Here is a 110105-nt window from a genome sequence, read left to right as displayed (position 1 = left end):
GGGTCGGTGGCGCTGGTCGTGCCGAAGGGATCGAACGCGTCGAAGGGGTCGTACCCGTCGAACCCGTCAGTCGCATACCCCGTGTTCCTCGGCGCGGCCACCCTGCCGAACGCGTCGAACGTATGGCGCGCTTCGGCGGCCGTACGAGCAGCCGGCGCGGGCGTGCCGACGGGCGTGCTGGTGGGCGTGCCGGCGGGCGTCCCCGTGGGCGTGCCCGCAGGTGTCCTCGCGGTCGCCGCCGTGGCAGCCGCCGCACTGCCCGCGCGCCCCATGCGGAACCGGCCGCGCCCGCCCCGCATCCCCTTGACGCGCTCCCACAGCGGCGGCCCCACGCTGCGCGCGAGCGTGCCCAGGCGGCTGCCGCCGGTGTGCTCGGCCGCGACCCTGCGCCGCCGCTCCAGGTAGGGCAGCCCGCCCCAGCCGAGGACACCCCCGGCCAGCGCCCCGGGCAGCCCGCTGCCGTGCAGATACAGACAGGCGGCCGCCTCCTTGCAGTGCATGCAGCGGGCCAGGTGCTCCCACAGGTCCTCGGGCGCGGCGGCGTCCGGCGAGCGGGTCGCCGCGTCCAGCAGCCCGGAGTAGCTGCGGCACTCCTCGTCGGTGAGCGTGTCGACGTGGTTGCGCTGGCACAGCTCGCGGAAGCGGGCGCGGACCCGGCGGATCTCCTCGTCGGTGTACGCGTTGTCCCAGCCCAGCCGGCGGGCGACCGTGGTGAGGGAGTGCGACTCCACCTCGACGGACCACAGCAGCTCCGCGTCTCCCTCAGGGAGGTCCCATAAGCCGCGCAGCGCGAGCGGCTGCTCCCGGCGCGGGTTGGCGTAGCGTCTGGCCCGGTCGGAGGTCAGCCAGATGCGCAGCGCCGGGTCGAGCCGCTCACCGGCCTGTCTCGCCTGCCAGTCGGCCGCTGTCTTCCGTACGGAGCTCAGGAGCAGTGGGAGCCAGGGCAGGCGCGGCCCCCATGCCCGCGTCCGCGAGTTGCGGGTCTCCCGGATGCCGCGCCGGAACGCCTCGGTGGCCAGCCGCATTCCGTCCTGCGGGCTGATGGTGCACAGATTCGCGTAGTCGAGCACCGCGTCCCAGTATTCGGAGAGGAGAGCGGTCTCGGATATGGCGTCATGGGATGACTGGTGGGGCATGGAGGTGGTTTCCTCACTCACGAACAACGGCGCCCCCGCCGGGCAACACTCTTATCAGGCCGGGCAGCGGCTGGCCAAACAGCCAGCGTCTTTTCGGAGTTGGGGGATGTGCCTTTGTGGTACCGCCCGAGCCTTTCACGCTTTCGACACAAGTGGCAAGACAGCCAGTCAGGTGAGTTGAGCATCTCTCTACATCGTTCGGCGGCGGCATGCGGCGAATGTCCCGGAGGCGACGAAACCCCCGGCCAGGCCGGGGGTTGGTCTGTACCTGATGTGGCGTCAGGCGGCCCTTGAGGCTCTTGCCGGTGCCCTTGCCGGAGTGTGCGTCAGAGCGTCAGATCGACGTCGTACTGGCGCAGCCAGGCGTCCAGCCCGAGGACCACCTCGATCGGCTGCCGCGCGTCCTCACTCCCCTCCTCCGCCGCGTGCCGGGCGGCATCCGTGTCGAGCAGCGGGCGGACCGGGGCGTCCGGATCGGCCAGCAGCTCGCGCAGCTCGGCGCGCACGGCGTCGGAGTACCGGGGGTCCTGGGTGCTGGGGTACGGGCTCTTGACGCGCTGGGCGACGGAGTCGGGGAGGACATCGCGGGTGGCCGCGCGCAGCAGGGACTTCTCGCGGCCGTCGAAGGTCTTCAGCGACCAGGGCGTGTTGAAGACGTACTCGACCAGCCGGTGGTCGCAGAAGGGCACCCGCACCTCCAGGCCCACCGCCATGCTCGCGCGGTCCTTGCGGTCCAGCAGGAACTGCACGAACCGGGTCAGGTGCAGATAGCAGATCTCCCGCATCCGCCGCTCCGCCGCCGGGTCGCCCTCGCGGTACGGGACCTCGGACAGCGCCTCGCGGTAGCGGGCGGCCTGGTAGCCGTCGAGGTCCAGCTTGGCGAGCAGCCCCGGGTGCAGCAGCGCCTCGCGGCCGCCGGTGGGGCTGCCGGTGAAGCCGAAATCGCGGAACACCGAGAGCCAGGGGAAGGTGTCGGCGGCGACCGCCCGCGGGTCGTGGAACCAGGAGTAGCCGCCGAAGACCTCGTCGGCCGACTCCCCGGACAGGGCCACCGTGGAGCGGTCGCGGATCGCCTTGAAGAGCAGATACAGCGAGGTGTCGCTCTCGCCGGAGCCGAACGGCAGATCGCGGGCGGTCAGCGTGGCGCGGCGGTGGGCCGGGTTCATGAGGGCGGCGGTGTCCAGGACGATGTCCTGGTGGTCGGCGCCCACATGCTCGGCGAGCGCGTGGGCGTACGGGCTGTCGGGGGTGGCGCGCAGCGCGTCGGCCTTGAAGTGCTCCGTCTGGCCGACGAAGTCCACGGCGAAGGAGCGCACCGGGCCCCGCCCGGCGTCCTTCAGCCCGCGGGCGGCCAGCGCGGTGATCGCGGAGGAGTCGAGCCCGCCGGACAGCAGGGTGCACAGGGGCACGTCGGCGATCAGCTGGCGGGCCACGATGTCGTCCAGCAGCTCCCGCACCCGGTGGACGGTGGAGCTGGTGTCGTCGGTGTGGTCGCGGGCCTCCAGGGCCCAGTAGCGGTGTTCGGTCAGGCCCTGGCGGCGGACGCGGAGGACGTGGCCGGGGCGCAGCTCGTACATCCCCTTGTAGACGGCGTGGCCGGGGGTCTTGGTGAAGGCCAGCAGCTCGGCCAGGCCGTCGGCGTCGACGGCGGGGCGTACGGCGGGGTGGGCGAGGATGGCCTTCGGCTCGGAGCCGAAGAGCACGCCGTCGGGGGTGGGGTAGTAGTACAACGGCTTGATGCCCATGCGGTCGCGGACCAGCAGGAGCTGCTGTTCGCGGGGGTCCCACAGGGCGAACGCGTACATGCCGTTGAGGTGGTGGGTGAACCCCTCGCCCCACTCCAGGTAGGCGTGCAGGGCGACCTCGGTGTCGCTGCTGGTGCGGAAGGCGTGGCCGCGGTCGATCAGCTCGGCGCGCAGCTCGCGGTAGTTGTAGATCTCGCCGCTGTAGGTGGTCACCAGCACGGTGTGGCCGTCGCGCTCGACGGACATGGGCTGTTTGCCGCCCTCGATGTCGATCACGGCCAGCCGGCGGTGGCCGAGGGCGGCGTGGGTGTCCGTCCATCGGCCTGCCGCGTCGGGGCCGCGGCAGGCCATGGTCGCGGTCATGGCGTCGAGCGTGTCGCGCTCGGTGGCGCCGGTGAGGTCGTTGTCGTACGAGATCCATCCGGTGATGCCGCACATCGCGGTGTCGCTCCCTCCGGTCGGGTCGCCCCGGCGGCCGGGGCGCGGCTCTGCCCTGTGTTGGGTGCGTCATGTGCTGCTGATCGGGTCCCTTGACGAGTCTCAGATCAGCTCTGATCAGCTCTGATCACCGTACGCCGAAGTGATTGCATTCACCACCGGTAGCCTGGGGCAACGATAATTTCCGGCCAGTGCGGGCTGGCGGACCGCCTCAGCCCGCCCGGCTCTCGCGCCACTCCCGTACGACGCCGTCCACGTCGTACGGCACCAGATTCAGCGGCGGGCCCTCCGGCGGCCGGCGCAGCGCCTCGCGGATCCTGTCGTTGATGTCCGACAGAATCCGCCGCACCTCGCCCTCGGACCCGGCCCCCCGCGCCGCCGCCAGCGCGTCCTCCGCCTCCTTGCGCAGCACGAGCGACGGGGGCAGGAAGGACAGGCCCTCGCGGTGCATCTTGTCCTTGACCCACCACATCGCGTCGTACGGCCCGTCCAGGCCCCTGAGCGGCTTGCCTCTGCCGGGCAGATCGTCGAAGTCGCCCCGCGCCTCCGCCTCGCGGATCTGCCGGTCGGCCCACGTCTCGAAGCTGATGCCGGGCGGCTTGCGCTCGGTCACGGTGTGCTCCTCCCTCGGATGCCTGCGGTCACTCCCATGGTGCCTAATGTTGCGCCCCGGGTGGCATCGACCGGGACCGGAACACGTGGCGGTAAGTCTGCGGCGAGATGCTGGTCAGCCGCCGGAAGTGTTGACCTCCTCCATCGGCCTGACGGCCGAGGATTCTCCGTCTGACGGTGGCGTTTCGGAGTGAGAGGCCACCGGCTTCGGGCGGGTTCCTGCTTCCTCCCCACCTGGATGGGGGTTGTGCGCACTGCCAGGGCACCCCCTGGTCTTAACGGCGCTCCACAGGCGTTTACCCGTGCCGTTACCGGCGCAGGGCCCCAGGTCCTGGGGTGGGTGGTGCTGTCGTGTTGGCCGCGAGGATGCGACGGCCTTCATCGCGGACGTTCCGCCCGGCATTCCAGTCTCGATCGTGCCGCGTCCGGCACTGCGGGCATGTCCAGGTACGGACGTGCAATGCCTTGGGGCCATCCCGGTGTCCGCAGGCGGAACATATCTGGGAACTGGGGAAAGCCCGGGCCGCTTTGACGAAAGCCCGGCCTCGTCGGGTCGCCTTGTACTCGCAGAACATCACGAACTGGGACCAGCCCGCGTCGTGCACGCTCTTGGCCAGTCGGCCGCGTGCCAGTCCTCGCACATTCAGGGTCTCTGCGAAGACGGCTTGGTTCTCGCGCGTCAGCCTGTGAGACCACTGATGGTGGAAGTTCCGGCGCGCGTCCGCCACGGCGGCATGGGCGCGGGCGACCTTGATCCGGGCCTTGTCCCGGTTGTTGCTGCCTTTCTTCTTTCGCGACAACTCCCGCTGCCGCTTCTTCAGCTTCTTCTCCGCCCTCCGGAGATACTTCGGCGAGACGATGTGCGAGCCGTCGGCGAGCACGGCGAAGCGGGCCAGGCCCAGGTCGATGCCCTGGTCCCCATCGGTCGGCGGGAGGATGTCATCGGCCGGGTCGGTCTCCACGACGAAGGACACCCAGTACCGGCTGCAGCGGTCCTTGACCAGCGTCACCGAGCTGGGGTGCCGGTAAGAACCGTGTCACCAGCCGCAAACGGCGGTGATCTTCCGAGGGTGTCACCCGTGTGGGTGAGTCTCGGGCCGTACGGCTGCGGTGAGTGAGGCTCTGCGGGGACGATCAGCGATCGTGGCCCGTACTCCGTTGGACCTGGACGAGTTGGTCGAGCACTGGACGCTGCTGAAGGACGAGCAGGCGCTCGTGTCCGGCAAGCGCGGTGTGACGCGACTGGGCTTCGCTGTGCTGCTGAAGTTCTACACGCAGTACGGCCGGTTTCCCCGGAACCGGGCAGAGCTGCCCGGTGAGGCCGTGGAATTCGTCGCCCGGCAGGCGCAGGTTCCCGCCTCGGAGCTGGAGTCCTACGACTGGACGGGCCGTACGGTCGAGTACCACCGCGCGCAGATCCGGGGCCATCTCGGCTTCCGTGAGTGCAGCGTCGCGGACGCGGAGAAGCTGACGGCGTATCTGGCCGAGCACGTCGCGCTCAAGGAACGCAGGTCCGAGCAGGTACGGGTGGAACTGCTGGCGCGTTGCCGTGCTGAGAACATTGAGCCGCCCACGCCGGGCCGGTGCGACCGGATCGTCGCGGCTGCCCTGCGGGCGGCCGAGGAGTCGCTGACGGCCCGGATCTCCTCGCGGCTGACCGCGGAGAACGTGGAGCGGATCGTGGCTCTGGTGGCCGGCGGCGCCGACGAGGACGACGACGCCGGAACCGACGGTGGCGGCACGGAGGGCGTGGACGCGCCGCCGGTGCTGGGGAAGATCAAGGAAGCGCCGGGCAACGTGAGCCTGGAGACGATGCTTACCGAGATCGACAAGCTCCTGGCGGTGCGGGCGATCGGCCTGCCACGGGATCTGTTCATCGACGTCGCGCCGAAGGTCGTAGCCAGCTGGCAGGCACGGGCCGCGGTCGAGTCGCCTTCCCACCTGCGGACGCACCCGGTACCGCTGCGGGTGACCTTGCTGGCCGCTCTGCTGCACGAGCGGGAGCGGGAGATCACCGACACGCTGGTGGAGCTGCTGATCTCTACCGTGCACCGGATCGGGGCGCGGGCGGAGAAGAAGGTCACCGAGCAGCTCATCAACGCGTTCAAGAAGGTATCGGGCAAGGAGAACATCCTCTTCAAGCTCGCCGAGGCGTCGCTCGGCGCCCCGGAGGGGACGGTCCGCCAGGTCGTGTTCGCGGCGGTGTCCGGGGGCGAGGCGACGCTGCGGGAGCTGGTGCACGAGTTCAAGACCCGCGGGCCGATCTACCGGCGCACGGTGCAGACGACGCTGAAGGCGTCGTACACCAACCACTACCGGCGCGGGCTGATCAAGCTGCTGGACGTGCTGGAGTTCCGTTCCTCCAACCATGCCCACCGGCCCGTGATCGAGGCCCTGGCGCTGGTGGCGCGGTACGCGAACGCGGGGAACACGACGTACTACCCGCTGGGCGAGACGGTGCCGGTCCACAAGGCGATGGGCGGGGACTGGGCGGAAGTCGTGCACCGCACCGACAAGCGCGGCCGACGCCGGGTGGTGCGCATGGTCTACGAGGTCGTGGCCTTCCAGGCCCTGCGCGATCAGCTCAAGTGCAAGGAGATCTGGGTGGTCGGCGCCGACAAGTGGCGCAACCCCGATGAGGACCTGCCCCAGGACTTCGAGGCCCGGCGGGCGGAGAACTACCGGGAGCTGCGCAAGCCCCTGGACGCCGCGGTGTTCGTCGACGAGCTGCGCGAGCAGATGACGGCCGAGCTGACCCTGCTCAACGACAAAATGCCGAAGCTGTCCTGGCTGGACATCGCCGAGCGGAAGTCCGGGGCGATCCGGCTCACGACGGCCGAGTCCCAGCCCGAGCCGCGCAACCTGCGCAGAATCAAGGCCGAGGTACAGAGGCGTTGGGGCATCGTGCCGCTCGTCGACATGCTGAAGGAAGCGGTGCTGCACACCGGCTGCCTGGACGCGGTCACCTCCGTCTCCGGCGGCGGCAGCCTCTCGCCGGAAGTGCTGGCGGAGCGCCTGCTGCTGGTCATCTACGCGTACGGCACGAACACCGGGATCAAGGCCGTGGCGTCCGGCGGCCACGGCCACACCGAGGACGAACTCCGCTACGTACGCCGCCGCTACCTGTCCGCCGAAGCTGCCCGCGCCATCGCCGTCCAGATCGCGAACGCCACCTTCGCCGCCCGCAGCACCGAGCTGTGGGGCCAGGGCTCGACCGCGGTCGCCTCCGACTCCACCCACGTGCGCGCCTACGACCAGAACCTGTTCACCGAGTGGCACTCGCGCTACGGCGGCCGCGGGGTGCTCATCTACTGGCACGTGGAGAAGAAGTCCCTGGCCATCCACTCCCAGCTGATCAACTGCACCGCCTCCGAGGTCGCCGCGATGATCGAGGGCGCGATGCGGCACGGCACCACCATGGACGTGGAGGCCAACTACACGGACTCGCACGGCCAGTCGGAAATCGGGTTCGGCATCACGAGGCTGCTGAACTTCGACCTGCTACCGCGTATCAAGCGGATCAACAAGGTGAAGCTGTACCGGCCGGTGGCCGGCGAGCCGGACGCCTACCCGCAGCTGACCCCGGCGCTGACCCGCCCGATCCGCTGGGAACTCATCGCCCAGCAGTACGACCAGATGATCAAGTACGCCACGGCGATCCGTACCCGTACCGCGTCCACCGAGGCGATCCTGCGCCGCTTCACCCGCAACGCCTCCCACCCCACCTACGCGGCGATGATCGCCTACGGAAAGGGCGGGGAGATCGCCTCGAACCGGCGCGACGAGCAGGAGATGTTCGTTCTGTGCCTGCGGATTCTGCAATCGGCTCTGGTCTACGTAAACACCCTCATGCTCCAAGACGTCATGGACGAGCCGGAGTGGGCCGACCTGCTCACCCCCGCCGACCGGCGCGGACTGACCCCGCTGTTCTGGTCCCATGTGCGCCCGTACGGCGAGGTCAACCTGAACATGGCCGCCCGCCTCAACCTCGCCTCGGCCTCCGTGCCGGGCCCCCGCATTGCGGAAGCCGCCGGCCACGGGCTAGCCCACCAGACGGCATAGCCGGGGCTTGACGCAGCAGCACAGAGGCCACAGCTGCGGCCGGTCCAGCAGATCGTCCCGGGCCCGCGACGCCTGCGCGCACGCTCGCTGCATTGGCGAAACGCCAAGTACATCAAGTACGAGGGCGCTCCGCTGCTTATGACCGCACGCGGCGGGCGCCGGGCGATCCGGCGTGACCTTCGGAGCAGGCCGGGCCGTCAGTCCGCGGTGATGCTGTCCAGCACGTCAAGACGGGCGGCCCGGCGAGCCGGCCATTGGGCGGCGGCCAGGCCGACGAGAACGGCGGCCAGCAGCATCAGCAACAGCTTGGGGTAGGGCAAGACCGTGCGGAGCTCTGGCAGGGTCACGGTCATGGTGGTACCGGCCGCCCAGGCCAGGAAGACGCCGAAGGCCATGCCGATCGCCGCGCCGAAGACGGAGATCAACACCGATTCCAGCCGTACCATCCGCTTGACGCCGCCGCGGTCCAGGCCGATCGCCCGGAGCAGGCCGAGCTCGCGCCTGCGCTCGAACACGGCCATTGCCAGCGTATTGACCACTCCCAGGGCCGCGACCAGCAACGACATCCCGAGCAGTGCGTAGAGCAGGTTGAGGGCGAAGGTGATGGTGCGGTCGAACCCGTCCCTCAGGTCCTGCTTGTTCTCGACCTCGATCACAGGGCTTTTGCCGGTGGCGTCCTTGAGAGCCTGTTTGAAGGCAGGGGTTGCCCCGTTCGCGCCCTTGACCAGGATCTGCTGCGCCGGCGCGTACGGCTGGTGTGCGGCGACCACGCCGCCCGGCAGGAGCACGGGGGCGAGCATCCGGCTGGGTGCGAACACCCCGCCGACGGTGAGGCGGGCGCCGGTCCCGCGCGGGGCGGCCACGGTCACGGTGGAGCCGACGGCCAGTCCGTGCCGGCCCGCGAAGTCGGAGTCCACCAGGATCTGACCTCGTTTCAGTGCCGTGGCCGCCCCCTGACTCATGCTCGGCCGGACCAGCTGATCGGCACTGTCGGCGTCTAGGCCCTTCGCCTCGGTCCGCACGCCGGCTATCCGCCACTCCACGTCGGTAACCGGGCTGGAGGCGACCACCCCGGGGGCCTGGGCGACCGATGTCGCGATGCTCGGGTCCAGGGTGCCGGTGAGCGTGGTGACGGCGTAGTCCGCCGCCATCTCGTTGGTCACGGCACGGTCGATCGCATCCGAGACCGAGGCGCCGATCACGGTCATCGCGGTGACCAGGGTGAGTCCGATGGTCAGGGCGGCGGCTGTACTCGCGGTGCGGCGCGGGTTTCGGATCGCGTTGAGTGCGGCGAGTGAGCCGGGGGTGCCGCAAAGGCGGGCGAGCGGCGGGCGGGCCAGGGCGATCACCGGGCGGGACAGCAGCGGCAGCAGCTGCACGACCCCGAGGACCGCGAGGAGCGCCCCCACCATGAGCGGCAAACGCGCCGTGGCGCCCCTCTCGGTGCTGCCCAACAGGACCAGGCCGAGGCCCCCGGCGGTGGTCAGGGAGCCGAGGACGTTGCGAAGAAACAGGCTTCGGTGGGTGGCGGGTTGCTCGCCGCTGCTCAGCGCGGCGACCGGGGGGATCCGGCAGGCGCGGAGGGCGGGCAGCGCGGCGGACAGGACAGTGACCAGGGTGCCGACGAGCAGGGTGATCAGCACGGTTGTCGGGGTGATGACCACGCCGGCTCTGGGGAGGTCCGCGTCCAGGGACTTCACTCCCGCCGCGAGACCGGCGCCGATGCCGATGCCGAGGAGCAGTCCGGCGGCGGAGCCGCTGAGACCGACAAGGAGCGCCTCGATCAGCACGGAGCGGGTGACCTGGCTGCGCCCGGCGCCGATGGCGCGGAGCAGTGCCAGCTGCCGGGTGCGCTGGGCCACCAGCATGGTGAAGGTGTTGGCGATGAGGAAGATGCCGATGAACAGCGAGATCCCGGCAGCGGTGGTCAGCATGGTGGCCAGGCTCCTGCCGCTCTGGGCCAGCATCTCGGCCTGCTGCGCGGCCAGCTGCGCGCCGGTCTCGGCTCGGAATTGGTTGCCGCCGGGGACCAGCGGAGTGACGGCGTGCAGCAGTGCGGTCTCGGAGGTGCCGGGGGCGGCGGTGACGTCGATGCTGCTGTACTGGTCCGGCGCCAGCGACAGCACCCGCCGGGCGCCCTGGGTGTCCAGCAGGGCCAGCGGGTTGCCGGACCGGACCGCAGGCGCGTCGGAGGAGAAGACGCCGGTCAGGGTGACGCTGATGGCAGGGCCGTTGGCGGCGATGCGGACGGTGTCACCGAGCCGGTAGCCTGCCTTCTCGACGGTGCCCCGGTCCAGGGCGACCTCGGTCGCGGTGTGCGGTCCTCGGCCCTGGAGCATCGGGTAGCGCGCATCGTTCCCGGCGGCATCCGGCACGAAGTTGGCGCCCGTGCTTCTCATGATGTCGCCGATCATGTTGCCGTTCTTGTCCGCGATGGCAGCGGTGCCGCTCACCACCGCGCGGGTCCCGGCGACTCCCGGCAGCGCGGCAATCCGACGGACGGTCGCCTCTGTGAGCCGGGCGGAGCTCTTGGTGCTGTTCTGCCTGGCGCTGGAGGGAAGTCCTGCGGTGTCGTCGGCAACCTGGACCGAGATGCCGGTGAAGTCCTTGCTGCGGCTGTTGTTCGCGGCTTGGTGGATACTGTCGGAGAAGATCATGGTGCCGGTCATGAAGCCGGTGCCGAGCAGCACGGCCAGGGTGGTCATCAGGAGCCGGCCGCGGTAGGCCAGGACATTGCGCAGTGCGGTACGGAACATGGGTGACAGCCCCCGTCAGCCGACGCGGTCGAGCCGGCGCATGCGGTCCAGCACACTGTCGGCGGTGGGCGATCGCAGTTCGTCGACGATGCGGCCGTCGGCGAGGAAGACCACCCGGTCCGCGTGGGAGGCGGCCACCGGGTCGTGGGTGACCATGACGACGCTCTGGCCGAAGTCGCGCACGCAGGATCCGAGGAGCGCCAGGACCTCCGCGCCGGCGTGCGAGTCGAGGTTCCCGGTGGGCTCGTCGGCGAAGATGATCTCGGGCTTTCCTGCCAGGGCGCGGGCGCAGGCCACGCGTTGCTGCTGTCCGCCGGACAGTTGGCCGGGGCGGTGCCTCAGCCGGTCGGCCAGGCCCACCGCGTCGACGACCCGTGCCAGCCAGTCCCTGTCGGGCCTGCGCCCGGCGATGTCCCCGGGCAGCGTGATGTTCTCCATGGCGGTGAGCGTGGGCATCAGATTGAAGGCCTGGAAGATGAACCCGATCCTGTCTCGGCGCAGCCGGGTCAGCTGTTTGTCCTTCAGGCCGGCCAGCTCCACATCGCCGATCGTCGCGGAGCCGGAGGTCACGCTGTCGAGCCCGGCCATGCAGTGCATCAGCGTGGACTTGCCGGATCCCGAGGGACCCATGATCGCGGCGAACTCGCCGCGCGGAAACTCCACGCTGACGTCGTCCAGCGCCAGGACCCGGGTCTCCCCCTCCCCGTAGACCTTGTGCAGCCCACGGGCTCGGGCAGCCGCCGCGTACGTGGTCGTCGTCATCGTCTCCATCACCATTGGAGTCCTCTCGGTGGAGCTCGGAACGCCGTCCACGCTCGCCCAAGCCGGGTCCTGGGGGCGTCCGGCCCTCAGCGGACCCGTTGGGTGGTCCGTAATGCCGCAGGCGTACGCCTGTAAGGCGACGCGGGGAGCCGGGTGCACGCCTACGCTCGGCCTGTGGAAGAGATCAAGCCCCGGCCGCCCCTGCTCGGACGCATCCCGCCAGGCGCCTGGCCGGTCCTCACCTGGTGCGCGGCTCTGCTGTTCGCACTGGCGCTGTGGCTGCTCGAGCAACAGGGCGGGCCCGAGGCCGCCCCCTTCCTGCGGGGCCCCTGGGCCGGCCTGGCGCTGGCCGTCGGCCTGGCGTTGCCGCTCGTAGCGGCCCGACGCCGACCACTGCCGGTCCTGGGCCTGGTCCTCACCGAATCCCTGGCGGCTGCGGCGCTCGCTCCCTGGGCGTGGGCTCTGCTGCTCCCGACGGCGGACGTGCTGCTGCTCTACATCGCCGCCACCGCCGACCGCAGCCGTCGCACCACTGCCATGGCGGCCGTCGCGGTCCTCACGGCGCAGATCAGCGGCTGGCGGATCACGAACGGAGGCTGGGCGCACGGTGTGACCGAGGCCGCGGTGCCGATCGCCTCGGTCGCCCTGGTCTCCTGGACGCTGGGCAGCTCGATCCGCCAGCGGCGCGAGTACGCCGAGCGGCTGCGTGAACAGGCCGCCGCCCAGGCGGTGCAGGCGGAGCGCCTGCGGATCGCCCGGGAGCTGCACGACACGGTCGCCCACAGCATCGGAGTGGTCGCCATCCAGGCCGGCGCGGCCAAGCGGGTCATCGAGACCCAGCCCGAGGGAGCCCGCAGAGCGCTCGACGCGATCGAGCTGACCAGCCGGGAGACCCTCGTGGGGCTCCGCCAAATGCTCGGCACGCTGCACCGGACCGAACCCGAACCGGTGACGGGCATGGCAGGCGTGGACCGGCTGACGCAGGGCACCGCCACGGCCGGACTCCACGTAAAGGTGCGCTGGCAGGGCACGAAACGTCCGCTGCCACCCGACACGGACCAATCGGCATTCCGCATCATCCAGGAGTCATTGACCAACGTGGTCCGCCACGCGAACGCCCGCCACTGCCAGGTGAACGTCGACTACCGCACCGCCGAGCTGGCCATCGAGGTCGTCGACGACGGCACCGGCGCGCCGCCCGATGCCGCGACCGACGGCACCGGCTACGGAATCACTGGAATGCGCGACCGAGCAGATCTGCTGGGCGGCGAGTTCAGCGCCGGGCCGCGCCCCGAGGGCGGCTTTCGGGTGACAGCCAGGCTGCCGGGATGACCGTACGCATCGTCCTCGCCGACGACCAGCCTCTCGTACGAGCCGGCCTTCGCATGGTCATCGCCGACGCCCCCGATCTGGAGATCGTGGGCGAGGCCGGAACCGGCACGGAGGCAGTCCGGCTGGTCAGGGAACTCCGGCCCGACGTCGTCGTGATGGACATCCGGATGCCCGGCATGGACGGCATCGAAGCCACCCGGATGATCACCGCCGATACCCCGGCACCGCGCGTGCTCATGCTCACCACCTTCGACGACGACAACAACGTCTACGCCGCGCTCCGGGCGGGGGCCAGCGGATTCCTGGTCAAGGACATGGCGCTGGACGACATCCTCACCGCCACCCGCGTCGTGGCCGCTGGAGACGCCCTCATCGCGCCGAGCGTCACCCGTCGCCTGATCGAGGAGTTCGCGAGCCGTCCCGCCCCGGCTGCCGTCCCGCCGCAGCGGCTCGACGGCATCACCGAGCGGGAACGCGAGGTGCTGACGCTCGTCGGGCGCGGCCTGTCCAACAGCGAGATCGCCGCCGAACTGTTCATCGGCCACGCCACCGCCAAGACCCATGTGGCGCGACTGCTGACCAAACTCGACGCTCGCGACCGTGTCCAGCTCGTGATCATCGCTTACAGAGCGGGCCTGGTGCCGTCCTCACCATGACCCGGCAGCAAGCAGGTCACCCCAGGTCTGCGATCTGGCCCATCGCCGCTTACGACAACGAGGACGCCTGCGGGCCTGGCTGTTCTCGATCGCCCCGGCCACCGGGGACCTCAACCAACGCACTGATGACCGCCGAAGCGTTCCCACTTTGCTGTGGCGTGCAGGAATCGACCGATTGATGAGCAAGATCGGTAAGCGGCGGCGCACAGTCGGATCGGCACCGGATCATGCCCATAAAACGGTGTCAGAAAGTCGATGTGCTCAAGAACTTGAGGAGCACCGATTTCTGTACGATCTGGCAGGTGCAGCCACCCCAGGACGACGACACCGCCGATCTCCTCGCACCCGTTCCGGCCGTACGGACCGGCAGCCTCGTGGGATACGCACGCGTGTCCACCAAGGGGCAGTTGCTCGACCGGCAGATCCACGCACTCACCGAAGCAGGGTGCATCCGGATCTTCTCCGACAAGAAGTCCGGCAAGAACGCCGAACGCGAGGAACTGTGGAAGGCCCTCGACTACCTGCGCGAGGGCGACACCCTCGTCGTCCCGTCGCTGGACCGGCTCGGCCGCTCTCTCCAGGACCTCATCGCCATCGTGTCCGGCCTGCGGAAGCGCGGCGTCGGCTTCACCTCGCTGCACGAGGCGCTCGACACGACGACGCCCGGCGGGCGCCTGGTCTTCCATGTCTTCGCGGCCCTGGCGGAGTTCATCCGCGAACTCATCGTCCAAGGCACCAACGAGGGCCTGGACGCCGCCCGCGCCCGAGGTGCCCGCCTCGGCCGCCCGCCGGCCATGACCGACGAACAGGTACGTCACGCCCGCGACCTGCTTGCCCGCCCGGAGAACACCGTCACCTCGATCGCCAAGCTCCTCGGGGTCTCCCGCAACACCATCTACAACTACGTGCCCGAACTGAAGGGCGGCCGTCTCGCGCTCGCCGAGTCGACCAACACGGCAGAACTGCCCCGACCCTCCAGGTCAAAGGACTGATCACCGCCGTTTGCGGCTGGTGACACGGTTCTTACCGGCACCCCGAGCTGGGCCCGGATGGCAGGTCGCGGGTCCAAGTGACCCGCACATCACCGATCTTGGGAAGGCGGAGCATGCCGTCTTCGAGGATCGACCAGCGGTCGGAACGGGTGAACCGTGCGGTCTGCCGGGTGTCCTTGCGGCTCTTGAACCTTGGCGTGGCCACCTTCGGTCCCTTGCGCTTGCCCGTCTTGGAGTCCTCGTGCGCCTTCCACGCCGCGTCCAGATCGCGGAGGGTCTGCTGCATCACGCCGACCGGACAATTCGAGAGGAACGCCCGATCCTCGGTCTTCTTCGCCACCGTGACCAGCGTCTTGCCCAGCTCGGCGTTCTTCGGGATCGACTGATACGGGCCCTCAGCGATCCGGTCCTTTGGAGGGCCGAGCCGTTTGTTCGACGCCTTGCGTTGCTTCTGCATCGCCAGCGCGTCGTTCCAGACCACGCGCCGACACCCGAACACCCGGGCAGCGCGGATGCGCTGCCCGGGTGTCAGGATGACGCGATACTGGAAACGAAGCTGCATGCCAGCATCGTACGAACGTTGCTTTTGGTCGAGTGCCGAGAGATCAGAACAGGCGTAAACTGCCCTTTCTTCTTCATATGCTTGGTTTTCGTTACGAAGTACAGGCACAACGCGTTCGCCGAACCAGTAAAAGCCGGGGTCAGGACAGCCTTGAGAAGCGATTCCCTACCAGGCTGAATCCTGGTACTCCCTCGCTAGATCTCGGTGGCGGAAACAGGCTGAACGCACCCAGCCGCCGGGCCCCCGGTGTCCCGCGTTCCGCTTGGCGGGTACGGTGCCGATCAACGGCCGGGAGACAGGCCGCTGCGACTGTTGCACGGGGGTAACTGCGCGTGGAGCTTGGAGACTTCATACCGGATGGCATCGAGGACTGGGTCGATGACCGGGTCGAGGATGTCGGTGGGGCGATCGACGAGGCGGGGGACTGGACGGCGGATCGGCTGGATGACGTCGGCTGGCAGAGCGGTGCGGACTGGGTCCGGGACAAGTCGGATTCGGCGGCGAACGCGCTGGGAGCGGCTGTCGATGAGATGCAGCTGGGTGAGAGCGAGGATGCGAAGAAGCTGATCCACGGCAGCCCGTCCAAGCTGCGGTCGACCGCGAGTCATCTGAGCGACTTCAAGACCGCGTTCAACAATGTGGGCAAGGGGTTGCGGGGGCTGGGTTCGGGGTCGTTGAAGGGGAAGGCGGCGGACGCGTTCCGGGAGAGTGTGTCGGTCGAGCCGAAGAAGTGGTTCGCAGCGGCGGATGCGTGTGAGAAGGCGTCGGGGGCGCTGGAGCGGTTCGCGGGGACGGTGGAGTGGGCGCAGGGTCAGGCGGAGGAGGCGATCCGGCGCTACAAGAAGGGCAAGAAGGCCTCGGACGACGCCCGCTCGGCGCACAACGACACCGTGTCCGCGTACAACAAGGCGGTGGACGCGTACAACGGCCTGCCTGCGGACAAGCGGGACCCGTCCTCGCTGCCGGACAAGCCGGGGGCGTTCCAGGATCCGGGGGCGGCGGAGGTGAAGGCCGCGCAGGAGTTGTTGGCGGAGGCGCGGCGGCAGCGGGATGAGGCGCATGGGGTGGCGAAGGCGGCGGTGGAGGGGGCGCGGGACGCCGCGCCGAAGAAGCCGTCGTACGCCCGGCAGGTGGGCGACGGGCTGGAAGGGCTGAACCTGGACGCGAGCCATTTCCTGGGTGGCGTGGTCAAGGGGACGGCGGGCCTGCTGAACTTCGTCCGGCAGGTGAACCCGCTGGACCTGTACAACATCACCCACCCCGCCGAATACGTCACCAACCTCAACAACACGGCTGCTGGTCTGCTGCGGATGGCCAATGATCCGGTTGCGGCGATCAAGGGCATGTGGGGCGCGTTCCAGCAGGATCCGTCCGAGGGGCTGGGCCGGTTGGTGCCGGAGCTGATCGGTACCAAGGGCCTGGGCGGTGCGAAGGCTGCCGTCACCGCTGCGGAGCGGCTGCCCGCCACCGTCGCCCGGGCTGAGAGGTCGGGGTTGCAGACGCTGGCCAAGGACGGCCCGGCGCCGCATGCGACGCCGGACGTTGCGAAGACCGCGGATGGTACGGATCCGGTGGACCTGGCGTCGGGGCGGATGTATCTGCCGCAGCGGGATGTGGTGCTGCCGGGGGCGTTGCCGCTGGTGTTCGTGCGCCGGGCGGAGTCGGGGTACCGGGCGGGCCGGTGGTTCGGCCCGTCATGGTCGAGCACCGCCGATCAGCGGCTGGAAATCGGCGCACGGGGCGTGGCGTTCGTCGCCGAGGACGGACTGCTGCTCTCGTACCCCCACCCGGCCCCCGGCCTGCCGACCCTGCCCGAACTCGGCCCGAGGTGGCCCCTGGAGCGCACGGCAGAAGGCGATTACACGCTCACCGATCCGGACACGGGTCACACCCGCTACTTCACCGGCCCGCAAGGCGGCGGCGACGGCGAGGCCCTGCTGGCGGAGCTCAGCGACCGTAACGGCCACCGCCTGACCTTCGAATACGACGCGCAGGGCGCCCCGACCAGCATCGTCCACAGCGGCGGCTACCACCTCAAAATCACCACCGAAGAGGGCCGCATCACCGCCCTTCACCTGACGGGCGCCGACCAGCAGCTCATCCGCTACGCGTACACGGACGGGAACCTCACCGAGGTGGTCAAGTCCTCCGGTCTGCCGCTGCGGTTCGAGTACGACACCGAACGCCGGGTGATCGCGTGGATCGACACCAACGAGCGCCGTTACGACTATGTCTACGACAACCGGGACCGCTGCATTGCAGAGGGCGGCACCGAGGGCCACATAGCGCTGCACATCGACTACGGCCCGGTCGATGAGCGCACGGGCCACCGGGTCACCACGGTCACCACCGCCGAGGGCCACACGACCCGTTATCTGGTGAACGACCGGTGCCAGGTCATCGCCGTGACGAACCCGCTCGGCCACACCACCCGCACCCGTCGCGACCGCTACGGCCGGATCCTGTCCCGCACCGACGCGCTGGGCCGGACCACCGCCTACACCTACGACACGGCCGGCCGGCTGACCTCCGTGACCACCCCCGACGGACACCGGCGCACCGCCACCTACAACACCCTGAACCTCCCCGTGGAGGTCACCCACGCGGATGGGGCCACCTGGCGCTACGCGTACGACGAGCGGGGCAACCGCACGACGGCAACTGACCCGTTGGGCCACACCACCCGCTACACCTACGACGACCACGGCCACCTGGCCACGGCCACCAACGCGCTCGGCGACGCCGCGCGTGTGCGCTGCGACGCGGCCGGGCTCCCCGTCGAGATCACCGACCCCTTGGGCGCGGCCACCACCTACCACCGTGACGCCTTCGGCCGCCCCACCATCATTACCGACCCCCTCGGCGCCACCACCCACCTGGAGTGGAGCGTCGAGGGCAGGTCGCTGCGGCACATCGCCCCGGACGGCACCGAGCAGACCTGGACCTACGACGGCGAAGGCAACCCCACCACCTACGTGGACGCGAGCGGCGGCCTGACCCGTTACGAGTACACCCACTTCGACCTGCTGGCTGCCCAGACCGGCCCGGACGGGGCCAGGCACGAGTTCACGTACGACACGAGGCTGCGCCTCACCGAGGTCACCAACGCCCAGGGCCAGACCTGGACCTACACCTACGACCCGGTCGGCCGGCTGCTCGCCGAGACGGACTTCGACAGCCGCAGCCTCACCTACGCCTACAACGCGACGGGCCAACTGGTCTCCCGCACCAACCCCCTGGGCCAGACCACCTCCCTTGAGCGCGACGAGTGCGGCCGAATCGTCAGCAAGAACGCCGACGGCCGGGTCACCACCTTCACCTACGATCCGGCCGGGCGGCTGGTGGAGGCCGTCGGCCCGGAGGTGGCGCTGACGTACCGGCGGGACCGGATGGGCCGCATCACCTCGGAGATCGTCGGCGACCGCGTCCTCACCCGCGCTTACGACGCACTGGGGCGCACCGTGCGCCGCACCACCCCATCCGGCGCGAAATCCAGGTTCACCTACGACGCGGCGGGCCGCCGCACCACACTGACCACCTGCGGCCACACCCTCGACTTCACGTATGACGCGGTAGGCCGGGAAACAGCCCGCCAACTTGGGCCTACCGCCAATCTCGCGCAGATCTGGGACCCGGCCGGGCGGCTGTCCGAGCAGACCCTGACCGGCCCGGAAGGCGGAAGCCTTCAGCACCGCGCCTACACCTACCGCCCCGACGGCCACCTGACGGCGGTTGACGATCAACTGCGCGGCCCCCGCACCTTCGACCTGGACGACGCGGGCCGGGTCACCACCGTCCGGGCCGAGGGCTGGACAGAGACCTACGCCTACGACGAGGCGGGCAACCAGACCCACGCCACCTGGCCACACGAACAGCCCACCCCGGAGGCCACCGGCCCGCGCACCTACACCGGCACCCGCATCACCCGCGCCGGACGCGTCCGCTACGAACACGACACCGCCGGCCGCCTCACCCTCCGCCAGAAAACCCGCCTGTCGAAGAAACCCGACACCTGGCACTACACCTGGGACACCGAAAACCACCTCACCACCCTCACCACCCCCGACGGCGCCCTCTGGCGCTACCTCTACGACCCCCTCGGCCGCCGCACCACCAAACAACGCCTAGCCGACGACGGCCAAACCGTCCTCGAACAGACGGACTTCACCTGGGACGGCCACACCCTCGTCGAACAGACCACCACCACACCCGACCTCCGCGACCCGACCACTCTCACCTGGGAACACGACGGCTTCCGCCCCCTGACCCAGACCGAGCGCACCACCGACGCCGCGACCCAGCGCGAGATCGACCGCCGCTTCTTTGCCATCGTCACCGACCACATCGGCACCCCCACCGAACTCATCGACGAAACCGGCGACATCGCCTGGCAAGGCCGCACCACCCTCTGGGGCACCACGACGGAAGAACGTACGGGGCAGACCCACACCCCCCTGCGCTTCCCGGGCCAGTACTTCGACCCCGAAAGCGGCCTCCACTACAACCACCACCGCTACTACGACCCCACCACCGCCCGCTACCTCACCCCCGACCCTCTCGGCCTCACCCCCGCCCCCAACCCGGTCACCTACGTCCCCAATCCGCACCGCTGGGTCGACCCCCTGGGGCTGGCCCCCTATGAGGACGGCATTGATTGGGACCAACCGCGGAGCACGCTGGGACCACGCCCTGACGGCGAGCTTGTATTCGCCGGTCATGGCGGGATCGAGACCGACCTTCCGACGTTCGAGGTGCCCGAGGGCACGAGGGTCGCCGTGTACGCGGACGACGGCGAGCCCCTGATGGGCTGGCAGGCGGATGCTGTCATCGACGGGGATCCGCGCATGGTGCCGGTGTGGACCTACGAGCCGGGAACCATGATGCCGGACTACATTTTGGGTCCGCTGGAGGACGGGATCCCCTACGGCACCGCCATCGTCACGGAGAAGAATCCGGTTCGTCTGTCGTTCATGCTGGATCCGCATATGGGCCGCGTGCACTGGGCGGCGTGCCTGAAATTCTTCCGCCCGGAATGAACGGCCGGAACGCGCACAAGGAGCACACGACATGACCGACCCCGTCGAGCTGGTCTGGCCGACCGCCCTGGACGAGGGGCTGCTGGCGAGGACGCACCGGATGATCCACGCCGTCACCGAGACCGGCGGGGCCATCGGCTACCTCACGCCGCCCGACCGGGCGGAGACCGACGCCTGGCTCCACGGGGTCCTGGCCGACGTACGGACCGGGGACGCGGCGCTCGCTCTGGCGACATCGGCGGACGGGTCGGACGAGGTGCTGGGCTGCGCGCTCTGGCGGCGGCGCGCCGCCGTGGCCAGCTACCGGCACAGCGCCGAGATCCAGCAGGTCATGACCCACCCCGCCGCCCGGGGCCGGGGCATCGGCCGCCTCCTGGTGTCCGCGCTGATCGACGACGTGCGCGCGGCCGGTCTGGAGTTGCTGATCCTCGGCGTCCGCGGCAACAACCATGGCGCGATCGCCCTGTACGAGGACCTGGGCTTCCGGGAGTGGGGTCGGCTGCCGAGCGGGATAGCCGTCGGCGACGAGCGCTTCGACGACGTCAAGATGTATCTGGAGCTGGGCCGCCCGGACGGCGTCGCGGTCCACGGCTCGGCGGCGGTCGGCGCGGGAGCCTCGGCGCGCCGCGCGTGAGCGGGGCGGCCGAGCCCCGTTATTGCTAGGGGATCCTCGGGCAGGGGATGGTCGGCCGGATCCGGTTCGCGCTGCATGCGACCACGTGGACGGAGGCGAACCCGGTCCCCCGCAGGTACCAGCCGCCGACGACATCCCCGCCCCAGCTGAGCCGGTCGTCGGCGGCCGCGAACCGTTCGGCTTGCCGGGTGGGGTTCTTGTCGTGGTCGGTCATGAAGGCGGGGGTCAGGTCGGTGACCTGGTCCCGGTACCAGGCTGAGGCTTTCTCCGGCTCCTGGAAGGTGGCTTTGATCATTCTGGCCGGGCGCAGCAGCCAGTGCGGTACCTCCAGGGGCGGCACCTCGCTGGCCATGAAGGCGGGGGCTGGCGGCTGTGATCTGTTTCCACTCGTGGGGCGTGATGTCGTGGACGACGAGGTGTGGTGGTCGGCGTGTGGACTCGTCGTCGTAGGTTCGGCGTTCTCCGGTCCAGCGGTAGCAGTGCCAGTGTGACGCAGTCATGAGGGTGGCTCCTGCGTGGTGGGAGCGGCCCCGCGGCGGGGGCGGGGCCGCCATTTGGCTAGTGCGCGTATTCGCGTCCGTCGTCGGAGTCGCCGGGTGTCTGGCCGCCGGGGGTCGGGGCGTCGGTGTCCGGCATGGTGTCGCCGCTTTCCGGGTCGTGGCGGGAGGCGTGCTGTAATCGCATGGGCTGCTCCTGTGTCCTCGCGCGGTTGCGCGGTGCTCGTCCCGGCCACTGGCCTGCAAGCGGGGGCCGGGGCGAGGCTTTGGGCGGGCGTACGCCGTCGAGGGCTGGATTTGTGGTGAGTTTGAGACGGCGACACGCCGTCGCTTCGGCGTGTCGCTGTCTCAAACTCACCACAAAGTCACTGGCAGAGGCCCGCCGGTCTAGGTGGCATCTGCCTTCAGGGCCTCGATGGGCGGGGTCTGGTGGCAGCCGCAGTCACAGCGGACGGTGAAGATGAGCGCGCCCCGGGTCGCGGGCGGTACGGGCGCCGCCCGGACTTCGCCCGGTCCCTTGCAGAATGCGTGGATCTCGGCGGGTGTGGTGTCGGGCTCGGCGGTGTACATGGCGCAGTACGGGGACAGACGCCGGCCGCCGGCCGGGGCGGTCATGTCGCCTGCCTGTCGCGCTGCAAGGTGATCAGCACCTCGTACAGGTCGGCGTCGGGGTGCGGCCGTCGGCGGTTGCAGTCCGGGCACAGGTGGCGCAGGCAGCCGGGCCCGGACGCCGACGCGCGCAGCACGGTGATCGGCTCGCGGGTGGACTTGTCGCAGCGGTAGCAGTACTCCGTCACCGGGCGGCCTCCTCGCGGGGCCCGAGCGCTTCGCGGGTCGCGGTCTGAAGCGCGGTGAGGAGGGCCGCCGGATCGGTCAGGTGGCAGTCGTATCGGGGCGGTACGCGCCAGTGGACGCCAGGCCCCGTCGTGCGAGCTGCGGGAGGTACCTCGATGTAGGCGGTCGCTCCCCACACCTGGACGGAGGGCAGCAGGCTCATGTCCCACTGGGCGGCGGCGCCCGGCTCGATGAGCCAGTACAGCATCCTGTCGATCGGGTTCTCGATGACCGCGCCCGTCGTCGCCCCCAGTAAGCCGAGGGTGCGTTTGCCGATGCCGATCGAGAGGGGAACGCGCACGACGTCCCACGATCGGCCGGCGGGCCGCAGCTCCGCGCTCTGCCCGCTGGGCGGCGTCCACGACAGGACACGGTGGTTGCTCGTCGTCTCCACAGGAGCCCCCGACGTCATCGGTGATCAGGTGATTACCGACCGTAAGAGCGCCGGGGGCGGGGAGGGGGCAGAGATTCTGCCCCTCGAACGCGGGTTCAGGTGGCCAGTACGCCGATCTTCACGGCCAGTGCGGCCGCACGACGGCGACGCTCAGGAGACTTCGCCTCCGTCTCTTCCAGGACGATGCGGCGCGCGTAGCCGTTGTAACGAATCGTCTCTGGGGCAGCCTCGTGCGCCTTGTCCAACGTTGCCAGCGCGGTCTCCGGCTGCCCGTCAAGCTGGTAGCCCCGGGCCTCCTCGATCCTGTGCCGGGCCAGCCGAGGTCGTGAAGGGATTGTCTCTGTGTCGGCCTTCGCGGCCTGCCGTACGGATTCCGGGCCCGCGTGCAACTCGACGGCGACCGTGACCGCGTGCGCCCCCATGATGGCCCGGGAGAACGACGTCATGAGGTGGTAGTAGTCGGCGGGGAGCCGCTTGGCCATCTTGCTTGCGGTGTCCCAGTAGCTCCACGCGGTGCCGGTGTCTCCGCGGCGTGCGGCGGTGTATCCGGTCTCGAACTGCAAGGCGCCCGCGATGGCGCGCACATCGTCCGGCGCGTCCGGCAGGAGAGGCATGAGGTAGCGCAGGGCCTCCAGGGTGACTGCGTCGGCTGCGTCGAAGTGGGCGGGACCGCTCTCGCGGTGGGCCTGGGCGGTGAGCCAGGCGGCTACACCGATGGCGTGCGGGTCCTCGCTCTCCTGGGCAGCGACCATCGCGCGGTCGACCACGCGCCAGTAGAGGGCGGAGTCCGGCTGGTACGCGATGAAGAACTGGCTGAGGCCGTAGACCTCGGCCAGCACCGCTTGAGCCGCTCGCCGGTCGGGGGCGCGGTCGGCCTGGCGTACGGCGAGCTGTGCGTCCCGGATGAGGTTCGGCAGGAGAGTGCCGATCACATCGCGGTGGTTGGGTGCGGAGTGGCGGGCTGACCAAGCGCGTTCGAGGCATGCCCTCAGGTGCGTGGCCGAAGGTGCTTCGCGATCGTCGGCGACGGGGAATGCGTCAATCGCGGCTCGCACCGCAGGCAGCTTGGCGTGACCGGGGCCGATGAAGAGATCGATGGGCATCGTCTGGTCGCCGGTGAGCTCAGCGAGGTTGCGGACGCGTAGGACCTCGGCGATGCGCAAGATCATGGGAAATCCGGGAGTGTGGAGAGCGCCGTTCTCCACCTGCTTCACCCAGCTCGGGGACTTGTCGAGAAGACCGGCGAGGACGGTACGGCTCATGCCCCGGCGTGTGCGGAGGACTTGCATCCGCTGGCCGAAGACCAGCGGGTGGTCCAGCGGGTTGGGGGTAGCGTCAGATGGCATGGCCTTGCCCCTCTCTGTCCAGCTCGTCGCTGCCAGGGTATGAGGCAAGGCCCCTCTGGTGTGAGGCCGTTCACTCCCAGGCATGGCGAACGCTGTGCCCCCGGGCCGTGGCCGGTGTCCGCTGTAGCATCCGGAGCCCGCTGAGCACATGACGAGGTGAACGCGATGACGACGATCGCCGTGACCGGGCACATGGACCTCACCGAGGACTCCGTGCCGCTGGTGCGCGAGGAACTGGACAGGATCCTCGCCGCGTATGAGCCCTCCGACCTGGTCGGTGTGTCGTGCATCGCGCGCGGCAGCGACAGCGTGTTCGCGGATGCGGTGCTGGCCGTGGGCGGGCGGCTGGTCGTGGTGGTTCCGTCGCGGGATTACCGGGAAGCGAAGGTGAAGCCGGACCACGCAGCGACCTTCGACCGGCTCAGGGACGCGGCGGACGAGGTGCTGGTGATGCCGCATGCCACGGCGAACCGCGCGGCGTACGAGGCGGCGAATGCCGTACTGCTGGAGCGTGCCGACCGCCTTGTGGCCGTGTGGAACGGGCAGCCGCCGACCGGCAAGGGCGGGGGCACGGCGGACGTGGTGTACGAGGCGCGCGACGCGGGGCTGCCCGTGGATGTCGTCTGGCCGGACGGAGCGTCCCGCCGGGTGTGACGAAAGCCGGACCGTGCGCGAGCGCGGCGGGCGAGCCTCCGCCGGACGCCTTCCGCGCTCGCCGGCCTCAGCCCGCGGCGCGTTCCGCGAGTGGGCGGCGACGCAAGGCGGTGTCGGTCAGTGAGCGCGGGGGGAAGGAAGTGCTGGGGTTGTACCGGTTCACCCCGGGCGGCACGATTTCGTCGATCCGGTCGAGGGTCGCATCGTCCAGGGTGAGCGCGGCGCCCTTGAGGAGATCCGCCAGCTGCCCCATGGTCCGCGGTCCGATGATCGCCGAGGTGACGGCTGGGTGGGCCACGGTGAAGGCCACGGCGAGCTGCGGGAGGGTGCAGCCGATGCTTGTCGCGAGTTCGATGAGCTGTTCGACGGCGTCGAGCTTGGCGGCGTTCTCGGCGATCGCGGGATCGAAGAATGCCGGGCGGAGCGCGGCACGGCCGGCTGCCAGGTCGATGGGCCGGCCCTTGCGGTGCTTGCCGGTGAGGAATCCGAAGGCGAGGGGGCTCCAGACCAGCACCCCCATCCCGTAGCGCTCGCAGACGGGCAGGAGCGAGGCCTCGATCCCGCGGGCCAGAATCGAGTAGGGCGGCTGGGCGGTGCGGAAGCGTCCGAGGCTGCGCCGCTCGGAGACGTGGTGTGCCTCGACGATCTCCTCGGCCGGGAAGTTCGAGCAACCGAAGGCGCGGATCTTTCCCTGGCGCACGAGGTCGCTGAGTACCGAGAGCGTCTCCTCGATGTCCGTGGTGTGGTCGGGGAGGTGGACCTGGTAGAGGTCGATCCAGTCGGTGTTCAGGCGCCTGAGGCTGTCCTCGACCGCCGTGAGGATCCAACGCCGCGAGTTGCCACTGCGGTTGCGGCCCTCGCCCATCTGGAAGTGGACCTTGGTGGCGAGTACGACGTCGTCACGGCGCCCCCGCAGCGCCTTTCCCACGATCTCCTCGGACTCGCCCTGTCCGTACATGTCGGCGGTGTCGACGAAGTTGATGCCCTGGTCGAGGGCGGCGTGGATGATGCGGACACAATCGTCGTGGTCGGAGTTGAAGCCGTCCTGGAACATCATGGTCCCGAGGCAGTGGACGCTGACCTCGATACCGGTTCTGCCGAGGGTGCGATAGCGCATGGTGATGCTCCCTAACTAGGTCAACCGATCACGCGGAGCGACAGAAGCGTCGATCGCACGAGGCACCCTAGGAACTAGACCCGGCTCTAGATCAAGCCCCCGTTACCCTGACCGGCATGGCTGAGATCACGGCGAATCTGAGTATCGGAGAGGTCGCCGAACGCACCGGTTTGAGCGTTCACGCGCTGCGCTTCTACGAGCGCGAGGGCCTCTTCGTCAACGCCGTGCGACGCGGAGCCGGCGGGCGCCGCGTCTACAGCGAGGATGACGTGGACTGGCTGACCGTCTGCATCATTCTCCGCGCCTCGGGCATGCCCCTGCCCACGCTTCGCCGATATACCGATCTGGTCAGAGATGGCGCCGGTAACGAGGAAGAACGGCTGACGCTCATGCGCGAGCATCAGGAGAACGTCACCGCCCAGATCGGCAGGCTCAGTGAGTCCTTGGACCTGATCAGGTTCAAGGTCGGGGTGTATGAGGACCTTGTCGACCAAGGCAGCGCCGCCACCCGTCAATGTCACGCCCCATCCGCCTCGGCCTGAGTCCGTCAACGTGTGAGAGGCAAGAGATGGTGACACCGCTGCCCGATGGGCTGGCCACGCCGGCGCTCGTGGTCGATCCGGATGTGCTGGACAGAAACATCTCGCGGATGGCTGAGGCTTCGCGGGCTCAAGGGTTCGCCCTGCGTCCCCACGCCAAGAGCCACAAGTGCGCGCAGATCGCCGACCGTCAGCTGCGGTCCGGCGCACGCGGGCTGTCGGTGGCCACGATCGGCGAAGCCGAGGCATTCGCCGGGGCCGGCGTGGACGACCTGTTCATCGCTTACCCCGTGTGGCTCGATGCCGACAAGGCACAGCGGCTGCGCCGGTTGGCGGACGACGTGGCCCTGAGAGTCGGCGTCGAGTCGGTCGAAGGCGCGCGGCGGCTGGGGGAGGCCGTGCGCGGCAGCGCCCGGACGGTCGAGGTGCTCGTCGAGGTCGACAGCGGGAGCCATCGCACCGGAGTGCAGCCTCATGCCGCTGGTGAGGTCGGGAAGGCGGCCGCCGACGCGGGACTGAATGTTGTCGGCGTGTTCACGTTCCCGGGACACGGCTACGGGCACGACGCGCGGGCACGCGAGCGCGCCGCACGAGATGAGGAGCGCACGCTGGGCGAGGCCGCACAGGCGCTGCGGGACCTTGGGCTCGGCGCCCGTGTGGTCAGTGGCGGGTCGACTCCGACGGTGGGGCAGTGGCAGCCGGGTGCGGTGAACGAGTTGCGGCCGGGTGTCTACGTCTTCAATGACGCCACCCAGCTGGCCATCGGCACCTGCGGGGTGGAGGATCTCGCACTGGTCGCCGCGGCGACGGTGATCAGTGTTCCCGCCCCGGATCGCTTCGTGCTCGATGTCGGCAGCAAGGTCCTCGGCTCCGACCGGTCGTCCTGGGTGACGGGCCATGGCTACCTGCCCCAGTTCCCACAGGGATCCATCACCGGGTTGTGGGAGCACCACGCCGTGGTCCGGCTTCCGGAAGGGGTGCGGGGACCACGCCTTGGGGCGTTGGTGGCTGTCGTCCCCAACCACATCTGCACGCCGGTGAATCTCGCCGATGAGCTGCTGGTCGTCCGGGACCGCGAAGTGATCGACCGCTGGCAGGTAACAGCACGAGGTGCCAATACCTGAGCGGACGTTCTTGAGGGCGTCGATCGGTGTGCGGCGCCCCCTGGCCCGGCGCGATCAGCAGGGCCAGGGGGCGGCGTGGGTGCGCGTCAGTCGCCCTGGCCGATGCCACCCATCGGGCCGACCTTCACCGAGGAGCCGGAACCGTCCGTGACGGGCAGCGTGGCGGCGCCCGGCCAGTCGAGGGTGACCGACTTCGTCTCGTTCGGCGGGGTCACCACGAGCCCCGTGACGCGGACGCCGGAGCCGCCCGAGTCGTTGTCCGGGTAGGTGATGCCGAAGTAGGTCGACTTCCCGTCCTTGAGGACGATCGGGTCGGCCTGCTCACCACTGCGCTCCGCGGACACCGTCCCCTCGCTGGTCTTCAGGTCGACGCCCGCGAACCCGGAGAGCGTGCAGTCCCGGCCGCCACCGTTCTTCAGCGTCACCGCGACGGTGCGCTCGCCGTCGCCGTCGATGGTGCGGTCCGCCGCCGTGATCTCCAGCTCGTCGGTGCGGCACTTGTCGGCCTTGCTGTTGTCGTCGGAGCCGCCCGAGCCCGAACCGCCGCCCGACGAAGACGCTGCGGACGAGGACGACGGCTTGCTCTGTCCCGTGCCGTCATCGTCGTTCTGGCAGGCCGTGAGCGAGAGACCCGCGACAACGGCCAAGGTGGCGAAGGTGAGTTTGGAGACGCGCATCGTTGTTCCTCAGTATCGGTGGGGGGTGTCGCTGCTCGGTACGAGTCGGTACGAGCGAGCGTTTCTGGGCACCAAGATTGGCCCCGCCGACAAGCTGTTCCGTCCAACCACCCGCTAATACATCCCTGTTACACACGCAGCCGGGCACACCCCGCCCGCACCCGCTGCTCCCGCACCCCTCCTCTGCCGCCATCCGGAGCGGGAAACAGGGCCCGAACACGGTGCGCCGCATGCGCCGCACCGCGCCAGGGCACGCCGCTGGAAGGCGGTCTCGGCCACGGTCCGTTGGGACAGACCCGTAACGTGGCGGATCTTGACCACAACCGGTGGCATGTGCCGATCAACCCGCTTGGCCCGCGCGCGCCCGGGGCCGGCCGCCCGGCGGATTGACAACGGCGACTTACCCGATGGCCTCCAGCACCGTCGCGTTGGCGAGCCCGCCCGCCTCGCACATGGTCTGGAGGGCGTACCGCGCGCCGCGCTCGCGCATGGCGCCGACCAGGGTGGTCATCAGCCGGGCGCCGCTGGCGCCGAGGGGGTGGCCGAGGGCGATGGCGCCGCCGTTGACGTTGACCTTGCCGGGGTCGGCGCCCGTCTCCTGCTGCCAGGCCAGCACCACGCTGGCGAACGCCTCGTTGACCTCGAACAGGTCGATGTCCGACAGCGCCAGCCCGGCCCGGCGCAGCACCTTCTCCGTGGCGGGGATGACGCCGGTGAGCATGAGCAGCGGATCGGAGCCGGTGACGGCGAAGCTGTGCAGCCGGGCCTTGGGGCGCAGGCCGAGCCGGGCCGCCGTCTCGCTGCTGGTGATCAGCAGCGCGGCGGCGCCGTCGTTGACCGGGCTGCTGTTGCCCGCGGTCACCGACCACTGGATCTGCGGGAACCGCTCGGCGAACCCGGGGTCGGCGAAGGCGGGCCGCAGCCCGGCCAGCACCTCGGGCGTGGTGCCGGGGCGGATGGACTCGTCGGTGTCCACCGTGCGGTCGTCCGCCCGTACCGGGGCGAGCTCGGTGGCGAACCGGCCCTCGGCGGTCGCGCGGGCCGCCTTCTGGTGGGACGCGGTGGCGAACTCGTCCATCTGCTCCCGCGTGAGGGACCACTTGGCGGCGATCAGCTCGGCGCTGATCCCCTGCGGCACCAGCCCCTCGGGGTAGCGGGCCGCGATGCCCGGCCCGAACGGATCGGCGCCCGCGGGCACGTTGGACCACATGGGGACCCGGCTCATGGACTCCACGCCACAGGCCACCACCAGGTCGTACGCCCCGGAGATCACTCCCTGCGCGGCGAAGTGCACGGCCTGCTGCGAGGAGCCGCACTGCCGGTCCACGGTCGTCGCCGGGACGGAGTCGGGGAATCCGGCGGAGAGCCATGCGTACCGGGTGGTGTTCATGGCCTGCTCGCCCACCTGGTCGACGCACCCGCCGATGACGTCGTCGACCAGGGCCGGATCCACCCCGCTCCGCTCGATGAGCGTGCCCAGCGTCTGGGCCAGCAGCTCCACGGGATGCACTCCGGCGAGCGCGCCGCCCGGTTTTCCCTTGCCGATGGGGGTGCGGACGGCTTCGACGATGACGGCGTCGCGCATGGCGATCGCCTCCTCTTCCAGCGAGTTCCAGCGAGGCGGGGTGAGTTTGTTTTTCCAACGCTCCTGGCTACTGAAGAGTAGCAAGGGGGGGCGGGCATCACAAGGCCACCGCCCCCTCGGGTGGGCGGTGTGGGGTGTGCGGTGTGTCGGCGAGGGGCGACAACCGGCCTGCCCGGCCGATTGGTTACGGTCGGGCAACGCGAGGGTGAGGCCCGGGGAAACCGGGGGAAGATGGTGGTGTGAGCGTGGCGCATCGGGCCATGGAGCGATTGCGGGACTGGCCGGACCTCGACGTGGGCCCGGCCTGCTGTGGCGCGGGCCGCGCGCTGCGTACGGCGGAGTGCGAGATCGTGCACTTCCACTCCGACCGGGACGCTGACCTGCACCTTACCGAACCGGCCATCCGGCACCTGGCCGTCCACCTGGGGCGGTCCACGGCGATCCGGCTGGTGCCGGACTCGCAGTGGGTGACCGTGCACCTGGACAACGAGCGGGACGCGGATGTGCTGCTGTGCCTGGTCAGTGTCGCGCTGAAGGCGCATGCGCGGTGTTCCGGGGCCCCGGCGCACCGCTGCAACCTCAACCGGGTGACGTTCCCGGACCGGAGAGACCACCAGATGTGCTGAGAGGCGGCCGTCGTCCGGCCGTCATCCGGTGGTCGTCCGGCCGCCGGTCCTGCTCCTCAGCGGATCTCGACCCTGCCGCCCTCGTCCGCCTTGTCCGCGCCGCCCTCGGGTGAACCCAGGCTCCGCCGTACCGAGTCCAGGATCGTCAGGCCCTGCCCGACCAGGCCCGCCGCGATCTCGCCCAGGCCGTCGGCGCCGTTGAGGACGTTGACGTTGGCCCCGGAGAGCCCGTTGGCTGCCTCCTTGACGATCTGCGGCAGCTGGTCGATGAGCATGCGGTCCAGCGCCACCCGGCCGTGCGAGGCCGCGGCCTCGGCCTGGATGCGCATCCGCTCCGCCTCGGCCAGCGCCAGCACCCTGATCCGCTCGGCCTCGGCCTCGGCGGGCTTCACGATCTCGGCGACCAGCTGCTGCTGGCGCAGGTCGGCCGCGCGCTGGGCCAGTTCGGTCCGCGCGGCGAGCACCTCCTGCTGCGCATGGGCGTCGGCCAGTGGTCCGGCCTGGGCGGCCTGGGCCTGGGCGCGCTCGACCTCCGCCGAGTACTCGGCCTGCACGATGGCGGTCTGCCGGGCGTATTCGGCCTGCTTACGCGCGGCCGCCTGCTCCGCCTCGGCCGAGGCCTGCGCGGCCTGGGCCTGGGCGATCTGGGCCTGGCGCTGGATGGCCGCCTTGTGCGGGGCGGACATCGCCGCGATGTAGCCGGTGTCGCCGTCGTCGATGGACTGGATCTGGAGGGAGTCCACGATCAGACCGATCTTCGCCATCTCGGTCTTGGAGGTGTCCAGGACCTCGGTGGCGAGCTTCTGCCGCTCGGTGATGATCTCCTCGACGGTCATCGAGCCGATGATCGCGCGCAGGTGTCCGGCGAAGATCCGGCCGGTCAGCACCGACATCTGGTCCTGGTCGGAGAGGAACCGCTGGCCCGCGTTGACGATGCTCTCGGTGTCGTTGCCGACCTTGAAGGCGATCACGGCACGGACCGTCAGGACGATGCCCTGCTTGGTGACACAGGTCTCGGCGACCTCCGACTCGCACATCGCCAGGGTCAGGAACCGGGTCTTGCGGAAGACGGGGATCACGAACTTGCCGTGGCCGGTCACCACCCGGAACGGCGCCCCACCCTGTCCACGCCTGCCGCCGGAGATGAGCATCGCCTGGTCCGGGGCGGGAACGCGGTAACCGAACATGTTTCGTCTCCTCAACCGGCGCTGCCGGCCTCGCCGGGCAGCGCGTTCAACGGATCAGCCCACTCGATGACGTCGACGTGGCGCGCGCCACGGCAATCGATCACGAGCACGGATGTTCCTTTGGGCAGGGGGACGTCGGACCAGGCGAGGAAGGTTTCGGAGCCGCCTCTGATCCGTACCAGGACCTCACCGGGGCCGGTGGATCCGCGGGTGCCGATGACCAGCACGCCGGTGCAGCCGCGTACGGCGTCGTCCGTCGCCATGGATGGCCACGCCCCCCTTGTCTCGCTGATGCCGAGGCTCGGACACTAATGCCACGGCGTCAACGTTTCGGACCGGGGTCGGTGGAGTCCGGGTCGTGTGGCCGGGTGCACAGGTCCACGAGCCGGGCGCGGTGTGCGGGGTGGGCCGAGAGCCAGCGGCCGAGCTGGTGGTCGGCGCCGTCCAGGACGAGCTTGGCGAACCGGGACTTCGTACGGAGGGCCTGCTCGATCCCGGCCGTGACCTCGGCCGGGATGATGTCGTCGCGTTCCGGGACGACGAGGACGGCGCGGCCGGTGAAGGCGCCGAGCACGTCGAAGACCGTGCTGGGGCGCCAGCTCTCGGGCCGGCGGATCAGCTCGGTGAACCCGTCGCCGAACGGCAGTGGCCATGCCTCGGGCGCGTACGCCGCCGGGGCGCACAGGCAGATCGCCGCGACCCGGCCGCCGAGGTGGGCGGCCAGATCGGCGACGGTCTGGCCGCTCATGCTGAAGCCGACCAGCGTGAGCGGGTCGCCGTCGGGGGCGAACGCCTCTATGACGTCGAGCGCCTGACGGTACCTCCGCTCCAGGCTCAGCTCCGCCGGCCGCCCCGAGCTGTCCCCGTGTCCGGAGAAGTCGAACGCGAGGGAGGGGTGGCCCGCGGCGGCGAAGTCGCGGGCGAGCGGGATGGACCGCTCCTTGCTGCCGACCCCGGCCCCGTGCATGATCACCACGCGGGTGCGGCCGGTGCCGGATGGCGCGGGTCCGGCGGTTTCGGCGGCGGGCTCGAAGGTGGCACAGCTCAGGGATTCGCCGTCGGCGTGGTGGATGAATTCCACGGGCACTCCCGCTGTGGTCGGATGTGGCGGCATCGCTGATTCGGCGAGAGCGTACTGGAACGCGAGCGGGCCCCGTCGACCGCGTTCGGTCGGCGGGGCCCGCTGGGGGAAGTCGGGGCTCAGGCCTTCGCGGCGCCCGCTTCCTTGACGAGGCGGGCGAGCACGTCGTTGAGCTGGCCGGTGACCTCGGCGTCGTTCTCCGGGTGCAGCTCGGCGAAGCGGGTCACGGAGCCGGGGATGGCGAGCTTGATGTCCTCGACGACGGTGCCGCCGGCGATGCCCACGGACTTACGGGCGTCGTCGTGGGCCCACACGCCGCCGTACTGGCCGAAGGCGGTGCCGACGACGGCCACCGGCTTGCCGCCGATGGCGCCGACGCCATACGGGCGGGACAGCCAGTCGATCGCGTTCTTCAGGACGCCCGGCATGGTGCCGTTGTACTCGGGCGAGAACAGCAGCAGGGCGTCGGCCGCGGCGGTCGCGGCACGCAGCTTGGCGGCGGCCTCGGGCACGGACCCCTCGACGTCGATGTCCTCGTTGTAGAACGGAATGTCGGCCAGGCCCTCGTGAATCTGGATCTCGACACCCTCGGGGGCGAGCTTCACGGCGGTCTCGGCGAGCTGACGGTTGTGCGAGCCGGCGCGGAGGCTGCCGACCAGGGCGAGGATACGAACAGACATTTCTTCTCCAAGATCGATAAGCGCCCGCGGTGCGGACCTCATTAGTTGAAGGTTATACCAGATAACCGGACCGCGGTCCACTTTAATCCAAGCGGACCGCGGTCCGCTAAGCTTGCTCATCATGACCTCGTCAGCGGCGTCCCAGCCCCCGCCCCCTCCCGCCTCGTCCTCCCAGGACGCGGCCGGGCGGTCGCTGCTGCCCCTGGCCGGCCAGGCGCCGCCCATGCGGGCCGACGCCGCGCGCAACCGGGCCCGGCTGCTGGAGGCCGCCGCGCGGCTGGTCGCCGAGCAGGGCGCGGACAACCTGACCATGGAGGCGGTCGCCTGCGCCGCGTCGGTCGGCAAGGGGACGGTCTTCCGGCGCTTCGGCGACCGCACCGGTCTGCTCCAGGCCCTGCTCGACCACTCCGAGCAGGCATACCAGCAGGCGTTTCTCACCGGCCCGCCCCCACTCGGGCCCGGCGCCCCGGCCGTCGAGCGGCTGGAGGCGTTCGGCGTGTCCACCCTCCGCCAGATGTCCGCGTATCTCGACCTCTACCTGGCCGGTGATCCGCCCGCCGACCGCCGCCTGGTCATCGCCCCGCGCCAGGTCCGGCTCACCCACATCACCATGCTGCTCCGCGAGGCGCGGGCCGACGGCGACGTGGAGCTGCTGGCGGAGACGCTGATGGGCTGGCTGGAGCCCGCCCTCATCCACCATCTGACCCGGCAGCGCGGCATGGCGCTGGAGCGGCTGGAGGCGGGCTGGCGCGACCTCGTCGCCCGTGCGGTCGGGCCCGCCACCGCCTGAGCCGCCCCGGACCTTCCCGCGGTGCAGATTTGCGGCTCCGCCGCGTGGGGGGCTTTGCCCCTGGACCCCGGGGTCTGGGGCAGCGCCCCAGTTTCGGGAAGGGGCGGGGTGGGGCAGTGTCCGAGCGGCGGTCGATTTGCGGCTCCGCCGCGCGGGGCTCCACCGCGTGGGCCCGCCGCAGGCGTCAAGATCCGCCGGACACGGCCTCGGGCCTGCGGACCCCGCGTCGCCGTCCGCCGCCGCCCGCCGCCCGCCGCCCGCCGCCGCCCGCTGTCGGCGACGCGCGAGTGAACCGTATGGCGCCACGGCCCGTCCTCCAGGGCGAGTTCGGGGTAACGGCTCGCCGCAGGGCCTAGCATGACGCGCTGTCGAATGTGCTGAACGTGCCGAAGGTGCAGGGAGTAGCCGTTGAATGGTTCGCCGGGCCGGGGAGGGTCGAGGTGGCTGGAGGGGGCACCTCCCGGCGGTCGATGGGGGAGCGACGAAGGGACTCATTCCGTGCAGCGCTGGTCGGCACGGCTGGCCCTGGCCACCGCCGCGCTGGCGGTGCTGCTGCCGCTGATCTTCGCCGGGTCCGCCAGCCTGGTGCTGGTCCTGGTCGGGCTGGTGGGCATGGCGGTCACCGCCGCCGCAGTCTGGTGGGTGCTGACCCGCCGCGGCGCGGTCCGGATCGCGGCGGCCGTGCTGGCCGTCGCGGCGCCGGCCACCGTGATCGGGTTCTACGACGCGCGGAATCTGCTCTGGGTGGTCATGGTCGCCCTGGGGCTGTGGGCGGTGGCGGTCTGGTCGGGGCGGGCCGCGATCCGCAGCACCGGCTTCGGCGCCATACCGGTGACGGAGCATCAGACGCCCGCCCCGGAGCGCCCCTTCCTGATCATGAACCCGCGCTCGGGCGGCGGGAAGGTGGCGCGGTTCGGGCTGAAGGAGAAGGCCGAGGGTCTGGGCGCGCGCGTGGTGCTGCTCGACCCGGACCATCCGCAGGACGTGGCCGCCCTGGCCCGCGAGGCGGCGGACGCGGGCGCCGATCTGCTGGGCGTGGCGGGCGGTGACGGCACCCAGGCGCTGGTCGCGGCGGTCGCGGCGGAGCGCGGCATCCCCTTCCTGGTGATCTCCGCGGGCACCCGCAACCACTTCGCCCTGGACCTCGGTCTTGACCGCGAGGACCCGTCGACCTGCCTGGACGCGCTCTCCGACGGCGTGGAGCTCTGGGTCGACCTGGGCTTCGCGAACGAGCACCCCTTCGTCAACAACGCGTCGTTCGGGGCGTACGCGGCGGTCGTCCAGAGCCCGGCGTACCGCGACGACAAGGTGCGCACCACCCTGGAGCTGCTGCCCGACCTGCTGACCCGGCAGCGCGGCCCCGTGCTGATGGCGCAGGCCGACGGAATCCGGATCCCCGCCCCCCAGGCCCTGCTGGTCAGCAACAACCCGTACCGCACGGGCGACCCGGCCGGGCTCGGCCGCCGCGAGCTGCTGAACTCGGGCCGGCTGGGTGTCCTCGGTGTCAAGGTCGACAACGCCGCCCAGGCCGCCGGGCTGCTGCGCGGCCGTAAGGCCGCGGGCCTGACGGTGCGCACCGCCCGCGAGGTGGTGGTGGACGCCGACCGCCCGGAGATAGAGGTCGGGGTGGACGGTGAGGCGATGGTGCTGTCGGTGCCCGTGCGCTGCCGTATCGCGCAGGGGGCGCTGCGGGTGCGGGTGCCCCGGGTCCGGCCCGGGGTTCCGGTGGTGAAGCCGCGCATGGACTGGCGGCGGCTGCGCAAGCTGGGGGCGGTCGTGGGCCGTACGGCGGTCGGCGGGCGCGGGTTCTGAGGGCTCGTACGCCTTCGGCGCCGCTGCCCCCGGCGGGCCGCCTCAAGCGCGAGGCCGGGGCGATCGCGGCGTCAAGGCGACTGGCTAACCTGACCCGGTGACCACCGAGCTGACCCTGCTGTCGCGGGTCTCGTGCCGAGGCCGCGAGATCAACGGGCCCCGGCTGCGCGGACTGCTCGCGCTCCTCGCGGGCGACCTGCGCACCGGCTGCGGCACCGCGCGCCTGGTGGACGGGCTCTGGCCGGAGGAACGGCCGGAGGAGCGGCCCGAGAACCCGACCAAGGCGCTCCAGATCCTGGTCTCCCGCGCCCGCTCCCAGCTCGGCGCCGACGTGATCGCCAGCACCCCCACCGGCTACCGTCTCGCCCTGCCCGAGGACCGGGTCGACAGCTCGGCCGTCCTGCTCAGCGCGGCCGAGAGCGCGCGCCACGCCCGCGCGGGCGACCACGCCGCCGCGCTCGCGCACGCCGAGGAGGGCCTCGCGCTGTGGGAGGGCGCCCCGGGCGGCGAGGCCGACGGCGCGGCGCGGGGCGCGGTGGCCGAGGACCCGGTGGCCGCCCTGCGCGCCGAGCGGGCCGTGACGTACCGGACGCTGGCGCGCGCCCGCGCGCTGGCGCTGTCCCGGCTCGGCCGCCGGGCCGAGGCGGCCGAGCCGCTGGCCGGCCTGGCCCGCGAGCGGCCACGGGACGAGGAGGTGCTGCTGGAGCTGTTGCGCTGCGAGGCGGCCACGCTCGGCCCGTCCGCGGCGCTGGCCAGGTACGACACCTACCGCCGGGCGCTGCGCGACGAACTCGGCACCGACCCCGGCCCCGCGCTCCAGGCCCTGCACGAGGAGCTGCTGCGGGGCGAGGAGCCGGCGGTGCGGCACGGCGTCCCGTACGAGCCCAACCCGCTGCTCGGCCGCGACGAGGACATCGCCGCGGTGGCCGGGCTGCTGGACGCCTCCCGGGTCGCTTCCGTCGTCGGCCCCGGCGGCCTGGGCAAGACGCGGCTGGCGCACGCCGTGAGCCGCCGGGCCGGGCGGCGCGCCGTGTACTTCGTCGGGCTCGCGGGCGTCACGTCCGACGACGACGTGGTCAGGGAGGTCGCGTCGGCGCTCGGCGTCGGCGAGGCCCCGCCCGGCGCGGTCGGCCATCTGGGTCTGCCGACGGATGTCCACAGCGGCATCCTGGCCGCGCTCGGCCCCGGGCCGGTGCTGCTGGTGCTGGACAACTGCGAGCACGTCATACGCGGCGCCGCCGAGCTGGTGCGCCATCTGGTGTCCCAGGCCCAGGACCTGCGGGTGCTCACCACGAGCCGGGCCCCGCTCGGCCTCTCCTCGGAGGCCGTGTATCCGCTGCCGGAGCTGAGCCTGGCGACGACGGTCGAGCTGTTCGGGCAGCGGGCGCGGGCCGTGCGCCCCGGCGCCGACCTGCCCGCGGACGCGGTGGAGGAGCTGTGCCGCCACCTGGACGGGCTGCCGCTCGCGGTGGAGCTGGCGGCCGCGCGGGTCCGGGTCATGTCGGTCGCGGAGATCGCCCGCCGCCTGGAGGACCGGTTCACCCTGCTGCGCGGCGGCGCACGGGACGCCCCGAGCCGCCACCGTACGCTGCACGCCGTCGTCGACTGGAGCTGGAACCTGCTGGATCCGGCCGGGCAGGCGGCGCTGCGCGCGCTGTCCGTGTTCCCCGGCGGATTCACGGCGGACGCCGCGTGCCACCTCCTCGGAGAGGAGGACGACGTCCTCGGGGTGCTCGCGGACCTGGCCGACCAGTCGCTGCTCAAGGTCGCCGACACCGCGTCGGGGGCACGCTTCCGGATGCTGGAGACCGTACGGGAGTTCAGCACCGCCCACCGTGAGGCGGCCGGGGAGACCGACCGTGTGATCGGCCGTTTCCTCGCGTGGGCCCGCGACTTCGGCGTGGCGCACCACGACTCGCCCCACGAACGCGACTTCTTCGCGCCCCTCGAGCGGATCCGGGCCGAGCAGGACAACCTCGTCCACGCGCTGCGGCACGGGCTGGCCCGCGCCGACGGCCCGGCGGTCGCGGCGACGGCCGCCGTGCTCGCGTCCTTGTGGACGGTCGAGGGCAACTACGCGCGCGTCGCCGCGCTGGCCGAGGAGACCAGCAGGCAGCTGTCGCACTTCCGGCCCGAGCGGGGGTCCGACCCCGCGCTCGTCGAGGTCACCCGGACCGCCGCGGCGCTGTTCACCGCGAACACCTTCACCGTCGTCGGGCTGCGCGCCGGCCGCCCGCTGGCCACCCTGCGCCGGCTGCCGCCCGCCCCGCCCGACACCCTCGTACGGGCCATCGCGACCGTGATGGCCGCCGCGCCCGAGGTGCTGGGGCCGGATCCCGCCCCGCTGCGCGCGCTGTGCGACAGCGACGAGCCGCTGCTGGCGGTCGTCGCCAACTCCCTCGCGAGCTATGCCCTGGAGCGGCAGGGCGACGTGGACGGCGCGATCCGGGCGGCCGAGGGGATGCTGGACGCGTTCCGGGGCCGGGGCGCCGACTGGGTCGAGGTTCTGGCCCGCACCCGGATCAGCGAACTGTCCCTTCAGGCCGAACGGGGCGAGGAGGGCCGGCGCCATCTGGCCGCGGCGCTGCGGCTGATGGAGGGGGGCATGCTGTGGGGGGACATCACCGGCATCAAGGCGGCCCTGGTCCTCGCCAATCTCCAACTCGGCGCCGTCGACGAGGCGGAGCGCTGGCTGCCGCTGACGACGCCCGAACGGCAGGCGGAGACGGAGACGGTCGGCGCGCTCGCCTTCGGCCTCGGCATGCGGGCTGAGCTGCTGCTCGCGCGCGGCGAGGCCGAGGCCGGCTGCCACGAGTGGCGGCGGGCCGTCAAGGCGCCGGAGAGCGGCGAGCGCGCGCTCTACCGCACCGATCCGCCCGGTCTGGAGCCCTGGACCCTGGAGATCGAGGCCGCGGCCGTGGTCGCCCACGCGCACCACGGCCGGCTCGGCCTGATCGAGGAGGCCGTCGGCGTACTTCCCCACAAGCTGTGGACGATGCTCAGCCACCCCGTGGAGAAGCCCCCGGCCTACCTGATGGACCTCCCGGTGTGCGGCGCGCTGCTGCTGGCCCTGGCCATGGTGGAACTCGACCGCGCGGAGCGCACCGCGGACGCGGCGGCCAGTACGACCGGCGCGCGGCTGATCGCCCTGGCGGAGCGGTTCCGCTTCCTGCGCGGCTTCCAGCCGACCATGTCCTCCGCCCGCGCCCGCCGCGCGGCCGAACAGGCCGACAGGGCGGCGTACGCGGACGCGGTGTCCTCGTACGCCGCCCTGGGGCGGGAAGAACTGCTGGCCACGGCCCTGACGACGATCGAGCCCCTGACGCCCGCCCCGCGCGAGTACGGCGGGCACGGCAGGCACGGCGAGCGCTGCCGGGCCCGTTAACGCCGGGGCTCCCGCTTGAACAGCGCCCGCGCCCAGAGGAAGCCGAGCAGCGTGAGCCCCACGCACCAGACCACCGCGATGACCCCGCTGTTCCCGATCTCCGTGCCCATCAGCAGCCCCCGCAGCGTCTCGATGATCGGGGTGTAGGGCTGGTACTCGGCGAACCAGCGCAGCGCGGTCGGCATCGAGTCCGTGGGGACGACCGCGCTGCCGAGGAGCGGCAGGAACTGGAGCGGCATGGGCGCGTTGCTGGCGGTCTCGGGGGTCTTGCACGCCATCCCCATGGCGGCCGCGAGCCAGGTGAGCGCGACGGTGACCAGTGCCAGGAGGCCGAGCACCGCGAGCCACTCGACGGGGGTGGCGTTCGGCCGGAACCCCATGAGCAGCGCGAGCCCGATGACCAGCGCGATGGCGATCAGCGTCTGGAGCACACAGCCGACGACGTGCCCGATCAGCACCGACGACCGCGAGATCGCCATGGTGCGGAACCGGTTGATGATGCCCGCGGTCATGTCGACGGAGATGGCCACCGCCATCGCCAGCGACCCGGAGGTCGCCGCCATCAGGATGATTCCGGGGGCGGCGTAGTCGATGTAGTCCGTGTCGCCGCCGCCCGCCCCGCCCATCGGGCCGACGCCGGTGCCCAGCGCGCCACCGAAGACGTACACGAACAGCAGCAGCATGACGATCGGCATCGCGACGACGGAGATCGTCATGGCGGGGAAGCGCAGCGCGTGCCGGAGGTTGCGCCGCAGCATCGTCATGGAGTCGGTCAGGGGACGGGACACGGCGCTGCTCATCACGCGTTCACCTTCTGTGCGGTGGTGGTCTGGTTGCCGGGCTTCTCGGTGAGGGCGAAGAACACGTCGTCGAGGTCGGGGGTGTGCACGGACAGCTCCTCGGCCTCGATCGACTCGGCGTCCAGCCAGTCGAGCAGGGACCTCAACTCCCGGACACTGCCGTCACTGGGCACCTGGAGGGTGAGCGCGTCGTCGTCGCGCGACACCTCGCCGAAGGCGCGGGCGGCCCGTTCGAGATCGCCCGGCACGGTGAACCGCAGCCGGACGTGCCCCCCGGGAATCCGCCGCTTCAGCTCCTCCGCGGTCCCCTCCGCGACCAGCTTCCCGCCGTTGAGCACCGCGATCCGGTCGGCGAGCTGATCGGCCTCGTCCAGGTACTGCGTGGTCAGGAACACCGTGACCCCGCCCGCCACCAGGTCCCGGATCAGCTGCCACATGGTGTGCCGGCTGCGCGGGTCGAGGCCGGTGGTCGGCTCGTCGAGGAAGATGATGCGCGGCTCGCCGACCAGCGTCATCGCGAGGTCGAGCCGCCGCTGCATCCCGCCCGAGTAGGTGGCGGGCGTCCTCTTCGCCGCCTCGACCAGGTCGAACCGCTCCAGCAGCTCGGCGGCCCGCCGCCGCCCCTCCCGGCGGCCCAGGTAGTTCAGGTCCGCCATCAGGAGCAGGTTCTCCTCGCCGGTGAGCAGATGGTCGACGGCCGAGAACTGCCCGGTCACCCCGATCGCGGCCCGCACCGCGTCGGGGTCCTCGGCCGGATCGTGCCCGGCGACGCGGATCTCGCCGCCGTCGGCGCCGATCAGCGTGGACAGGATCTGGACCATGGTGGTCTTGCCCGCGCCGTTCGGCCCGAGCAGCGAGAAGACCGTCCCCTCGGGGATGTCCAGATCGATGCCGTCGAGCACCACCTGCTCGCCGAACGCCTTGCGCAGCCCGGTCGCCGTGATGGCCCGGGGGGATCGGGAATTCGTCATGCCCCAGAGCGTGCGGGCGGCCGGGTTCACGGCGGTTTCACGGCGGTTTCATGCCGTCCGGGACAACGGCTACGGCGTATGGGCTAGCAGCTTTGGCCCGCTGCTTCCACGCCGATCACGATGGCTGCGAGGCGTCAGCGGAGAGGGATACCCATGGCAGGTGGCGATCACGTTGTTCGCGGCTACTTCGGTCTCGGCGACGAGGAGCACGTCGTTCGTGTGACCAGCAGTGCCGACTTTGTCCTGCACATCTGGGCGGCGAACATCGACACCTTTCCAGGTGGGGTGGAAGTCCTCACCCCGCCGAGCCAGTTTCGGGGACACGGGGCGACGGGGCCACAGGACGGCCTGACCCTCGACGTCCCCGCACAGACGTCCATGCATCTTGGATGCCTGGGGGCACAGGGCGGCGAGACCCTGGAACTCTCCAGTGCGTTTGGTGCCAGAGTCGTCGTCTTTCTCACGGTCACCACGGCCGAAGGGGCAACGGTGACGATGATCGGGGAATGAGCGGAACACCGGGCTGGGCTGATCAGCGTGGCGGGGCGGGCACTGCCCCGCCGTAGAGTTCGTCGACGCCGATGAGCAGCACACCGTCGCCGCCGCGTGCCGCCTCGCCGCGCAACGCATCGCTGAAGCCCGCGGCGCTGAAGCAGGCCAGCCGGCACTGTCCGGTGTCCATGCCCCGCCCGGCGAGGAGTTCCCGCGCCCGAGCGAGGCGCTCCAGGCGGACCGGGTCCGGTCGGCCACGGCCTGCCAGGCCTCGACCGGATGGTCTTCGACGTCAAGGGCGCGACGGGCAAGGTCGGCTACCACGTCGGATACACGGCGAAGTTCCGTCAGAGCGGCACCGGTGACCAGATCCCGGTCAAGGGCGGCGCCATCCTGGAGATCGTCGTCAACGCTCCGAGCTACAACCCGTCGAACCCGGCCCAGAAGACGTATGCCGGTAAGCCCGGAAAGACCCTGCCCGGTGTGGACGTCACCGGCTACAAGACGTTCCGGGACACCAAGTTCGGGTCGAGCATCGAGGGGCAGACCCAGGTCGGTCTGGGCGTCCGGACCAAGCTGCCGTTCCGGGTCCAGCAGTCCGGCGACAAGCTGATCGTGGACGTCGCCCACACCAGGTAGTCCAGCGCGGCACCCGCCCCGCCCCCATCAGAGAGGCGCAGTGCCTCCGGCGGGTGCCATGAGCGCGTCGGCCACCGCTGTGCGCGCGTACAGCACCGAACGGCCCGCCCGGTGTGCCGTCACCAGGCCCGCTCCGCGGAGCGCGGTGAGATGCTGCGACACTCCTGCCGCCGACATCCCGAAGTGCGCCGCGAGCCGCGTCGTCGACGCCGGTGTGTCCAGCTCCGCGAGCAGCAGCGTGCGGGACCGGCCCAGCACCGCCGCGACCGCGTCGATCGAGCCCGCGTCCCGTGGCTCCCACAGCGTGCCGATTCCCCGTGCGGGGTAGGCGAGTTGCGGAGGGTCGGGCGGTACGGACCGGGTGAGCACCCGCGGCCAGGCGAAGGCGGAGGGCACCAGCAGCAGCCCTGCCCCGGCCTCGGCCCGGCTCAGCCCGCAGTGCCGGCGCACCAGGCGCAGCGTGCCGTCGTCCCAGCGCACGGTTTCGTGCAGCTCGCCGAGGACGTGCCCGGCGCCGTGCTCGGCCACCTGCCGGGCCCGGTGGAACACATCCGCCTCCAGCAGCTGCCGGATCCGGTCCCAATACGGTGCGAGCGCCAGCTCCCAGTACGTCTCGATCTCGGCGGCGACCTTCCGCAGCGCCGCTTCAGGGGCCTCCCTGAGCAGCCGGATCCGTGGCTGCCGGCCCAGGTCCCGTTCGGCGCCGAGCATGTTCAGTTCGGTGCGTACGCGCTCCGCCGGGGTCTGCCGGATCGCGTCGAGTTCGGCGGCGAGCGTGGGGAAGGGGGTCACCGGGGTCGGGTTGAGGAAGTCCGCGAGATAGCCGCCCTCGGGAATCAACGCGGCCAGCCAGCCGCTGTCGAGCCCCGCCTCCGCGAGCCGCGGCCGTACCTGTGCCGCCCACCGCCGGTGGGGTGGAGGCTCGCCTTCCGCGCCGCGCAGCAGCCGAAAGCTGGTGACGACCTCCCACATCGGAGAGACCGCGAAGCGGGTCTGTGCCAGGTCCGCGGCGGAAAAGCTGAGCCCGGTCTCCATGCGATCTCCCTGCCGACGACGCTCACTGCCCCATGGATTCGGTCTCACCTTAATCAATGGCAAGGGTGCTGGGTGACCGCGCACTCTTCCGGCATGCTCTCCACATTCCGCGGCCTGCCGCCCGCCGTCTGGACCGTCTTCGCCGGCACGATCGTCAACCGGCTCGGTTACCTCGTCACCCCCTTCCTGGTCTTCTTCCTGGCGGCGCGCGGCGTCACCGGAGCCGAGACCACCTATGTCCTGGGCGCCCTGGGCGCGGGCAACCTCGTCGGGCCGGCACTCGGCGGCCTGCTCGCCGACCGGATCGGCCGCCGCTCCACGATGCTGATCGGCCTCCTGGGCGCATCCGCCGCGCAGGGTGCCCTGTTCGCGGCGCCAGGGGCGCTGACGATGGCGGCCGCGGCCCTGCTGCTCAGCGCGGCGGGCGCGTTGATCAGCCCGGCCGCGTACGCGCTGCTGGCCGACTCCGTGGACGCGGACCGCCGGCAGCGCGCGTACGCGCTCTTCGGCTGGGGCGTCAACATCGGAACGGCCGCGGCCGGCGTTCTCGGCGGCTTCCTCGCCGCACACGGCTACTGGCTCCTGTTCACCGTCGATGTCGTCACCATGCTGGTCTACGCGGTGATCGTCGCCACCCGCCTGCGGGAGACGCGCCCCGCCGGGAAGGACAAGGCCACGACGGCGGACGGCATCGGCTACGGCGTCGTCCTGCGCGACCGTCTGCTACTCGCCCTGCTCCCGCTGTTCGGAGTCCAGCTTTTCGTCTACTCGCTGACCGAGGTCGCCCTGCCGCTGGCCATCCGCGACAGCGGGCTCTCACCTGCTGTCTACGGCGCGATGGCCGCGGTCAACGCGGTGTTCGTGGTCGTACTCCAGCCGGTCGCCACGGCCACTCTCGCCCGGCTTCCGCAGCTGCCCGTGCAGGCGGCGGGCAGTGTGCTGATCGCCGCGGGCGTGGCGCTGACCGGTGTGGCCGACAGCGTCGCCATGTACACCGTGTCCGTGGTCGTCTGGTCCCTCGGCGAGGTCGTGGTCGCGGGGATCGCCGCGTCGATGGTCGCCGGCCTCGCTCCGGCTCACGCCCGCGGCCGCTACCAGGGCGCCTTCCAATGGACCTGGGGAGTGGCCCGGTTCGGCGCCCTCACCGTGGGCGTCACCGTCTACTCGTCCCTGAGCCCCGCCGTCCTGTGGTGGAGCGCCCTCCTCGCCGGCGTTCTGACCTCGGCCGTGACCCTGGCGCTCCGGTCCCGGGTCGACCGGCGCATGGAGCACGACCTGGCCGCCTGATGCGGGCTTCAGGAGCGGTGTGTGGTGCCGCAGAAGCCTGCCTGATCACCGCGGTGTCACGGGCGCCGGGTCCAGGCGGGCCCGGCGAAGCGGGCCAGCGCGCGCTCGACTTGGGCGGCGGACTCCCGGAGGCCGGTGGCGGACGCTCCGCAGTGGGTGACGACCACGCCGCCGGACCAGGGGCGGAAACAGCCGCCCCAGCGCCATCGGGGAGGCACCTCGGCCCCGTCCAGCGGCGCCGAGCCCCCCTGGAACCAGCGACCTCAGCGAAACGAGCATAGCGAGCGACCTGGCGATCCGTCCTCTGTCGCGTCTTTTGCCAAGTCTTGTGCACCCGTTTCCCGCCGCGTGGCCGACGGAGCGGCGGGCGGTCATACGATCAGTCCGCCTCGGGAGGGGAACGCGCTCTCTGGCCGCGTTCGTCCGCATAGCGGGCGGTATTCGTGCTGCCGTTGTCCGGCCGCTTCTCCCTGTCCGGGTGCGAGTCGATCCTTCACCGACAGGAGACCCGAGTGTTCGCTGCCCAGAAGCGGGAGGGGCGGGGAAGGCGGGTGCGCAGAGCCCTTCCCGCCGCCGCCGTCGCGATCGCCGCCGGCTTCGCCGCCGCCCTTCCCCTCGCGCCCGCCCATGCCTCGCCCGCGCCGGTGACGACGGGCCGCGACGCGGTCCCCTCGCACACCGAGCTCCTGGCCCGTATCAAGGGCGCGCTGAGCGCTGATCAGGGGCAGGCGTCGACGGAGTCCAAGCCGTCCGCGGGCGCGGCGTCTTCGTCGAGCGCGAAGCCCTCGGCGGGCGCCACCTCGCCGTCCGGCACCGTCGATCCCAAGATCATCGGCGGTACGGAGACCAGCATCACCACGGCCCCGTGGATGGCCCAGCTGTGGTACTCCGACGACAAGGGCACCGCCGACACCTCGGACGACATCGGCTTCTTCTGCGGCGGCACGGTCGTGTCCCCCACGAAGATCCTGACCGCCGCGCACTGCGTCAAGGGCTACGACTGGAACGCCAACGGCGCCGTCATCACCGGCACCGCCCAGCAGCCGACGGACAACAGCGACGGCTCGGTCGATGTGCACGGAGGCACCGTCTCCGGCGTCTGGCGGCAGTGGAACCACCCGTCGTACAGCGCGACCACCATCGACAACGACCTCGCGGTGTTGACGCTGCCCAGCCCCGTCACCGCCAAGCCCGCCCCCATCACCACCTCCAACGACACCGCGTCGTACGCCGCGGGCACCGAGGCCACCCTCTACGGCTGGGGCCGCACAAGCTCCACCAGCCAGGACATCTCCGAGACGCTACGCACGGCGACCCTGCCGATGGTCTCGGACACCACCTGCGCCACCACCTACGGCAGTCAGTTCATCAAGGGCCACATGGTCTGCGCGGGCCAGCCGGCGACTGGCTCGGACACCGGCACCGTCTCCGCCTGCAACGGGGATTCGGGCGGGCCGCTGATCGTCGGCGGCAAGGTCGTCGGCGTGGTCTCCTGGGGCGCGACCGACTGCGTGGCCGAGGGGTCGTACAGCGTGTTCACCAAGGTGAGCACGTACGTCGGGGCGGCCTATCCGCGGATCGACGACACCAACCTGAACGGCGACGCCAGGGCCGACCTGTTCGTGCGCCGCTCCTCGGACAACACGGGCTACGAGTACGACTCCAAGGGCACGTCGTTCGCCACCAGGGTGTCCTGGGGCTCGTACAGCGACAAGAACCTCGTCCTCCAGACCGACCTCAACCGGGACGGCTACCAGGACCAGATCATCCGCCGGGCCTCCACCGGCGCGGTCTACTGGCGGCACTACGTCCCGGCCAGCGGCAGCTGGGCCACCACCCTGGTCTTCGGCAACTGGTCCACCCGCACCAAGGTCGTCGCCCCGGGTGACGTGACCGGCGACCAGCTGCCGGACCTGCTGTCGGTGACCGCGAGCGGCACGCTGTACATCTACCCGGGCAAGGGCGACGGCACCTTCGCCTCCCCGGTCGCGGTCGGCAGCGGCTGGAACCAGTACAACCGGCTGCTCGGGCACGGCGACTTCACCGGCGACGGCAAGCCCGACCTGATCGCCCGGAGCAGCAGCAACTCGTACGTCTATCTCTACCCGGGCACCGGCAAGTCCGGCTCCGGGGCGTTCGGCACCCGCATCCACGTCCGTACCTGGAGCCAGTACGACGCCTTCGCCACGGTCGGCGACATCACGGGTGACGGCAAGGCCGATCTGGCCGCCCGCACCCCCGCCGGCATGCTCTACCTCTACCCGGGCACCGGCAAGGCCACGTCCGACCTCTTCGGCACGCCGGTCACGATCGGCACCGGCTGGCAGCAGTACAACCTCTTCGGCTGACCCTGGGTCGGCCGAAGAGGGCGCTACGCGGGAGCGTCCGGCGGGTCGGCCGCCTCCGCGTGGGCGGGCAGGGTGACCGTCACGGTCAGGCCGCCGCCCTCGCGGGGGCGGGCCGTGACGTCGCCGCCGTGGGCGCGGGCGATGGAGCGGACGATGGACAGGCCGAGGCCCGCGCCCTTGGCGGTGACCAGGCGGTCGGTGCCGAGGCGGCGGAAGGGCTCGAAGAGCGCGGGCAGCTCGTAACGGGGCACGGCCGGGCCGGTGTTGCCCACCTCGACCTCGACCCGGCCGTCGTCGCGGGCGCGGCAGGCGACCCGCACCCAGCCGCCCCCGTCCGGGGTGTTGTGGCGGATGCCGTTCTCGACGAGGTTGTGCACCAGCCGCTCCAGCAGCAGCGCGTCGCCGGTGGTGGGCGCCGGGGCGGTCTCCTGCTCCACCGTGATCCCGGCCCCTGCCGCCTCCGCCGCGGTCTGTCCGGCCACGTGGTCCACGATGTCGGACAGATCGACCGGCAGCCGCTCGGTGATCTCGTTCTCCGAACTGGCGAGCAGCAGCAGTCCGGTGATCAGCCGCTCATGGCGGGCGTTGATCTCCAGCAGGTTCTCGCCGAGTTGCTTGACGTCCTCGGAGGCGGTTCTGCGGTGCATGGCCACCTCGACCAGGGCCCGCCCGAGGGTGAGCGGGGTGCGCAGCTCGTGCGAGGCGTTGGCGACGAAGCGGCGCTGGCCGTCGAAGGACCGGTCGAGCCGTTCGACCATCGTGTCGAAGGTGTCGGCGAGGTCCTTGACCTCGTCGTCGGGCCCGCGCAGGGCGATCCGCTCATGCAGGCCGCGATCGGCGGCCGGGGCGCTGGCGATACGGCGGGCGGTGTCGGTGACCCGGTGCAGCGGGGCCAGCACCCGGCCGGCGGCCAGCCAGCCGAAGCCGGCCGCCGCGCCGCCGACGACCAGGAGGGCGAGCCCGCCCTGGGTGATGAGCGAGGTGGTGGCGGCGGCGTTCACCCGGTCGCGTTCGTCCTTCATCCACTTCTGCGCCGACTTGTCGGTGAGGACTTCGCCGTCCCCGGTGATCACCTGATTCCGGGGCGGGCCCGAGGCGGGGCCGTCGGTCTGCACGCTGCGGGCGTAGATCTTCAGGCCGCCGCCGCCGGCGAGCTGCTGGTTGAACAGCGCGTACGTGACGCCGAGCAGCACCACGCCGGCGGCGAGGAACAGCCCTCCGTAGATCAGGGTGAGCCGGGCCCGCAGGCTGATCCGGCGCGGCAGGAACCGGCGCGGCGGGAATCTCAGGCGGCGCTTCATGCGATCCGGTACCCCACGCCCGTGACGGTCTCGACGACCGGCGGCCCGCCGAGCTTGCGGCGCAGCTTCAGCACGGCCAGCCGTACCGCCCCGGTGAACGGGTCGGCGTGCTCGTCCCAGGCCTTCTCCAGCAGCTGTTCGGCGGAGACCGCGCTCCCGTCGGCCCGCAGCAGCTCGGTCAGCACGGCGAACTCCTTCTTCGACAGCGGTACGTAGCGCCCGTCCCGGAACACCTCGCGGCGGGCCGGGTCCAGGGTGATCCCGGCCCGGCGCAGCACCGGCGGCGCCGCCGGGCGGCTGCGGCGGCCCAGGGCCTGGACGCGGGCGGCGAGTTCGGCGAAGGCGAAGGGCTTGGTGAGGTAGTCGTCGGCGCCGAGGGTGAGCCCGGCGACGCGGTCGGCGACCTCTGCGGCGGCGGTGAGCATCAGCACCCGCGCCGTCGCCCCGGCCCCGGCCAGCTCACGGCAGACGTCGTCGCCGTGCACCCCGGGGAGGTCCCGGTCCAGGACCACCACGTCGTAGTCGTTGACGGTCAGCCGCTCCAGCGCGGCGGTGCCGTCGTACGCGACGTCGACCGCGTGCGGCTCGTCGCGCAGCCACTCCGTGATCGCGTCGGCGAGCAGGGGTTCGTCCTCGACCACCAGCACCCGCATCCGTCCCCTCCCCTTCCTGCCGGCAGCCCCCTGCGGGCGAGGCCATCGTGCCCGGTCCGGTGTTTCCGCGCCGTTAGGGGCCACCGGCCGCCGCCGGAAACGTGGGGGAAACGCGGCCTGCTCTTGCATCCCTCTCGTACGTACCGATCGAGCAGAAGGAGACGACGCCATGAGCAGGCGGATCCTCGGCATGGCGGCGGCCGTGCCACTGGCGCTGACCCTCGCCCTGTCCCTGACCGGATGCGGCTCCGGCAGCGGCGGCGACGACAAGGTGGCCTCGGCCGACGGCGCGAAGAAGGACGGTGGCGGCAGCTCGGCCCCGAGCATGGACCCGCAGGAGATGGGGGCCAAGTTCGCGCAGTGCATGCGCGAGCACGGCATCGACATGGAGGACCCGGAGCCCGGCCAGGGGATCAGGATCGAGATCCCGCCCGGCACCCCGAAGGGGACGGTGGAGAAGGCCCAGGAGGCCTGCCGCGAGTACGACCCGGTGCAGAACGGGGGCGGCCGCAAGCCGGACGCGAAGGCGCAGGAGAACATGCGCAAGTACGCCAAGTGCATGCGTGAGCAGGGCGTGGAGAACTTCCCCGACCCGCAGACGGGGGGCGGACTCCGGGTCGACGGCTCGGTCATGGACGACCCCGACTTCTCCAAGGCGGAGAAGGCCTGCAACAAGTACATCGGTGGCGGCGGCACTCTGAACCGGAACGACGGCTGATGGGGGACATCGCCGTGGACAGCGTGCGGGGCCAGGACTCGGACCAGGAGTCGGACCGGGAGTCGGAGGCGGCGCGCACCTCGGTCCCGGAGCCCGCGCCCCGCCGCCGCAAGGGCCGCCGCCGCGGCATGAAGGCCGCCCTCGCCGTCCTGGTGCTGGTGGCGGGCGGCGCCGTCGCCGTCGCCACCCTCGGCCCGGTCGGCCGCGGCTCGGGCGACAAGGCCGCGACCGAACTGCCGCCGAGCACCGTCGAGGTGACCCGCCGGACGCTCCAGGACACCCAGAGCGTCGACGGACAGCTCGGCTTCGGCCCGGCGACCACCCTGTCCGCCCGGCGGCCCGGCACGGTCACCGAGGCGCCCGAGGCGGGGGACCGGATCACCCGCGGCAAGGCGCTGTACGAGGCGGACGGGCGCCCCGTGACGCTGATGTACGGTTCGACGCCCGCGTACCGCGCCCTGAAGACGGGGAGTGAGGGCGCGGACGTACGGCAGCTGGAGCGGAACCTCAGGGCACTCGGCTACTCGGGTTTCACGGTCGACGACGAGTACACGGCCACCACGGCCGAGGCGGTCCGCGCCTGGCAGGAGGACCTGGGCCTGCCGGAGACCGGGACCGTGGAGCTGGGGAGCGTGGTGTTCGCGCCCGGCGCGGTCCGCGTGGACAGCGTGGCGGCGCGCAAGGGCGACACGGTCGCCCCCGGCGGCAAGGTGCTGTCGTACACCGGCACCGACCAGGCCGTCACCGCCGAGCTCGACCCCGCCGACCAGCAGTTGGCGAAGGAGGGGAGGGACGTCGAGGTCGTGCTGCCGGGCGACCGGACCGTCAAGGGCACCGTCAAGGACGTCTCCACGGTGATCGAGCCGGGCAACGGGCAGGGGGAGGAGGCGAAGACGAAGATCGAGGTGGTCGTCGCGCTGGGGGACGCGGCGGCCCGGAAGGCCGCCGAGGCCTACGCGCTGGCCGCCGTCCACGTCGACTTCACCTCCGAAACCCGTAAGGACGTGCTCACCGTGCCGGTCGGCGCCCTGCTGGCGCTCGCCGAGGGCGGCTTCGGCGTGGAGGTCGTCAAGGGCTCGACCAGCACGTACGTCCCGGTCACCACCGGCCTGTTCGCCGACGGCCGGGTGGAGATCTCGGGCAAGGGCATCTCCGAGGGCACGAAGGTGGGGGCGCCGAAGTGATCTCCCTGACGGATGTCACCAAGACCCACCCGGGCGGGGTCACCGCGCTGGACGGCGTCAGCCTGGACATCGGGCACGGCGAACTCGTGGGCATCGTGGGCCCGTCCGGCTCCGGCAAGTCGACGATGCTCAACATCCTCGGCACCCTCGACCGGCCCACCAGCGGAAGCGTGCTCATCGACGGATACGACATCGGCGCCCTCTCCGACGCCAAGGTCTCCGCGCTGCGGGCGACCCGCATCGGCTTCGTCTTCCAGCACTTCCACCTCGCCACCGGCACCTCGGCGCTGGACAACGTCGCCGACGGGCTCCTGTACTCCGGGCTGGCGGCCGGCGAACGGCGCCGCCGGGCCGCGCTGATGCTGAACCGGGTCGGCCTCGGCCACCGGGTGCACCACCATCCGCACGAGCTGTCCGGCGGCGAGCGCCAGCGCGTCGCCATCGCCCGCGCGGTGGTCGGCGAGCCCGCGCTGCTGCTGGCCGACGAGCCGACCGGGGCGCTCGACTCCCACTCCGGGGCCGAGGTGATGCGGCTGCTGCGGGAGCTGCACGCCGCGGGCACCACCGTGGTGATCATCACCCATGACGGGGAGATCGCGGACAGCCTGCCCCGGCAGGTGCGGATGCGCGACGGGCGGACGGTGTCGGACTGATGGCCACGGACACACACCCCGGCCGTACGGACCGCCCTGGCCGTACGGACCGCCCTGGCCGTACGGACCGCCCTGGCCGTACGGACCGCCCCGGCCGTACGGACCGCCCCGGCCGTACGGACCGGCGGCGCGCCGACGCCCTCCGCCCCGCCCGGCTGCGCCCCCGCGATGTGGTCAAGGTCGGCGCGGTGGGCCTGCGCACCCGCCCCATGCGGGCCTTCCTCTCCGCGCTGGGCATCGCCATCGGCATCGCGGCGATGGTCGCGGTGGTCGGCATCTCGTCCTCCTCCCGCGCCGATCTCGACCGCACCCTCGCCGCGCTGGGCACCAACCTGCTCACCGCCTCGCCCGGTTCGACGATGTCCGGCGGCCAGGCCCGGCTCCCGGAGACCGCGGAGCAGATGGTGGCGCGGATCGGCCCGGTGCACTCGGTGTCGGCCGTCGGCAAGCTCCCCGGCGCGAAGGTCTACCGCACCGACAAGATCCCCGAGGCCGAGACCAACGGCATCGCCACCTACGCCGCCCGTACCAGCCTGCGCGCCGCCATCGGCGCCGAGCTGCGCAGCGGCACCTGGCTCAACGCCGCCACCAGCCGCTACCCGGCCGTCGTCCTCGGCGCCACCGCCGCGGAACGGCTGGGGATCGGGCAGGTCGGCCCCGACACCCAGGTCCTGATCGGCGGCCGGTGGTTCACCGTCGTCGGCGTCCTCGAACCCGCCCCGCTCGCCCCCGAGCTGGACACCGCGGCCCTCGTCGGCTGGGCCGAGGCCGAGGCCGATCTGTACTTCGACGGACGCCCCACCACGATCTACACCCGCTCCGAGGAGTCCGCGGTGGAGTCCGTGGCCTCCGTTCTGGGCGCCACCGCCAACCCCGAGGCGCCCGGCGAGGTCGAGGTCTCCCGCCCCTCCGACGCCCTCGCCGCCCAGCAGGCGGCGGGCGAGGCGTTCACCGGGCTGCTCCTCGGCCTCGGCGCGGTGGCGCTCCTCGTCGGCGGCGTCGGGGTGGCCAACACGATGGTCATCTCCGTGCTGGAACGCCGCGCGGAGATCGGGCTGCGCCGCTCCCTGGGCGCGACCCGGGGCCAGATCCGCGGCCAGTTCCTCGCGGAGTCCCTGCTCCTGTCCGCCCTGGGCGGAGCGGGCGGGGCGCTCCTGGGCGCCGGGGTCACGGCCGGCTACGCGCTGTCGCAGGGCTGGCCCGTCGAGGTCCCGCCGTGGGCGCTGCTCGTCGGCCTGGCCGCGACCCTCGCCATCGGCGGCCTGGCCGGCCTCTACCCGGCGATCCGCGCCTCCCGGCTCTCCCCGACGGAGGCCCTGGCCACGCCCTGAACGGACATGCCGTGAACGGGCCGAGCCGCCCGCCCGGTGCCCACGTGGGGCCGGGCTGGCGGCTCGCGGCCGTGTCGGTCCGGCATGGTTGGATGGCCGACTGGACGAGGTCCGGGGCAAGGAGGGGGCATTGAACCTGTCACGGCGCTCGTACGCGCTGATCGCGGCGCTGGTCGTGGGCGTGCTCACCCTGGTGTACATGGGCACCCGCGCCTCAGAGGACGCGGCCGGAGAAGGCGTACCGTGGCGCGCCGACGACCCCTGCATGAAGGACGCGCCACACCCCTCGGTCTGGGATGAGAAGGAGCCGCGGCTGGTCACGCTCAGCCACGGATACTCCTCGAAGTCCCCGATGGGTGGCGGCGACATGCACTTCACCATCGGGGCGAGCATCAACGTGGGCCGTAACCCGCTCGTCCTCCACACGCCCCTCGCACGCGGCGGGGTGTCGGTCCGCTTCTGTGCTCCGCACGGGAAGGGCCTGATGGCGGAGGCCAAGGGGCTGTCGCCGAAGTCCGTCGAGACACCCGCCGCCAAGGACGGCGCGATACGCGTCACCCGCGAGGAGCCGCTGCACTTCATGGTCGAGCTGCCGCCCTCGGCGCTGCGGAACGGCTACTCGATGTCCGACCTCATGAACTCCAGCCCACCCCGCAGCAACGACGCGGCCGACTATCCGGTCCTCGTGCTGACCGTCTCCGACCCCGGCCTTGACGCCCCGCTGGTGGCGGTCTCCTTCAAGCCGGACCCCACGCCCACCGCCCAGGCGCTCGGCGCGCCGCCGGCCGTACGGAGGCAGATGGCCGCGCGGCGGCCGGGGTGACCCCGGCCGGACGCGCGGGGAAGCCTCAGGACTTGGCGTCCTCGGGCTCCGCCTTCTCGGGCTTGGTGTCCTCGGGTTCGGCCTTCTCGGGCTTGGCGTCCTCAGGCTCGGCCTTCTCGGGCTCGGCCTTCTCGGGCTTGGCGTCCTCGAAGTAGGCGTCCAGAACTGCGTCGAGTTCCGTCGTCCACTCCTTGAGCACCTTCTTGGACGACGCCGCGACATCGGCCGTGTACCAGCGGCGGGCGGTCGTGTAGACGGTGACGGAGAACCGGCGTCCGAACCGCGGGGTGTCGATCTCGACCGCGCCGATCTCGCTCCAGTCGAACTCGGCCGTCTCGCCGTCCAGCCGGAGGGTGACGCCGCCGCGGCGTGCGACGATCGAGCCGCGGTGGTCGGCGGCCTCGAAGACGGGGCCGCCGTCCTCGTCCTCATCCTCGCCGGCCGTCTCTTCGGCCGCGTCCGCGGCCTCGGCCTCCGCTTCGGCTTCCGCGTCGGCTTCGGCTTCAGGTTCCGCGTCGGCTTCTGTCCCAGCCTCGGTTTCGGCGTCCTCGAGCGGCTCTTCTGCCTTCTCCGCCTTTTCCTTCGGGGGTTCCTCCTCCGCTGGGCGTGGGGCCGTGAGGCCGGGGATGTACGCCGGATCGAACCCGGCGGCGGGCACGGGCGGGGTGCTCGGTCCTATGCGCTGCTCCACGGCGGGCAGTATGGCCGATAAACCTGTGCCGGGAACAGCCTCACCGGCCGTGCCCGGACAACGAAACGGACAAGATGACGCGGAGAGCCGCGGTAAGGGAGCGGGGATGAAGCTGCGCTGTGCGGTGCTCGACGACTTCCAGGGGGTGGCCCTGACCAGTGCAGACTGGGCCCCCGTCCTGGACCGGGTGGAGGTCGTGAGCTTCACCCGGCACTTCGGCACCGAGGACGAGCTGGCCGCGGCTCTGGCCGACTTCGACTTCGTCGTCACCCTTCGGGAGCGCGTCGCCTTCCCCGGCTCGCTGTTCGCCCGGCTGCCGAGGCTGAAGCTGCTGATCGCCTCCGGCATGCGGAACTCGGTCATCGACTACGCGGCGGCCGAGCGCCACGGCGTGACGGTCTGCGGCACGGCCAGCTCCCAGGCCCCGCCGGTCGAGCTGACCTGGGCGCTGATCCTCGGCCTGGCCCGGGGCCTGGTCGCCGAGAACACCGCGCTGCGCACGGGCGGGCCCTGGCAGAGCACGGTCGGCGCGGATCTGCACGGCCGTCGGCTGGGACTGCTGGGCCTGGGGAAGATCGGCAGCCGGGTGGCCGCGATCGGGCTGGCCTTCGGGATGGAGGTGACGGCCTGGAGCCAGAATCTGACGAGGCAGCGGGCCGATGAGGTCGGGGTGGCGCTCGCCGGTTCCAAGGAGGAGCTGCTGGCCTCCAGCGACGTGGTCTCCGTCCACCTCGCGCTGAGCGACCGCACCCGCGGTCTGCTGGGCGCGCCCGAACTGGCCCTGCTCAAGCCGACCGCGTACCTCGTCAACACGTCCCGGGCCGCCATCGTCGACCAGGAAGCGCTGATCGACGCCCTGCGGCGGGGCGCGTTCGCCGGGGCGGGGGTCGATGTCTTCGACGTCGAGCCGCTCCCGGCGGACCACCCCATGCGCACCCTGCCCCGGCTGCTGGCCACCCCGCACCTGGGCTATGTCTCCCAGGACAACTACCGCAGGTACTACGGCGAGGCCGTCGAGGACATTCAGGCCTTCCTCGCCGGCTCCCCCGTACGCGTCCTGGGCTAGGCCGTGTCCGGCGGATCTTGACGCCTGCGGCGGGCCCTCCCCGCCCCTACCCCGGGGGGGGCTGGGGCGAAGCCCCAGTCTCGGGAAGGGGCGGGGTGGGGGCTGCGTCGATTTGCTGCCCCCCTGGGCGCCACCAGCCCACTCCGCGCCCACCCGCCCCCGTCACGCGTCGCGGAAGCGCAGCGCCGCCCAGCCCAGGGCCACCGCCGCCCCCGCCCAGGCGGCGAGGACGCCGAGGCCCGTCCAGGGGGCGAGGGGGGCGGTGCCGGTGCCCGGGAGGGTGGTCTGGACGGCGAGCCCGGCGCTCATCGGCGAGACCTTCTGGACCACATGGAGGGCGTGCGTGGACATCGGGACGACCTTCGTGGCCAGAAACGGCCCGTACAGCAGCGCCGCCGTGGCCCCGACGGCCACCCCGCCGTGCCGGAGCACCGCGGCCACCCCGGCGCCCAGCAGCGCGACCAGCGCCAGATAGAGCAGGGTGCCGGCGGCCGCCCGCCACACCGCCGGGTCGGACAGGGCGGCCGCGGCGTGGCCCTGCCCGGCCGACACGGCCCGCCCGGCCAGCAGCGACCCCAGCACCCCGGGGACGCCGGCGCCGAGCACCGCCGCGGCCACGACGGCGGCCTTCGCGGCGAGGACGCCGGTCCGTCCGGGGTGCGCGGCCAGCGTCGTACGGATCACCCTCGGCTGGTACTCGGAGGCGACCAGCGCCACCCCGACCGCGACGGCGGCGAGTTGCGCGAAGTAGACGCCCGACAGGGCGAGCGCCGCCGGGTCCGCCGGGGTGTCCCGGGGGCGCCCCTGGCCCGCGGCGGTGAGCGCGGTCACGCCCGCCATGACCGCGGTCAGGGCCGCCAGCGTCCACAGCTGGGACGGCACCGTGCACAGCTTGGTCCACTCGGCGCGCAGGGCCCGCCCCGCGCGCCGCGCCTCACGCATCGCGCCTGCCCTGCACCCAGAACGCGGCGCCGAGCGCCACCGCCGTGTATCCGCACAGGACGGCGAAGCCGCCCCAGGGGCTGGTCGAGTCGCCGAGCAGGTGCATGGTCTGGCGGATGGCCAGCCCCGCGATCGGCGTGGCCCGGTTGACCCAGTTGTTGACGTCGACCGAGCTGACCTGGGCGACGATCGGCACCACCAGGAACACCCCGAAGAGCAGGATCACCGCCCCCGCCGTACGCCGCAGCAGCACGCCGACGCCGAGCGAGAGCAGCGCGACCAGCGCCAGCGTGGCCGCCGTGCCGACGACCGCGCGCAGCACCGTGGGGTCGCTGAGGGAGGGGTCGGGGTGGACCGGCGGGCCCATGCCGTTGCGGCGCTGGATCGGCCGGGTGAGGAGGAGGGTGGTGACGGCCGCGGCGAGGCCCATGGGGAAGACGGTGCCCGCCAGCACGACGGCCTTGGCGGCCAGCACCCGGGCGCGGCGCGGGGAGGCGCCGAACGTCGTACGGATCGTGCCGGTCCGGTACTCGGAGGTCATGGCGAGCACGCCCAGCGCGATCGCCGCGATCATCCCGAACTGCGCCCCGGAGAGGCTGTCCTTGACCCGGTCGAAGCCGTGGAGTTCGCTGCCGACGCCCGCGATCCCGATGCGGCCGAGGTCGCCGCTCCCGGTGACGGTGAAGGTGCCCCCGGCGCGCCGCAGGGTGCCGGGGCTCTCGGACGCGGTGCGGATCTCGGCGGGCGGGCCATGGGTCACGGGTGCCTCGGCCACGTCCGTCAACGTCCAGTCGTCCGGCGCGGAAGCCCCCGCCGGGGCCAGGGTGACGTGGTCGAACACGGCCTGGCCTGTGGTGGGGCGGAAGCCGCCCACGATCTCGCCGGGGCCCACCAGACGCTCGTGCAGGCGCCCGTGGGAGGCCACGAACAGCCCCGCCTGGGCCCGCGCCGGCAGCGCGCGGGCGGTGAGCGTGCCGACCTTCCGCCAGGCGCGGCCGTCGGCGGACGCGTACCCGGTGATCTCGCGCCCCGCGCGGGTCAGCCGCAGCCAGACCGGTGCGGCCGTGTCGCCCTCGCCGGTGGCCTCGGTCTTCGCGTCGGCCAGCATCCGTACGCCGTGGTCGGGGGTGACCATCAGGGCGACGTACGAGGAGCCGCTGGCCGTCGACGCCTTGATGACGACGCCGGACTTGGCCCAGGGGGCGCTGTCCTTCTGTTGTGCGACGCGCGCGGTGACGCTTCCGTCGCCGCTGAGTTCGCGGTGCACGAAGCTGAAGTGGTCGACGGTCCGCGGAGCGTCGTTGGCGTTGCCGTGGCCGCCCTGCGCGGAGAGATAGCCGATGAGCACGGTGAAGGAGAAGACGGCGAGCAGGGCGACGGCGGTGCTGCGCACCGACATCAGCTTGGTCCACTCGGCGCGGATCGCGCGTATCACGAACCCTCCCGCGCGCGGAACTCCCCGGCATCCCGGGTCAGTTCGAGATAGGCCTCCTCCAATGAGGCGCGATGAGCCGCCACCTCAGAGAACGGCACCCCGCCCGCGCCCAGCAGGGCCACCACCCGCTCGGCGGGCAGCCCGTCCACGGTGAGCCGGTCGGGCCCCAGGACCGCCACCTCGGCCCCGGCCCCGGCCAGTGCCGTCACCGCTTCCGCGCGGCGCGGGGTGCGCAGCGTGACGCGGCCCTTGGACGCGGCGGCCAGCAGCGTCGCCACATCGGTGTCCGCGAGCAGCCGGCCGCGGCCTATGACGATCAGGTGGTCGGCGGTGTCCTCCAGCTCGCTCATCAGGTGGCTGGAGACCAGCACGGTGCGCCCCTCGGCGGCCAGCGAGCGCAGAAAGCCGCGGATCCACTGGATGCCCTCCGGGTCGAGCCCGTTGACCGGCTCGTCCAGGATCAGCACCGGCGGATCGCCCAGCAGCGCCGCCGCGATGCCGAGCCGCTGCCGCATGCCGAGCGAGAAGCCCCCGGCCCGGCGTCGCGCGGCGGAGGCGAGGCCGACCAGCTCCAGCACCTCGTCGACGCGCCGGGCGGGCAGGCCGTTGTACCGGGCCAGCCACAGCAGATGGCTGCGCGCCCGGCGGCCGGGGTGGACGGCCTCGGCGTCCAGAAGTGCCCCGACGACCTTCAGGGGCTCGCGCAGCGAGGCGTACGGGCGGCCGCCGACCAGGGCGGTGCCTCCGTCCGGGGCGTCGAGCCCCATCACCATCCGCATGGTCGTCGACTTCCCCGCGCCGTTGGGCCCGACGAACCCGGTGACCAGCCCGGGCCGCACCGCGAACGTCAGCCCGTCCACGGCCGCCGTGGGCCCGTAACGCTTCCGCAGATCGTGGGCCTCGATCGAGAGGCCCGTCATGGTTTTCGCCATGCCCAGGGACGCTACGCAGCGCTGCCCGGCAGGCCGTCACGCCGGTGGGGAATCTTTCCGGCCCGGGTGTCCCCCGCACGGGGGACGGCAGGGCGCGCCGGCCGCCGCATAATGACCGGCGTGAGGTGGAGAAGGCCCCGGGCCGGTGCGGCCGGTGCGGCCGGTGCGGCCGGTGCGGCCGGTGCGGCCGGTGCGGCCGGTTCGGCGGGTGCGGCCGGTGCGGCGCGTGCCGCGGCCGGGCGCGGGGCGGCGGCGGTACGGCGGCTCGGCCGCGCCCCGGATCTGCCGCTCGTGGCGGCCGCGGCGCTGTGTGCCGCCGGGCTGCTCCAGGCCGTCGCGGAGATCGACGAACGCAACCGCGCCGACATCCCGCTCACCCTGGCCCTGGTCCTCGGCTCGACCGCGCCGCTCGCCTTCGCCCGCACCCATCTGCTGCCCGCGGCCACGGCGGTGACGGCCGCGGTCCTGCTGACCCCGCTGAGCGACCGGCTGCCCTGTGTGGCCGCGCTGCCCGCCCTGGCCGCACTGCTCCATCTGACCGGGTTGCGCGGCTCGCCCCGCACCACGCTGCTGTTCGCCGTCCCCTTCGTGGCGTACGCGGTGGGCCCGGCCGCCTCGGCGGCCGGCGGCAAGCCGCTCGGCGTGGCGCTGCTGGCGGGCGCCGCGGCCGCGCTCGCGGCCGGGGCGGCGCGGCGGGCCGGCGGGGAGGCGGCCGCCCGGTCCGCGGCCGACTGGGAGTACGCGCACACCGTGCTGGAGCACGCGGCGCGCGGCGAGCGGGCCCGGATCGCCCGGGAGCTCCACGACGTCGTCGCCCACCACATCTCCACCCTGTCCGTGCAGGCCGAGACCGCCCGGCTGACCACCCCCGGGCTGCCGCCGTTGGGTGCCGAGCGGCTGCTGGCGATCGGCGACACGGCCCGGCAGGCGCTCACCGAAATGCGCCGTCTGCTGGGCGTGTTGCGCGACGACGCGTCGTCCGGCCCGCCCACCCGCCGGCCGCAGCCCGGCCTCGACCAGCTGCTCACCCTGGTCGACGAGGCCCGCGACGCCGCGGGCGGCGGCGTCCGGCTCGTCGTACGCGGCCGGATCGCCCCCCTGGAGCCCGGCCTGGAGCTCACCGCCTACCGCATCGTCCAGGAGGCCCTGACCAACGCCCGGCGGCACGCCCCCGGCGCGCCGGTCGACGTCGAACTCCACTACGCCGAGGGCGCGCTGCGCGTCACCGTACGCGACATCGGCCCCGTCACCGGCCCCATGAGCCCCGGCCCGGCCCCCGGCGGCGGCCACGGCCTGCTCGGCATGCGCGAGCGCGTCGCCATGGCCGGCGGCACCCTGCGCACCGGGCACGGCCCGGCGGGCGGCTTCGTCGTCGCGGCCGAACTGCCGCTGCGGGCGGCGGCGGCCGCATGACCGTACGCATCGTCATCGCCGACGACCAGGACGTGGTGCGCGCCGGGTTCGGCGCGCTGCTGGACACCCAGCCCGACCTGACCGTCGTCGGCAGCGCGGCGGACGGCGCGGCGGCGGTCGGGATCTGCCGCGAGACGCGCCCCGACGTCGTCCTCATGGATGTGCGCATGCCGGTCCTGGACGGCATCGAGGCCACCCGCCGCATCGTCGCCGGGGCGGGAGTCGGTGGCGGCCCGCGCATCGTCATGCTGACCACCTTCGACCTCGACGAGTACGTCTACGACGCCCTGGCCGCCGGCGCCAGCGGCTTCCTCCTCAAGGACATGGCCGCCGAGCGGCTCTTCGAGGCCGTGCGCGTGGTCGCCGCCGGGGAGGCCCTGCTCGCCCCGACCGTCACCCGCCGCCTCATCGGCGAGTTCGTCCGGCTCCGCCCCCACACCGCCGAGCCCACCCCGCTCGCCCTCCTGACCCCGCGCGAGACCGAGGTGCTCCGCCTCATCGCGGAGGGCCTGGCCAACGCCGAGATCGCCGCCCGCCTCACGGTGAGCGCCGAGACCGTCAAGACCCACGTCAGCCGGGTCCTGGCCAAACTCGGCGCCCGCGACCGCGCCCAAGCGGTGATGCTGGCGTATGAGTTCGGTCTTGTCGTGCCGCGTTCGGGCGGGCCACGCATCTGAGACGGCGCCGCTACTTCGCCACGAACTGCGTCAGGATCGCCTGCACCTCGTAGATGTCGACACCCTTGGTGAAGGTCTTCTCGATCGGGGTGGCGTTGCTCGAGATCCAGATCTTGAGCTCCGCGTCGAGGTCGAAGTGGCCGGCGGTCTCCACCGCGAAGTGGGTGATGCTCTTGTACGGGACCGAGTGGTACTCCACCTTCTTGCCGGTGATTCCCTGCTTGTCGACGAAGATCAGCCGGCGGTCGGTGAAGAGGATGGTGTCCCGTATCAGCTGGTACGCGGCCTGTATCTGCTCGCCCTGCCCCAGCAGCTTCGCGTAGTCCCGCTGCGCCGACGCCGGGTCGACGGTGTGTGCGTTGCCGAAAAGTGCCATGACAGCCCCCATTTGTCGTCGTTGTGCGATCTCCGTATGTATATCGCCTACTGGGCGGGGAGCGAAGTAAGCGGACTGAGATACTCCGGCCATGGATGCCGGGATGACGGGATGACGGGGAACGGGACGCGACCGGACACCGCGGTGCGCTGGGCGCTGCGCTCCGCGGCGATGGCGGACGTCGAGGCCGTCGCGGAGTTGCGGGCCGCGGTCATGCGGGCGGATCTGGAACGGCTCGGACGCTACGACGAGCACCGGGTGCGGCAGCGGCTGCGGGACTCGTTCTCCACGGAGTACACGTCGATCATCATGGTCGGCCGTGAGCTCGCGGGATGCGTCACGCTCCGGCCCGCCGACGGCAGGCAGTGGCTGGAGCACTTCTACCTGGCGCCGCACCAGCAGGGCCGCGGGCTCGGCTCCGCCGTCCTGCGCACCGTGCTGGAGCGGACCGACGCGCAGGGTGCGGCCGTGGCGCTGAAGGTCCTCCAGGGCAGTGCCGCCCGTCGGCTCTACGAGCGTCACGGATTCGTCATGGAAGCCCAGGACCCGATCGACGTCCTCATGGTGCGCCCGCCGTCCGAGCGGAGACGATAAAGGACCCGGCAGGGGGGCGTCCCCCTGCCGGGTCAGTGGGTCAGCCGCACTTGCGGCCGCTGTTGATGCAGCTCACGGCCTGCTTCATCAGCTTCTGCGACATCACGTTGATGAAGTCGCCATGGTCCGTGACCGGCTTGTGCAACTGCTCGGGGAAGCTGTCCACGGCGAAGTTCGAGGCGCCGGGGGCGAGCTTGTAGGTGATCCGCTGGACCAGCTGCGGAATGGCCTTGAACCCCTTCTGGCACGAGCCGTCGGCGGCGGCGAAGGCCACATGCGTACGGTGGTTCGCGCTGTCCGCGTTCTTGCCGTCCCAGCAGCTCTGGAAGTTGAACGTCCGCACCACGTTGCTGCCCTTCGGGCAGATCGGGTACTTGTCCTTCAGCTGGCGGTTCTCGAAACCGGTGCAGCTCCAGGACGCGTTGGCGTTGGCCGTGCCGTTGGTGAACGCCTTGGCGTCACCGGTGATGATGCGCAGGAACTTGGGCATCTCCACGACCTTGGAGACCGGGCTGCCCTTGAAGGTGAGCTGTACGGAGGTGGGCCGCAGGATGCGTCCCACGTTGCCCTCCGTGCCGCCGCCCGGGGCGCCCGCGTCGAACTCCTTCGTGCCGTCCTGGAGCCGCAGGACGGGCCAGTAGTGGGTGGACCGGTCGCCGTTGGTGCAGGTGGTCCCGGCGGACTCGAGGGTCTGGTTGGACGCGAAGGCGTCGGTCTTCTTGTTGCCGACGTAGTCGTGCATGTGGTGGGCGCCGTTGCTCACGCCGGGGGCCACGATGACGTTGTCGGAGTTGAAGTGCTTGTTCTCGTTGCGCCCGCAGCGCGAGGAGAAGGTGCCCTTGGAGCCCTTGCCCTGCACGCGGGGGGCCTTGACGTTGGGCTTGACCTTGCGGATGTCCACGAAGTCCGCCCGCTGGGGGCCGGACTGCTGCTGAGCGCCCGCGGCCGGGGTCGCGCCCCCCGCCGCGGGGGTGCCCGGCGCCGCGGTCTGGGCGCCGGCGGCGGCCACGGCGGCCGCTTCGTCCTGCTTGACCGTGCAGGACGCCAGCGAGTCCAGGCCGGACGGGCGGGGCTTGACCTTCTCGATCTCCGTGGCGATGCGGTCCAGGGTCTGCCGCCGCTCGGAGTTCAGCGGGTCCAGCACGCGGGTGCGCACCGACTCCTGGTCGGTCTTGCCGCCCTGGTCCACGAGCCGCTGGTAGGCGGTCGCGACCTGGCTGTCCATCTTGGCCAGCTGGTCGTTCACGGCGGGCCGCGCCTGCTGTGGCACGTCCGACAGGCCGGTCGCGACATCGGGGCACTTGATGGTCATCCCGGCTCGCGCGGCGGCCTGCTGCGCGGGGGTCTCCTTGGCGGCCGACGCGTTGTTGTCGGTCATCAGGAGCGCTCCGCCCCCGACGGCCAACGCCGTCGCACCGACCACGGACATCGCGATCACTCGGGACCGCTTATGTCTCTTCCTGTTTTTCACCGGGCCGCCCCTCATCGGTTGTCGTCGCATACCGAAGAGATACGTAAGCGGGGGCGGTTCTTCTCAGTGGGCGTCCGCGTCCCGCCGTCCACCGGGGCTGACCAGCCCGGTTTCATAGGCGACGACCACGGCCTGGACACGGTCGCGGAGCCCGAGTTTGGCGAGGATGCGGGCGACATGGGTCTTGACGGTCGCCTCCGACAGATGGAGTCGGGCGGCGAGTTCGGCGTTGCTGAGCCCCTGGGCCAGCAGCCGCAGGACCTCCGCCTCGCGCGGGGTCAGCGCGGCCAGGTCGCGGTGGAGCGCGGCGGTGTCGGGGTCCCGGCGGGCGTAGCGCTCCACGAGGCGGCGGGTGATCGCCGGGGCCAGCAGCGCGTCGCCGGAGCGGACCATGCGGACGGCGGCGACCAGATGCTCGGGGGTGACGTCCTTGAGGAGGAAGCCGCTGGCCCCGGCGGACAGCGCCGCGTAGACGAAGTGGTCGAGGTCGAACGTGGTGAGGATGATCACGCGGGGCTCGCCGGGGGAGCCGCTCAGGATGCGCCGGGTGGCCTCCAGGCCGTCCATCTCCGGCATCCGGATGTCCATCAGCACCACATCGGGCCGGGTGCGCCGGACGGCCTCGACGGCCTCGCCCCCGTCCGCCACCGCGGCGACCACATCGATGCCGTCGGCCGCCAGGATCATGGTGAAGCCCGTACGGACGAGCGCCTGATCGTCGGCGACCACCACGCGCAGCGGCCCGGTCACATCTCCTCCAGGGGGCATGTCTTTTCCAGGGGGATCTCTGCCTCGACGCGGTAGCCGCCACCGGGGCGCGGCCCGGTGTGGAGGGTCCCACCGTAGACGGACAGCCGCTCGCGCAGGCCGATCAGCCCGCGCCCGCCGCCGGTCGCCGCGGACGCGCCGGGCGTGCCGCCGGTGTCGGTGACCTCCACCCGCAGCCTGTCGTCGCCGTACGCGACGGTGACCGCCGCCGTCGATCCGGCGGCGTGCTTCACGGTGTTGGTCAGCGCCTCCTGCACCACGCGGTACGCGGCCAGGCCGACCCCGGACGGGACGGGGCGCGGCGTCCCGGACACGGTCAGCTCGACCGGCAGCCCGGCCTCCCGCACCCGAGCGACCAGCGCGTCCAGCTGGCCCAGGCCCGGCTGCGGTGCGAGGTCCGGGGTGGCGGCTCCGCCGGTGCCGGTGGTGTCTTCGTCCATCGTCAGCAGGCCCATCGCGTGACGCAGTTCGGCCATCGCCGCCCGGCCGCTCGCCTCCACCGCGAGCAGCGCCTCGCGGGCCCGGTCGGGGGTGGTCGCCATGACCTTGCGGGCGGCCCCGGCCTGGATGACCATCACGCTGACGTTGTGCGTCACCACGTCGTGCAACTCGCGGGCGATACGGGCGCGTTCCTGCTCGGCGGCGCGGCGCAGCTCCTCGGCCCGCTCCCGTTCCAGCGCGGACATCCGCGCGTCGCTCTCGCCCGCCCGCAGCTTCCAGGTGCGCAGCCCGTTGGCCGCCACCACGATCGGCACCAGGATCAGCAACGGGATGTACTCGTTCTGGACGACGGGCAGCGTGCCGTCGGCGAGCCTGCTCAGCGCGAACACCGCCACCGGCAGACTCGCCAGCGTGGCCACCCGGTAAGGGCTGTACGCCGCGGCGCCGTAGGCGGCGATCACGCAGGCGTACGAGGTGATCCTGGGCGCGCTCGTCGGCGTCAGCGAGACCGCGACCGTCACGATCCACAGCACGGCGAGCGGATACCGGCGGCGCAGCGCGAGCGGCGCCGAGGCGGCGACCGCCAAGGCCACCGGGAGGAGCCAGCCCGCCAGCCAGCCCGGGCCCGGGGGCGGCCCGTCCGGGAGCGGCGGCGGCACAGGTGGGGGCGCGGGTTCGGACGGCTCGGCAGGGACCCACGGTTCGACCACGCCGTCGACGGCCGTCTGGACCCGCCCGTCCCAGTGCTCCACGGCGTACTGGACGCTGGCGATACCCAGGGCCAGCGCCAGCGCCACGTCGAAGACCATGCCTCGGCGGGTGGGGAGGGGCAGCGGGCCGGTCGCGCGCTTCAGCAACTCGGTCAGTTCGCGCAGCCGGGCCGGCAACGGCACGTTCATCACCGGCTCATTCTCGCCACCGGACCAGGCCCGGAACATCCTCCCGCCGGTCTTCGGGGCGCCCGCCCCTACATCGCTCGCCTACATCGTTGGGATGACACCGGCCGCCCTCATCCCGGAGCGGTACCGGAAATGCCCCGGCCGGGCGACGTGCCCCGGAGACGTCCGCGCCTAGCGTCCAACCGCGTCACACGCATGGACCTAGGGAGACGAGCATGACCACGCCGGTGATCGAACTGCGGGATGTGAGCCGCGGATACGACGGGGGGCCGCCCGCGCTGGACGACGTGTCGCTGACCGTGCGGCCCGGGGAGGCCGTCGCGATCCTCGGGCCGTCCGGCAGTGGCAAGTCCACGCTGCTCAACCTGGTCGCGGGCCTGGACCGGCCGGACGCCGGAACCGTCACCGTCGACGGCGTGCGCGTGGACACCCTGGGCGAGGCGGCGTCGGCGCGTTTCCGGCGCGCGAAGATCGGCATGGTCTTCCAGTTCTTCAACCTGCTCGACGACCTGACCGTCGCCGACAACGTCGCCCTGCCCGCCCGGATGGCGGGGCGGTCGCGCGGCGCCGCCCAGCGCCGCGCGGCCGAACTGCTCCAGTCGCTCGGCGTCGACCGGCACGCCGACGCCTACCCGGGGCGGCTGTCCGGCGGCGAGCGGCAGCGCGTCGCGGTGGCCCGGGCCCTGGTCAACCGGCCCGCGCTGCTGCTGGCCGACGAGCCGACCGGCGCGCTGGACACCGCCGCGGGCGAGGCCGTCCGCGAGCTGCTCACCGAGCTGAACGCCGCCGGGCAGACGGTGGTTCTGGTGACCCATGACCTCGCGCTGGCGCGGTCCTGCACGACGCGTACGGTCCGGCTGGTCGATGGCCGCATCGCGGCGGAGGGGCACACCGTCATGGCGGAGGAGGCCCGATGAGCGCCCTGGGCCGGGTCGTGCGCTCGGGGGTGCGCCGCCGCCGGGTGCAGAACGCCGTGATCGGGCTGGCCACCACGATGGCGGTGACCGCCGCCGTCCTGTGCGCCTCGCTGCTCGTGGCCTCCAGCGCGCCGTTCGCCGACGCCTTCGCCAAGCAGCGCGGCGCGCATCTGTCGGTGCGGTACGACGCGGCCAAGGCCACGGCCGCGCAGCTGGCCGGGTCCGCGGACGCGCGCGGGGTCACGGCGGCGGCCGGGCCCTTCCCGACCGCGTCGGTCACCCCGAGCCTCGACGGCGAGAAGCTGGTGCCGATGTCGGTCGTCGGCCGCGCCGATCCCGGCCGCGATCCGGTCGACCGCGTCACCCTGACCGAGGGGGTCTGGGCCACCCGGCCCGGCCAGATCGTGCTGTCGCCCGGGGCCGGCGCTCCCCCCGTGTTGGGCCTGAAGCTCAGCTTCCCCGATCTGCCCGGCGACCCGACGCTGACCGTGGTCGGCGTGGCCCGCTCGGTCAGCCGTACCGCCGACGCCTGGGTGGCCCCCTCCCAGATCGCCTCGCTGACCGCGCCCGGGGCGCGGGCGGGCTATCAGATGCTCTACCGCTTCGCCGACGCGGACACCGGCGCCCGGATCGCCGCGGGGCGGGCGGCGGTGAAGGCGGCGGTGCCGGCCGGGGCGCGGGTCGGCGACCAGTCCTGGCTTTCCGTCAAACGGGAGGCCGAGCAGGAGACCGCGGTGTTCGTGCCGTTCCTCGTCGCCTTCGGCGTGCTCGGGCTGGTCATGGCCGTGCTGATCGTGGGCAATGTGGTGGCGGGCGCGGTCGGCGGCGGGCTGCGGCGGATCGGCGTCCTCAAGGCGCTCGGGTTCACCCCCGCCCAGGTCGTACGGGCCTATATGGCCCAGGCCCTGATCCCGGCGGCGTTCGGCACCGTGGTCGGCGTCGTCGCGGGCACCCTCCTGACCCGTCCGGTCCTGTCCGAGGCCGAAGAGGCCTACGGGACCGCCGGGTTGATCATCGCCCCGTGGGTCGTGGCCGCGGTGGCCGCCGGGGCGCTCGGCCTGGTGGCGGCGGTCGCGTGGGCGAGCGCGGCGCGGGCCGGGCGGCTGCGGGCCGTCGACGCGCTCGCCGTCGGCCGCTCCGCGCGCCCCGGCCGCGGCCGGGCGGTGGTCCGGCTGACCGGGCGGCTCCCGCTGTCCCGGCCGCTGGGCCTCGGCCTGGCCCGCCCGTTCGCCCGCCCCGCCCGCGCCGCCGCGATGGTCGCGGCCGTCGCCTTCGGGGCCACCGCCGTCACCTTCGCCGTGGGCCTGGCCGCCTCGCTGAACCGGGTGCAGGACGCCAGGGAGCACGACAGGGCCGATGTCACCGTCGACCCCAAGGCGGCGGCCCTCGGACCGGACGGAGGACCGGACGGAGGACCGGACGGAGGGCCGGACGGAGGGCCGGACGGAGGGCCCGGCCCGCACCGCAGGGGCCCGGGCGGCCCGCCGCGGATCACGGCCGACCCCGCCGCGATCACCGCGGCGATCAAGGCCCAGCCGGGGACCCGCGCGTACTACGCCACCGCCGCCACCCAGGTGACCATCGCCGGGCTGACCGGCTCCACCGAGCTCCACACCTTCGCCGGGGACGCCACCTGGGCCAACTACCGGAAGGTCTCCGGCAGATGGTTCGAGGAGCCCGGCGAGGCCGTCGTGCCGTCCCAGTTCCTCGCCGCCACCGGCACCCGGCTCGGGGACACCGTCGCCCTGAACCACGCCGGCAAGACGGTCCGGGTCCGGATCGTGGGGGAGGTCTTCGACCCCCGGAACCAGGGCATGAACGTCCTCACCGACGCCGCGACGCTCGCCCCCGCGAGCCCGCCGGCCGACAGCTACCGCATCACCCTCAAGCCCGGCACGGACGCGGCCGCTTACGTCACCGCCCTGAACTCCGCGCTCGGCTCGCTGGACGTCACCGCGCGCACCGGCCCCTCCGGGGGCGAGAGCGAGGTGATCCTCGTCCTCGACGCGCTGGCCGCCCTCCTCACCCTGATGCTCGTCGCCGTCGCGGGTCTTGGCGTGCTCAACGCGGTCGTCCTCGACACCCGCGAACGCGTCCACGACCTCGGCGTCCACAAGGCGCTCGGCATGACCCCGCGGCAGACCGTCGCGATGGTCCTCGCCTCGGTCGTCGTGGTGGGTCTCGCGGGCGGCGCCCTCGGCGTCCCGGCGGGCCTGGCCCTGCACGCGGCGATCGTCCCCGCCATGGGCGAGAGCGCCGGACTCACCCTCCCCACCGCGGCCATCGACGTCTACACCCCGCCCGAGCTGCTCCTGCTCGGCCTCGGCGGCCTGCTGATCGCCGTCACCGGCGCCCTCCTCCCCGCGGGCTGGGCCGCCCGGACCCGCACGGCCACGGCGCTGCGCACGGAGTAAGAGGGGGAGAGGAGAGAGAGGGCGGGGCGGGCGCGGCGGAGCGTCCGCCCCGCCTGCTTCGCCCCGCTATCGCTTCTGGGCCCGGTAGCGCTTGAGCAGCGCGGTGATCTTCGTCTGGTCCGCGTCGCCGTTCAGCTCGCCGAGCAGCTCGTCCGGGCAGAGTTCGTAGTGGTCGCCCCACCACCGGCGCGCCCGGTTGTCCCAGACGCGGTAGCCGCCCGGCACGCCTCGGGCGACGTACCGCCGTCTACTCACGCGGGGAGCTGGTCGTCGGGGACGTCGGGCCGTTCGGGCTGTCCGCCGAGCTGTTGTCGGTCGAGAACCAGGCGATGCCGATCAGGACCGCGGCGATGAAGGCCACGGCACCGGCGATCGCGCTGGCCACCCTCGGCCGACGCCGGATGAGCGCGCGGGCGCCGGGCCGCTGGGCGGGGGCCTGCCGGCGGCCACGGTCCGGGCGCGGGGCGGAGGTGGGGGCGGGGGCGGCCTGCGGCAGGCGGTACGTGGCGACGGAGGGCGGCTCGGGTGTGCTGGGCGCTCCGGGCCGCGCGGCCGCCGCACCGGCGGCCGACGTGGTCCCGAAGACCTGGGCGCGCGGGGGCGGGCCCTGCATGGGCGCGGGCGCGGGCGCCGGGGTCGGCTCCGGCATGGGCTCCGGGTGGCCCTGCCAGGCACCCGAGCCGAACCAGTCGGCCACCTGCTGGGCGGCGGGGCGGTCCTCGGGCTGCTTCGCGAGCATCCCGAGCAGAAAGTTCTCGAACGCGGGCGGCAGCTGGAAGCCCCGGCTGCGCGGCGGCACCGGCGCGGCGTCGATGTGCTGGGCGAGCGTGGCGGCGGAGGTGTCGGCCTGGAACGGCGGGGCGCCGGTGAGCAGCTGATAGAGCAGACAGCCCAGCGAGTACACGTCGGAGGCCGGGCTCGCGGGCCGCCCCAGGGCCCGCTCGGGGGCCAGGTAGAGGCTGGTGCCGATGATCTGCCCCGCCGTGGTGAGCGCGGTGGCGGGGTCGTCGACGAACCGGGCGATCCCGAAGTCGCCGATCTTGACCGTGCCGTCGGCGTCGGACATCAGGTTGCCCGGCTTGATGTCCCGGTGGACGATCCCCGTACGGTGCGCGGACGCCAGCCCGGCGGCCGCCTGGGCGGCGATGACGGCCACCCGCTCGGCGCGGAGCGCGCCCTGGGAGGTCAGCTCCTGGGCCAGGCTCTGGCCTTCGACCAGCTCCATCACCAGATAGAAGCGGCCGTCGCGGGCCCCGAAGTCGAACACCCCCACGATGTTGGGGTGGCTCAGCCGGGCCGCCGTCTGGGCCTCCAGCCTGAAGCGGGCCGCCGCCTGCGAGCCGGGGTCGTCACCGAGCAGCAGCTTGACGGCCACCGTCCGTCTCAGCACCTCGTCGGTGGCTCGCCAGACCTCGCCCATACCGCCGCGGCCAATGGGTGTCTCCAACCGGTACCGATCCGCCACCAGCACGTGTGCACAACCTCGATCCTGATCGACCCTGAGCAATCCAAGACGCCGACGGACAGCAGCACCGTACGAGGAGGTAGGTGGTGGGGGGACCGCGACAGATTCAGGGTACCGACGCGGATAGCCTCCTGGTATGCGAGCGGTGGACAGAACGGACCTGACGGGGCGGGCGCGGCTGCGGGAGGCGGCGCTCGAACTCTTCGCGGAGCGTGGGTTCGAGGCGACGTCCACGCGGGCGGTGGCGGCCGCCGCCGGGCTCTCCCCGGCGCTGGTGACCCGCCACTTCGGCTCGAAGCAGGGGCTGCGTGCGGCGGTGGACGAGTATGTGCTCGGCCGGATCGGCGAGGCGCTGGGCGGCCTCGACGCGGAGGGTGCCGACGGCGGTGCGCTGATGGCCTCGCTGGGTGAGGTCTCGGCGCGGCTGTTCGGGGCCGATCCGGTGCTGCGCGGCTATCTGCGGCAGGCGCTGCTGGAGGACAGCGAGGCGAGCGCGGTGCTGTTCGGGCGGCTGCTGCGGGGGGCGCGGCGGGAGCTGGAGCGGCTGCGGGAGGCGTCCGGCGGGGCCACGGACCCGCGGGCGGACGAGGAGTGGGCGCCGTTCCAGCTGCTGTGCCTGATCCTCGGGCCCCTGCTGCTGGAGCGGGTCATGCAACCGAACGTCAGCGACCCGATGTTCGCCCCCGAGGTGCTGGCCCGCCGCAGCGCCGCCAACCAACGCCTGTTGCTCCACGGCCTGTTCGGCCCCGACGAGGCGTAGGGCGGGCCCGAAGGCCGATACGGGGGACAGCCCTACCGCGCGAGTGTGCACGTGTACACCATTCTCAACACATGAACACCAAGCCTTCTGTTCCACCCTCCCGGCTCGCCTGGCTGGACAACCTCCGTATCGCCGTGACCGTCCTCGTCGTGGTCCACCACGCCGCCCAGGCGTACGGCCCCGACGACTGGTGGTACGTCGAGGGGCGGCCGCGCTCGGGGGCGCTGGCCGCGCTGTCGGCGCTGGACGGGACGTTCGCGATGAGCCTGTTCTTCTTCGTCTCCGCCTACTTCGTGCCCACGTCGTACGAACGCCACGGCGCCCGCGCGTTCCTGACCTCCCGGCTGCGGCGGCTCGGCATCCCGCTGGTCGTCGGGGCGCTGACGATCGTCCCGGGGCTGATGTACACGTACTACGTCCACTACCGCGGCTACGCCCCGATCTCCTTCCCCCGCTACTTCACCGACGTGTATCTGGGGCTGGGCGAGAAGCCGGCCGGCTGGAGCGGCCCGTCCTGGCCGGATCTCCAGTTCGCGCACCTGTGGTTCATCCAGAACCTGCTGGCCTACAGCGCCCTGTATCTGCTGTGCCGGCAGGCCGCCCGGCTGCTGCGCCGACGGCGGCGTGAGGACCAGAACCCCGCGCGGGTGCCGGGGCACGGCGCGCTGGCGCTGCTGACCGTCGGGCTCGCGGCGGCCACCTACGCCGTGCGGCTGCGCTACCCGCTCGACTCCTGGGTGCCCTTTCTGGACTTCCTCCAGGTGGAGCCCGCCCGGCTGCCGCTCCAGGCGAGCTTCTTCGTGCTCGGCGCGGTGGCCCACCGCTACGGCTGGCCGGCGCGCTTCCCCGCCCGGACCGGCCTGATCTGGCTGGCGGGCGGGGTCGGCGGGGCGGCCCTGCTGTTCGCCGTCGGCCCGGACGCCGACTGGTTCGCGCCGGGCGGCGCCGGGTGGCGGTCCGCGCTGTGGTCGCTGTACGAGAGCGGCCTGTGCGTGGCGCTGTGCGTCGGGCTGCTCACGCTGTTCCGCGAGCGGTGCGCGGGCTCGGGGCGGCTGCGCCGCGAGCTGGCGGCCGGTTCGTACGCCGTCTACATCATCCATCTGCCGATCGTCGTGGCCGTGCAGTTCGCCCTGGGGAGAGATGCCCTGCCCGCGCTCGTCGCCTGGGTCCTGACGGCCGTTCTCGCGCTGGGCGCGGCGTTCCCGGCTGCCGCCGGACTGCGCCGGCTGCCGGGGTTCCGCTCGGTGCTTTGAATCCTCCCCTCCCTGAAGGGAGGGGATTCCTGGCTCAGGCCGCCTCCTGGAGCAGCGCTCCGGGAGGTCTTCTGCCATCGGCACCAGCCGGGTTGAGACCAGCCCGGACGAGCATCACGTGTGCGGAGTTCTTGTCCCGTGGGGACATGGTTCCGCATGCGGTGCAGGTGATAGGTGCGCTCACCCAGCGGCAGGCGATGCTTGGCTCTCGCATCGCACTGCGCGCAGTCCATCGTGGTGTGCGCGGGGTGGACGAGGCGGATGTCCCGCCCGTGCTTGCGGCCCATCTCGATCAGGGCGGCCTTGGTGGCGCCGAGAGCGGCGTCAGCGGCCTTGCGGGCCATGGTGGTCTTGGCGAGGAACTTCGGGCGGAAGTCCTCGACAGCGATGGCGTCGTGGTCGCGATCTCCTTCACGCCCCGGTCGACACCGAGTACGCGGCCGGTCCCAGGCAGGGGCGCAACCTGGGCGGGTACGACGAACGAGCAATACCAGTGCCCGAGGCTGTCCTGATACACGCGCACTGAGGACGGCTCAGCCGGCAGTTCCCGCGACCACACCACCGTCACGACGATGCCCCCGGCCAGGCGCAGATGCCCGTCCTGCAACCGGAACCCGCGCCGGGTGTAGTTGAGGCTCGGCAGCGCCTCGCGCCTGGTCTTCCACTTCGGCATCCCGGCCCGCCGCCGTATCGGCAAGCGTGTTGTGATGTCCTTCTGTGCCTTGGCGCGGGAGCGGCCGAAGTCGCGGATGATCTGCTGCTGAGGGACCGACGAGCCCTCACGCAGCCATGGTGTCGTCTTCCGCGCCTCGGTCAGCATCCTGTCGAGCTGAGCCGGGCCGCACGTGGCCCTCTGGCCGGTGGCCTTGTTGCGCAGGTACACGGCCCTGGACTTGGCGACGCACTCGTTCCACACCCACTGGCAGCGGTCCCACTCCGCCGCCAGGGCGGTACGGGCGGTGGACGACACGCGAACCCGGTAGGTGTACCGAGCATGCCCGGCCTCCGCAGCCGCCCTCACCTGTGCCATCCCCCTCACAGTCCCCGGCCGGGACGCCATGCCCCGACTCTCCGAAAGACCATACGCACGGCCGCCGTACACACGTGCCCCGATCCCGCCACCATCACCCCGTCCAGCGATCACTGGCGCACGCGTTCGCATCACGCTGGCGATGCCGACACGGCAGTGGGCCTCGCGCACTGAAGCGGATACGGGGATGCTCCGCGTCGCAACACGGATGCGATTCCTTCCAGGGGCAAACGGGGGGAGCCTCCTCGCAAGACATCAGGTGACGCCGCCCCCCAGGCGGCCCGTCTGCCCGCCGTTCGCCCCCTCCACCCCGTAAGATCAACTCAGTTGAAGGGTGAACGGCGGGCAGCGCAGAGTTGGAACGTGACATGGCGGACCAGACCGTCGCACTCAAGGTGCGCACCCTCGCGGAGCGCTCCCGCCGGGTTGTCGACTCGCGCTGGTTCGGGGTGCTGGTCTTCGGCGTCATCATGGCCAACGCCGCCGTCCTCGGCGTCGAGACGTACGGCGGCGCCGTCGAGCGCTGGCACACCGAGCTGAAGGCCCTGGAACACGTCTTCCTGGCCTTCTTCACCGCCGAGATCCTGTTACGGGCGGCCGCCCATGCCGACCGGCCCCGGGACTTCCTCCGCGACCCGTGGAACCTGTTCGACGTGGTGGTCGTGGTGCTCGCGTTCCTGCCCATCGCGCGCGAGAACGCGACCGTGCTGCGGCTGCTGAGGCTGGCCCGGGTGCTGCGGGCCGCGCGGTTCCTGCCGCAGGTGCGGATTGTGATCACGGCCGTCGGCAAGAGCCTCCCGGGCACGCTGAGCTTTCTGCTGGTCGGCACCCTGCTGCTGTATGTGTACGCCATGGTCGGCTGGGTGTTCTTCGCCGACGACGACCCGGAGCACTACGGCTCGATCGGGCGGTCCGGGCTGACCCTGTTCCTGCTCATCACCCTGGACGGGCTGGGCGACGCGGTGCGCGCGGGGCTCGAGATCTCCCGCTGGACCATCGTCTACTTCGCGTCGTTCGTGCTGCTGGGGTCCTTTGTGCTGGTGAACCTGCTCATCGGCGTGGTGATCAACTCCCTTGAGGAGGCCCGCGCGATGGAGGAGGAGCAGCCGAACGGGCGGCACGCGGCCGCGCAGCCCGCCGTGCCACCGGAGGGGGATGCGCTGCGGGAGCGGATCGCGGCCGCCCGCCGGGCGCTCGACGATCTGGAAGCCGGCCTGGAGGCCGACCGGGGAAGCCGGGACGGGGTCAGCGCGGAGCGGTGCCGCCATTGACGTTGTGGTGAGTTTGAGACGGCGACACGCCGAAGCGACGGCGTGTCGCCGTCTCAAACTCACCACAAGTCCATGCCGGGTCATGGCCCCAGGGCAGCGGCTGCGTCCTGATGTCCTCGCGTATGAGGAACGTGAGCGGCAGCGGCGGCGGGAACTCCGGCAGGAGCGCGAGGCTCGACAGGAACGGGGTCCCGTGCCGATGCTGGCCCTCGGTGGCATCGACACCGTGCCCGTGTGGGTGGCGCGGTGAGGGCGATGTTCGGCCTGCGGCTGCTGCCGTGGTCCGGCCCCGATGGCAAGCCGTGCTATCTGGCGACGGACGACGGCAACAGCCTTCTGAGCCGCAGAGCGGACGAGATCGAGGCGCTCCAGGTGTCGATGGGGAGGGAACTCCTCGCCCACGCCCGCGCGCTGCTCGCGGACCGTGAGGCGGGCGCTGGGGAACTCCGCTTCCTGGCGGCTCGGTTGTGTGAGGCGCTGTGCGACGTGCTGCGGGTGGCCGAGAGCAGAGGCGGGCGCCTGCCCGCACCCGACGAGGACGGCGTGCATGGGCTGGACCCTGAGCGTGCCCGGGAGTTGTCATGACCGGCTGGCGGATCTGGCCCGTTCCCGGGTGGGGCCTGCGCCGTACGCACGAGGGGGAGCTCGCGCTGCCACTCCAGATCAGCAGCGGCGGGCAGCATCGTGCCATCGCCGAACTGGAGCTGACACCCGTTGAGGCGGAACATCTGCACGCGGCCTTGTGCTACGCGCTCGACGGGCGGCATCCGCCCGTCGGCGCCCCCGAATGCTGTCAGCCGGTCCGCTACCCGGGCGGGCGGCAGCGGTACTGAAAACGGCCGCCCGCCTCGGGTCAGCGCGGAGCGGTGCCGCTGCCGGGGTCGTTCTCCGTCCGGGATTTGATGACGTCGCCGGGCTCGGCGCGGATGACACGGTTGCCGGATCCGTCCTGGGTGACGGACGGCGCCTCGTCGGACTTCATCGCCTTGGCCTCGCTCTTGAGGATGCGGGCCGACTTGCCCATGGAGCGGACCAGGTCCGGGAGTTTCTTGGCCCCGAGGACGACGATGACGACGATCAGGAGCAGTGACAGTTCGCTTATGCCGAGCATCGGTGCCTGCTTTCTCTGTGGGGTGGTGGGCTTGCGCTGGGGTGCGGGTGGCCGCCGCCGTCAGTCTTCCCCCGATGAGCGTCGCACGGAGAAGTCCGGGCTCGCATAGTCGGGGCTGGAGAAGTCAGGGCTCGCGTAGTCGGGTTTGGCGCGATCGGGATGCGCTCGGTCGGGGGTCGCGTAGTCCGGGCTGGCGTAGTCGGGGCTGGCGTAATCGGGGGCCGCGAAGTCCGGGCTGGAGTAGCCGAGGCGCGGGCGGCGGGCGGGTTCCGGGGGCCGCGTGGGGCCGTTCCGGGGCAGTCGCTCGCGCAGATACGGCAGCACGCCGCGTTCGAGGAGGGCCCGCCGCCAGGCGCCGCGCGCCGCGGCCACCCGTTCGTACTGCCGCTCGGGTGGCGTGGTGCGGTGCCGTGCGGCGGTGGTGAACAGCCAGACGACGCCGGAGACGGTGGTGACGGCCGCGATGACGGCGGTGGTCCAGGCGGCGGTCAGCAGGGTGTCGGCGAGCCGCTCCTGGGAGTCGCTGAGCCCCATGAGGTAGCCGAGAAGCAGGAAGACCGCGGTCGCGGTGGTGGCCAGCACCGGCGTCAGAACGGCCAGCGCGGGCAGCAGCCCACGCCCGCCCGGCCCGTTCCCGGTGGTCGCCTCGGAGGTTTCTTCAGAGAGTGCCGAGGGGCGGGCCGCCGCGCGCAGCTGGACGTAGTCGCGGTACTCGGCCGCGGCCGCCGCCGCGATGGAGGCGGCGTCCGCCAGGGCCTGGGAGTGCAGCTCTTCGAGGCCCGGGCCCTCGGCGGAGCCGTTCCGCAGGGCCGCGCGGATCTCCGCGGCGTTCAGCGCCTGGCGCAGCACCTCCTCGAAGTCGGATCTGTCCTCCCGCTGCAAGGCCTGCGTCGCGTTCGGGCCGGTCATGTCCGTCCCCTCGATGAGTTGGAGCCAGCCGGTGGCGCCGCTGCCGGGCCGGGGCACCCGAGGGCCCGGCCCGGCAGCGGCGGCGGTGCCGGCGGCAAGGCCGGCGGCAGGGGCCGTGTCAGATGCTCACGCCGAAGTCGGAGGCGATGCCCGCCAGGCCCGAGGCGTAGCCCTGCCCGACGGCGCGGAACTTCCACTCCGCGCCGTGGCGGTAGAGCTCGCCGAAGACCATGGCGGTCTCGGTCGCCGCGTCCTCGCTCAGGTCGTAGCGGGCGAGTTCGGCGCCGTCGGCCTGGTTCACCACGCGGATGAACGCGTTGCGGACCTGGCCGAAGCTCTGGCCGCGGGACTCGGCGTCGTGGATGGAGACCGGGAAGACGATCTTGGAGACATCGGCGGGCACGCCGGCCAGGTTGACCTTGATGCTCTCGTCGTCGCCGTCGCCCTCACCGGTGAGGTTGTCACCGGTGTGCTCGACCGAACCGTCGGGGCTGGTGAGGTTGTTGTAGAAGACGAAGTGCTGGTTGGAGGGGACCTTTCCGGACTCGTCGACGAGCAGGGCGCTGGCGTCCAGGTCGTAGTCGGTGCCCGTCGTCGTCCGAACGTCCCAGCCGAGGCCGACCAGGACCGCGGTCAGACCCGGTGCCTCCTTGCTGAGCGAGACGTTGCCGCCTTTGGACAGGGAAACTCCCACGATCTCCTCCTGTGTTTCGGTTGGCCCGGAGCCGGGCCCGGACTCAAAATCTACAACACTGTAGAAGAATCGTGGGGGGCTGTTCGAAGCCGCCGAGGATGTACGGTCCTGTGGCGGCGCAGCGGAGAGAGGAGACGGTGTGAGGGACGACCCCTTGAACCCGGACGAGCACGGCCCCCGCCAGCGTTCTCGGCGGCGCGGGCAGGGCGAGCTGGAGGCGCAGGTCCTGGACGTGCTGTGCCGGGCGGGCGGCCCGGTCACGGCGGCCTGGGTGCAGGAGCGGCTCGAGGGCGACCTGGCGTACACGACGGTGATGACGATCCTGTCCCGGCTGCACACCAAACAGGCCGTGGCGCGGGAGCGGGTGGGCCGGGCGTTCGTCTGGCGGGCCGAGGCGGACGAGGCGGGCCTGGCCGCGCTGCGGATGCGCCGGGTGCTGGACGGCCAGGACGACCGGGAGGCCGTGCTGGCGAGTTTTGTGACGGGGTTGTCGGCGGACGACGAGCGGCTGCTGCGGGACCTGCTGAGCGAGGCCGCGGAGGAGCCGGAGAACTGACCCATGGGCTTGTTCGTCTTCCTCCCCCTGATGCTGCCGCTGACGGCGCTGCCGATCGCGCGCCTGGCCGAGCAGCATCTGCATCCGCGGGCCGCCACCCGACTGCTGTCGCTGGTCGGGGGCGTGCTCGCGCTGTGCTCCACGCTGTGCCTGGTGCTGCTGGTCGTCGTCGGCACGGCCCAGCTGCCGGGCAATCCGCTCCCGGACGGCTGGTCCGACCCCGAGGTGCGGGCCGCCGTGCCGTACGACGAGGTGGCCGGGAAGGCCGCGATCGGCGCGCTGGCCGTGGTGGCCGCCGGCTGCACGGGCACCCTGGTGCGGCATGTGACGGTGCGGCGGCGGGCCCAGGCCGCGCTGGCCGGTATGCCGGAGTCGCCGGTCGCGGTGCTGCCCGACGGCAAGGCGTACGCGTATGCCCTGCCCGGCGGGCCCGGCGCGTGCCGCGACCGGGGGCGGGTCGTGGTGTCCACCGCGATGCTGGACTGTCTGAACGCGCGCGAGCGCAAGGCGCTGATCGCCCATGAGCGGGCCCATCTGACCGGACGGCACCATCGCTACCTTCTGGTGGCCCAGCTGGCGGCGCGGGCGAACCCCCTGCTGTACGCGCTCCAGGCCGCGGTGGCCTACTGCGCGGAGCGGTGGGCGGACGAGGAAGCGGCCGGGGCGGTGGGGGACCGCAGGGTGATGGCGCGGGCGGTCGGCAAGGCGGCGCTGGTCTCGCAGGGCACGCCCGCCCCCACGCTGGCCGGATTCGCCGCCCCCGGGCCGGTGCCCCGGCGGGTGGCGGCGCTGCTCGGCCCGGTGCCGCCCGCCCGGTGGTGGCCGCCGGTGGCCACCGCGGCGGGGCTGGCCGCCTGGATCGCGGCCGCCGGGACCGCCGCGTCCGCGCTGTCCTCGGCGAACGCGGCGGTGGCGCTGTTCCTCGTCCTCCATGCGGCCACCCCGCTGTGACCGGCGGGCCGCCTGTGGCGCTTACCGGTCGAATTACAGGTCGAACTCGGCCGGCGGCAGCTCCAGGGCGAAACAGGCCTCACGGACGACGGCCTGCTCGGTCTTGTCGAAGTCGCCGTCCGCGCCGCCGATGACGATGCCGATCTGGATGACGGCCCGTGCCTCGGCGGGCTTCTTCTTCGCCTTGGCGACCTCCTGGAGGAGGCTCACCTTGCCGAAGTCGAAGTCGGCCATGAGCTTGTTGAGGTAGTCGTTGAAGCGGCGCTGGAGGTCGTCCGCGGGGAAGTTCTGCAACACCTCGTTGGTGGCGATGAGCTGGGCGACGCGCTGCCGCTCGGACGGGTCGACGCTGCCGTCGGCCGCCGCGACCAGGGCGCACATCGCCATGCTCGCGTCGCGGAACGCCCCGCTCTTCAGGTCGTTCTTCTTCGCGACGAGCTGGGTCTGCATCGTCTGGGCGGAATCCTTGATGCGATCCCACAGGGCCATGAGAACTCCGTACGTGTGTTGTCTCTACAGTGTTGTAAAAGCTAGCAGGGGTGTTTGGCGTGGGTTGTGGCGGCCGGTCCGGCCGTGGACTCAGTCTTCCTCTTCGTCCTCGAAAGCGTCACCGATCTCGTCGACGACCTCGGCCGCGACCATGCCGCCGACGATGCCGACCGCGACCCCCGCCGCGACGCCCGCGACCACGGCGCCGGTGCTGGGGCCGGAGCGGCGGTGGCCGTCGTGCCCGTGGCTGTCGTGCCCGTGCTCGCCGTGTCCGTAACCCCCGTGACCCCCGTGACCGTGTCCGTACCCGTCCTGGTGGCCGTAACCCTGTCCGTAGGGTGCGCCGTGCGCGCCGCGGCTGTCGACCATCTGCCGCACCCAGGCGTCGACCTCGGCCGTCCAGTCGCGGTGCTCGGCCCCCTCGTGGCCGACGGTGAAGCGGTTGAGGGCGTCATGGCCGCCGGAGAACAGCCCGCCGCGCTTGTCGGCCTCCAGGACGACCTCCATGCCGCCGGGGTGGGCGAGGAAAGTGACCTCGATCTCGTTGACCGCGTGGGCGTACTGCGGGGCGGGGGTGAGCTCGATCTCCTGGTAGAACGGCAGCGTCTGGCCGGTGCCGCCGATGTGCCCCAGCTCCAGATCCGCCGACTTGAAGCCGAAGCCGAGCTGCCCGAACGCCTCCAGGATGGCCTCCTGCGCGGGCAGCGGGCCCACGGTCAGCTGGTCCAGGTCGCCCTTGTCCTTCGCGCCGGCCACCGCGAGCTCGGTGCGCACGCCCATGATGATGCCCAGCGGCTGCCCGTACAGCTCGGTGACGGGCGTCTCCCACGGGATGTGGACGGAGAAGGGCACGCTCATGTGCTCCCCCTCGGCGAGCCGGAACCCGCCGCCGACCGTGAAGCGGTCGAAGGCGACGACGCCCTCGCTCTCCCCGTCCTCGTGCTCGGCCTCGACCCGGGCCACCAGTTCCAGGGTGATCTGCTCGATCTGGAAGTCCGAGGACCCACCCTTGAGGTGGACCTGCCCGCTCAGCACGCCACCGGGACGGACCGGCCCGCCCTCGAGGACCGTGTCCACGGTGGGGCCGCCGACACCGAGCGAGCCGAGCAGTCGTTTGAACACCATCGCGGCGTTCACTCCTTCACAAGTATTCTGGTCCCCGTCGTTTTTCTACACGCATGTAGAAGCATAGAGCGGGCGCCGCCCCCCGGGAATGCTTTACCATCTCTTTACGCTGAATGAGGGACGATCCCTCCCCGAACCATGAGGGCCTACCCGGCCCACCGAGCGAAGAAAAGGAGCGGCGGACCCGCCATGGGTGAACCTCCCAGTACCGGCCGTGCCATACCCCTGCGGCATTCGAGCGACGCGCGGGGGGTGGCACGGTGACCGAGGTCCTGCTGCTCCTCCTGGCCCTGCTCCTCACCCTGGCCTGCGCGGTCTTCGTGGCCGCCGAGTTCTCGCTGACCACCGTCGAGCGCGGTGAGCTGGAGCGCGCCGTCGAGGCGGGCGAGCGCGGCGCCGAGGGCGCGCTGGCGGCGGTGCGCCGGCTGACCTTCCAGCTGTCCGGTGCCCAGCTGGGCATCACCGTCACCTCCCTGGTGATCGGCATGCTCGCCGAGCCGTCCCTGGCCGCGCTGCTGCGCGGTCCGCTGAGCGCCGCCGGCCTGGGCGGGGCCGCCTCCTCGGTGGCCACCGTGCTGGGCGTGGCCCTGTCCACCGTGGTGCTGATGGTGGTCGGCGAGCTGGTCCCCAAGAACTGGGCCATCTCCCGCCCGCTGGCCGTGGCCAAGGTCGTGGCCGGCCCCCAGCGCGGCTTCACCGCCGCCTTCTCGCCGTTCATCCGCCACCTCAACAACGCCGCCAACCGGTTCGTACGCCGTCTCGGCCTGGAGCCCGCGGAGGAGCTGGCCGGCGCCCGCACCCCGGAGGAGCTGGTGGCCCTGGCCCGCCATTCCGCCGCGCAGGGGGCCATCGAGCCGGACTCGGCCGAGCTGTTCGTCCGCACGCTCCACCTGGGTGAGCTGACCGCGGAGAACGTGATGACCCCGCGCGTGGACGTCCGGGCCCTGGAGGCCCACGCCACGGCCGCCGACGCCGCCAACCTCACCTTCGCCACCGGCCTGTCCCGCTTCCCCGTCTACCGCGACAGCCTCGACGAGGTCATCGGCACCGTCCACATCCGCGACGTCCTCGCCCTGGACGCCGCCAAGCGCGCCGCCACCCCCGTCACCGACCTGATCACCCCGCCGCTGCTGGTGCCCGACACCCTGCCCGTCGGCACGCTGCTCCAGCGCCTGCGCGCCGAGCGCGTCATGGCGGTGGTCATCGACGAGTACGGCGGGACCGCCGGGGTGGCCACCGTCGAGGACATCGTCGAGGAGGTCATCGGCGAGGTCCGCGACGAGCACGACCCCCTCAACCCGCCCGACCTGCTGCCCGCGCCGCCCACCGACGACGGCCGCGCCGTCTGGGAGGCCGACGGCGGCGTCCGCCTCGACGAGCTCGCCGCCATCGGCCTCGCCGCGCCCGACGGCCCGTACGAGACCCTGGCCGGGCTGCTCGCCACCCGCCTGGCGCGCATCCCCGCCGAAGGCGACACCGTCCACCTGGACGGCTGGGAGCTGACCGTCCTCGACGTCGACCACCACCGCGCCGACCGCGTCACCATCACCGCCCCGGCGACCCCCGCCACCGAGCTCGCCACGGACGAGGTCACCGACAGGGGCACAGACAAGATCACAGTCAAGGAGGAGGCCCGATGACCGTCCTACAGCTGGCCATCGGCGCCTTCACCCTGCTCACCAACGCCTTCTTCGTCGGCGCCGAGTTCGCCCTGATCTCCGTGCGCCGCAGCCAGATCGAACCCGCCGCGCAGGCGGGCGGGCGGCGCGCCCGCACCGTGCTGTGGGCGCTGGAGCACCTGTCCGCCCTGCTGGCCACCGCCCAGCTGGGCATCACCATCTCCTCGCTGGTCCTGGGCGCGGTCGCCGAACCGGCCATCGCGCATCTGCTGGAGCCCGGCTTCGACGCGGTGCACGTCCCACAGGGCCTGGTGCACCCGATCGCCTTCGTGGTCGCCCTGACCGCGGCCACCTATGCGCACATGCTCATCGGCGAGATGGTCCCCAAGAACATCGCCCTCGCCGCGCCCGAGCGCACCGCGCTGCTGCTCGGCCCGCCCCTGGTGGCCGTCACCCGCGCGCTGCGCCCCGTCGTCTTCGGCATCAACGCCTTCGCCAACACGCTGCTGCGGCTGCTGAAGGTCGAGCCCAAGGACGAGGTCGAGTCCGTCTTCACCGACGCCGAGCTGATCCGGCTGGTCCGCGACTCCAGCGACGCGGGCCTGCTGGACCCCACCGGCAGCGAGCGGCTGCGCGACGCCCTGGAGCTGGGCACCCGCCGGGTCGGCGACATCCTGGTGCCGCTGGACGAGATGGTCACCGTCGGCCCCGAGGTCACCCCCGACCAGCTGGAGCGCGCCGCAGCCGCCTCCGGCTACTCCCGGCTGCCGGTCCTCGCCCCGGCCGGGGCGGTGCTCGGCTATCTGCACATCAAGGACACCCTCGGGGCGACCGACCGCGACAAACCCTTCCCGGGCACCGCGCTGCACGCCGTCACCCGGGTGCGCGCCGACACCCCGCTGGACGACACCCTCACCGCGATGCGCGCCGCGGGCACCCACCTGGCGGCGGTCACCGGCGACGGCGGGGCCGTGCTCGGCTTCGTCACGATGACGGATGTCCTGGACGAGCTGGTGGGCCCCGAGCCGTCCGCCGTCTAAACGCGGGAGCCGTCTAAGTATGTGGACACTGTCTTGCATACGAGACAGCGAGTCTGGAGGATGAGCCGACGGCACACGCGGGCATGGGCGGCAGGAGCGGGGAACTGGAGATGGGAATCGGCTCCTCGGCACTGCTGGTGTCGGCCGGCGTGGCCTCGGGGCTCGCCGGCTCGATCGCCGGTCTGGCCTCGCTGTTCAGCTACCCGGCGCTGCTCGCGGCGGGGCTGCCGCCGGTGGCGGCCAATGTGACCAACACGGTCGCGCTGTTCTCCAACACGGTGGGCACCGCGGCCGGGTCCCGGACCGAACTGCGCGGTCAGCGCGACCGTCTGCTGCGGCTCGCGGTCCTCTCCGCGCTCGGCGGCGCGGTGGGGGCCGCGCTGCTGCTCTCCACCCCGTCCTCGGCCTTCGAGGCCGTCGTGCCGTGGCTCATCGCGCTCGGCTCGGTGCTGATCCTGGTCCGCGACCCGCTGCGCCGCCTGGTGACCTCGCGGGCGCACGCCCTCGGCTCCGCCGCCCGCCCCACGCTCCCCATCGCCGCCGCGGTCCTGCTGGTCGGCCTGTACGGCGGCTACTTCGGCGCGGCCTCCGGCGTGCTGATGCTGGCGGTGCTCTCGCTCACCGCCGCCGCGGGCGAGCCGCTCCCGGTCACCAACGCCGTCAAGAACATCGCCACCGGCGCGGCCAACATCACCGCCGCGGTGGCCTACGCCTTCGTCGCGCCCGTGCACTGGGGCGCCGCCGTGGCGCTCGGCGTCGGCGCCCTCCTGGGCAGCTGGGTGGGCCCCGTGATCGTACGGCGGCTGCCCGAGACCCCGCTGCGCATCGCCATAGCCCTGGCCGGCCTCGGCCTCGCGGTCAGCCTCTGGTACCAGGGGTAGGCGAGTCCGAGGCCTCACTCGAGGGCTCACCCGACGAGGGCTGGGCCGACAGCCGGGCCGAGGGCCGGTCCGCGCGCACGGAGAACGCCGTGTACCCGGCCGTGGCCACGATCTCGTCCTTGACGAGCATCACGCTCGGCGGGACGGCCACACCCCCGACCCCGACGTCGTTCAGCGCCGTGATGCGCCACGCCTCCGCCCCGGTCCTGGTGTTCAGCGCCAGCAACCGGCCGAAGCGGTTGGAGAAGTACAGCTGTCCGTACTTCTCGGACCTCACCGGCGCGGACAGGCTCTCGACGTCCGTCGACCTCCGCCACAGCCTCCGGCCGGTGTCCGCGGACACGGCGCTGACCGCCCCGTTGTCCTGGACGAAGTAGACGACGCCGTTCAGCACGGTGGCCGAGCCGTACATGGTGTGGGACAGTGCGGTCCGCTCGGTCTCGCCGGTGCGCGGGTCCACACGGATCAGGGCGTTGTACGGCCGCACGTACCCCTCGTCGTACACGTCTTTCGCGGTCTGCGGCACGAGGAACACGGGCTGGTCGCGGAAGGCGCCGAGGAGCAGCGACTTCTTGGGGAGGGTGGCGAGTTCGTGCGGGGTGCCGTCAGCGGGGTCGAGGCGCAGCAGGGTGTACGGGCCCTCGACGGCCAGGCCGGAATCGTCGATGGGTGAGCAGAGGGCGTACGGGACGCCGCCCAGCACCGTCGGATCGCAGAACTTCCCCGCGAGCGCCGGCGACCGCCACAGCTGCCGACCCGACGTCCCGTACGCGATGAACTCCTGTTCCCCGTCCGCCAGCGTCAGCACCCCGCCGGGGAACAGGACCGCCGATCCGGACCCGCTCATCTGCTGTGTCCACCGCTGTTTCTTGGTGTCGGCGTCCAGCGCCACCACCTGCCGGCCCTGCCCTCCAGACTCCCGGTAGGCGTAGACGACCCCGTCCCGCACCCCGATCGGCCGCGCCTGCTGCGGGGAGTTTCCCCACCGCCACCGGACGCGACCGGTGGCGGCGTCCACCGCGGCGATGGTGAAGCCCGTTCCGCCGCAGTACAGGGTGGTGGCGTCGGACACACACCCGGACTTCTGGTAGCCCATCTGGGGGCCGGACGTGGTGACGCTCAGCGACGTGCGCCAGGGCTGCCAGCCCTTGGGCAGCGCCGCGGATGGCGTGGACGCGGTGGGCTGCGTCGTGTCCGGCGAGGGCGAGTCCGTCGCGAACATCACCGCCGCGACGGTCAGCCCGGCGAGGGCCAGGGTCGCGCCGATGACCGTGAGGATCAGCCGTCGGCGCCGCCGCCCGGCGGCGGGCTTGCCGGGGAGCGGGGGCGGTGGCGGCGGGGCCTGAAGGGCGCCTTCGGCGTCCGGGCCCTCGGCGTTCGGCCTTTTGACGGTCGAGCGGTCCGCGGCGGGGAAGTCGGGCAGCGCGTCGAGCATGCGGTGCAGCTCGGTCAGATCGGGCCGCTTCGCCGGGTCCTTGTCCAGGCAGCGCTCGGCGATCGCCGCGAGCGGCCTGGGGACCCCGGCCAGCGTCGGGTGCTCGTACATCACCTGATAGCCCGACACGTACGGGCTGTCGGAGTCGAACGGCGCGGTGCCCGTGACCGCGTACACCAGCAGCGACCCCAGCGAGAACACGTCCGAGGCCGCGGTGACGCCCCGGGGTGTGCGCAGTTGCTCGGGCGACATGAAGGGCGGGGTGCCCAGCACCCTCCCGACGGTGACGGTGAGCGTCTGGTTGTCGGCGGCGCGCGAGATGCCGAAATCGATGACGCGCGGACCGTCCCCGGCCATCAGGATGTTGGAGGGCTTCAGGTCCCGGTGCACCACCCCGACCTTGTGGATGTCGCGCAGCGCCTCGACGAGACCCAGCCCCAGCCGCCGCAGATCCCGCCCGCCCAGCGGGCCTTTCTCGCGTACGACCTCGCTCAGGGTGGGGCCGGGCACGTACAGCGTGGCCATCCAGGGCCGCGCGGCGTCCGGATCGGCGTCCACCACCGGGGCGGTGAACGCCCCGCTCACCTTGCGGGCCGCCGCGACCTCCTGCCGGAAGCGGGTCCGGAACTCCTCGTCCTGCGCGTACTGTTCGTGCACGAGCTTGACCGCGACCTGCCGCCCCGAGTCCGAGCGCCCGAGATAGACGACGCCCATGCCGCCCGCGCCGAGCCGGTCGGTCAGGGTGTAGCCGCTTATGGATTCAGGGTCCCCGGCGCTCAGCGGCATCGCTCGCCCATCCTCTTTCTCCCGTTTCGTCCCGCCCGAACGGCTTTGCCAGGTAACCAGGTTAGGGCCGGCGGGCCCGCCTGACCGGTCGGCCACGCCCGAACCGCCGACGTGCCGCGTCAGTGAGGCGTTAGTGAGACGTTAGCCCACTGCGCTCGGCCGGGGGTCACCCCCTGTTCGGACAGACTCCCCGCCGAGACCTCCGGTGCCGCGCCGACCCCACCCACTCCACGAAACGGCTGGTGGCGCACGTTAAGGTAAGCCTTACCTAATGCGAGGAGGGGTTTGTTGTGCGTGTGCGCAGAGCCGGGGCCAGGGCCCTGCCGGCCGTGGCCGTGACCATGGCCGTGACCGTCGTGGGCGGACTGCTGGCCGGGTGCTCCACGGGCGGTGGCGGCGCGGACGGCACCGACAAGGGATCCCGCAACCTGGTGGCGGGCGCGTCGACCGGCCCGACGGCCGCCCCCAGCCGACTGGCCCCCGGCATGGGCGCCGAGGAGCCGGACGGCACCTTCCCGCGCACCGTCAAGCACGTCGTCGGCACCACCGAGGTCAGGAAGGCCCCCGCCCGGATCGCCGTCCTGAGCACCGGGCAGCTGGACGACCTGCTGACCCTCGGCGTCACCCCGACCGCCGCCACCCGCGCCGAGAACGGCGGGCTGGTCCCCGGCTATCTGCGGACCGCGTTCCCGGACCGGCGCGAGCGGCTGGCCGAGATGACCGACGTCGGCACGCGCAACGCGCCGAACCTGGAGGCCCTCTCCGCGGCCCGCCCGGATCTGATCCTGGCCAACGCCAGCCTCAAGGCGCTCTATCCGAAGCTGTCGAAGATCGCCCCCACCGTGCTGACCCAGGGCCAGGGCATCAACTGGAAGCGCGACCTGCTGCTCGTCGGCGCCGCCGTCGGCAAGGGCGAGCGGGCGCGGAAAGTCCTGGACGCCTACGAGAAGAAGGCCGCCGCGGACGGTGTGTCCGGCGCGACCGGCGCGGCCGGCGTATCCATGGTTCGCTTCACCGCCGACCGGACCCGGATGTTCGGCGTCTCCTCCTTCACCGGATCCATCGCCGTGGACATGGGCCTGTCCCGGCCCGCGTCCCAGCGGTTCCGGGCGATCTCACAGGACATCAGCGCCGAGCGGATCGACATCGCCGACGGCGGCTGGATCTTCTATTCGGTCCAGGGCGACCCGGCGAAGACGGACGCCGGCAGCGTGCTGGCCGGGCCGCTGTGGAAGTCGCTCAAGGCGGTCAAGGCCGGACACGCGGTCCGGGTCGACGACGACGCCTGGTACCTCAACGCCGGTCCCACCGCCGCCCGTCTGGTCGCCGACGAACTGGCCGACTCGCTCGGCGGCACGTCCGAGTAGCGCCCAGTGGCCCCTCCTCCCCGCACCCGGCCCGTGCGTACCCGGCCCGTCCGTACCCGCCTCGGGTGGCTGCTCGCCGCGGGCGCGCTCACCCTCGCCGCGGTCACCGCCAGCCTCGCCGTCGGCACCCGCCCCATCCCCCCGGCCACCGTCTGGGACGCCCTGCTGCACGGCGGCGCCACCCCCGACGCGCTGGTCGTACGGACCCTGCGGGTGCCGCGCGCCGCGGTCGGGGTCACCGCCGGGGCCGCGCTCGGCCTGGCGGGTGCCGCGCTCCAGGCCATCACCCGCAACCCGCTCGCCGACCCGGGCATCCTCGGGCTCAGCCAAGGCGCCTCGGCCGGGGTCGTGCTGGCCATCGTGTCCGGGCTGGCTGGCGGCTTCAACGGCTATGTCTGGTACGCCTTCGGCGGGGCGATCACCGCCGCCTGCCTGGTGTACCTGGTGGCGCTGCGCAGCCGGGGCGGGGCCACGCCCGTCAAGCTGGCGCTCGCCGGGACGGCGCTGTCCGCGATGGTGGCCGGCGCCACCTCCGTCCTGCTGACCGCGGACTCCGCGACCCTGGACCAGTACCGCTTCTGGCAGGTGGGCTCCCTCAGCGGGCGCGACAGCGGGACCGTCACCCAGATGCTGCCGTTCCTGGCCGTCGGCGCCCTGATCGTCGTCGCCCGCGCCCGCGGCCTGGACGCGCTCCTCCTCGGCGACGAGACCGCCCGCGCGCAGGGCCACCGCGTGGGGCTGATCCGCGTCACGGCGGCGCTCGGCGCGGCCCTGCTGACGGCCGCCGCCGTGGCCGCCGCGGGCCCGGTGGCCTTCGTCGGCCTGGCCGCGCCCCATCTCGCCCGCCGCCTCGCCCGGGGCAGCGGCGGCGGCTACGGCTTCGTCCTGCCGCTGTCCGCGCTGCTCGGCGCGAGCCTGCTGCTGGCCGCCGATGTCGCGGGCCGCGTGGTGCTCGCCCCGGCGGAGGTCCCGGCCGGGGTGATGACGGCGCTGGTGGGGGCGCCGGTGCTGGTGGCGCTCGTACGACGCAGGGGCGTGGCGGGGTGAGCGGGATGAGCGGGGTGAGCGCGGCACCGGGGACGCGCCGCGACCCGGGGCCAGGCCGGGCGAGCGGAACGCTCGTGCTGCGCCGCGGCCCGTACTCGATCACCCTGCACCGCCGCTCGCTGCTGGTCGCCGCCATCCTGCTGGTGCTGCTTGCGGGCGCGCTGGTCGCGGCGGCCTGCGTCGGTCAGCCGTTCGTCCCGCCCGGCGAGGTCTGGCGGATCCTGCGCGGCGAACCCAGCCGGGACGCGCTCGTGGTCGGCGAACTCCGCGTCCCCCGGGCCGTGCTGGGCGCCCTGGTCGGCGCCGCGCTCGGGCTGTCCGGAGCGCTCATCCAGAGCGTCACCCGCAACCCGCTGGCCAGCCCCGACGTCATCGGCGTCAGCCACGGCGCGGCGGCCGCCAACGTGACCGCGCTCGCCACCGGCCTGGTCACCTCGCCCGGCGCCCTCCCGCTGGTCTCCGCCGTCGGTGGGCTCGCCGCGGCCGCCCTCGTCTACGTACTCGCCTGGCGCGGGGGAACGGCGCACTCGGGCCGGTTCGTGCTGACCGGGACGGGGATCGGGGTGGCGCTCTCCGCGATCGTGCAGCTGTACGCGAGCGAGAGCGAGCCGTCCCAGGCCGAGCAGGTCAAACTCTGGCTGACCGGCAGTCTCAACGGCCGTGGCTGGGCGGAGGCCGAGCCGCTCGCGCTGGCCCTGCTGCTGGCGCTGCCCGCGCTGGTGCTCGCCGCCCGCGCGCTGCGGGTGACCGGGCTCGACCCCGACACGGCCGCCGGGCTCGGCGTCCCGGTGGCCCGCGTCCGCCTCGGGCTCACCGCCCTCGGCGCCCTGCTCGCCGCGGCGGCCGTGGCGGCGGCGGGCCCGATCGGCTTCATCGCCCTCACCGCCCCCCAGCTCTCCCGCCGCCTCACCCGCACCCCCCACCTTCCCCTCGCCACCTCGGCCCTGACCGGCTCCGTCACCCTCGTCCTCGCCGACCTGGCCGCCCGCACCGCGCTGCCCCCGCTGGAGATCCCGGCGGGCGCCCTGACCGCGGCGGTCGGGGGCCCGTACTTCCTATGGCTCCTGACCCGCCGCTGAACGGCAGAAGCGGCAGCCGTCCCAGTACGGCAGGGCGCTCAGCACCCGGTGCGGTACGCACGAGGCGACCGCGGCTCCGTCCGGCCCGGGGAAGACACCGCCATGGCCGCGTACGGCGTCGGCCGGGTCGAACGCCTCGACCATGGCCCTGAACCGCCGCAGATACCCCTCCGCGAACGGCGGCTCGTACCCCAGCTCGTCCCAGCGGTGCCGGCGCAGCGCGAGGTCGACGACGCGCCCCACGAAGTCCTTGGCCCGGGCCCGCTCGGCGCGGGTCGCCCCCCAGTCGATCTCCTCCAGGTCGAATCCGACGGCGCCCCGCCCCATGACGTTCTGGTCCTGAAGGGTCAGGAGGGCGGCGAAGCGGAAGTCCCACGGGTCGCGCGCGAGATCGGAGACGGCGAGTGTCAGGACGTCGAGGAAGACATCCGTCCCCCCGTTGGACAGCGAGAGCCCGCCGCCACCGCCGCCCCCGAACCCCCCGAACACGTTGCCCACCCGCGCCACGGTACGCGGCGCTCAGGGGTGCATACGGGCCCCCTTGAGCACCTTGTCGACCGCGTTGCGCGGCCCGTACACGGCGAGCCCCACCAGATCCAGCTGGTCCTTCGGCACCGCCCGCACCGCCGCGCGGTTGTCCCGGTCGTTGCCGGTGGCGAAGAGGTCGGAGGTGAACACGGCCCGGGGGAGCGCGCGGGACAGGGCGCGGGTGTGCGCCGCGGTCAGCGTCTCCTTCGTCCCCTCGAAGACCAGGACGGGCTGGCGGAACATCGGCAGGTAGGCGGTGCCGTCGGCGTCGGCGTACGGCTCGCCGATCACTTCGGGCAGCTCCGAGCCGAGGCCGCTGACCAGGAACGCGGTCACATTCAGCCGCTGCCAGGTCGGCAGGTCCTCCCGCAGCACCACGGCGATCTTGGTGTCGAATCGTACGGGCGTGGTCTCAGTCGTCATGGTCGTCATGCTTGTCGTGCTCGTCATGCTCCGAGGCTGCCGAGCACCCCGCCGTACCGTCTTGTACGTTTCTTGCATGGTGTCCCGGCACGAGGTGTCCGCGTGGCGCCCGCGGGTGCCGGGCGTCGTGGAGGTCTTCCACGCCCACTTCACCGAGCACGCGTACCCGATGCACGTCCACGACGTGTGGACGCTGCTGATCGTCGACAATGGCGCGGTCCGCTACGACCTGAACCGCCGCGAGTGCGGCACCCCGCACGACACGGTGTCCCTGCTGCCCCCGCAGGTCCCGCACAACGGCTCGCCCGCCACCCCGCAGGGTTTCCGTAAACGCGTCCTCTACCTGGACCTGTCCCAGCTGGACGAGGGCCTCATCGGCCCGGCGGTGGACCACCCCGACATCGTCGACCCGCTCCTGCGCCGCCGCATCGGGCAGCTGCACGCGGCGTTGACGCGGCCCGGCGACGAACTGGAGGCGGCCAGCCGTCTCGCCCTGATCGGCGAGCGGCTGCGCGGACACCTGCTGCCCCGGCTCGCCGCCACCCCGCCCGACTCCGACCCGGGCGTGGCCCACAGCCTGCGGGAACTCCTCGACGAGCGGCTGTTCGACGGCATGACCCTGGACGAGGCGGCCACGCTGGTGCCCGCCCACCCCACCCATCTGGTCCGGGCGTTCAGCACGGCCTTCGGGATCGCCCCGCACCAGTACCTGATGTCCCGGCGCGTCGACCACGCCCGACGGCTGCTCCTCGACGGCCGACCGCCCGCGGAGGTGGCCACCGCGGTGGGCTTCTACGATCAGTCGCACCTGACCAGGCACTTCAAGCGGTTTGTGGGCGTCACCCCGGGCCGCTACGCCCGGAACGCCGTCGTCACGACGGTCATCCGCTGACCGTCAGGCTGGAGTTCCCACTGCTCTGATAGCCCTCCGTCGCGAGGATCATGTAGTACTTGAACGTGCCGAGGCCCATTCCGGAACGGGCCCATGCGTCGAAGTGGTTGCCCGTGGTGATGGTCCCGCCCGTGCGCTTCGACTGCCGGACGCTCCAGTACTGGTTGAAGGTCCGAGTGCCCTCGACGGAGGGCGCGTTGTAGCGCGTCGTCTGGTAGATGTCGTACGTACCGCCGTCACTGGTGACCGCGCCCTTGTACGTGCCCGTGGGCCGATAAGTGCCCCAGCTGTCGACGACGTAATACTCCACGAGCGGATTCGAGGTCCACCCGTAGAGCGCTAAATATCCATTGCCGGACGGATTGAAGCTGCCCGAGTAGCTCACATTCCTGCGTCCGCCGGTGCTCCAGCCCTTACCGCAGACAAAATTGGAGCAGTTGGTCCACGAGGTCCGGTAACTGCCGCCGGACGCCAGGGTCATGGAGACCGAGCCACCGCCGTCGGTCCAGAACGAATAGTAGAAGCCGTTGTTGGTGCCGGTCTGGTTGGTGGTGATCGTCGTGTCGGCGCGCGCGGTGCCCGGGACCATCAACCCGGAGGTGACCAGTGCCAGGGCGCCGGCCCGGCCGATGAAGCCTCTGCGGCTGGTCGGGCGGGCGGGGGCGTCGTCCTCGTGCATGATGCTCCTCCTCATGAAGCTGACGGGCCGTTGATGCCGACAGTGTTGAACCGGCTCCATGGGGTGTCAACAGTTTCCGCAAGGGTTCCGGAAGGCCGGACTTGATCAGGGATCTTCTGAAAAAGCATTTCACCTGGTGGCGGGGTCGACACATTGATCAATTCAAGACGAATAACGAAAACCCCAGTGCCGTGGGCCAGGATTCGAGCCGATATACCGAAAACTTTTCGGAGATATTCCGGATCACGCTGTCCGATCACAACGGGGCGGAGTCCCTGCCCCAGACGAAGACCTCGGAGCTCGGCTGACGTTCCGAGAACCGGCCCGCCGGGGAGGCCGCCCCCAGCAGTCCGCGCAGGTCCGCCTCGAACGCATCACGGCGCGTGCCGAACAGATGCGGAGCCGAGAAGGACATCGAGAACACCCCCGCGACGACATCGTCCGGCGTGCGTTCCAGCGCCTGCCCGCCGGGAACGACCACGCGCCGGGGACCGGAGAACCCCGCCCGCGCGAGCACCGCCGCCTCGCCACCCGGCGTTCCCTGCGGCAGCACCCCCCGGCCGGCCCGTCGGACCGGCCCCAGATAGCGCCTGACCAGTTCGTCGATCGCCGCATAGGGCACCGCGGGATACGGGAGACCGTCCACGCTGCGGATCTCCGTCTTCAAGTCCGAGACATGCACCAGCGCCCCGCCCGGCCGGAGCATGCCCCTGACGGTCGCCGCCACCAGGTCGCGATCCATCCAGTGGAAGGACTGCGCGAAGGTGGCCACGGTGAAGGAGCCGAGATCCGCGGGCAGATCCTCGGCCCGGATCCGCACCCACCGCGCCTTTCCGGCCACCCCCGCCTCGGCGGCCCCGCGCCCGGCTTCGTCGATCATCCCGCGGTCCGGGTCCACCCCGACCACCTCATGGAACACCTGCGCCAGACTCAGGGCCAGGGTGCCCGGCCCGCATCCCACGTCGATGAGGCGCCCCCGCCCGTCGAGCCGCAGCACCTCGGCGAGCACGTCCGCCAGCCCGGGGGCGTACGGGAGCCTCCCGCGCCGGTAGTAGGCCGCCGTGCCCGAGAACAAGGTGTCGTCCCACTCCCAGCCGTCCATCACGTCCATCACATCTGAGGGGCGTGCCGAGCCTGGTAGGCCGGAAATCGCACGAGGTCGGTGAAGTCCTGGTCGGCGTCGGGCCAACGGCCGCGCAGCAGGGCGGCGATGCGCTGGAGCCAGGCGGTGAGGTGGGGCAGGGCGCGGTGGCTTCGAGGGTGGCGACGAGCTGGGGGCGGCTGCGGTCGCCCGGTGGGCGGGCGTCCAGCAGGGCGAACCGCTCCAGGCGGAGGCGGGCGTCGGCCGGGCCGGAGGCATGCAGAAGGACGTTGTTGGCTTCCGCGTCCCCATTGCCGAGGGCGAGAAACGGCCCCGGGGCGGCCAGCTCATCCACCACCGCGCCGATCTCGGTGGCGGGTCCGGCCTCCAGCGGCACCCCGAGTCCCACGGCGTGCTCGATCCCCCTGTCGCGGTACGGGGCGAGCCGCCCGGCCCGGTCGGCCGCGGGGTCGACCGGCCCCAGCCCGGCCCGGCGCGCGTAGTAGTCCTCGGCCCGCCCGGCGGTGGCCGCGCCCAGCTCACCGAGGGCACGGGCGAAGGCGGCCAGCCGGTCGCCGTGGGCCGCCGCTCCGTCGCGCCGCAGCAGCCGGTCCAGGGTGGTGCGCGGCGCGAGGTCTTCCAGGACCACGAACCCGGCCGCCGCGTCGGCGGCGATGACGCGAGGGGCGAGGGCGATCCCGACGTCGTCCCGGAGAAACCGGAGCGCGGCCACCTCGGTACGCAACCGCCACCCGGCGTCACGCCCCTGGACGGGTCCGCCCTCGGCCCACTTGACGACAACGGAAGGCGCCACATCCGCACCTCGAACCCGCACCCGGGCCACGGCCCAGGGCTCCAGCCGCTCCCAGCGCTCGACGCCCAGCAGCTCCCTCAGGGCTGCGGCGCGGGCGCTGTCGCTCTCGCTCTCGCTGGGCTCGGGCATCCGCTCAACCTATGCACCGGCATCGCCGAACGCGACCGAATTAGCGGCGCGTTAGCCGGGCGGCAGTAGATCGTCAGCGCCGCCGAACAGGCTTGTTGTCACGGCCCCTGAAGGACGGGGATGAAGCCCGCGACAACAGGGGGACACATGTCATGCCATGCCGAACTCCGCCACCTCCGTAAGGTCGCCGCCGCCGCGGTGGTCGCCACCGTGGCAGCGTTCGCGCTGGCGGCATGCCAGGACACCGCGACCGCCAACGACGCGGCGCCCTCCGCCATCACGGTCGACGCCGTCGGCGGGGGCAAGTAGCGGGCGCGATGGCCACCGATGGAGATCTGGCCCGCGACCTGGACACGGCACCCCCGGCAGACTGCTTCCAGTGCTGCCGTTCTTTGAGGAGTTGCCATGCAGGTCGCCGTGGTCACCTTTGACGGGTTCAACGAGCTCGACAGCTTCATCGCCTCCGCGTTGATCAACCGCTGCCGCTCGACCCTTCGCGACAGCTGATCGGCGCGCAGTGCTCGGGCGCGCTGGTGCTCGCCCGGCTCGGGTTGCTGGACACCATGCCCGCCTGCACGGACATCAAGAGCCGGCCCTATGTCGAGGCTTGCGACGTCACCGTGCTGGACGCGCCGTTTCACGCCGAGGGGAACATCGCCACGGCGGGCGGCTGCCCGTCGTCCCAGTATCTCGCCGCGTGGGTGATCACCCGCACCCTCGGGGAGGCCGCCGCGCGCGACGTCATCGACTACGTGGCTCCGGTCGGCGAAAACCAGGAGACCGTCGAGCGCGCCATGCGGGCCCTGTCCGGCGGGCTCGTCACCGCCGGACAGGGCCGCATCCGCTCAACGCTCTGATTGCGGGTTACTGGTCGGTTCCGCCGTCGTAGGGGACGGCGTCCGCCGCGTCGGTGTGCCAGTTGGTGACGATGGGCTTGTCGACGGTGATGGTGTCGACGGGCAGGGAGACGGGGTTGGGGTCCTTGGCGCCGATGGCGACGATGATGCTGTTGAGTTCCTTGCCGCCGTTTTCGTTGGTGGTCTTGGGGTTGACCCCGGCGTAGGCGGTGGTTCCCTTGCCGAGGGTGACCGCTTCGCCTACGGCTTGTTCGGCGGGGCCGGCTTCGGTGCCGTCCGATCCGAAGGCCACGGTGGGGAGTTCGGCGGGCAGGACGCAGGTGATCCCGGGCTTGGCCTTCGCGATGATCAGGATGTATCCGCCGGCCTGCGTCTCGGACCTGGTGCTCCAGGAAATGTCGTTGGCCCCGCACTCCTGCCCGACTGCGGCCTTCTCGCCGTTGCCGACGTCGGCGCCGGAGCCGTCGCCCTTCGTGCCGGAGGACTTGCCGTTGCTGTCGCTGTTGCTGTTGCCTGCGGTCGATGAGCCGGAGGCGGTGTCCTTGCCGGCCTCGGCCTCGGCCTTGGCGGAGGAAGACGAGTCACCCGACTGACCACTCGCGTCGTCCGAGTTCTGACAAGCGGTGGCGAGCATCGCGGCAGCCACCAGCAGACTGGCACCGGCGAACGTACGGACTCGGGTGCGCGTGGTACGCATGGGAAGACTTCCTTGTCATGAGTGGAACGGTGCGCCCGGCGACGTTTCGCTCGGTCTGGTAGTCAGCTTGCCGACGGCCGCTATCGTTTCGTTGGCGTGCCGCTAACGCAGCGCTGCCGCGGTGGCAACGGGCGTACCTTCATGATCATAAGGCGGAGCGATGGTGCTCTGAGCGGGGCTGCCGCGGTGGTCAGGTGAGGCGGCGGAGCGCGTCGGGGGTCAGGTCGGCGAGGGTGGGGTAGCCGTCGACGGCCATGAGCAGGTCGGCCTCGGCCAGCAGGGAACGCAGGACGTGGACGACGCCGTCGGTGCCGGCGAGAGCCAGGCCGTAGAGATAGGGGCGGCCGACGCCGACCGCGGTGGCACCCAGGGCGAGGGCCTTGATGACGTCCGCCCCGGTGCGGACGCCGGAGTCGAACAGGACCGGCAGACCGTCGGCGGCCTCGACCACCTCCGGCAGCGCGTTGAGCGCGGGCAGGCCGCCGTTGGCCTGGCGTCCGCCGTGGTTGGAGCAGTAGACGCCGTCCACGCCGCCGTCCTTGGCGCGACGGACGTCGTCGGGGTGGCAGATGCCCTTGAGGATCAGCGGCAGGTTGGTGATCGACCGCAGCCAGGGCAGGTCGTCCCAGGTGAGGGGGTTGCCGAAGATCGTCGCCCAGTGCATCACGGTCGCGGTCGGGTCGTCCTCGGGAGCCTTGGCGAGCCGGGAGCGGAAGACCGGGTCGCTGGTGTAGTTGGCCAGGCAGTGGCCGCGGAGCTGGGGGAAGTTGCTGGCTGCCAGGTCACGGGGCCGCCAGCCGGGGATCCAGGTGTCGAGGGTGACCACGATGGCCTTGAAGCCCGCGGCCTCGGCCCGGTGGACCAGGCTCTCGGCCACCTCCCGGTCGGAGGGGGTGTAGAGCTGGAAGAAGCCGGGCGTGTCGCCGAACTCGGCGGCGACTTGCTCCATCGGATCGACGGTCAGGGTGGAGGCGATCATCGGCACGCCGCTACGGGCGGCGGCGCGGGCGGTGGCGAGGTCACCGTGGCCGTCCTGCGCGCACAGACCGACCACGCCGACCGGGGCCATGAGCAGCGGTGTGGGCAGGTGCATCCCGAACAGGTCGACGGACAGGTCGCGCTGGGTGGGGCTGACCATCATGCGGGGGATGAGGCCCCACTGCTCGAACGCGGTGACGTTGGCCCGCTGGGTGTATTCATTGCCCGCGCCGCCGGCCACGTAGGAGCGCACCGCGGGCGGCATGGCCGCCTCGGCCAGCGGCTCCAGATCGTCGGAGGTCATGGGCAGGTTCGGCAGCACCCCGCGCAGCCCGTCGAGGTAGATCTCGTTCTGGTAGTCGGCGAAAGCCATGATCCCGTCCTCCTGCACGCCCGCCGGGTGCGGGCTCTCGAAGTCCACAAGGGGAGAGTGACGCACGAGGGCAGCGCAACGCGGGTTTCTGGCTCAGATCTGAGAGGAAGACCCTGGTGGACCACTCGAGATGTCGCCCTGTTTGTTCGCATTTAGGGTGAGTCTCGTGATGCGAATACACAAGATCATCCCGTTACTGACGGTTGTCGTCTTTGTGTTGTTGCATGTCTTCGCCTATCCAGGCACACGCTTCTCCAATGACTCATACCGCTACGCCCGCTCAGCGTACGAGTTCTTGGGCGACCCCTACCGGAAAGCCCAGGACAAAGCGTTGCGGGCCTACTGCGCGGACACGGCGGCCATGCTTCAGCGAAACCGCATGCTGCATCAGATCGAGTTCCGGGCCCCGGTGCGCAGCTATGAGTTCCAGGATTGCCTCACTGAGCACGCGGATGGCCTCAACCCCAGCAATCCGCGGTACGAGGCGCTCTTCCATGCTCGCCTCGCCTATCCACTGGTGGCCGCGCCGTTCGTCCGGCTCTTGGGGGCCAAGGCGGGGCTGACGGCGGTTGCCCTGGGTTTCACGGCGCTCGGAGGGCTGCTGGTCCTGGTGCTCCTGCGCGCGCTGCGTGCACCGCCTCCGGTGGCATGGCTCGGTCAGTGCCTGTACTACGTCACGCCGATAGGGCTGTGGGGCAGCCGGCCCATGACGGAGGGGCCGATGATCGCCCTCATGGTGGCCATGCTGCTCGGCGCGGTGTGGCTGTGCCAGGGGCGGCGGGTGGCGGGGGCTCTGCTGTCCGTGGCGGCCTTCGCGCTGGGTTTCGCGGTCAAGTACTCAAGCTTCGCCCTGGTGGGGCCATGCCTGGTGGCGGCGAGCGCGTTGGCGCTGATGTTCGTTCCACAGGCCCGGCACAAGGGCACGCGCTGCCTGCTCATCGTCTCGCTCTTCGAGTCCCTGGTCGCCTTTGCGATGAGCCGGGCGCTCCGGTTGCCCGGATTGGAGGATTCGCTCCAGGACACCTTCTCCCTCCACTGGACGTATGCCGAAGTCGCCGACCCATGGCGCCGACTGGCCCGGCTCGATGTCAACTACTGGTGGCAGTGGCTACAGGGAGAGGCGTTGGCTCCCTCCCTGCTCTTCCTCCTGGCATTGGGCGTCTGGGGCGCGATGAGCCGCTCGGTGCCCATCGCGCTCTGCCTGATCGCCGTGGGCGGTACGGGCCTGCTGACGTCCGTTGCCCACCCGGTGGCGATGGAGGGCGACAGGCTCTACGTGCAGGTGTGGCTGATAGTCGTCGTCGGGCTGCCCCTCCTGGTCGAGCGGCTGCGCAGGAGCGGCGGGGCCCCCGGCGCGCCGCCTGTGCGAAGTGATCCTCTGCTGAAGAGCAACGGGCGTCGGCGAAGAACGGCTCGTCTCGAGCGACTGCCCCCGACCTCCCGACTGGAGGGGGTCGACATGCGCCCCGATACGCATCCCGGCTGAGGTGCGCACGCTTCGGCGCCGCCCACCCGATGAGGGCCGGGCGGCGCCGGTTGTGGTCAGGAGCAGGGCTTGTAGAACTTGGCCCAGCCGTTGCTGGGCATGGACGGCGGCTCGCCGGTGGACCCGAACGCGCCGTACTTCGTCTTCAGCTCGTAGTCGAAGTCCCCTGGGCCGCTGTTCGGGTCCGTCAGGCGCACGTCCCGATCCAGTTGCCCGTCACCGTTGTTGTTGAGGATCGCGAGGTCCGGGTAGGCGTCGCCGCCGTAGTTGGCGATCCGAAGCTGCTGGACCTCGCCGTGGTCGCCGATGTCGGAGTGCCGGGCGTGGGCGGAGCTCAGGTTCGCCCGCTTGAGCGGGCCGGGGCGGTATTGCGCGACGCGCGCTGTCGAGGGGTCGTCGATGCCGGACGGCTTGACGATGTTGACGACCATGTCCAGGGTGCCGTCCTTCTGGAAGTCGGCGACCGCGGCGGACGCGACCTCCCCCGTCTTCGCGCCCAGGAGTTTGCTGACGGCGTGCTTCGTTCCGAACGAACCGTCCGCGGTCCCCCACTGGATCGTCATCTTGGTTCCGGTGTGCCCCGGATTCGTGATCTTGTCCGGGCGACCGTCACCGTCGAGATCGCCGACCAGCGTCGTGGCGCCGGCCAGGCACGGGCCCGTCGCCTTGGCGGCCATGCCGGCCCGCTCTGCGCCGCCCGAGGGCGACGACCCGGCCGCAGCGGCCTGGTAACCGGCGACGGTCAGGGACAAGGCGACCGCCGCGATCGGGGCGGCGATCAGAAGTGAGCGTTTGCGAGGCATGTACGAACTCCTAACGTTGTTGCTGCGAGGGAGATGCTGGTAACGCCGGCTGAACGAAGCCTGAAGCGCTCATGGGCAGCTACGGCAGCTGTCGTTGGGTTACTGGTCGGTTCCGCCGTCGTAGGGGACGGCGTCTGCTGCGGAGGTGTGCCAGTTGGTGACGATGGGCTTGTCGACGGTGATGGTGTCGACGGGCAGGGAGACGGGGTTGGGGTCCTTGGCGCCGATGGCGATGATGATGCTGTTGAGTTCCTTGCCGCCGTTTTCGTTGGTGGTCTTGGGGTTGACTCCGGCGTAGGCGGTGGTTCCCTTGCCGAGGGTGACCGCTTCGCCTACGGCCTGTTCGGCGGGGCCGGCTTCGGTGCCGTCCGATCCGAAGGCCACGGTGGGGAGTTCGGCGGGCAGGACGCAGGTGATCCCGGGCTTGGCCTTCGCGATGATCAGGATGTATCCGCCGGCCTGTGACTCGGACCTGGTGCTCCAGGAAATGTCGTTGGCCCCGCACTCCTGCCCGACGTTGCCACGCTCGCCGTCGCCGACGTGGGCGCCGACACCATCCTGGGTTCCTGTGTCCTGCGCGACGAAGGTCTTGATCGATGCGCCAGAGCCGGTGTCCTGGTCAGCCGCAACCGCAACCGCAGCCACGGCGGAGGCCGACGAGTCACCGGACTGACCACTCGCGTCGTCGGAGGACTGCCAAGCGGTGGCGAGCATCGCGGCAGTCATCAGCAGCCCGGCACCGGCGAACATACGGACTCGGGGGCGGGCGATCAGCATGGGAGGACCTTCTTCGTCATCAGCGGAGTAGTGCACACAGCGACGTATCGCCCGGTGTGGCACTCACCTTGCCGGTGGCGGCTACCGTCCCATTAACGCGCCACTAACGAAGCGTTGGCGCTCCCGCGTGGGCCGACTCGGTGGGGGTCTGGTTCGCATCCATCGGTCGTTTACCGGCGCCACGTACGGTGACAGCTTCACTCGCGTAACCATGGTCGGGGGACGGCATGGCGCTGCGTATTCAATTCAGGTGCTCGGCGGCTTCGCGCCTGCTAGTCGCAGGGGCAGGCTAGATGGAGAGAGCCTGTCCATACTCGGTCGCATGGATGAGACAGCGCACGGCAAATCCCTCCTCGGTGAGTTCCTGTCCCGGCGCCGGGCTCAGTTGAAGCCGGCGGACGTGGGGTTGCCGGACTACGGCGACCGGCGGCGGGTGCCGGGGCTGCGGCGTGAGGAACTGGCCCAGTTGGCCGGCGTCAGCGTGGCCTACTACATCCGGCTGGAACAGGGGCTGTCGCTCAACGCCTCGCCGCAGGTCCTCGACGCGCTGGCCACGGCTCTGCGGCTGGATGACGCGGAGCGGCGCCACCTGCACACCTTGTCCGGTGACGTCCGGCAGAGCCGTCGCCGGCTCCCCGCCGAGCGTGTCACCGCGGCGATACGCCAACTGGTGGATGCCTTCGGGGACTCACCCGTGGTGGTCCTCGGCCAGCGCTCGGACGTCCTGACGTGGAACCGCACCGGGCATGCGTTGTTCGCCGGGCATCTGGCCCCGGACAGCCCGGATCAAGCGGCCACGCGACCCAACACCGCCCGGATGGTATTCCTGGACGCCCACACGCGGGACCTGTACGTGGACTGGCCCAGGAAAGCACGGGATGTGGTGGGCAAACTGCGGCAGGCGGTCGGCAAGTATCCGGACGATCCGCATCTGGCCTCCCTCGTCGGCGAGCTGACGATGCGCAGCCCGCATTTCGCCACGCTGTGGGCTCAGCACCGGGTGCGCGCCTGGGGCTTGAACGAGTACCGGATGCGCCATCCGATGGTCGGGGAGCTGGACGTGTGTCAGCACTCGCTCCCGGTGCCCCGGGGGCAAGGGATCCGGCTGGTGGTGGTGACGGCGGCGCCCGGCTCCGCCGACCAGGCGGCACTGCGATTGCTCAACCAGACCCTCCAGCCCGCCGCGGACATGTCGGCGACCGCCCGCCCTGCCGCCGGCACCCCCGCACACATCGTTCCTGCCGTACACCCCTGATCCGGCCGTATCCGGTCATCTGGCCGTCACAAAGCCACAGTCCGCCCGACATCACCCGACAGCCTCCGGCCCGAGGCTGTCGGGGAGCGCCCCGGGGGCCTCGTCACGCACGCTTTCCGGCCGCCGATGACACTGCCGCCCCTCTTTCCTCTCCCCTGTGTCCCCGCCCGCCGGCATCACGCATTCGGCGCTCGCACGCGATGGGCGGACACACGCCGACATTGATCTTGGGCGGGGCGCGTAGCCGGCTCCCCCCTTCCATCGCGGAGAACATCCGCAGAGGCCCGCACAGTCACCCTTTGACCCCTCCTGGAGGTTCCCCATGTCCACCACACCCGTCACGGCTTTCGCCGGGGTCATCGACACCATCGCCCACCTGGTCGAGGCCGTGGAGGAGGAGCAGTGGAGCGCGCCCACGCCCTGCACCGACTGGAACGTCCAGCAGATGGTCGACCATCTGCTGTTGGGCCAGCACACGTTCGCCGTCGTGATGGGGGCGCAGCCGCCCCGGCCGGCGCTCGACCCCGCTCCGGAAGCGCTCAAGAAGGCGTTCCGGACATCGGCCGCCGCCCTGGTGGCCGCCTTCGAGCGGCCGGGAGCGCTGGAGCGCACGGTGCGGGCCCCGATCGGTGAGGTGCCCGGCGCTGTGGCACTGCATCTGCAGACCATCGAGCACCTGGTGCACGGCTGGGATCTGGCCCGGGCCATCGGCCAGAAGGCCCTGTTCGACGAGGCCACGGTCGAGCGGGAGACCGAGTTCGCCCGCGGCCTCACGGCACAGATGCCGTCTGGACCGGGCGCTCCGTTCGCGCCGTCCCGGACCGCTCCGGAAGACGCCCCCGCACTCGACCGGCTGGCCGCACTGCTCGGACGCGACATCACCGAGTGACCCTCACGCAGGTCACCGCAGTACACGCCGGCCGCAACCCTCTCGAGGAACAAGGACAACAATGAAGAAGACGAAGCTGAACATCGCCATCGCGAGCGCAGCACTTGTCGCTGCCGTGGCCACCGGAACGGCGTTGGCCGCGAACGGTTCGTCTGCCGGATCCGGCTCCACATCCGGCGCCGAGCAGACCCGGGCCGAGCAGGCCGAGCAGAAGAAGCCCAGCGCCATCAAGGCCGACGGCTCGAACGTGTTCCCGCACTCGCTGGACTTCGACGCGCGGTCGAACACGTTCCTCGCCGGGTCGCTGAAGCGCGGCACGGTCTCCGCCGTCAGTCCTGACGGAAAGGTGCGCACCCTCATCGACGACCCGGAAATGGTGTCGGCGCAGGCCGTCCTCGTCGACCGCGAACGGGACCGCATCCTGGTCAGCAATGTGGACTACGGCACTGCCGACCGTTCCAGGAAGAACGCCCCCTTCCGCGTCGCCGGTGTGGGCAGCTACGACCTGGAGAGCGGGAAGCAGGACTGGTGCGTCGATCTGACCGCGGTCACCCTGGACGGCAAGCAGCACCTGATCTCCGACGTGACGGTGGCGCCCGACGGCACCGCGTACGCCGTCGACGAGCTGACCCCGACGGTGTTCCGCATCGACCGCAAGGGCCGCGCCTCGGTATTTCTGCAGAACGACCTGCTCAAGGGCACGCTTGACATTCCCGACTTCCTGAACGATGTGGGCATGACAGCGGTGGAGTGGGTGGAAGGAAACCACCTGATCATCGCCATGGCCGACGGCTCCCTGGTACGGGTGCCCGTCAAACATCCCGAAAAGGCGCAGGAGGTGAAGCTCTCCGCGCCCCTGGGGTCCCCCACGGCCGGCATGCGGCTCCTGAAGGACGGCTCGATCGCGGCGGTCAGCAGCGGTCTGCTGACCGGCAAGCCCGCCCAGATCCAGCGTGTGGAGCCCCGTGACGGCTGGAAGAAGGCCACGGTGAAGGTCACCGACACCGTCGAGGATCCCGTCACCAGCGACGTGACCGCGGGACCGGACGGGACGACGTACGCGCTCAGCGGCGGGCTGGCCGACCTCCTTGCGGGCAAGCCCAACGACGGGTTCAGCCTGACCCCCGTCAAGACCGATTGAGCCGGCAGCCGTTCCCCCGGACGACCTGCGGTCGCCACTCCCACGACCTGCGGTATCAGGACTTCCGCGTCGGATGCGAGACGGTGCCATGCGGCGTCGTTGCGGGGCGAGAAGATCGGCATCACACGGTCATCACCGCGTGATGGCCGCGCGGCGTACTCCGTCTCCCCACCACAGCAGGAAAGTACGCAACGGAGCGATAGTGCTCTGAGCGGCGGCTTGTTCAACTGCGCGGTCGAGGTGCTCGACGAAGGAACGCAACTGGGCGGGGGCGATCTGGGCAACCGCTGCCCGGAGTGCTGCCGGAGGGAGCGCCGGCATGGGGCTCAGGGGCCCGTCGGGGGCAGGGGGCTGCTCGGTCATCGGAACGTCTCCTGGCGGGTGGTCTACGTGGTCATCGTGAGCCTGGCCGTTGGTACGGACGCTGGGCTGGGCCTACGCCCGCGCCTCGTTCGCCACACAACGCCCGACGCGTCTCGATCGCTCTGGCCCAAGCGTGATCGCGTTGGGGTGGGTTCTGGTGCGTTGTCGCGAGTCGCCAGAGGGGCCAGCGGCCCCGAGCAACGGCAGAGCCCCGGGCCGATGGCCTGGGGCTCTGCCGTGTGTGGAGCGGGTGACGGGAATCCAACCCGCGCTCTGAGCTTGGGAATCACGGGGCCGTCAGCACGGATTATGCCGTTGACCAGCGCGAATGGGCGCTGTGGGCAAGCGGCCACGCCTGCCGCAGTACCCGGCATTGACCGCTGTTTACCGCTCCATCTGGTGCGCTTCTGGTGCGGAACCTGGCGCACTGCCGATCAGTCCGCGCTGGGGTCCAGTCCCTCGAAGCGAGATCTGTTCACCCGCTAAAGATCGGAGAATGGGGGGATCACTCGCGTGATCGCGATGAGGCGCAGACGGGGGAGGGGCAGCGCGTAGAACCAGCCGTCGACGAGCAGGGGGATGCGCCGCACTCCGCCTGGCACACCCCGTCGCGGTCCTTGACCGAGATCCGTGACGTCAACGCCGACGTCGGCCAGTGCAACCATCTCTCCCGCGAGGCGCTCAACCTCGGCGACCACCTGCGGGGGCAGGCCCGACACGATCTCGGCGTCCGGGTCATACTCCCAACGCCATTGGTCCCGGTCGCTCACGCTGCTCCCTGCTCCTGGTCGATGCCGGCTTCAGCGCATGCTGTGTCAAGGATGCGACCGATCTCCGCCGCAAGTTCGCGAGCCTCGTGGATATCGTCGGTCTCGGCCGCACGGGCTTCCAGCGCCCGCAGGCGGGCGGCTCGGGCCGGGTGGCGCTCGACGGCCACGTAGACGGCCCACTGCCCGACGAAGCGACGCATGGGTGCCGCGCTCACCTGCTCTCGGGACTGCCGGAGTGCCGCGGCGCGCTCGGCATCAAATGTCGGCAGTGCGTCCGGGGCGATCAGCGCAAGAGCAGCGCGCAGTTCCTCAGGCGTGCTGGCCGGCTGGGCGATGCGGTGAGCTTCCGGATCACTGTCGGCGATGTCGTGCATCGGATGTTCGGGCTGCGTGGTCATCGCGGTCTCCAGTGAGGATCGGCAGGTCCGCTGTGCGCCCTACGGTACGTGTTCGTCCCTCTCGTGCGCATGGAGATGGTCCGCTTCAGCTCACTCGGCGGGCTGCTGACCGCCGCCACTTTAACGGCGGCAAGCCGTCTTGGCTGAGAGGGGGAGGAGTCGGCCCGGCAAGGCGACCGGTCGGCATGCCTAGCGCCTGATCTGGCACGCAACGGGCACGGGGGCTACAGAGAGGTCTAGACAACAAGCAAGGCCCGGGTCGCTGACCTGGGCCTTCGTCGTGGAGCGGGTGACGGGAATCGAACCCGCGCTCTGAGCTTGGGAATCACTGGGTGATCAGCCCTAAGCACGTCGCTGACCTGCGTAATCTGGTGCCGTCGGCTGTTCGGTAGGCCCACCAGGCACCCGTAATTGACCGCTGTTGACCGCCGTATCTGGTGCGCATCTGGTGCGGCGGACGCTTTCCCGGCCGGGCTGCGCCGCACCTGCCCTGGCTCGCCTTGCGGCAGCCAAAGGCCGATCGCATGCAGGCTTGTGCCGTAGCGACTGATCAGCCGAGCCATGTGACGCGAGTGATCACAACCAGCTCGAGGCGTTCCAGCGCCATGAACATGAAGAAGCCACGTCCTCCGAAGATGTCCTGTGTCCGCAGACCTCCGCCGTGCGCATTTCCGCGGCCGACATCGACTGCGTCGCGGCCCAGGACCGTCAGCTGCTCAGCCAAACGCTCTACCTCGGCCACGACTTCGTGAGGCAGGCCGCCTACGACATGCTCAGCATCGGGGTCGTAGTCCCAGGTCCAGGTATCGCTCACGCGGAGATCTCGTGGTGGGCCAGGTCTGTGATCTGGTGGATCTCGGAGAGTGCGGAGCGAAGGGTCTCGCGGTCGGTGGCTTCTTGCGCTACGGCCTCCAGCTCGCGAAGGCGTGCGGCGCGGGCCGGGTAGCGCTGAATGGCGACGAACTCGCCCCACCACTGCAAGAAGGTGCGCAGCGGAGCGATGGTGCTCTGGGCGGCGGCTTGTTCGACCGCGCGGTCGAGGTGCTCGACGAAAGACGGCAGCTGGGCGGGGGCGATCTGGGCGACCGCTGCGCGGAGTGCTGCTGGAGTGAGCGCTGGCATGGGGATCAGGGGCCCGTCGGGGGCAGAAGGCTGTTCGGTCATCGAAACGTCTCCTGGGCGGCGGTCTGCGTGATCATCATGAGCCTGGCCGTTGTTGCGGTCGCTGGGTTGAGCCTACGCCCGCGCCTCGTCCGCCACACAACACCCGACGCGTCTCGATCGCTTTGGCCCAAGTGTGACCGCGTTGCGCCTGGATCGAACCCGCGCTCTGAGCTTGGGAATCAATGACACTCTCCGGGGCTGTGGTGCGGCTGACCAGGGAAAACGTGGCCAAAAGGGCGTGTGCGCGGGGCTTGGTTGCGCCGTTTTTGACCGCTGCTGACTGCTGCTAAGGGCATGGATAGGGCACGAGGCCAGCGGATGCGCAGAAGGTTCTTCGTTTCCGTCGGTTCAGCGGGATGCATCGCCTGCAAGCCCACCCGGCCCGAGGCCGGCCTTGCAGAGGCAAACCCGAGCGCCGCGTCCAGCTGCCGTGGCTGTCTCCGCGCCTGGGTGCCCAGGGGCGAACGCTCCGGTAGCCGCTGAGACCAACGCTGGGGGCCGAAGCAGCGTCGGGGCGGGTGCGGTGGGGTGGGGCGAGGCCGCGATGAGCCCCTGTGGGGGCGTGGCGTCGGGCCACCACGCCCCGCCCGCGGAGCCAGGGGGGAACCTGCTGGTCATGCTTACACCGTGACGAGATGGTCGGCGGTGCCGCCGCACCACTCGATCAGGAGGAGCGTCGCGTCGTCGGTGGTGACCCCGCCGCGTTCTCGCATCAGGGTGTGGGACAGGCCGCGTACCATTTCCTGTACGCCTTCGCCCACGCACCCCGCGCGGTCCACGAAGTCGAGCAGTCGCTCCTCGCCGAACTGCTCTTCGCCGGTGCGGTGCTCCTCAATGAGACCGTCAGTGAAGAAGAGGATCCGGTCGCCGCGGGACAGCGCCTGGTCGCTGATCTGCGGGATGGCGCCGCCGAAGCCGACGGGCAGGGTGCCCGGGCTCTCCAGCGCCTGGACGACGTGGTGGTCACGGATCAGCAGGGGTGCCGGGTGCCCGGCGTTGACCCATTGCAGGTGGCCGGTTCCGATATCGAGGCGCAGCATCTGCGCCGTGACGAAGTGGTCGGGCCCGAACTGCTTGTCGATGGCCGTGTCCATGAACATGTACAGGTCGGCGAGGCCGACGTCGGTGCGTCTGGCGTGCCGGTAGGCGCCGATGGCGACGGTGGCCAGCACGGCGGCGTCCAGCCCGTGACCCATGGCATCGATGATGGCCACGTGCAGGATGTTGTCGTTCAGGGCGTAGTCGAAACTGTCACCCGCGACGTCGTAGGCGGGCTCGAGGATTCCGGCCACCGCGACCTGCGGGGTGACCATGGTCAGCGGGGGCAGCAGCGACCATTGGATCTCCGCGGCCAGGCTCATCGGCTCACGGCGCCGGGCCTGGAAGAACTGATCGGTATAGCTGTTCTTGGTGACCAACATGTCGGCGACCAGGCCGGCCAGGCGCCGCAGCAACCGCCGGTCGTCGTCATCGACGGTGCTCAGGGTGACGGCCAGCACCCCCACCACGTCGCTGCCGTCCAGGAGCGGCAGGAACATCCGTACGCCATCGGCCTGCGGCTGTTCCACCATCGCCGCGCTGAGAAAAGCCCTGCCGGCCTGAGAATCGTCGATCCGCTCGGGCTCCCCGACCACGAGTCTCATGCCCGGCAGGGGAGCCAGCATCAGCTGGTCGTAGTCCTGAAGGAGGATCGAGACGTCCCGCCCGCCGATCCTGCCCACTTCCTCCGCGACCAGCGGGGCGATCAGCTGGGGCGGCATCTCGTGAGCCCGGTCCAGCAGCACACCCAGCAGCCGCTCACCGAATCCCTCTGACCGATCCACGGTGACTTTACGGAAGTCCCGTTCACCTTCCGTCATAGCGACCTCGTTTCGCCGCAGCGCCTCACACAGAGGCGAGCCTCAGCGCTGTTCGCCGCATTTCGGTCCTGCTGCCTCCTCCACCCCCAGCATCGCGCACATGAGGGTCTGCGACACCTGCCGCCAGGTCGCCGTAGCGCGACCGGTGCCTGAGGCGGCCGAAGAGCAATGCGCGCGCCCCGCCGGAGGCGCCTTGCCGTGGTTACCGCATCAGCCCAGCGACGCACTCTGAAGATCGCCGTGAGCTGCACAGCCATCGGCACCGTGTCCTGTTCCTTGGCCTGTAGAGGTGCTCGCACCGTCGAGGCGCAGGCAGAGCGAGGATCACCTCGTGGATATTGCCCTGCTCCCTGCCGTCGCGCCGGCGGCGACACAACGGCCCCGGCGTAAACACACCGGGGCCGCCCTTTCGGGACGGTTGCACGTGAGAGTGCACCGGCCCACTCACCATGTTATGCCTGGGGTGTTTTTCCGGCATCGCAGACTTTTTGGGTAATGCGGCGCCTGGGCGGAAGGCCCCCCGCCCCCGTCAGCCACGTTCCTCCTCCTCTTCGCCCTCCATCAGCCGGATCCCCTGGTGCGTCAGTGTGGCCATCGCGGGTGTATTTCCTCGTGCCCAGTCGACTGTGATGAGCCCCTCGCCCGCCAGGTATGCGCAGGCGGCCGCCAGATCCTGCTCAGGGACCTGGAGCTCGTCGCGCAGCTTCGCCCCGGTGATGCCGAGGAGGCGATTGCCTTCCACGGCCTCGTACAGAGCCTTCATGATCGCTTCGCGGTAGTTCTTCCGCTCGCGCAGTGTTGCCATGGTTGCCGTCCACACGTGCAGGGCACCGACGAGGAGTGCGAGGAGTGCATGGACACGGGGCGGCGGTGCCCTGCCCGCACCCGTTGAGGGGCATCGCTTCAGACTTCATCCGTCTGCGTGCGGTCTTGTCCGGAGGACTGACTTGCTAGCAGCCAGGACCGCGCCGGCCCTGCCGTGTGCCTGGTGTCCACGGTGAGATGGAGCCGGGTTCCGCCGTCGGCGCCGGCAGGGTAGCTGCGCTGCTCGGCGCCGGCGAAGCAACGACGGAGTACCTCGGCGACCTGACGGGCGGCCTCGGGGGACGCGGAGACGATACGCACCTCGGCGCGCCCTGGCGAGGGTGATTCGGGTGGCTGCATGGTGACCTCGTTTCATCAGGAGGACCTGGCGGTGGGCGTGGGGCCACGCTTCGCACCCACCGGCCCAGGCCAGGAAAAGGTCATGCATCTTGCGCGGCCCCGTCGCGGTGTTCGAGGTGAGGCGGTGACGACGGGTGATCCGGCGGGCTTGCCGGCTGTCGGCTCTTCCGGCTCCGTGTAGTGGAATGCTGCCATCCGCTCGTTGTGCCGGTCATTGAGCAGATGGATCGGCCGCACTCCTCTGACGGTCATGGCAGTGATCACGGACCCGCTGAAGACGGTCTCCACGTCCTCACCTCCCTTCGGCGGAACTCAGGAGTCCGGTCGGGTTCGGCTGCCGGCCGCCATAGGGGCGGGCCCGCCATCGGTCTCCCACTCCTCCTCCCGGGTGCGGGTCTCCCGGGCGTCACGGGTGGCGGTTTCGTTCGCCATCAGACCGCTGGCGGTGAGGAGGCTGCCCGGGGTGGCTGCGGCGGCCATCAGCCGGGCGGCGGCGGCCGCACTCGTCTCCGGCGGGATCACCAGAAGGTCCCAGCGGCCTGCGGTGTAGGAGAGCAGAATCAACTTGTGCGGGTCCTGCTCGTCAGTGAACCAGCCCACGTGCACCGTGTGCCCGGTCACAGGCACCTCGCGCGGGATCACGGGCCAATGGGCCGGGTTCACGGACACGCGAGTGATACGGCCCCAGCGTGCGTCCAGCACGTCCGTCAGGGCGGGCAGCTCACGGAGGAGATCCCGGGAGCGAGGCCACCACGCACCGTCCAGAAGACCTGGAACCGGGCTCACCGGAGTCAGGGACAGGCGGGCCGGTGGCGAGGGCGCGCGCTCATGGTTGGTCGTACGGTCGATGGTCACGGTCATGGCGCGGACCTGTCCCCGGGCGCATCTTCAACGTCCCGGTGTTGTTGCTCGCCGAGAACGACACCCGCGCGTGTAAGCCGGTGTACGAAGTGCTCCCGGTGTTTTCACTGTACTCCGGGCGTTGGGCCGCTGAGCCCCCGTGTGATCAGCGACTTCTTCAGGAACCCGGGTCTGTGTCCGCAGGGCGTGGGTGAGCCTGGGCGTGCGCTCGGAGTACGGTGAAACCGGCGGCCCACCGAACCTCGCAGAGGGTGAACAGACCATGTCCGACGCAGGCTCTGAGCCAGATGCGGATGCCTGACTATGAGACCTGCATCGAGGTCCCCAAGTCCTCGATCACGGCCCTACTGGAGGAGAACAGTGGACCTGATCAGCCCAGCGTGACGAGCTGTTCAACAGCTTCGAGCGCGACGCCTTCCACCTGGAGCTGAGGGACGACTACGGGTCTCCCATCGAAGACACGCCCTATGCACGGTGGCAGAGGGGCGAGCCCGATGACTAGGCATGGCTCAACCCCTGGATGACCCTCATGAA

General features: G+C 71.6%; 107 protein-coding genes and 3 pseudogenes (2 of these 110 only partly in view). 50 read left to right on the top strand and 60 right to left on the bottom strand.

Annotation, left to right across the window (positions count from 1 at the left end):
- The 4 genes from ACZ4WQ_RS26670 to ACZ4WQ_RS26655 all read right to left on the bottom strand — a co-directional run.
- Positions 1-1136 carry the 5' portion of a cellulose binding domain-containing protein gene (locus tag ACZ4WQ_RS26670; RefSeq protein WP_398375737.1) on the bottom strand. It extends 802 nt beyond the left edge of the window, so only the first 1136 of its 1938 coding nucleotides appear in the window; the start codon lies at positions 1134-1136; its stop codon lies beyond the left edge, outside the window.
- A 326-nt stretch (positions 1137-1462) separates the two neighbouring features.
- Positions 1463-3319 (bottom strand): asparagine synthase (glutamine-hydrolyzing), encoded by a 1857-nt coding sequence (gene asnB / locus ACZ4WQ_RS26665; protein ID WP_398375738.1) that lies wholly within the window; start codon positions 3317-3319, stop codon positions 1463-1465.
- Between the two features lie 211 nt (positions 3320-3530).
- Entirely contained in the window at positions 3531-3932 is a 402-nt protein-coding gene (locus ACZ4WQ_RS26660) for a DUF1992 domain-containing protein (RefSeq protein WP_398375739.1), read from the bottom strand.
- A gap of 307 nt (positions 3933-4239) precedes the next feature.
- The gene (locus ACZ4WQ_RS26655; RefSeq protein WP_468022558.1) at positions 4240-4905 is read right to left on the bottom strand and encodes an RNA-guided endonuclease TnpB family protein; all 666 of its coding nucleotides are present in this window, start codon (positions 4903-4905) and stop codon (positions 4240-4242) included.
- Positions 4906-5074: 169 nt separating this feature from the next.
- Here ACZ4WQ_RS26655 and ACZ4WQ_RS26650 point away from each other — a divergent pair, with 169 nt between their 5' ends.
- On the top strand, positions 5075-7993 hold the full coding sequence (locus tag ACZ4WQ_RS26650) for a Tn3 family transposase (RefSeq protein WP_398375741.1): 2919 nt from the start codon (positions 5075-5077) through the stop codon (positions 7991-7993).
- Positions 7994-8190: 197 nt separating this feature from the next.
- On the opposite strand, the gene ACZ4WQ_RS26645 is transcribed toward ACZ4WQ_RS26650, so the two are convergent.
- Both ACZ4WQ_RS26645 and ACZ4WQ_RS26640 read right to left on the bottom strand, forming a co-directional pair.
- A complete protein-coding gene (locus ACZ4WQ_RS26645) occupies positions 8191-10749 on the bottom strand; it encodes an ABC transporter permease (protein ID WP_361188591.1) in 2559 nt (852 codons plus the stop codon).
- Between the two features lie 15 nt (positions 10750-10764).
- Positions 10765-11520 carry an ABC transporter ATP-binding protein gene (locus ACZ4WQ_RS26640; RefSeq protein ID WP_311723404.1) on the bottom strand — a complete coding sequence of 252 codons (756 nt, stop codon included), beginning with the start codon at positions 11518-11520 and terminating at the stop codon, positions 10765-10767.
- A gap of 165 nt (positions 11521-11685) precedes the next feature.
- Between ACZ4WQ_RS26640 and ACZ4WQ_RS26635 the strand changes: the two genes are divergently transcribed.
- The 3 genes from ACZ4WQ_RS26635 to ACZ4WQ_RS26625 all read left to right on the top strand — a co-directional run bounded on the left by ACZ4WQ_RS26635 (position 11686) and on the right by ACZ4WQ_RS26625 (position 14491).
- The gene (locus ACZ4WQ_RS26635) at positions 11686-12843 is read left to right on the top strand and encodes a sensor histidine kinase (protein WP_311723407.1); all 1158 of its coding nucleotides are present in this window, start codon (positions 11686-11688) and stop codon (positions 12841-12843) included.
- Positions 12840-13499 (top strand): response regulator transcription factor, encoded by a 660-nt coding sequence (locus ACZ4WQ_RS26630; protein ID WP_311723408.1) that lies wholly within the window; start codon positions 12840-12842, stop codon positions 13497-13499. The genes ACZ4WQ_RS26635 and ACZ4WQ_RS26630 overlap by 4 nt, the downstream gene beginning before the upstream one ends.
- A 302-nt stretch (positions 13500-13801) precedes the next feature.
- Complete coding sequence (locus ACZ4WQ_RS26625; protein WP_449658027.1) at positions 13802-14491, top strand: recombinase family protein; 690 nt, start codon at positions 13802-13804, stop codon at positions 14489-14491.
- A 31-nt stretch (positions 14492-14522) separates the two neighbouring features.
- Here ACZ4WQ_RS26625 and ACZ4WQ_RS26620 read toward each other — a convergent pair whose 3' ends face one another.
- Complete coding sequence (locus ACZ4WQ_RS26620; RefSeq protein WP_398375746.1) at positions 14523-15053, bottom strand: helix-turn-helix domain-containing protein; 531 nt, start codon at positions 15051-15053, stop codon at positions 14523-14525.
- A gap of 332 nt (positions 15054-15385) precedes the next feature.
- Between ACZ4WQ_RS26620 and ACZ4WQ_RS26615 the strand changes: the two genes are divergently transcribed.
- Positions 15386-20089, top strand: coding sequence for a putative T7SS-secreted protein (locus ACZ4WQ_RS26615; protein WP_398375748.1), 4704 nt, complete (start codon positions 15386-15388; stop codon positions 20087-20089).
- A 31-nt stretch (positions 20090-20120) separates the two neighbouring features.
- Positions 20121-20723 carry a GNAT family N-acetyltransferase gene (locus tag ACZ4WQ_RS26610; protein ID WP_311728563.1) on the top strand — a complete coding sequence of 201 codons (603 nt, stop codon included), beginning with the start codon at positions 20121-20123 and terminating at the stop codon, positions 20721-20723.
- Positions 20724-20748: 25 nt separating this feature from the next.
- On the opposite strand, the gene ACZ4WQ_RS26605 is transcribed toward ACZ4WQ_RS26610, so the two are convergent.
- From ACZ4WQ_RS26605 to ACZ4WQ_RS26580, 6 genes are all read right to left on the bottom strand, one after another.
- Positions 20749-21075: a hypothetical protein gene (locus tag ACZ4WQ_RS26605; protein WP_398375750.1), complete on the bottom strand. Its 327-nt coding sequence runs from the start codon at positions 21073-21075 to the stop codon at positions 20749-20751.
- Between the two features lie 206 nt (positions 21076-21281).
- Positions 21282-21407 carry a hypothetical protein gene (locus ACZ4WQ_RS26600; protein WP_398375752.1) on the bottom strand — a complete coding sequence of 42 codons (126 nt, stop codon included), beginning with the start codon at positions 21405-21407 and terminating at the stop codon, positions 21282-21284.
- A gap of 200 nt (positions 21408-21607) precedes the next feature.
- Complete coding sequence (locus ACZ4WQ_RS26595; protein WP_385350297.1) at positions 21608-21835, bottom strand: hypothetical protein; 228 nt, start codon at positions 21833-21835, stop codon at positions 21608-21610.
- The gene (locus tag ACZ4WQ_RS26590) at positions 21832-22017 is read right to left on the bottom strand and encodes a hypothetical protein (protein ID WP_385350301.1); all 186 of its coding nucleotides are present in this window, start codon (positions 22015-22017) and stop codon (positions 21832-21834) included. Before ACZ4WQ_RS26590 ends, ACZ4WQ_RS26595 begins: the two co-directional genes overlap by 4 nt.
- Positions 22014-22448, bottom strand: coding sequence for a hypothetical protein (locus tag ACZ4WQ_RS26585; protein WP_398375753.1), 435 nt, complete (start codon positions 22446-22448; stop codon positions 22014-22016). Before ACZ4WQ_RS26585 ends, ACZ4WQ_RS26590 begins: the two co-directional genes overlap by 4 nt.
- A gap of 95 nt (positions 22449-22543) precedes the next feature.
- Positions 22544-23794, bottom strand: coding sequence for a helix-turn-helix domain-containing protein (locus tag ACZ4WQ_RS26580; protein ID WP_398375754.1), 1251 nt, complete (start codon positions 23792-23794; stop codon positions 22544-22546).
- A gap of 165 nt (positions 23795-23959) precedes the next feature.
- Between ACZ4WQ_RS26580 and ACZ4WQ_RS26575 the strand changes: the two genes are divergently transcribed.
- On the top strand, positions 23960-24448 hold the full coding sequence (locus tag ACZ4WQ_RS26575) for a hypothetical protein (protein WP_385350310.1): 489 nt from the start codon (positions 23960-23962) through the stop codon (positions 24446-24448).
- Between the two features lie 67 nt (positions 24449-24515).
- Here the strand turns inward: ACZ4WQ_RS26575 and ACZ4WQ_RS26570 are convergent, their stop codons facing one another.
- Positions 24516-25565: an aldo/keto reductase gene (locus ACZ4WQ_RS26570; protein WP_311728559.1), complete on the bottom strand. Its 1050-nt coding sequence runs from the start codon at positions 25563-25565 to the stop codon at positions 24516-24518.
- A gap of 116 nt (positions 25566-25681) precedes the next feature.
- Between ACZ4WQ_RS26570 and ACZ4WQ_RS26565 the strand changes: the two genes are divergently transcribed.
- Complete coding sequence (locus ACZ4WQ_RS26565; RefSeq protein WP_358846804.1) at positions 25682-26107, top strand: MerR family transcriptional regulator; 426 nt, start codon at positions 25682-25684, stop codon at positions 26105-26107.
- 26 nt (positions 26108-26133) lie between these two features.
- Positions 26134-27228, top strand: coding sequence for an alanine racemase (locus ACZ4WQ_RS26560; RefSeq protein WP_311728557.1), 1095 nt, complete (start codon positions 26134-26136; stop codon positions 27226-27228).
- An 86-nt stretch (positions 27229-27314) separates the two neighbouring features.
- Here the strand turns inward: ACZ4WQ_RS26560 and ACZ4WQ_RS26555 are convergent, their stop codons facing one another.
- Together ACZ4WQ_RS26555 and ACZ4WQ_RS26550 are read right to left on the bottom strand one after the other, a co-directional pair.
- On the bottom strand, positions 27315-27905 hold the full coding sequence (locus tag ACZ4WQ_RS26555) for a DUF4232 domain-containing protein (protein WP_311728556.1): 591 nt from the start codon (positions 27903-27905) through the stop codon (positions 27315-27317).
- A gap of 400 nt (positions 27906-28305) precedes the next feature.
- Entirely contained in the window at positions 28306-29490 is a 1185-nt protein-coding gene (locus tag ACZ4WQ_RS26550) for a thiolase family protein (protein ID WP_398897302.1), read from the bottom strand.
- A gap of 239 nt (positions 29491-29729) precedes the next feature.
- Between ACZ4WQ_RS26550 and ACZ4WQ_RS26545 the strand changes: the two genes are divergently transcribed.
- Positions 29730-30116, top strand: coding sequence for a luciferase domain-containing protein (locus ACZ4WQ_RS26545; RefSeq protein WP_311728554.1), 387 nt, complete (start codon positions 29730-29732; stop codon positions 30114-30116).
- A 56-nt stretch (positions 30117-30172) separates the two neighbouring features.
- On the opposite strand, the gene ACZ4WQ_RS26540 is transcribed toward ACZ4WQ_RS26545, so the two are convergent.
- The 4 genes from ACZ4WQ_RS26540 to ACZ4WQ_RS26525 form a co-directional block, all read right to left on the bottom strand.
- Entirely contained in the window at positions 30173-31303 is a 1131-nt protein-coding gene (locus ACZ4WQ_RS26540; RefSeq protein WP_311728553.1) for an SPFH domain-containing protein, read from the bottom strand.
- An 11-nt stretch (positions 31304-31314) separates the two neighbouring features.
- Positions 31315-31566, bottom strand: coding sequence for a hypothetical protein (locus ACZ4WQ_RS26535; RefSeq protein ID WP_311728552.1), 252 nt, complete (start codon positions 31564-31566; stop codon positions 31315-31317).
- Positions 31567-31625: 59 nt separating this feature from the next.
- Entirely contained in the window at positions 31626-32384 is a 759-nt protein-coding gene (locus tag ACZ4WQ_RS26530; RefSeq protein ID WP_398375763.1) for an alpha/beta hydrolase, read from the bottom strand.
- A gap of 119 nt (positions 32385-32503) precedes the next feature.
- The gene (locus ACZ4WQ_RS26525; RefSeq protein WP_398375765.1) at positions 32504-33064 is read right to left on the bottom strand and encodes an NAD(P)H-dependent oxidoreductase; all 561 of its coding nucleotides are present in this window, start codon (positions 33062-33064) and stop codon (positions 32504-32506) included.
- A 121-nt stretch (positions 33065-33185) separates the two neighbouring features.
- Here ACZ4WQ_RS26525 and ACZ4WQ_RS26520 point away from each other — a divergent pair, with 121 nt between their 5' ends.
- The 3 genes from ACZ4WQ_RS26520 (at position 33186) to ACZ4WQ_RS26510 (ending at position 39051) form a co-directional block, all read left to right on the top strand.
- Positions 33186-33854 carry a TetR/AcrR family transcriptional regulator gene (locus tag ACZ4WQ_RS26520; protein ID WP_398375767.1) on the top strand — a complete coding sequence of 223 codons (669 nt, stop codon included), beginning with the start codon at positions 33186-33188 and terminating at the stop codon, positions 33852-33854.
- 498 nt (positions 33855-34352) lie between these two features.
- Positions 34353-35666 (top strand): diacylglycerol/lipid kinase family protein, encoded by a 1314-nt coding sequence (locus ACZ4WQ_RS26515; RefSeq protein WP_398375769.1) that lies wholly within the window; start codon positions 34353-34355, stop codon positions 35664-35666.
- 97 nt (positions 35667-35763) lie between these two features.
- Positions 35764-39051 carry an ATP-binding protein gene (locus ACZ4WQ_RS26510; protein ID WP_398375771.1) on the top strand — a complete coding sequence of 1096 codons (3288 nt, stop codon included), beginning with the start codon at positions 35764-35766 and terminating at the stop codon, positions 39049-39051.
- Here ACZ4WQ_RS26510 and ACZ4WQ_RS26505 read toward each other — a convergent pair.
- Positions 39048-39851, bottom strand: a complete 804-nt coding sequence (locus ACZ4WQ_RS26505) for an ABC transporter permease (protein WP_311728546.1) — start codon at positions 39849-39851, stop codon at positions 39048-39050. The two genes, ACZ4WQ_RS26510 and ACZ4WQ_RS26505, sit on opposite strands and share 4 nt — an antisense overlap.
- A complete protein-coding gene (locus tag ACZ4WQ_RS26500; RefSeq protein WP_311728545.1) occupies positions 39851-40822 on the bottom strand; it encodes an ATP-binding cassette domain-containing protein in 972 nt (323 codons plus the stop codon). Before ACZ4WQ_RS26500 ends, ACZ4WQ_RS26505 begins: the two co-directional genes overlap by 1 nt.
- 153 nt (positions 40823-40975) lie before the next feature.
- Here ACZ4WQ_RS26500 and ACZ4WQ_RS26495 point away from each other — a divergent pair, with 153 nt between their 5' ends.
- Positions 40976-41332, top strand: coding sequence for a hypothetical protein (locus tag ACZ4WQ_RS26495; protein ID WP_398375774.1), 357 nt, complete (start codon positions 40976-40978; stop codon positions 41330-41332).
- A gap of 22 nt (positions 41333-41354) precedes the next feature.
- Here the strand turns inward: ACZ4WQ_RS26495 and ACZ4WQ_RS26490 are convergent, their stop codons facing one another.
- Positions 41355-41504: a hypothetical protein gene (locus ACZ4WQ_RS26490; RefSeq protein ID WP_398375776.1), complete on the bottom strand. Its 150-nt coding sequence runs from the start codon at positions 41502-41504 to the stop codon at positions 41355-41357.
- Between the two features lie 89 nt (positions 41505-41593).
- On the opposite strand from ACZ4WQ_RS26490, the gene ACZ4WQ_RS26485 reads away from it, so the two are divergent.
- Positions 41594-41953, top strand: a complete 360-nt coding sequence (locus ACZ4WQ_RS26485; RefSeq protein WP_311728542.1) for an AMIN-like domain-containing (lipo)protein — start codon at positions 41594-41596, stop codon at positions 41951-41953.
- A 27-nt stretch (positions 41954-41980) separates the two neighbouring features.
- On the opposite strand, the gene ACZ4WQ_RS26480 is transcribed toward ACZ4WQ_RS26485, so the two are convergent.
- Complete coding sequence (locus ACZ4WQ_RS26480) at positions 41981-42988, bottom strand: ArsR/SmtB family transcription factor (protein ID WP_468022466.1); 1008 nt, start codon at positions 42986-42988, stop codon at positions 41981-41983.
- A 93-nt stretch (positions 42989-43081) separates the two neighbouring features.
- Here ACZ4WQ_RS26480 and ACZ4WQ_RS26475 point away from each other — a divergent pair, with 93 nt between their 5' ends.
- The gene (locus ACZ4WQ_RS26475; protein WP_468022465.1) at positions 43082-44275 is read left to right on the top strand and encodes an MFS transporter; all 1194 of its coding nucleotides are present in this window, start codon (positions 43082-43084) and stop codon (positions 44273-44275) included.
- Between the two features lie 56 nt (positions 44276-44331).
- Here ACZ4WQ_RS26475 and ACZ4WQ_RS26470 read toward each other — a convergent pair whose 3' ends face one another.
- Positions 44332-44493 (bottom strand): hypothetical protein, encoded by a 162-nt coding sequence (locus tag ACZ4WQ_RS26470; RefSeq protein ID WP_311728539.1) that lies wholly within the window; start codon positions 44491-44493, stop codon positions 44332-44334.
- 333 nt (positions 44494-44826) lie between these two features.
- Between ACZ4WQ_RS26470 and ACZ4WQ_RS26465 the strand changes: the two genes are divergently transcribed.
- On the top strand, positions 44827-46623 hold the full coding sequence (locus tag ACZ4WQ_RS26465) for a trypsin-like serine protease (RefSeq protein ID WP_385350348.1): 1797 nt from the start codon (positions 44827-44829) through the stop codon (positions 46621-46623).
- 23 nt (positions 46624-46646) lie between these two features.
- Here the strand turns inward: ACZ4WQ_RS26465 and ACZ4WQ_RS26460 are convergent, their stop codons facing one another.
- Both ACZ4WQ_RS26460 and ACZ4WQ_RS26455 read right to left on the bottom strand, forming a co-directional pair.
- The gene (locus ACZ4WQ_RS26460; RefSeq protein ID WP_468022464.1) at positions 46647-47924 is read right to left on the bottom strand and encodes a sensor histidine kinase; all 1278 of its coding nucleotides are present in this window, start codon (positions 47922-47924) and stop codon (positions 46647-46649) included.
- Complete coding sequence (locus ACZ4WQ_RS26455) at positions 47921-48577, bottom strand: response regulator transcription factor (RefSeq protein WP_385350354.1); 657 nt, start codon at positions 48575-48577, stop codon at positions 47921-47923. The genes ACZ4WQ_RS26460 and ACZ4WQ_RS26455 overlap by 4 nt, the downstream gene beginning before the upstream one ends.
- A gap of 169 nt (positions 48578-48746) precedes the next feature.
- Here ACZ4WQ_RS26455 and ACZ4WQ_RS26450 point away from each other — a divergent pair, with 169 nt between their 5' ends.
- The 5 genes from ACZ4WQ_RS26450 (at position 48747) to ACZ4WQ_RS26430 (ending at position 53286) form a co-directional block, all read left to right on the top strand.
- Positions 48747-49295 (top strand): hypothetical protein, encoded by a 549-nt coding sequence (locus ACZ4WQ_RS26450; RefSeq protein WP_361190578.1) that lies wholly within the window; start codon positions 48747-48749, stop codon positions 49293-49295.
- A complete protein-coding gene (locus ACZ4WQ_RS26445) occupies positions 49295-50479 on the top strand; it encodes an efflux RND transporter periplasmic adaptor subunit (protein ID WP_398375781.1) in 1185 nt (394 codons plus the stop codon). Before ACZ4WQ_RS26450 ends, ACZ4WQ_RS26445 begins: the two co-directional genes overlap by 1 nt.
- A complete protein-coding gene (locus ACZ4WQ_RS26440) occupies positions 50476-51132 on the top strand; it encodes an ABC transporter ATP-binding protein (protein ID WP_398375783.1) in 657 nt (218 codons plus the stop codon). Before ACZ4WQ_RS26445 ends, ACZ4WQ_RS26440 begins: the two co-directional genes overlap by 4 nt.
- The gene (locus ACZ4WQ_RS26435) at positions 51132-52463 is read left to right on the top strand and encodes an ABC transporter permease (protein ID WP_398375785.1); all 1332 of its coding nucleotides are present in this window, start codon (positions 51132-51134) and stop codon (positions 52461-52463) included. The genes ACZ4WQ_RS26440 and ACZ4WQ_RS26435 overlap by 1 nt, the downstream gene beginning before the upstream one ends.
- Positions 52464-52593: 130 nt before the next feature.
- Positions 52594-53286 carry a hypothetical protein gene (locus ACZ4WQ_RS26430; protein ID WP_311728530.1) on the top strand — a complete coding sequence of 231 codons (693 nt, stop codon included), beginning with the start codon at positions 52594-52596 and terminating at the stop codon, positions 53284-53286.
- Positions 53287-53311: 25 nt separating this feature from the next.
- Here ACZ4WQ_RS26430 and ACZ4WQ_RS26425 read toward each other — a convergent pair whose 3' ends face one another.
- On the bottom strand, positions 53312-53977 hold the full coding sequence (locus tag ACZ4WQ_RS26425) for a hypothetical protein (protein WP_398375787.1): 666 nt from the start codon (positions 53975-53977) through the stop codon (positions 53312-53314).
- Between the two features lie 106 nt (positions 53978-54083).
- Here ACZ4WQ_RS26425 and ACZ4WQ_RS26420 point away from each other — a divergent pair, with 106 nt between their 5' ends.
- Positions 54084-55043, top strand: a complete 960-nt coding sequence (locus ACZ4WQ_RS26420) for a D-2-hydroxyacid dehydrogenase family protein (RefSeq protein WP_398375789.1) — start codon at positions 54084-54086, stop codon at positions 55041-55043.
- Positions 55044-55205: 162 nt separating this feature from the next.
- Here ACZ4WQ_RS26420 and ACZ4WQ_RS26415 read toward each other — a convergent pair whose 3' ends face one another.
- The 3 genes from ACZ4WQ_RS26415 to ACZ4WQ_RS26405 are packed head-to-tail and all read right to left on the bottom strand — an operon-like array spanning position 55206 to position 58340.
- Positions 55206-55985 carry a hypothetical protein gene (locus ACZ4WQ_RS26415; protein WP_311728527.1) on the bottom strand — a complete coding sequence of 260 codons (780 nt, stop codon included), beginning with the start codon at positions 55983-55985 and terminating at the stop codon, positions 55206-55208.
- Positions 55978-57420 carry an ABC transporter permease subunit gene (locus ACZ4WQ_RS26410; RefSeq protein ID WP_398375791.1) on the bottom strand — a complete coding sequence of 481 codons (1443 nt, stop codon included), beginning with the start codon at positions 57418-57420 and terminating at the stop codon, positions 55978-55980. Before ACZ4WQ_RS26410 ends, ACZ4WQ_RS26415 begins: the two co-directional genes overlap by 8 nt.
- Positions 57417-58340 carry an ABC transporter ATP-binding protein gene (locus ACZ4WQ_RS26405; RefSeq protein ID WP_398375921.1) on the bottom strand — a complete coding sequence of 308 codons (924 nt, stop codon included), beginning with the start codon at positions 58338-58340 and terminating at the stop codon, positions 57417-57419. The genes ACZ4WQ_RS26410 and ACZ4WQ_RS26405 overlap by 4 nt, the downstream gene beginning before the upstream one ends.
- Before the next feature lie 132 nt (positions 58341-58472).
- On the opposite strand from ACZ4WQ_RS26405, the gene ACZ4WQ_RS26400 reads away from it, so the two are divergent.
- Both ACZ4WQ_RS26400 and ACZ4WQ_RS26395 read left to right on the top strand, forming a co-directional pair.
- Positions 58473-59765, top strand: coding sequence for a sensor histidine kinase (locus tag ACZ4WQ_RS26400; protein WP_398375793.1), 1293 nt, complete (start codon positions 58473-58475; stop codon positions 59763-59765).
- Positions 59762-60442, top strand: a complete 681-nt coding sequence (locus ACZ4WQ_RS26395) for a response regulator (protein ID WP_398375795.1) — start codon at positions 59762-59764, stop codon at positions 60440-60442. The genes ACZ4WQ_RS26400 and ACZ4WQ_RS26395 overlap by 4 nt, the downstream gene beginning before the upstream one ends.
- 10 nt (positions 60443-60452) lie before the next feature.
- Here the strand turns inward: ACZ4WQ_RS26395 and ACZ4WQ_RS26390 are convergent, their stop codons facing one another.
- Positions 60453-60818, bottom strand: a complete 366-nt coding sequence (locus ACZ4WQ_RS26390; protein WP_311728523.1) for a PH domain-containing protein — start codon at positions 60816-60818, stop codon at positions 60453-60455.
- A 111-nt stretch (positions 60819-60929) separates the two neighbouring features.
- Between ACZ4WQ_RS26390 and ACZ4WQ_RS26385 the strand changes: the two genes are divergently transcribed.
- Positions 60930-61412 carry a GNAT family N-acetyltransferase gene (locus ACZ4WQ_RS26385; protein ID WP_311728522.1) on the top strand — a complete coding sequence of 161 codons (483 nt, stop codon included), beginning with the start codon at positions 60930-60932 and terminating at the stop codon, positions 61410-61412.
- 40 nt (positions 61413-61452) lie between these two features.
- Here the strand turns inward: ACZ4WQ_RS26385 and ACZ4WQ_RS26380 are convergent, their stop codons facing one another.
- Genes ACZ4WQ_RS26380 through ACZ4WQ_RS26370 form a run of 3 tightly spaced genes read right to left on the bottom strand, consistent with a single transcriptional unit; the run spans position 61453 to position 64991 of the window.
- Entirely contained in the window at positions 61453-62898 is a 1446-nt protein-coding gene (locus tag ACZ4WQ_RS26380) for a DUF1996 domain-containing protein (protein WP_398375923.1), read from the bottom strand.
- A 48-nt stretch (positions 62899-62946) separates the two neighbouring features.
- Complete coding sequence (locus ACZ4WQ_RS26375; RefSeq protein WP_311728629.1) at positions 62947-63633, bottom strand: response regulator transcription factor; 687 nt, start codon at positions 63631-63633, stop codon at positions 62947-62949.
- Positions 63630-64991, bottom strand: coding sequence for a sensor histidine kinase (locus tag ACZ4WQ_RS26370; protein ID WP_398375798.1), 1362 nt, complete (start codon positions 64989-64991; stop codon positions 63630-63632). Before ACZ4WQ_RS26370 ends, ACZ4WQ_RS26375 begins: the two co-directional genes overlap by 4 nt.
- 215 nt (positions 64992-65206) lie before the next feature.
- Here ACZ4WQ_RS26370 and ACZ4WQ_RS26365 point away from each other — a divergent pair, with 215 nt between their 5' ends.
- Both ACZ4WQ_RS26365 and ACZ4WQ_RS26360 read left to right on the top strand, forming a co-directional pair.
- On the top strand, positions 65207-65908 hold the full coding sequence (locus ACZ4WQ_RS26365) for an ABC transporter ATP-binding protein (protein WP_311728520.1): 702 nt from the start codon (positions 65207-65209) through the stop codon (positions 65906-65908).
- Positions 65905-68322, top strand: coding sequence for an ABC transporter permease (locus ACZ4WQ_RS26360; RefSeq protein ID WP_468022463.1), 2418 nt, complete (start codon positions 65905-65907; stop codon positions 68320-68322). Before ACZ4WQ_RS26365 ends, ACZ4WQ_RS26360 begins: the two co-directional genes overlap by 4 nt.
- 66 nt (positions 68323-68388) lie before the next feature.
- On the opposite strand, the gene ACZ4WQ_RS26355 is transcribed toward ACZ4WQ_RS26360, so the two are convergent.
- Both ACZ4WQ_RS26355 and ACZ4WQ_RS26350 read right to left on the bottom strand, forming a co-directional pair.
- Entirely contained in the window at positions 68389-68577 is a 189-nt protein-coding gene (locus ACZ4WQ_RS26355; RefSeq protein WP_358846835.1) for a hypothetical protein, read from the bottom strand.
- Positions 68570-69793 (bottom strand): serine/threonine-protein kinase, encoded by a 1224-nt coding sequence (locus ACZ4WQ_RS26350; protein ID WP_468022462.1) that lies wholly within the window; start codon positions 69791-69793, stop codon positions 68570-68572. Before ACZ4WQ_RS26350 ends, ACZ4WQ_RS26355 begins: the two co-directional genes overlap by 8 nt.
- A gap of 130 nt (positions 69794-69923) precedes the next feature.
- On the opposite strand from ACZ4WQ_RS26350, the gene ACZ4WQ_RS26345 reads away from it, so the two are divergent.
- Together ACZ4WQ_RS26345 and ACZ4WQ_RS26340 are read left to right on the top strand one after the other, a co-directional pair.
- The gene (locus ACZ4WQ_RS26345) at positions 69924-70547 is read left to right on the top strand and encodes a TetR/AcrR family transcriptional regulator (protein ID WP_468022461.1); all 624 of its coding nucleotides are present in this window, start codon (positions 69924-69926) and stop codon (positions 70545-70547) included.
- Between the two features lie 71 nt (positions 70548-70618).
- Positions 70619-71800, top strand: a complete 1182-nt coding sequence (locus tag ACZ4WQ_RS26340; protein WP_398375806.1) for an acyltransferase — start codon at positions 70619-70621, stop codon at positions 71798-71800.
- A 34-nt stretch (positions 71801-71834) separates the two neighbouring features.
- On the opposite strand, the pseudogene ACZ4WQ_RS26335 reads toward ACZ4WQ_RS26340, so the two are convergent.
- A pseudogene (locus ACZ4WQ_RS26335) lies at positions 71835-72830 on the bottom strand (RNA-guided endonuclease InsQ/TnpB family protein).
- 368 nt (positions 72831-73198) lie between these two features.
- Between ACZ4WQ_RS26335 and ACZ4WQ_RS26330 the strand changes: the two are divergent.
- The 3 genes from ACZ4WQ_RS26330 (at position 73199) to ACZ4WQ_RS26320 (ending at position 74934) form a co-directional block, all read left to right on the top strand.
- Positions 73199-74101: an ion transporter gene (locus tag ACZ4WQ_RS26330; protein WP_398375808.1), complete on the top strand. Its 903-nt coding sequence runs from the start codon at positions 73199-73201 to the stop codon at positions 74099-74101.
- Positions 74102-74356: 255 nt separating this feature from the next.
- On the top strand, positions 74357-74686 hold the full coding sequence (locus ACZ4WQ_RS26325) for a hypothetical protein (RefSeq protein WP_398375927.1): 330 nt from the start codon (positions 74357-74359) through the stop codon (positions 74684-74686).
- Entirely contained in the window at positions 74683-74934 is a 252-nt protein-coding gene (locus ACZ4WQ_RS26320; RefSeq protein ID WP_398375810.1) for a hypothetical protein, read from the top strand. The genes ACZ4WQ_RS26325 and ACZ4WQ_RS26320 overlap by 4 nt, the downstream gene beginning before the upstream one ends.
- Before the next feature lie 20 nt (positions 74935-74954).
- On the opposite strand, the gene ACZ4WQ_RS26315 is transcribed toward ACZ4WQ_RS26320, so the two are convergent.
- The 3 genes from ACZ4WQ_RS26315 to ACZ4WQ_RS26305 all read right to left on the bottom strand — a co-directional run bounded on the left by ACZ4WQ_RS26315 (position 74955) and on the right by ACZ4WQ_RS26305 (position 76815).
- Positions 74955-75212 (bottom strand): twin-arginine translocase TatA/TatE family subunit, encoded by a 258-nt coding sequence (locus ACZ4WQ_RS26315; RefSeq protein ID WP_311728511.1) that lies wholly within the window; start codon positions 75210-75212, stop codon positions 74955-74957.
- A 60-nt stretch (positions 75213-75272) separates the two neighbouring features.
- The gene (locus ACZ4WQ_RS26310) at positions 75273-76121 is read right to left on the bottom strand and encodes a hypothetical protein (protein ID WP_398375812.1); all 849 of its coding nucleotides are present in this window, start codon (positions 76119-76121) and stop codon (positions 75273-75275) included.
- Positions 76122-76239: 118 nt separating this feature from the next.
- Positions 76240-76815 carry a TerD family protein gene (locus tag ACZ4WQ_RS26305; RefSeq protein WP_311728509.1) on the bottom strand — a complete coding sequence of 192 codons (576 nt, stop codon included), beginning with the start codon at positions 76813-76815 and terminating at the stop codon, positions 76240-76242.
- Positions 76816-76954: 139 nt separating this feature from the next.
- On the opposite strand from ACZ4WQ_RS26305, the gene ACZ4WQ_RS26300 reads away from it, so the two are divergent.
- Together ACZ4WQ_RS26300 and ACZ4WQ_RS26295 are read left to right on the top strand one after the other, a co-directional pair.
- Positions 76955-77371: a BlaI/MecI/CopY family transcriptional regulator gene (locus ACZ4WQ_RS26300; RefSeq protein ID WP_385347293.1), complete on the top strand. Its 417-nt coding sequence runs from the start codon at positions 76955-76957 to the stop codon at positions 77369-77371.
- Positions 77372-77374: 3 nt separating this feature from the next.
- Positions 77375-78322, top strand: a complete 948-nt coding sequence (locus ACZ4WQ_RS26295; RefSeq protein ID WP_385347295.1) for a M56 family metallopeptidase — start codon at positions 77375-77377, stop codon at positions 78320-78322.
- 33 nt (positions 78323-78355) lie between these two features.
- Here the strand turns inward: ACZ4WQ_RS26295 and ACZ4WQ_RS26290 are convergent, their stop codons facing one another.
- Both ACZ4WQ_RS26290 and ACZ4WQ_RS26285 read right to left on the bottom strand, forming a co-directional pair.
- Entirely contained in the window at positions 78356-78811 is a 456-nt protein-coding gene (locus tag ACZ4WQ_RS26290) for a tellurite resistance TerB family protein (RefSeq protein WP_311728507.1), read from the bottom strand.
- A 90-nt stretch (positions 78812-78901) separates the two neighbouring features.
- Positions 78902-79936: a sporulation protein gene (locus tag ACZ4WQ_RS26285; protein WP_398375815.1), complete on the bottom strand. Its 1035-nt coding sequence runs from the start codon at positions 79934-79936 to the stop codon at positions 78902-78904.
- Between the two features lie 260 nt (positions 79937-80196).
- Between ACZ4WQ_RS26285 and ACZ4WQ_RS26280 the strand changes: the two genes are divergently transcribed.
- The 3 genes from ACZ4WQ_RS26280 to ACZ4WQ_RS26270 all read left to right on the top strand — a co-directional run bounded on the left by ACZ4WQ_RS26280 (position 80197) and on the right by ACZ4WQ_RS26270 (position 83476).
- Entirely contained in the window at positions 80197-81576 is a 1380-nt protein-coding gene (locus ACZ4WQ_RS26280) for a hemolysin family protein (protein WP_398375817.1), read from the top strand.
- Entirely contained in the window at positions 81573-82595 is a 1023-nt protein-coding gene (locus ACZ4WQ_RS26275; protein WP_398375819.1) for a hemolysin family protein, read from the top strand. Before ACZ4WQ_RS26280 ends, ACZ4WQ_RS26275 begins: the two co-directional genes overlap by 4 nt.
- A gap of 110 nt (positions 82596-82705) precedes the next feature.
- On the top strand, positions 82706-83476 hold the full coding sequence (locus ACZ4WQ_RS26270) for a sulfite exporter TauE/SafE family protein (protein WP_311728503.1): 771 nt from the start codon (positions 82706-82708) through the stop codon (positions 83474-83476).
- Here ACZ4WQ_RS26270 and ACZ4WQ_RS26265 read toward each other — a convergent pair.
- Positions 83454-85697, bottom strand: a complete 2244-nt coding sequence (locus ACZ4WQ_RS26265) for a protein kinase domain-containing protein (protein WP_468022460.1) — start codon at positions 85695-85697, stop codon at positions 83454-83456. The two genes, ACZ4WQ_RS26270 and ACZ4WQ_RS26265, sit on opposite strands and share 23 nt — an antisense overlap.
- 290 nt (positions 85698-85987) lie before the next feature.
- On the opposite strand from ACZ4WQ_RS26265, the gene ACZ4WQ_RS26260 reads away from it, so the two are divergent.
- The 3 genes from ACZ4WQ_RS26260 to ACZ4WQ_RS26250 are packed head-to-tail and all read left to right on the top strand — an operon-like array spanning position 85988 to position 89190.
- Positions 85988-87064, top strand: a complete 1077-nt coding sequence (locus ACZ4WQ_RS26260; protein WP_361190478.1) for an ABC transporter substrate-binding protein — start codon at positions 85988-85990, stop codon at positions 87062-87064.
- 33 nt (positions 87065-87097) lie between these two features.
- Positions 87098-88111 carry a FecCD family ABC transporter permease gene (locus ACZ4WQ_RS26255; RefSeq protein ID WP_361190476.1) on the top strand — a complete coding sequence of 338 codons (1014 nt, stop codon included), beginning with the start codon at positions 87098-87100 and terminating at the stop codon, positions 88109-88111.
- Positions 88112-88116: 5 nt separating this feature from the next.
- Positions 88117-89190, top strand: coding sequence for a FecCD family ABC transporter permease (locus tag ACZ4WQ_RS26250; protein WP_311728499.1), 1074 nt, complete (start codon positions 88117-88119; stop codon positions 89188-89190).
- On the opposite strand, the gene ACZ4WQ_RS26245 is transcribed toward ACZ4WQ_RS26250, so the two are convergent.
- Together ACZ4WQ_RS26245 and ACZ4WQ_RS26240 are read right to left on the bottom strand one after the other, a co-directional pair.
- Positions 89167-89688: a hypothetical protein gene (locus tag ACZ4WQ_RS26245; RefSeq protein ID WP_398375827.1), complete on the bottom strand. Its 522-nt coding sequence runs from the start codon at positions 89686-89688 to the stop codon at positions 89167-89169. The two genes, ACZ4WQ_RS26250 and ACZ4WQ_RS26245, sit on opposite strands and share 24 nt — an antisense overlap.
- 21 nt (positions 89689-89709) lie before the next feature.
- On the bottom strand, positions 89710-90141 hold the full coding sequence (locus tag ACZ4WQ_RS26240; RefSeq protein WP_398375829.1) for a DUF2000 family protein: 432 nt from the start codon (positions 90139-90141) through the stop codon (positions 89710-89712).
- A 76-nt stretch (positions 90142-90217) separates the two neighbouring features.
- Between ACZ4WQ_RS26240 and ACZ4WQ_RS26235 the strand changes: the two genes are divergently transcribed.
- On the top strand, positions 90218-91033 hold the full coding sequence (locus tag ACZ4WQ_RS26235) for an AraC family transcriptional regulator (protein WP_398375831.1): 816 nt from the start codon (positions 90218-90220) through the stop codon (positions 91031-91033).
- Here ACZ4WQ_RS26235 and ACZ4WQ_RS26230 read toward each other — a convergent pair.
- Positions 91023-91712 carry a glycoside hydrolase family 11 protein gene (locus ACZ4WQ_RS26230; RefSeq protein WP_311728496.1) on the bottom strand — a complete coding sequence of 230 codons (690 nt, stop codon included), beginning with the start codon at positions 91710-91712 and terminating at the stop codon, positions 91023-91025. The two genes, ACZ4WQ_RS26235 and ACZ4WQ_RS26230, sit on opposite strands and share 11 nt — an antisense overlap.
- A gap of 256 nt (positions 91713-91968) precedes the next feature.
- Positions 91969-92823 (bottom strand): class I SAM-dependent methyltransferase, encoded by an 855-nt coding sequence (locus ACZ4WQ_RS26225; RefSeq protein WP_398375833.1) that lies wholly within the window; start codon positions 92821-92823, stop codon positions 91969-91971.
- A 247-nt stretch (positions 92824-93070) separates the two neighbouring features.
- Between ACZ4WQ_RS26225 and ACZ4WQ_RS26220 the strand changes: the two genes are divergently transcribed.
- The 3 genes and pseudogenes from ACZ4WQ_RS26220 to ACZ4WQ_RS26210 all read left to right on the top strand — a co-directional run bounded on the left by ACZ4WQ_RS26220 (position 93071) and on the right by ACZ4WQ_RS26210 (position 94593).
- On the top strand, positions 93071-93805 hold the full coding sequence (locus ACZ4WQ_RS26220; RefSeq protein ID WP_398375835.1) for a hypothetical protein: 735 nt from the start codon (positions 93071-93073) through the stop codon (positions 93803-93805).
- Positions 93806-93883: 78 nt separating this feature from the next.
- On the top strand, positions 93884-94045 hold the full coding sequence (locus ACZ4WQ_RS26215) for a hypothetical protein (RefSeq protein ID WP_385347319.1): 162 nt from the start codon (positions 93884-93886) through the stop codon (positions 94043-94045).
- Between the two features lie 96 nt (positions 94046-94141).
- Positions 94142-94593, top strand: a pseudogene (locus ACZ4WQ_RS26210) (hypothetical protein).
- A gap of 7 nt (positions 94594-94600) precedes the next feature.
- Here the strand turns inward: ACZ4WQ_RS26210 and ACZ4WQ_RS26205 are convergent.
- Together ACZ4WQ_RS26205 and ACZ4WQ_RS26200 are read right to left on the bottom strand one after the other, a co-directional pair.
- Positions 94601-95290 carry a DUF4232 domain-containing protein gene (locus ACZ4WQ_RS26205; protein ID WP_398375836.1) on the bottom strand — a complete coding sequence of 230 codons (690 nt, stop codon included), beginning with the start codon at positions 95288-95290 and terminating at the stop codon, positions 94601-94603.
- Between the two features lie 190 nt (positions 95291-95480).
- Positions 95481-96641: a lactate 2-monooxygenase gene (locus tag ACZ4WQ_RS26200; protein WP_398375929.1), complete on the bottom strand. Its 1161-nt coding sequence runs from the start codon at positions 96639-96641 to the stop codon at positions 95481-95483.
- Positions 96642-96810: 169 nt separating this feature from the next.
- Here ACZ4WQ_RS26200 and ACZ4WQ_RS26195 point away from each other — a divergent pair, with 169 nt between their 5' ends.
- Positions 96811-98127, top strand: a complete 1317-nt coding sequence (locus tag ACZ4WQ_RS26195) for a hypothetical protein (RefSeq protein WP_468022459.1) — start codon at positions 96811-96813, stop codon at positions 98125-98127.
- 56 nt (positions 98128-98183) lie between these two features.
- Here the strand turns inward: ACZ4WQ_RS26195 and ACZ4WQ_RS26190 are convergent, their stop codons facing one another.
- Together ACZ4WQ_RS26190 and ACZ4WQ_RS26185 are read right to left on the bottom strand one after the other, a co-directional pair.
- Positions 98184-98930, bottom strand: coding sequence for an FG-GAP repeat domain-containing protein (locus ACZ4WQ_RS26190; protein ID WP_385347325.1), 747 nt, complete (start codon positions 98928-98930; stop codon positions 98184-98186).
- A 99-nt stretch (positions 98931-99029) separates the two neighbouring features.
- A complete protein-coding gene (locus ACZ4WQ_RS26185; RefSeq protein WP_398375837.1) occupies positions 99030-99707 on the bottom strand; it encodes a DUF4232 domain-containing protein in 678 nt (225 codons plus the stop codon).
- A gap of 322 nt (positions 99708-100029) precedes the next feature.
- On the opposite strand from ACZ4WQ_RS26185, the gene ACZ4WQ_RS26180 reads away from it, so the two are divergent.
- From ACZ4WQ_RS26180 to ACZ4WQ_RS26170, 3 genes are all read left to right on the top strand, one after another.
- On the top strand, positions 100030-100962 hold the full coding sequence (locus ACZ4WQ_RS26180) for a helix-turn-helix transcriptional regulator (RefSeq protein ID WP_311728487.1): 933 nt from the start codon (positions 100030-100032) through the stop codon (positions 100960-100962).
- 322 nt (positions 100963-101284) lie between these two features.
- Entirely contained in the window at positions 101285-101851 is a 567-nt protein-coding gene (locus ACZ4WQ_RS26175) for a TIGR03086 family metal-binding protein (protein WP_398375839.1), read from the top strand.
- A 61-nt stretch (positions 101852-101912) separates the two neighbouring features.
- Positions 101913-102992, top strand: coding sequence for a hypothetical protein (locus ACZ4WQ_RS26170; protein WP_398375841.1), 1080 nt, complete (start codon positions 101913-101915; stop codon positions 102990-102992).
- 845 nt (positions 102993-103837) lie between these two features.
- Here ACZ4WQ_RS26170 and ACZ4WQ_RS26165 read toward each other — a convergent pair.
- The 8 genes from ACZ4WQ_RS26165 to ACZ4WQ_RS26130 form a co-directional block, all read right to left on the bottom strand.
- On the bottom strand, positions 103838-104125 hold the full coding sequence (locus ACZ4WQ_RS26165; protein WP_398375842.1) for a hypothetical protein: 288 nt from the start codon (positions 104123-104125) through the stop codon (positions 103838-103840).
- Positions 104122-104523 (bottom strand): DUF6247 family protein, encoded by a 402-nt coding sequence (locus ACZ4WQ_RS26160; RefSeq protein WP_385347349.1) that lies wholly within the window; start codon positions 104521-104523, stop codon positions 104122-104124. Before ACZ4WQ_RS26160 ends, ACZ4WQ_RS26165 begins: the two co-directional genes overlap by 4 nt.
- A gap of 550 nt (positions 104524-105073) precedes the next feature.
- On the bottom strand, positions 105074-105337 hold the full coding sequence (locus ACZ4WQ_RS26155) for a hypothetical protein (RefSeq protein WP_398375844.1): 264 nt from the start codon (positions 105335-105337) through the stop codon (positions 105074-105076).
- A complete protein-coding gene (locus ACZ4WQ_RS26150; protein WP_398375846.1) occupies positions 105334-105687 on the bottom strand; it encodes a DUF6247 family protein in 354 nt (117 codons plus the stop codon). The genes ACZ4WQ_RS26155 and ACZ4WQ_RS26150 overlap by 4 nt, the downstream gene beginning before the upstream one ends.
- A 620-nt stretch (positions 105688-106307) precedes the next feature.
- Complete coding sequence (locus tag ACZ4WQ_RS26145; RefSeq protein ID WP_398375847.1) at positions 106308-107546, bottom strand: PP2C family protein-serine/threonine phosphatase; 1239 nt, start codon at positions 107544-107546, stop codon at positions 106308-106310.
- Positions 107547-108075: 529 nt separating this feature from the next.
- Positions 108076-108351 (bottom strand): hypothetical protein, encoded by a 276-nt coding sequence (locus ACZ4WQ_RS26140; protein WP_014178208.1) that lies wholly within the window; start codon positions 108349-108351, stop codon positions 108076-108078.
- A 98-nt stretch (positions 108352-108449) separates the two neighbouring features.
- Entirely contained in the window at positions 108450-108710 is a 261-nt protein-coding gene (locus ACZ4WQ_RS26135) for a hypothetical protein (RefSeq protein WP_385347333.1), read from the bottom strand.
- 312 nt (positions 108711-109022) lie between these two features.
- Positions 109023-109571, bottom strand: a complete 549-nt coding sequence (locus ACZ4WQ_RS26130; protein WP_398375850.1) for a DUF5994 family protein — start codon at positions 109569-109571, stop codon at positions 109023-109025.
- 388 nt (positions 109572-109959) lie between these two features.
- Here ACZ4WQ_RS26130 and ACZ4WQ_RS26125 point away from each other — a divergent pair.
- A pseudogene (locus tag ACZ4WQ_RS26125) lies at positions 109960-110105 on the top strand (DUF6879 family protein); it runs 346 nt beyond the window's last position.

Source organism: Streptomyces sp. NPDC028305, from assembly GCF_055569495.1.
This window is presented reverse-complemented; position numbering and strand designations above follow the sequence as displayed.

What these genes read in the sequence shown, in the direction of transcription:
- asnB (WP_398375738.1), bottom strand. Translation starts at nt 3,319, where the DNA reads ATGTGCGGCATCACCGGATGGATCTCGTACGACAACGACCTCACCGGC.
- ACZ4WQ_RS26645 (WP_361188591.1), bottom strand. Translation starts at nt 10,749, where the DNA reads ATGTTCCGTACCGCACTGCGCAATGTCCTGGCCTACCGCGGCCGGCTC.
- ACZ4WQ_RS26640 (WP_311723404.1), bottom strand. Translation starts at nt 11,520, where the DNA reads ATGGAGACGATGACGACGACCACGTACGCGGCGGCTGCCCGAGCCCGT.
- ACZ4WQ_RS26630 (WP_311723408.1), top strand. Translation starts at nt 12,840, where the DNA reads ATGACCGTACGCATCGTCCTCGCCGACGACCAGCCTCTCGTACGAGCC.
- ACZ4WQ_RS26620 (WP_398375746.1), bottom strand. Translation starts at nt 15,053, where the DNA reads ATGCAGCTTCGTTTCCAGTATCGCGTCATCCTGACACCCGGGCAGCGC.
- ACZ4WQ_RS26610 (WP_311728563.1), top strand. Translation starts at nt 20,121, where the DNA reads ATGACCGACCCCGTCGAGCTGGTCTGGCCGACCGCCCTGGACGAGGGG.
- ACZ4WQ_RS26605 (WP_398375750.1), bottom strand. Translation starts at nt 21,075, where the DNA reads ATGGCCAGCGAGGTGCCGCCCCTGGAGGTACCGCACTGGCTGCTGCGC.
- ACZ4WQ_RS26600 (WP_398375752.1), bottom strand. Translation starts at nt 21,407, where the DNA reads ATGCGATTACAGCACGCCTCCCGCCACGACCCGGAAAGCGGCGACACC.
- ACZ4WQ_RS26595 (WP_385350297.1), bottom strand. Translation starts at nt 21,835, where the DNA reads ATGACCGCCCCGGCCGGCGGCCGGCGTCTGTCCCCGTACTGCGCCATG.
- ACZ4WQ_RS26580 (WP_398375754.1), bottom strand. Translation starts at nt 23,794, where the DNA reads ATGCCATCTGACGCTACCCCCAACCCGCTGGACCACCCGCTGGTCTTC.
- ACZ4WQ_RS26575 (WP_385350310.1), top strand. Translation starts at nt 23,960, where the DNA reads ATGACGACGATCGCCGTGACCGGGCACATGGACCTCACCGAGGACTCC.
- ACZ4WQ_RS26570 (WP_311728559.1), bottom strand. Translation starts at nt 25,565, where the DNA reads ATGCGCTATCGCACCCTCGGCAGAACCGGTATCGAGGTCAGCGTCCAC.
- ACZ4WQ_RS26565 (WP_358846804.1), top strand. Translation starts at nt 25,682, where the DNA reads ATGGCTGAGATCACGGCGAATCTGAGTATCGGAGAGGTCGCCGAACGC.
- ACZ4WQ_RS26560 (WP_311728557.1), top strand. Translation starts at nt 26,134, where the DNA reads ATGGTGACACCGCTGCCCGATGGGCTGGCCACGCCGGCGCTCGTGGTC.
- ACZ4WQ_RS26555 (WP_311728556.1), bottom strand. Translation starts at nt 27,905, where the DNA reads ATGCGCGTCTCCAAACTCACCTTCGCCACCTTGGCCGTTGTCGCGGGT.
- ACZ4WQ_RS26550 (WP_398897302.1), bottom strand. Translation starts at nt 29,490, where the DNA reads ATGCGCGACGCCGTCATCGTCGAAGCCGTCCGCACCCCCATCGGCAAG.
- ACZ4WQ_RS26540 (WP_311728553.1), bottom strand. Translation starts at nt 31,303, where the DNA reads ATGTTCGGTTACCGCGTTCCCGCCCCGGACCAGGCGATGCTCATCTCC.
- ACZ4WQ_RS26535 (WP_311728552.1), bottom strand. Translation starts at nt 31,566, where the DNA reads ATGGCGACGGACGACGCCGTACGCGGCTGCACCGGCGTGCTGGTCATC.
- ACZ4WQ_RS26525 (WP_398375765.1), bottom strand. Translation starts at nt 33,064, where the DNA reads ATGTCTGTTCGTATCCTCGCCCTGGTCGGCAGCCTCCGCGCCGGCTCG.
- ACZ4WQ_RS26520 (WP_398375767.1), top strand. Translation starts at nt 33,186, where the DNA reads ATGACCTCGTCAGCGGCGTCCCAGCCCCCGCCCCCTCCCGCCTCGTCC.
- ACZ4WQ_RS26505 (WP_311728546.1), bottom strand. Translation starts at nt 39,851, where the DNA reads ATGAGCAGCGCCGTGTCCCGTCCCCTGACCGACTCCATGACGATGCTG.
- ACZ4WQ_RS26500 (WP_311728545.1), bottom strand. Translation starts at nt 40,822, where the DNA reads ATGACGAATTCCCGATCCCCCCGGGCCATCACGGCGACCGGGCTGCGC.
- ACZ4WQ_RS26495 (WP_398375774.1), top strand. Translation starts at nt 40,976, where the DNA reads ATGGCAGGTGGCGATCACGTTGTTCGCGGCTACTTCGGTCTCGGCGAC.
- ACZ4WQ_RS26490 (WP_398375776.1), bottom strand. Translation starts at nt 41,504, where the DNA reads ATGGACACCGGACAGTGCCGGCTGGCCTGCTTCAGCGCCGCGGGCTTC.
- ACZ4WQ_RS26485 (WP_311728542.1), top strand. Translation starts at nt 41,594, where the DNA reads ATGGTCTTCGACGTCAAGGGCGCGACGGGCAAGGTCGGCTACCACGTC.
- ACZ4WQ_RS26480 (WP_468022466.1), bottom strand. Translation starts at nt 42,988, where the DNA reads ATGGAGACCGGGCTCAGCTTTTCCGCCGCGGACCTGGCACAGACCCGC.
- ACZ4WQ_RS26475 (WP_468022465.1), top strand. Translation starts at nt 43,082, where the DNA reads ATGCTCTCCACATTCCGCGGCCTGCCGCCCGCCGTCTGGACCGTCTTC.
- ACZ4WQ_RS26460 (WP_468022464.1), bottom strand. Translation starts at nt 47,924, where the DNA reads ATGAAGCGCCGCCTGAGATTCCCGCCGCGCCGGTTCCTGCCGCGCCGG.
- ACZ4WQ_RS26455 (WP_385350354.1), bottom strand. Translation starts at nt 48,577, where the DNA reads ATGCGGGTGCTGGTGGTCGAGGACGAACCCCTGCTCGCCGACGCGATC.
- ACZ4WQ_RS26450 (WP_361190578.1), top strand. Translation starts at nt 48,747, where the DNA reads ATGAGCAGGCGGATCCTCGGCATGGCGGCGGCCGTGCCACTGGCGCTG.
- ACZ4WQ_RS26445 (WP_398375781.1), top strand. Translation starts at nt 49,295, where the DNA reads ATGGGGGACATCGCCGTGGACAGCGTGCGGGGCCAGGACTCGGACCAG.
- ACZ4WQ_RS26435 (WP_398375785.1), top strand. Translation starts at nt 51,132, where the DNA reads ATGGCCACGGACACACACCCCGGCCGTACGGACCGCCCTGGCCGTACG.
- ACZ4WQ_RS26420 (WP_398375789.1), top strand. Translation starts at nt 54,084, where the DNA reads ATGAAGCTGCGCTGTGCGGTGCTCGACGACTTCCAGGGGGTGGCCCTG.
- ACZ4WQ_RS26415 (WP_311728527.1), bottom strand. Translation starts at nt 55,985, where the DNA reads ATGCGTGAGGCGCGGCGCGCGGGGCGGGCCCTGCGCGCCGAGTGGACC.
- ACZ4WQ_RS26405 (WP_398375921.1), bottom strand. Translation starts at nt 58,340, where the DNA reads ATGACGGGCCTCTCGATCGAGGCCCACGATCTGCGGAAGCGTTACGGG.
- ACZ4WQ_RS26395 (WP_398375795.1), top strand. Translation starts at nt 59,762, where the DNA reads ATGACCGTACGCATCGTCATCGCCGACGACCAGGACGTGGTGCGCGCC.
- ACZ4WQ_RS26390 (WP_311728523.1), bottom strand. Translation starts at nt 60,818, where the DNA reads ATGGCACTTTTCGGCAACGCACACACCGTCGACCCGGCGTCGGCGCAG.
- ACZ4WQ_RS26385 (WP_311728522.1), top strand. Translation starts at nt 60,930, where the DNA reads ATGACGGGGAACGGGACGCGACCGGACACCGCGGTGCGCTGGGCGCTG.
- ACZ4WQ_RS26380 (WP_398375923.1), bottom strand. Translation starts at nt 62,898, where the DNA reads ATGAGGGGCGGCCCGGTGAAAAACAGGAAGAGACATAAGCGGTCCCGA.
- ACZ4WQ_RS26370 (WP_398375798.1), bottom strand. Translation starts at nt 64,991, where the DNA reads ATGAACGTGCCGTTGCCGGCCCGGCTGCGCGAACTGACCGAGTTGCTG.
- ACZ4WQ_RS26365 (WP_311728520.1), top strand. Translation starts at nt 65,207, where the DNA reads ATGACCACGCCGGTGATCGAACTGCGGGATGTGAGCCGCGGATACGAC.
- ACZ4WQ_RS26360 (WP_468022463.1), top strand. Translation starts at nt 65,905, where the DNA reads ATGAGCGCCCTGGGCCGGGTCGTGCGCTCGGGGGTGCGCCGCCGCCGG.
- ACZ4WQ_RS26345 (WP_468022461.1), top strand. Translation starts at nt 69,924, where the DNA reads ATGCGAGCGGTGGACAGAACGGACCTGACGGGGCGGGCGCGGCTGCGG.
- ACZ4WQ_RS26340 (WP_398375806.1), top strand. Translation starts at nt 70,619, where the DNA reads ATGAACACCAAGCCTTCTGTTCCACCCTCCCGGCTCGCCTGGCTGGAC.
- ACZ4WQ_RS26330 (WP_398375808.1), top strand. Translation starts at nt 73,199, where the DNA reads ATGGCGGACCAGACCGTCGCACTCAAGGTGCGCACCCTCGCGGAGCGC.
- ACZ4WQ_RS26325 (WP_398375927.1), top strand. Translation starts at nt 74,357, where the DNA reads ATGTTCGGCCTGCGGCTGCTGCCGTGGTCCGGCCCCGATGGCAAGCCG.
- ACZ4WQ_RS26320 (WP_398375810.1), top strand. Translation starts at nt 74,683, where the DNA reads ATGACCGGCTGGCGGATCTGGCCCGTTCCCGGGTGGGGCCTGCGCCGT.
- ACZ4WQ_RS26315 (WP_311728511.1), bottom strand. Translation starts at nt 75,212, where the DNA reads ATGCTCGGCATAAGCGAACTGTCACTGCTCCTGATCGTCGTCATCGTC.
- ACZ4WQ_RS26310 (WP_398375812.1), bottom strand. Translation starts at nt 76,121, where the DNA reads ATGACCGGCCCGAACGCGACGCAGGCCTTGCAGCGGGAGGACAGATCC.
- ACZ4WQ_RS26295 (WP_385347295.1), top strand. Translation starts at nt 77,375, where the DNA reads ATGGGCTTGTTCGTCTTCCTCCCCCTGATGCTGCCGCTGACGGCGCTG.
- ACZ4WQ_RS26290 (WP_311728507.1), bottom strand. Translation starts at nt 78,811, where the DNA reads ATGGCCCTGTGGGATCGCATCAAGGATTCCGCCCAGACGATGCAGACC.
- ACZ4WQ_RS26285 (WP_398375815.1), bottom strand. Translation starts at nt 79,936, where the DNA reads ATGGTGTTCAAACGACTGCTCGGCTCGCTCGGTGTCGGCGGCCCCACC.
- ACZ4WQ_RS26275 (WP_398375819.1), top strand. Translation starts at nt 81,573, where the DNA reads ATGACCGTCCTACAGCTGGCCATCGGCGCCTTCACCCTGCTCACCAAC.
- ACZ4WQ_RS26270 (WP_311728503.1), top strand. Translation starts at nt 82,706, where the DNA reads ATGGGAATCGGCTCCTCGGCACTGCTGGTGTCGGCCGGCGTGGCCTCG.
- ACZ4WQ_RS26265 (WP_468022460.1), bottom strand. Translation starts at nt 85,697, where the DNA reads ATGCCGCTGAGCGCCGGGGACCCTGAATCCATAAGCGGCTACACCCTG.
- ACZ4WQ_RS26250 (WP_311728499.1), top strand. Translation starts at nt 88,117, where the DNA reads ATGAGCGGGGTGAGCGCGGCACCGGGGACGCGCCGCGACCCGGGGCCA.
- ACZ4WQ_RS26240 (WP_398375829.1), bottom strand. Translation starts at nt 90,141, where the DNA reads ATGACGACTGAGACCACGCCCGTACGATTCGACACCAAGATCGCCGTG.
- ACZ4WQ_RS26235 (WP_398375831.1), top strand. Translation starts at nt 90,218, where the DNA reads ATGGTGTCCCGGCACGAGGTGTCCGCGTGGCGCCCGCGGGTGCCGGGC.
- ACZ4WQ_RS26230 (WP_311728496.1), bottom strand. Translation starts at nt 91,712, where the DNA reads ATGCACGAGGACGACGCCCCCGCCCGCCCGACCAGCCGCAGAGGCTTC.
- ACZ4WQ_RS26225 (WP_398375833.1), bottom strand. Translation starts at nt 92,823, where the DNA reads ATGGACGTGATGGACGGCTGGGAGTGGGACGACACCTTGTTCTCGGGC.
- ACZ4WQ_RS26220 (WP_398375835.1), top strand. Translation starts at nt 93,071, where the DNA reads ATGCAGAAGGACGTTGTTGGCTTCCGCGTCCCCATTGCCGAGGGCGAG.
- ACZ4WQ_RS26215 (WP_385347319.1), top strand. Translation starts at nt 93,884, where the DNA reads ATGTCATGCCATGCCGAACTCCGCCACCTCCGTAAGGTCGCCGCCGCC.
- ACZ4WQ_RS26205 (WP_398375836.1), bottom strand. Translation starts at nt 95,290, where the DNA reads ATGCGTACCACGCGCACCCGAGTCCGTACGTTCGCCGGTGCCAGTCTG.
- ACZ4WQ_RS26200 (WP_398375929.1), bottom strand. Translation starts at nt 96,641, where the DNA reads ATGGCTTTCGCCGACTACCAGAACGAGATCTACCTCGACGGGCTGCGC.
- ACZ4WQ_RS26195 (WP_468022459.1), top strand. Translation starts at nt 96,811, where the DNA reads ATGCGAATACACAAGATCATCCCGTTACTGACGGTTGTCGTCTTTGTG.
- ACZ4WQ_RS26190 (WP_385347325.1), bottom strand. Translation starts at nt 98,930, where the DNA reads ATGCCTCGCAAACGCTCACTTCTGATCGCCGCCCCGATCGCGGCGGTC.
- ACZ4WQ_RS26185 (WP_398375837.1), bottom strand. Translation starts at nt 99,707, where the DNA reads ATGCTGATCGCCCGCCCCCGAGTCCGTATGTTCGCCGGTGCCGGGCTG.
- ACZ4WQ_RS26180 (WP_311728487.1), top strand. Translation starts at nt 100,030, where the DNA reads ATGGATGAGACAGCGCACGGCAAATCCCTCCTCGGTGAGTTCCTGTCC.
- ACZ4WQ_RS26175 (WP_398375839.1), top strand. Translation starts at nt 101,285, where the DNA reads ATGTCCACCACACCCGTCACGGCTTTCGCCGGGGTCATCGACACCATC.
- ACZ4WQ_RS26170 (WP_398375841.1), top strand. Translation starts at nt 101,913, where the DNA reads ATGAAGAAGACGAAGCTGAACATCGCCATCGCGAGCGCAGCACTTGTC.
- ACZ4WQ_RS26160 (WP_385347349.1), bottom strand. Translation starts at nt 104,523, where the DNA reads ATGACCACGCAGCCCGAACATCCGATGCACGACATCGCCGACAGTGAT.
- ACZ4WQ_RS26150 (WP_398375846.1), bottom strand. Translation starts at nt 105,687, where the DNA reads ATGACCGAACAGCCTTCTGCCCCCGACGGGCCCCTGATCCCCATGCCA.
- ACZ4WQ_RS26145 (WP_398375847.1), bottom strand. Translation starts at nt 107,546, where the DNA reads ATGACGGAAGGTGAACGGGACTTCCGTAAAGTCACCGTGGATCGGTCA.
- ACZ4WQ_RS26140 (WP_014178208.1), bottom strand. Translation starts at nt 108,351, where the DNA reads ATGGCAACACTGCGCGAGCGGAAGAACTACCGCGAAGCGATCATGAAG.
- ACZ4WQ_RS26135 (WP_385347333.1), bottom strand. Translation starts at nt 108,710, where the DNA reads ATGCAGCCACCCGAATCACCCTCGCCAGGGCGCGCCGAGGTGCGTATC.
- ACZ4WQ_RS26130 (WP_398375850.1), bottom strand. Translation starts at nt 109,571, where the DNA reads ATGACCGTGACCATCGACCGTACGACCAACCATGAGCGCGCGCCCTCG.